This is a genomic window from Pseudomonas sp. JQ36 (assembly GCF_053851495.1).
Map to the genome: position 1 here is coordinate 112,536 of NZ_CM132642.1, position 112,242 is coordinate 224,777.

General features: G+C 60.9%; 108 protein-coding genes (2 of these 108 running past the window's edge). 49 read left to right on the plus strand and 59 right to left on the minus strand.

Going from position 1 to position 112,242, the window contains the following annotated elements; all coding sequences use genetic code 11:
• Positions 1 to 85 carry the 5' end (the start) of a cold-shock protein gene (locus ACS4NR_RS00585; protein ID WP_002554837.1) on the minus strand. Its footprint begins 125 nt before the window's first position, so only the first 85 of its 210 coding nucleotides appear in the window; it begins with the start codon at positions 83 to 85; the stop codon falls past the left edge of the window.
• A gap of 353 nt (positions 86 to 438) precedes the next feature.
• Here ACS4NR_RS00585 and dcd point away from each other — a divergent pair, with 353 nt between their 5' ends.
• Together dcd and ACS4NR_RS00595 are read left to right on the plus strand one after the other, a co-directional pair.
• Positions 439 to 1,005: a dCTP deaminase gene (gene dcd, locus ACS4NR_RS00590; RefSeq protein WP_095138429.1), complete on the plus strand. Its 567-nt coding sequence runs from the start codon at positions 439 to 441 to the stop codon at positions 1,003 to 1,005.
• A gap of 102 nt (positions 1,006 to 1,107) precedes the next feature.
• Complete coding sequence (locus tag ACS4NR_RS00595) at positions 1,108 to 1,317, plus strand: hypothetical protein (RefSeq protein ID WP_095138430.1); 210 nt, start codon at positions 1,108 to 1,110, stop codon at positions 1,315 to 1,317.
• 45 nt (positions 1,318 to 1,362) lie between these two features.
• Here ACS4NR_RS00595 and pdeM read toward each other — a convergent pair whose 3' ends face one another.
• From pdeM to ACS4NR_RS00645, 10 genes are all read right to left on the minus strand, one after another.
• Positions 1,363 to 2,019, minus strand: coding sequence for a ligase-associated DNA damage response endonuclease PdeM (pdeM, locus tag ACS4NR_RS00600; RefSeq protein WP_456018853.1), 657 nt, complete (start codon positions 2,017 to 2,019; stop codon positions 1,363 to 1,365).
• Entirely contained in the window at positions 2,019 to 4,505 is a 2,487-nt protein-coding gene (locus ACS4NR_RS00605) for a ligase-associated DNA damage response DEXH box helicase (protein ID WP_456018854.1), read from the minus strand. The genes pdeM and ACS4NR_RS00605 overlap by 1 nt, the downstream gene beginning before the upstream one ends.
• A 192-nt stretch (positions 4,506 to 4,697) precedes the next feature.
• Entirely contained in the window at positions 4,698 to 5,462 is a 765-nt protein-coding gene (locus ACS4NR_RS00610; RefSeq protein WP_003222314.1) for an ABC transporter ATP-binding protein, read from the minus strand.
• A gap of 13 nt (positions 5,463 to 5,475) precedes the next feature.
• Positions 5,476 to 6,594, minus strand: a complete 1,119-nt coding sequence (locus ACS4NR_RS00615) for a succinylglutamate desuccinylase/aspartoacylase family protein (protein ID WP_456018855.1) — start codon at positions 6,592 to 6,594, stop codon at positions 5,476 to 5,478.
• Positions 6,595 to 6,605: 11 nt separating this feature from the next.
• Positions 6,606 to 7,316 carry an ABC transporter permease gene (locus ACS4NR_RS00620; protein WP_456018856.1) on the minus strand — a complete coding sequence of 237 codons (711 nt, stop codon included), beginning with the start codon at positions 7,314 to 7,316 and terminating at the stop codon, positions 6,606 to 6,608.
• Positions 7,313 to 8,041 (minus strand): ABC transporter permease, encoded by a 729-nt coding sequence (locus ACS4NR_RS00625; RefSeq protein WP_047601190.1) that lies wholly within the window; start codon positions 8,039 to 8,041, stop codon positions 7,313 to 7,315. The genes ACS4NR_RS00620 and ACS4NR_RS00625 overlap by 4 nt, the downstream gene beginning before the upstream one ends.
• Before the next feature lie 56 nt (positions 8,042 to 8,097).
• Positions 8,098 to 8,880: a transporter substrate-binding domain-containing protein gene (locus ACS4NR_RS00630; RefSeq protein ID WP_042557957.1), complete on the minus strand. Its 783-nt coding sequence runs from the start codon at positions 8,878 to 8,880 to the stop codon at positions 8,098 to 8,100.
• Positions 8,881 to 9,267: 387 nt separating this feature from the next.
• Complete coding sequence (locus tag ACS4NR_RS00635) at positions 9,268 to 10,956, minus strand: ATP-dependent DNA ligase (protein ID WP_456018857.1); 1,689 nt, start codon at positions 10,954 to 10,956, stop codon at positions 9,268 to 9,270.
• On the minus strand, positions 10,953 to 11,987 hold the full coding sequence (locus ACS4NR_RS00640) for a ligase-associated DNA damage response exonuclease (protein ID WP_095138436.1): 1,035 nt from the start codon (positions 11,985 to 11,987) through the stop codon (positions 10,953 to 10,955). The genes ACS4NR_RS00635 and ACS4NR_RS00640 overlap by 4 nt, the downstream gene beginning before the upstream one ends.
• A gap of 206 nt (positions 11,988 to 12,193) precedes the next feature.
• Positions 12,194 to 14,638, minus strand: coding sequence for a penicillin acylase family protein (locus ACS4NR_RS00645; protein ID WP_456018858.1), 2,445 nt, complete (start codon positions 14,636 to 14,638; stop codon positions 12,194 to 12,196).
• 445 nt (positions 14,639 to 15,083) lie between these two features.
• Here ACS4NR_RS00645 and ACS4NR_RS00650 point away from each other — a divergent pair, with 445 nt between their 5' ends.
• Complete coding sequence (locus ACS4NR_RS00650) at positions 15,084 to 15,641, plus strand: cysteine hydrolase family protein (protein ID WP_456020419.1); 558 nt, start codon at positions 15,084 to 15,086, stop codon at positions 15,639 to 15,641.
• A gap of 148 nt (positions 15,642 to 15,789) precedes the next feature.
• Here ACS4NR_RS00650 and ACS4NR_RS00655 read toward each other — a convergent pair whose 3' ends face one another.
• From ACS4NR_RS00655 to ACS4NR_RS00670, 4 genes are all read right to left on the minus strand, one after another.
• Complete coding sequence (locus ACS4NR_RS00655) at positions 15,790 to 15,993, minus strand: SEC-C metal-binding domain-containing protein (RefSeq protein WP_456018859.1); 204 nt, start codon at positions 15,991 to 15,993, stop codon at positions 15,790 to 15,792.
• The gene (locus tag ACS4NR_RS00660) at positions 15,990 to 16,484 is read right to left on the minus strand and encodes an LEA type 2 family protein (RefSeq protein ID WP_456018860.1); all 495 of its coding nucleotides are present in this window, start codon (positions 16,482 to 16,484) and stop codon (positions 15,990 to 15,992) included. The genes ACS4NR_RS00655 and ACS4NR_RS00660 overlap by 4 nt, the downstream gene beginning before the upstream one ends.
• Before the next feature lie 112 nt (positions 16,485 to 16,596).
• Positions 16,597 to 17,073, minus strand: coding sequence for a YchJ family protein (locus ACS4NR_RS00665; RefSeq protein ID WP_027614356.1), 477 nt, complete (start codon positions 17,071 to 17,073; stop codon positions 16,597 to 16,599).
• A 4-nt stretch (positions 17,074 to 17,077) separates the two neighbouring features.
• A complete protein-coding gene (locus ACS4NR_RS00670) occupies positions 17,078 to 17,575 on the minus strand; it encodes a DUF6231 family protein (protein ID WP_095138440.1) in 498 nt (165 codons plus the stop codon).
• Between the two features lie 197 nt (positions 17,576 to 17,772).
• Here ACS4NR_RS00670 and ACS4NR_RS00675 point away from each other — a divergent pair, with 197 nt between their 5' ends.
• From ACS4NR_RS00675 to ACS4NR_RS00690, 4 genes are all read left to right on the plus strand, one after another.
• Positions 17,773 to 18,468 (plus strand): OmpA family protein, encoded by a 696-nt coding sequence (locus ACS4NR_RS00675; RefSeq protein ID WP_095138441.1) that lies wholly within the window; start codon positions 17,773 to 17,775, stop codon positions 18,466 to 18,468.
• Positions 18,469 to 18,558: 90 nt separating this feature from the next.
• Positions 18,559 to 19,281, plus strand: a complete 723-nt coding sequence (locus tag ACS4NR_RS00680) for an OmpA family protein (protein WP_095138442.1) — start codon at positions 18,559 to 18,561, stop codon at positions 19,279 to 19,281.
• Between the two features lie 162 nt (positions 19,282 to 19,443).
• Positions 19,444 to 19,719: a DUF1145 domain-containing protein gene (locus ACS4NR_RS00685; RefSeq protein WP_204895043.1), complete on the plus strand. Its 276-nt coding sequence runs from the start codon at positions 19,444 to 19,446 to the stop codon at positions 19,717 to 19,719.
• Entirely contained in the window at positions 19,712 to 20,470 is a 759-nt protein-coding gene (locus tag ACS4NR_RS00690; RefSeq protein WP_456018861.1) for a collagen-like protein, read from the plus strand. The genes ACS4NR_RS00685 and ACS4NR_RS00690 overlap by 8 nt, the downstream gene beginning before the upstream one ends.
• 81 nt (positions 20,471 to 20,551) lie before the next feature.
• Here the strand turns inward: ACS4NR_RS00690 and ACS4NR_RS00695 are convergent, their stop codons facing one another.
• A complete protein-coding gene (locus ACS4NR_RS00695) occupies positions 20,552 to 21,016 on the minus strand; it encodes a DUF2269 family protein (protein ID WP_095138445.1) in 465 nt (154 codons plus the stop codon).
• A 98-nt stretch (positions 21,017 to 21,114) separates the two neighbouring features.
• Between ACS4NR_RS00695 and dinG the strand changes: the two genes are divergently transcribed.
• The 5 genes from dinG to pdxH all read left to right on the plus strand — a co-directional run bounded on the left by dinG (position 21,115) and on the right by pdxH (position 29,109).
• Complete coding sequence (gene dinG / locus ACS4NR_RS00700; protein ID WP_003222341.1) at positions 21,115 to 23,259, plus strand: ATP-dependent DNA helicase DinG; 2,145 nt, start codon at positions 21,115 to 21,117, stop codon at positions 23,257 to 23,259.
• A gap of 94 nt (positions 23,260 to 23,353) precedes the next feature.
• Positions 23,354 to 25,849 carry a beta-galactosidase gene (locus ACS4NR_RS00705; RefSeq protein ID WP_456018862.1) on the plus strand — a complete coding sequence of 832 codons (2,496 nt, stop codon included), beginning with the start codon at positions 23,354 to 23,356 and terminating at the stop codon, positions 25,847 to 25,849.
• A gap of 216 nt (positions 25,850 to 26,065) precedes the next feature.
• Positions 26,066 to 27,211 carry a serine hydrolase domain-containing protein gene (locus tag ACS4NR_RS00710; protein WP_456018863.1) on the plus strand — a complete coding sequence of 382 codons (1,146 nt, stop codon included), beginning with the start codon at positions 26,066 to 26,068 and terminating at the stop codon, positions 27,209 to 27,211.
• A gap of 113 nt (positions 27,212 to 27,324) precedes the next feature.
• A complete protein-coding gene (locus ACS4NR_RS00715) occupies positions 27,325 to 28,437 on the plus strand; it encodes an OmpA family protein (protein WP_456018864.1) in 1,113 nt (370 codons plus the stop codon).
• A 24-nt stretch (positions 28,438 to 28,461) separates the two neighbouring features.
• Positions 28,462 to 29,109 carry a pyridoxamine 5'-phosphate oxidase gene (pdxH, locus tag ACS4NR_RS00720; RefSeq protein ID WP_166496547.1) on the plus strand — a complete coding sequence of 216 codons (648 nt, stop codon included), beginning with the start codon at positions 28,462 to 28,464 and terminating at the stop codon, positions 29,107 to 29,109.
• A 5-nt stretch (positions 29,110 to 29,114) separates the two neighbouring features.
• Here the strand turns inward: pdxH and ACS4NR_RS00725 are convergent, their stop codons facing one another.
• The gene (locus tag ACS4NR_RS00725; protein ID WP_456018865.1) at positions 29,115 to 29,351 is read right to left on the minus strand and encodes a hypothetical protein; all 237 of its coding nucleotides are present in this window, start codon (positions 29,349 to 29,351) and stop codon (positions 29,115 to 29,117) included.
• A 167-nt stretch (positions 29,352 to 29,518) separates the two neighbouring features.
• On the opposite strand from ACS4NR_RS00725, the gene ACS4NR_RS00730 reads away from it, so the two are divergent.
• The gene (locus tag ACS4NR_RS00730; RefSeq protein WP_007969461.1) at positions 29,519 to 29,983 is read left to right on the plus strand and encodes an outer membrane lipoprotein; all 465 of its coding nucleotides are present in this window, start codon (positions 29,519 to 29,521) and stop codon (positions 29,981 to 29,983) included.
• Between the two features lie 71 nt (positions 29,984 to 30,054).
• Here ACS4NR_RS00730 and ACS4NR_RS00735 read toward each other — a convergent pair whose 3' ends face one another.
• A complete protein-coding gene (locus tag ACS4NR_RS00735) occupies positions 30,055 to 30,312 on the minus strand; it encodes a colicin E3-like toxin immunity protein (protein WP_456018866.1) in 258 nt (85 codons plus the stop codon).
• A gap of 5 nt (positions 30,313 to 30,317) precedes the next feature.
• Positions 30,318 to 31,544, minus strand: coding sequence for an S-type pyocin domain-containing protein (locus tag ACS4NR_RS00740; protein ID WP_456018867.1), 1,227 nt, complete (start codon positions 31,542 to 31,544; stop codon positions 30,318 to 30,320).
• A 277-nt stretch (positions 31,545 to 31,821) separates the two neighbouring features.
• Here ACS4NR_RS00740 and ACS4NR_RS00745 point away from each other — a divergent pair, with 277 nt between their 5' ends.
• Entirely contained in the window at positions 31,822 to 32,916 is a 1,095-nt protein-coding gene (locus ACS4NR_RS00745) for a PLP-dependent cysteine synthase family protein (RefSeq protein WP_115986242.1), read from the plus strand.
• A gap of 137 nt (positions 32,917 to 33,053) precedes the next feature.
• Here ACS4NR_RS00745 and ACS4NR_RS00750 read toward each other — a convergent pair whose 3' ends face one another.
• From ACS4NR_RS00750 to ACS4NR_RS00760, 3 genes are all read right to left on the minus strand, one after another.
• Positions 33,054 to 34,667, minus strand: a complete 1,614-nt coding sequence (locus ACS4NR_RS00750) for an NAD(P)/FAD-dependent oxidoreductase (RefSeq protein WP_456018868.1) — start codon at positions 34,665 to 34,667, stop codon at positions 33,054 to 33,056.
• Positions 34,668 to 34,764: 97 nt separating this feature from the next.
• Positions 34,765 to 35,418, minus strand: coding sequence for a COG3650 family protein (locus tag ACS4NR_RS00755; RefSeq protein WP_095138453.1), 654 nt, complete (start codon positions 35,416 to 35,418; stop codon positions 34,765 to 34,767).
• 59 nt (positions 35,419 to 35,477) lie between these two features.
• Positions 35,478 to 36,077 carry a short chain dehydrogenase gene (locus tag ACS4NR_RS00760; RefSeq protein ID WP_098967565.1) on the minus strand — a complete coding sequence of 200 codons (600 nt, stop codon included), beginning with the start codon at positions 36,075 to 36,077 and terminating at the stop codon, positions 35,478 to 35,480.
• Between the two features lie 104 nt (positions 36,078 to 36,181).
• Between ACS4NR_RS00760 and ACS4NR_RS00765 the strand changes: the two genes are divergently transcribed.
• Complete coding sequence (locus ACS4NR_RS00765; protein WP_253151630.1) at positions 36,182 to 37,096, plus strand: LysR family transcriptional regulator; 915 nt, start codon at positions 36,182 to 36,184, stop codon at positions 37,094 to 37,096.
• 107 nt (positions 37,097 to 37,203) lie between these two features.
• Here the strand turns inward: ACS4NR_RS00765 and ACS4NR_RS00770 are convergent, their stop codons facing one another.
• The 9 genes from ACS4NR_RS00770 to ACS4NR_RS00810 form a co-directional block, all read right to left on the minus strand.
• The gene (locus ACS4NR_RS00770; protein WP_456018869.1) at positions 37,204 to 37,680 is read right to left on the minus strand and encodes a DoxX family protein; all 477 of its coding nucleotides are present in this window, start codon (positions 37,678 to 37,680) and stop codon (positions 37,204 to 37,206) included.
• The gene (locus ACS4NR_RS00775; protein ID WP_456018870.1) at positions 37,677 to 38,435 is read right to left on the minus strand and encodes an HvfC/BufC N-terminal domain-containing protein; all 759 of its coding nucleotides are present in this window, start codon (positions 38,433 to 38,435) and stop codon (positions 37,677 to 37,679) included. The genes ACS4NR_RS00770 and ACS4NR_RS00775 overlap by 4 nt, the downstream gene beginning before the upstream one ends.
• On the minus strand, positions 38,432 to 39,319 hold the full coding sequence (gene bufB, locus ACS4NR_RS00780) for an MNIO family bufferin maturase (RefSeq protein ID WP_456018871.1): 888 nt from the start codon (positions 39,317 to 39,319) through the stop codon (positions 38,432 to 38,434). The genes ACS4NR_RS00775 and bufB overlap by 4 nt, the downstream gene beginning before the upstream one ends.
• A 25-nt stretch (positions 39,320 to 39,344) precedes the next feature.
• Entirely contained in the window at positions 39,345 to 39,653 is a 309-nt protein-coding gene (locus ACS4NR_RS00785) for a BufA1 family periplasmic bufferin-type metallophore (RefSeq protein WP_115986234.1), read from the minus strand.
• A 300-nt stretch (positions 39,654 to 39,953) separates the two neighbouring features.
• A complete protein-coding gene (locus ACS4NR_RS00790; RefSeq protein ID WP_003222380.1) occupies positions 39,954 to 40,655 on the minus strand; it encodes an ABC transporter ATP-binding protein in 702 nt (233 codons plus the stop codon).
• Positions 40,656 to 41,423, minus strand: a complete 768-nt coding sequence (livG, locus tag ACS4NR_RS00795; RefSeq protein ID WP_095138460.1) for a high-affinity branched-chain amino acid ABC transporter ATP-binding protein LivG — start codon at positions 41,421 to 41,423, stop codon at positions 40,656 to 40,658.
• Positions 41,420 to 42,676 (minus strand): high-affinity branched-chain amino acid ABC transporter permease LivM, encoded by a 1,257-nt coding sequence (locus tag ACS4NR_RS00800; protein WP_115986233.1) that lies wholly within the window; start codon positions 42,674 to 42,676, stop codon positions 41,420 to 41,422. Before ACS4NR_RS00800 ends, livG begins: the two co-directional genes overlap by 4 nt.
• On the minus strand, positions 42,673 to 43,596 hold the full coding sequence (livH, locus tag ACS4NR_RS00805) for a high-affinity branched-chain amino acid ABC transporter permease LivH (protein WP_007918526.1): 924 nt from the start codon (positions 43,594 to 43,596) through the stop codon (positions 42,673 to 42,675). The genes ACS4NR_RS00800 and livH overlap by 4 nt, the downstream gene beginning before the upstream one ends.
• 231 nt (positions 43,597 to 43,827) lie before the next feature.
• On the minus strand, positions 43,828 to 44,955 hold the full coding sequence (locus ACS4NR_RS00810; RefSeq protein WP_095138462.1) for a branched-chain amino acid ABC transporter substrate-binding protein: 1,128 nt from the start codon (positions 44,953 to 44,955) through the stop codon (positions 43,828 to 43,830).
• Positions 44,956 to 45,306: 351 nt separating this feature from the next.
• Here ACS4NR_RS00810 and ACS4NR_RS00815 point away from each other — a divergent pair, with 351 nt between their 5' ends.
• Positions 45,307 to 45,627 carry a DUF2288 domain-containing protein gene (locus ACS4NR_RS00815; protein ID WP_095138463.1) on the plus strand — a complete coding sequence of 107 codons (321 nt, stop codon included), beginning with the start codon at positions 45,307 to 45,309 and terminating at the stop codon, positions 45,625 to 45,627.
• Between the two features lie 280 nt (positions 45,628 to 45,907).
• Here the strand turns inward: ACS4NR_RS00815 and ACS4NR_RS00820 are convergent, their stop codons facing one another.
• A complete protein-coding gene (locus ACS4NR_RS00820; protein WP_456018872.1) occupies positions 45,908 to 48,106 on the minus strand; it encodes a hypothetical protein in 2,199 nt (732 codons plus the stop codon).
• A gap of 195 nt (positions 48,107 to 48,301) precedes the next feature.
• Between ACS4NR_RS00820 and ACS4NR_RS00825 the strand changes: the two genes are divergently transcribed.
• Positions 48,302 to 49,198 (plus strand): NAD(P)-dependent oxidoreductase, encoded by an 897-nt coding sequence (locus ACS4NR_RS00825; protein WP_456018873.1) that lies wholly within the window; start codon positions 48,302 to 48,304, stop codon positions 49,196 to 49,198.
• Here the strand turns inward: ACS4NR_RS00825 and ACS4NR_RS00830 are convergent.
• Together ACS4NR_RS00830 and ACS4NR_RS00835 are read right to left on the minus strand one after the other, a co-directional pair.
• Positions 49,089 to 51,371, minus strand: coding sequence for a putative bifunctional diguanylate cyclase/phosphodiesterase (locus ACS4NR_RS00830; protein ID WP_456018874.1), 2,283 nt, complete (start codon positions 51,369 to 51,371; stop codon positions 49,089 to 49,091). The genes ACS4NR_RS00825 and ACS4NR_RS00830 overlap by 110 nt on opposite strands.
• 147 nt (positions 51,372 to 51,518) lie before the next feature.
• Positions 51,519 to 51,887 (minus strand): YkgJ family cysteine cluster protein, encoded by a 369-nt coding sequence (locus ACS4NR_RS00835; protein WP_095138466.1) that lies wholly within the window; start codon positions 51,885 to 51,887, stop codon positions 51,519 to 51,521.
• Positions 51,888 to 52,188: 301 nt separating this feature from the next.
• Between ACS4NR_RS00835 and ACS4NR_RS00840 the strand changes: the two genes are divergently transcribed.
• On the plus strand, positions 52,189 to 53,538 hold the full coding sequence (locus ACS4NR_RS00840) for a spinster family MFS transporter (protein WP_095138467.1): 1,350 nt from the start codon (positions 52,189 to 52,191) through the stop codon (positions 53,536 to 53,538).
• A gap of 369 nt (positions 53,539 to 53,907) precedes the next feature.
• Here the strand turns inward: ACS4NR_RS00840 and rapA are convergent, their stop codons facing one another.
• Complete coding sequence (rapA, locus tag ACS4NR_RS00845) at positions 53,908 to 56,754, minus strand: RNA polymerase-associated protein RapA (protein WP_456018875.1); 2,847 nt, start codon at positions 56,752 to 56,754, stop codon at positions 53,908 to 53,910.
• A 251-nt stretch (positions 56,755 to 57,005) separates the two neighbouring features.
• Here rapA and ACS4NR_RS00850 point away from each other — a divergent pair, with 251 nt between their 5' ends.
• From ACS4NR_RS00850 to ccoM, 3 genes are all read left to right on the plus strand, one after another.
• Positions 57,006 to 57,347, plus strand: coding sequence for a hypothetical protein (locus ACS4NR_RS00850; protein ID WP_003222394.1), 342 nt, complete (start codon positions 57,006 to 57,008; stop codon positions 57,345 to 57,347).
• A gap of 112 nt (positions 57,348 to 57,459) precedes the next feature.
• Complete coding sequence (locus ACS4NR_RS00855) at positions 57,460 to 57,621, plus strand: hypothetical protein (protein ID WP_095138469.1); 162 nt, start codon at positions 57,460 to 57,462, stop codon at positions 57,619 to 57,621.
• A gap of 148 nt (positions 57,622 to 57,769) precedes the next feature.
• Positions 57,770 to 57,883 carry a cytochrome c oxidase subunit CcoM gene (gene ccoM / locus ACS4NR_RS00860; RefSeq protein ID WP_003222396.1) on the plus strand — a complete coding sequence of 38 codons (114 nt, stop codon included), beginning with the start codon at positions 57,770 to 57,772 and terminating at the stop codon, positions 57,881 to 57,883.
• A 1,024-nt stretch (positions 57,884 to 58,907) separates the two neighbouring features.
• Here the strand turns inward: ccoM and ACS4NR_RS00865 are convergent.
• From ACS4NR_RS00865 to ACS4NR_RS00875, 3 genes are all read right to left on the minus strand, one after another.
• Positions 58,908 to 60,383, minus strand: coding sequence for an inorganic phosphate transporter (locus tag ACS4NR_RS00865; RefSeq protein ID WP_095138470.1), 1,476 nt, complete (start codon positions 60,381 to 60,383; stop codon positions 58,908 to 58,910).
• A 374-nt stretch (positions 60,384 to 60,757) separates the two neighbouring features.
• The gene (locus tag ACS4NR_RS00870) at positions 60,758 to 60,958 is read right to left on the minus strand and encodes a hypothetical protein (protein ID WP_003222398.1); all 201 of its coding nucleotides are present in this window, start codon (positions 60,956 to 60,958) and stop codon (positions 60,758 to 60,760) included.
• A 463-nt stretch (positions 60,959 to 61,421) separates the two neighbouring features.
• Positions 61,422 to 61,625, minus strand: coding sequence for a hypothetical protein (locus ACS4NR_RS00875; RefSeq protein WP_456018876.1), 204 nt, complete (start codon positions 61,623 to 61,625; stop codon positions 61,422 to 61,424).
• Here ACS4NR_RS00875 and pcaR point away from each other — a divergent pair.
• From pcaR to pcaC, 11 genes are all read left to right on the plus strand, one after another.
• Positions 61,614 to 62,456, plus strand: coding sequence for a pca regulon transcriptional regulator PcaR (gene pcaR / locus ACS4NR_RS00880; protein WP_007963153.1), 843 nt, complete (start codon positions 61,614 to 61,616; stop codon positions 62,454 to 62,456). The two genes, ACS4NR_RS00875 and pcaR, sit on opposite strands and share 12 nt — an antisense overlap.
• A gap of 294 nt (positions 62,457 to 62,750) precedes the next feature.
• The gene (locus tag ACS4NR_RS00885; protein ID WP_095138471.1) at positions 62,751 to 64,097 is read left to right on the plus strand and encodes an MFS transporter; all 1,347 of its coding nucleotides are present in this window, start codon (positions 62,751 to 62,753) and stop codon (positions 64,095 to 64,097) included.
• Between the two features lie 273 nt (positions 64,098 to 64,370).
• Positions 64,371 to 65,228: a CoA transferase subunit A gene (locus ACS4NR_RS00890; RefSeq protein ID WP_003222404.1), complete on the plus strand. Its 858-nt coding sequence runs from the start codon at positions 64,371 to 64,373 to the stop codon at positions 65,226 to 65,228.
• The gene (locus ACS4NR_RS00895; RefSeq protein WP_456018877.1) at positions 65,228 to 66,007 is read left to right on the plus strand and encodes a CoA-transferase subunit beta; all 780 of its coding nucleotides are present in this window, start codon (positions 65,228 to 65,230) and stop codon (positions 66,005 to 66,007) included. Before ACS4NR_RS00890 ends, ACS4NR_RS00895 begins: the two co-directional genes overlap by 1 nt.
• Positions 66,004 to 67,209: a 3-oxoadipyl-CoA thiolase gene (pcaF, locus tag ACS4NR_RS00900; protein ID WP_346651564.1), complete on the plus strand. Its 1,206-nt coding sequence runs from the start codon at positions 66,004 to 66,006 to the stop codon at positions 67,207 to 67,209. The genes ACS4NR_RS00895 and pcaF overlap by 4 nt, the downstream gene beginning before the upstream one ends.
• A 37-nt stretch (positions 67,210 to 67,246) precedes the next feature.
• Positions 67,247 to 67,951, plus strand: a complete 705-nt coding sequence (gene pcaH, locus ACS4NR_RS00905; protein WP_041070512.1) for a protocatechuate 3,4-dioxygenase subunit beta — start codon at positions 67,247 to 67,249, stop codon at positions 67,949 to 67,951.
• A 1-nt stretch (position 67,952) separates the two neighbouring features.
• Positions 67,953 to 68,519 carry a protocatechuate 3,4-dioxygenase subunit alpha gene (gene pcaG / locus ACS4NR_RS00910; protein WP_095138473.1) on the plus strand — a complete coding sequence of 189 codons (567 nt, stop codon included), beginning with the start codon at positions 67,953 to 67,955 and terminating at the stop codon, positions 68,517 to 68,519.
• 195 nt (positions 68,520 to 68,714) lie between these two features.
• Entirely contained in the window at positions 68,715 to 70,010 is a 1,296-nt protein-coding gene (locus ACS4NR_RS00915; protein ID WP_095138475.1) for an MFS family transporter, read from the plus strand.
• A 46-nt stretch (positions 70,011 to 70,056) separates the two neighbouring features.
• Complete coding sequence (locus ACS4NR_RS00920) at positions 70,057 to 71,421, plus strand: 3-carboxy-cis,cis-muconate cycloisomerase (RefSeq protein ID WP_456018878.1); 1,365 nt, start codon at positions 70,057 to 70,059, stop codon at positions 71,419 to 71,421.
• Positions 71,422 to 71,433: 12 nt separating this feature from the next.
• Positions 71,434 to 72,225, plus strand: a complete 792-nt coding sequence (gene pcaD, locus ACS4NR_RS00925) for a 3-oxoadipate enol-lactonase (protein ID WP_456018879.1) — start codon at positions 71,434 to 71,436, stop codon at positions 72,223 to 72,225.
• Between the two features lie 10 nt (positions 72,226 to 72,235).
• The gene (gene pcaC, locus ACS4NR_RS00930; RefSeq protein ID WP_456018881.1) at positions 72,236 to 72,628 is read left to right on the plus strand and encodes a 4-carboxymuconolactone decarboxylase; all 393 of its coding nucleotides are present in this window, start codon (positions 72,236 to 72,238) and stop codon (positions 72,626 to 72,628) included.
• A 575-nt stretch (positions 72,629 to 73,203) separates the two neighbouring features.
• Here pcaC and ACS4NR_RS00935 read toward each other — a convergent pair.
• From ACS4NR_RS00935 to emhA, 7 genes are all read right to left on the minus strand, one after another.
• Positions 73,204 to 74,022: a methyltransferase domain-containing protein gene (locus ACS4NR_RS00935; protein WP_456018882.1), complete on the minus strand. Its 819-nt coding sequence runs from the start codon at positions 74,020 to 74,022 to the stop codon at positions 73,204 to 73,206.
• Positions 74,023 to 74,043: 21 nt separating this feature from the next.
• Positions 74,044 to 74,400, minus strand: coding sequence for a DUF1641 domain-containing protein (locus tag ACS4NR_RS00940; protein ID WP_095138480.1), 357 nt, complete (start codon positions 74,398 to 74,400; stop codon positions 74,044 to 74,046).
• 26 nt (positions 74,401 to 74,426) lie between these two features.
• On the minus strand, positions 74,427 to 75,617 hold the full coding sequence (locus ACS4NR_RS00945) for an NAD(P)/FAD-dependent oxidoreductase (RefSeq protein WP_115986218.1): 1,191 nt from the start codon (positions 75,615 to 75,617) through the stop codon (positions 74,427 to 74,429).
• Between the two features lie 181 nt (positions 75,618 to 75,798).
• Positions 75,799 to 77,058 (minus strand): OprD family porin, encoded by a 1,260-nt coding sequence (locus ACS4NR_RS00950; RefSeq protein ID WP_456018883.1) that lies wholly within the window; start codon positions 77,056 to 77,058, stop codon positions 75,799 to 75,801.
• 411 nt (positions 77,059 to 77,469) lie between these two features.
• Positions 77,470 to 78,930, minus strand: coding sequence for an efflux RND transporter outer membrane subunit EmhC (gene emhC / locus ACS4NR_RS00955; protein ID WP_115986216.1), 1,461 nt, complete (start codon positions 78,928 to 78,930; stop codon positions 77,470 to 77,472).
• Positions 78,927 to 82,091: an efflux RND transporter permease subunit EmhB gene (emhB, locus tag ACS4NR_RS00960; protein WP_443533126.1), complete on the minus strand. Its 3,165-nt coding sequence runs from the start codon at positions 82,089 to 82,091 to the stop codon at positions 78,927 to 78,929. Before emhB ends, emhC begins: the two co-directional genes overlap by 4 nt.
• A 3-nt stretch (positions 82,092 to 82,094) precedes the next feature.
• Positions 82,095 to 83,252, minus strand: coding sequence for an efflux RND transporter periplasmic adaptor subunit EmhA (emhA, locus tag ACS4NR_RS00965; RefSeq protein WP_095138485.1), 1,158 nt, complete (start codon positions 83,250 to 83,252; stop codon positions 82,095 to 82,097).
• A gap of 267 nt (positions 83,253 to 83,519) precedes the next feature.
• On the opposite strand from emhA, the gene emhR reads away from it, so the two are divergent.
• Positions 83,520 to 84,152, plus strand: coding sequence for an efflux system transcriptional repressor EmhR (gene emhR, locus ACS4NR_RS00970; protein WP_027614407.1), 633 nt, complete (start codon positions 83,520 to 83,522; stop codon positions 84,150 to 84,152).
• Between the two features lie 242 nt (positions 84,153 to 84,394).
• Here emhR and ACS4NR_RS00975 read toward each other — a convergent pair whose 3' ends face one another.
• From ACS4NR_RS00975 to ACS4NR_RS00990, 4 genes are all read right to left on the minus strand, one after another.
• Positions 84,395 to 84,844 carry a hypothetical protein gene (locus ACS4NR_RS00975; RefSeq protein WP_095138486.1) on the minus strand — a complete coding sequence of 150 codons (450 nt, stop codon included), beginning with the start codon at positions 84,842 to 84,844 and terminating at the stop codon, positions 84,395 to 84,397.
• Between the two features lie 159 nt (positions 84,845 to 85,003).
• A complete protein-coding gene (locus ACS4NR_RS00980) occupies positions 85,004 to 86,053 on the minus strand; it encodes an alkene reductase (RefSeq protein ID WP_456018884.1) in 1,050 nt (349 codons plus the stop codon).
• A gap of 30 nt (positions 86,054 to 86,083) precedes the next feature.
• Positions 86,084 to 87,250 (minus strand): MFS transporter, encoded by a 1,167-nt coding sequence (locus tag ACS4NR_RS00985; protein WP_003222434.1) that lies wholly within the window; start codon positions 87,248 to 87,250, stop codon positions 86,084 to 86,086.
• Between the two features lie 5 nt (positions 87,251 to 87,255).
• Entirely contained in the window at positions 87,256 to 87,576 is a 321-nt protein-coding gene (locus tag ACS4NR_RS00990; protein ID WP_003222436.1) for an ArsR/SmtB family transcription factor, read from the minus strand.
• A gap of 169 nt (positions 87,577 to 87,745) precedes the next feature.
• On the opposite strand from ACS4NR_RS00990, the gene ACS4NR_RS00995 reads away from it, so the two are divergent.
• Complete coding sequence (locus ACS4NR_RS00995; protein WP_456018885.1) at positions 87,746 to 88,324, plus strand: acyl carrier protein phosphodiesterase; 579 nt, start codon at positions 87,746 to 87,748, stop codon at positions 88,322 to 88,324.
• Positions 88,325 to 88,434: 110 nt separating this feature from the next.
• Here ACS4NR_RS00995 and ACS4NR_RS01000 read toward each other — a convergent pair whose 3' ends face one another.
• Positions 88,435 to 89,229 (minus strand): lysophospholipid acyltransferase family protein, encoded by a 795-nt coding sequence (locus ACS4NR_RS01000; protein ID WP_456018886.1) that lies wholly within the window; start codon positions 89,227 to 89,229, stop codon positions 88,435 to 88,437.
• Positions 89,229 to 89,984: an L-ornithine N(alpha)-acyltransferase gene (olsB, locus tag ACS4NR_RS01005; protein WP_166497128.1), complete on the minus strand. Its 756-nt coding sequence runs from the start codon at positions 89,982 to 89,984 to the stop codon at positions 89,229 to 89,231. The genes ACS4NR_RS01000 and olsB overlap by 1 nt, the downstream gene beginning before the upstream one ends.
• Positions 89,985 to 90,137: 153 nt before the next feature.
• Here olsB and ACS4NR_RS01010 point away from each other — a divergent pair, with 153 nt between their 5' ends.
• From ACS4NR_RS01010 to ACS4NR_RS01030, 5 genes are all read left to right on the plus strand, one after another.
• Positions 90,138 to 91,016: an acyl-CoA dehydrogenase gene (locus tag ACS4NR_RS01010; protein WP_456018887.1), complete on the plus strand. Its 879-nt coding sequence runs from the start codon at positions 90,138 to 90,140 to the stop codon at positions 91,014 to 91,016.
• Positions 91,017 to 91,162: 146 nt separating this feature from the next.
• Complete coding sequence (locus ACS4NR_RS01015) at positions 91,163 to 92,242, plus strand: serine hydrolase domain-containing protein (RefSeq protein ID WP_456018888.1); 1,080 nt, start codon at positions 91,163 to 91,165, stop codon at positions 92,240 to 92,242.
• Positions 92,239 to 92,556, plus strand: a complete 318-nt coding sequence (locus tag ACS4NR_RS01020) for an amidase (RefSeq protein ID WP_456018889.1) — start codon at positions 92,239 to 92,241, stop codon at positions 92,554 to 92,556. Before ACS4NR_RS01015 ends, ACS4NR_RS01020 begins: the two co-directional genes overlap by 4 nt.
• Positions 92,557 to 92,746: 190 nt before the next feature.
• On the plus strand, positions 92,747 to 93,337 hold the full coding sequence (locus ACS4NR_RS01025; RefSeq protein WP_095138494.1) for a YceI family protein: 591 nt from the start codon (positions 92,747 to 92,749) through the stop codon (positions 93,335 to 93,337).
• 1 nt (position 93,338) lies between these two features.
• Positions 93,339 to 94,496: a phospholipase D-like domain-containing protein gene (locus ACS4NR_RS01030; protein ID WP_204895753.1), complete on the plus strand. Its 1,158-nt coding sequence runs from the start codon at positions 93,339 to 93,341 to the stop codon at positions 94,494 to 94,496.
• A 153-nt stretch (positions 94,497 to 94,649) separates the two neighbouring features.
• Here the strand turns inward: ACS4NR_RS01030 and bglX are convergent, their stop codons facing one another.
• A complete protein-coding gene (gene bglX / locus ACS4NR_RS01035) occupies positions 94,650 to 96,941 on the minus strand; it encodes a beta-glucosidase BglX (protein ID WP_095138496.1) in 2,292 nt (763 codons plus the stop codon).
• Positions 96,942 to 97,199: 258 nt separating this feature from the next.
• Between bglX and ACS4NR_RS01040 the strand changes: the two genes are divergently transcribed.
• The 4 genes from ACS4NR_RS01040 to ACS4NR_RS01055 all read left to right on the plus strand — a co-directional run bounded on the left by ACS4NR_RS01040 (position 97,200) and on the right by ACS4NR_RS01055 (position 100,722).
• Entirely contained in the window at positions 97,200 to 97,808 is a 609-nt protein-coding gene (locus ACS4NR_RS01040; RefSeq protein WP_095138497.1) for a LemA family protein, read from the plus strand.
• A 13-nt stretch (positions 97,809 to 97,821) separates the two neighbouring features.
• Positions 97,822 to 98,574: a TPM domain-containing protein gene (locus ACS4NR_RS01045; protein WP_456018890.1), complete on the plus strand. Its 753-nt coding sequence runs from the start codon at positions 97,822 to 97,824 to the stop codon at positions 98,572 to 98,574.
• A 33-nt stretch (positions 98,575 to 98,607) separates the two neighbouring features.
• Entirely contained in the window at positions 98,608 to 99,225 is a 618-nt protein-coding gene (locus tag ACS4NR_RS01050) for a TPM domain-containing protein (protein ID WP_027614420.1), read from the plus strand.
• A 282-nt stretch (positions 99,226 to 99,507) separates the two neighbouring features.
• Positions 99,508 to 100,722, plus strand: coding sequence for a class I SAM-dependent methyltransferase (locus ACS4NR_RS01055; protein WP_456018891.1), 1,215 nt, complete (start codon positions 99,508 to 99,510; stop codon positions 100,720 to 100,722).
• Here ACS4NR_RS01055 and ACS4NR_RS01060 read toward each other — a convergent pair.
• The gene (locus tag ACS4NR_RS01060) at positions 100,713 to 101,687 is read right to left on the minus strand and encodes a DMT family transporter (protein ID WP_456018892.1); all 975 of its coding nucleotides are present in this window, start codon (positions 101,685 to 101,687) and stop codon (positions 100,713 to 100,715) included. The two genes, ACS4NR_RS01055 and ACS4NR_RS01060, sit on opposite strands and share 10 nt — an antisense overlap.
• Positions 101,688 to 102,013: 326 nt before the next feature.
• On the opposite strand from ACS4NR_RS01060, the gene ACS4NR_RS01065 reads away from it, so the two are divergent.
• The 3 genes from ACS4NR_RS01065 (at position 102,014) to ACS4NR_RS01075 (ending at position 103,452) form a co-directional block, all read left to right on the plus strand.
• A complete protein-coding gene (locus ACS4NR_RS01065; RefSeq protein ID WP_064586386.1) occupies positions 102,014 to 102,595 on the plus strand; it encodes a DJ-1/PfpI family protein in 582 nt (193 codons plus the stop codon).
• A gap of 13 nt (positions 102,596 to 102,608) precedes the next feature.
• Positions 102,609 to 102,914, plus strand: a complete 306-nt coding sequence (locus ACS4NR_RS01070; RefSeq protein WP_150370430.1) for a ribbon-helix-helix domain-containing protein — start codon at positions 102,609 to 102,611, stop codon at positions 102,912 to 102,914.
• Positions 102,915 to 103,107: 193 nt separating this feature from the next.
• On the plus strand, positions 103,108 to 103,452 hold the full coding sequence (locus tag ACS4NR_RS01075) for a YegP family protein (protein WP_095138504.1): 345 nt from the start codon (positions 103,108 to 103,110) through the stop codon (positions 103,450 to 103,452).
• Positions 103,453 to 103,576: 124 nt separating this feature from the next.
• Here ACS4NR_RS01075 and ACS4NR_RS01080 read toward each other — a convergent pair whose 3' ends face one another.
• Entirely contained in the window at positions 103,577 to 104,461 is an 885-nt protein-coding gene (locus tag ACS4NR_RS01080) for a dihydrodipicolinate synthase family protein (protein ID WP_456020420.1), read from the minus strand.
• 22 nt (positions 104,462 to 104,483) lie between these two features.
• Entirely contained in the window at positions 104,484 to 105,266 is a 783-nt protein-coding gene (locus ACS4NR_RS01085; protein WP_456018893.1) for an aldolase, read from the minus strand.
• 106 nt (positions 105,267 to 105,372) lie between these two features.
• On the opposite strand from ACS4NR_RS01085, the gene ACS4NR_RS01090 reads away from it, so the two are divergent.
• A complete protein-coding gene (locus ACS4NR_RS01090; protein ID WP_003222480.1) occupies positions 105,373 to 105,915 on the plus strand; it encodes a helix-turn-helix domain-containing protein in 543 nt (180 codons plus the stop codon).
• Between the two features lie 100 nt (positions 105,916 to 106,015).
• On the opposite strand, the gene ACS4NR_RS01095 is transcribed toward ACS4NR_RS01090, so the two are convergent.
• Positions 106,016 to 107,035 carry a DUF4917 family protein gene (locus ACS4NR_RS01095; RefSeq protein ID WP_456018894.1) on the minus strand — a complete coding sequence of 340 codons (1,020 nt, stop codon included), beginning with the start codon at positions 107,033 to 107,035 and terminating at the stop codon, positions 106,016 to 106,018.
• A 153-nt stretch (positions 107,036 to 107,188) separates the two neighbouring features.
• Between ACS4NR_RS01095 and yiaY the strand changes: the two genes are divergently transcribed.
• On the plus strand, positions 107,189 to 108,337 hold the full coding sequence (yiaY, locus tag ACS4NR_RS01100) for an L-threonine dehydrogenase (protein WP_443533155.1): 1,149 nt from the start codon (positions 107,189 to 107,191) through the stop codon (positions 108,335 to 108,337).
• Here the strand turns inward: yiaY and ACS4NR_RS01105 are convergent.
• The 3 genes from ACS4NR_RS01105 to ACS4NR_RS01115 form a co-directional block, all read right to left on the minus strand.
• Complete coding sequence (locus tag ACS4NR_RS01105; RefSeq protein ID WP_456018895.1) at positions 108,334 to 109,500, minus strand: MFS transporter; 1,167 nt, start codon at positions 109,498 to 109,500, stop codon at positions 108,334 to 108,336. The two genes, yiaY and ACS4NR_RS01105, sit on opposite strands and share 4 nt — an antisense overlap.
• A 14-nt stretch (positions 109,501 to 109,514) precedes the next feature.
• Entirely contained in the window at positions 109,515 to 110,750 is a 1,236-nt protein-coding gene (locus ACS4NR_RS01110) for an aminotransferase class I/II-fold pyridoxal phosphate-dependent enzyme (protein WP_095138511.1), read from the minus strand.
• Between the two features lie 171 nt (positions 110,751 to 110,921).
• Positions 110,922 to 111,410, minus strand: coding sequence for a DMT family transporter (locus ACS4NR_RS01115; protein ID WP_456018896.1), 489 nt, complete (start codon positions 111,408 to 111,410; stop codon positions 110,922 to 110,924).
• Positions 111,411 to 111,487: 77 nt separating this feature from the next.
• Here ACS4NR_RS01115 and ACS4NR_RS01120 point away from each other — a divergent pair, with 77 nt between their 5' ends.
• Positions 111,488 to 112,242: the 5' portion of a LysR family transcriptional regulator gene (locus ACS4NR_RS01120; protein ID WP_456018897.1), read on the plus strand. 157 nt of this gene lie beyond the right edge of the window; only the first 755 of its 912 coding nucleotides appear in the window; it begins with the start codon at positions 111,488 to 111,490; the stop codon falls past the right edge of the window.

Below are 112,242 nucleotides of genomic sequence, written 5' to 3' on the forward strand. Positions count from 1 at the left end.
GGTCGTCACCGGATTGTGGAGTGATGAAGCCGAAGCCTTTTTCATCGTTGAACCACTTAACGGTACCGGTTTGGCGATTAGACATGGTGTAACTCCTTGAACAAAGATAACTGCGACTCAGGAAGAACCCTGGCCGAGACTGAGTGCAAAGAGCAGGAAAAATTCTTGTAGATGGTTGGATCGAAATTCAACATATCGTGTAGAGATTCTCAGTGACACAAGCAACACAGTGGCGCCACCTTAACCCTTTTTCCGGAACGTGCCAATGTTTCTTGCGAAGGTTTCTCTGTTTTAGGGATCGGCGGTGTGACGGTTCGTCGCCAGAGCCTGTATTTCCAGCGTGTTCGGCGAGAATTGCAGCGCGGACTTTGAACGCGGCGGCGCGCCCGGTAAGATGCCGGACAGATTTTTTCCACCTCGCTATTCAGGACACCCGCCATGAGCATCAAATCGGACAAGTGGATTCGCCGCATGGCGCAGGAACAGGGCATGATCGAGCCGTTCGTCGAGCGCCAGGTGCGCGGCAGCGACGACAGCCGTGTGATCTCCTACGGTGTGTCGAGCTACGGCTACGATGTGCGCTGCACCAATCATTTCAAGGTGTTCACCAACATCAATTCGGCGATCGTCGATCCGAAGAACTTCGACGCCGGCAGCTTCGTCGACATTCACAGCGACGTCTGCATCATTCCACCGAACTCCTTCGCCCTGGCCAGCACCGTCGAATACTTCCGTATTCCGCGCAATGTGCTGACCATCTGTCTGGGCAAAAGCACCTACGCGCGTTGCGGCATCATCGTCAACGTCACCCCGCTCGAGCCTGAGTGGGAAGGCCACGTGACCCTGGAATTCTCCAACACCACCAACCTGCCGGCGAAAATCTACGCCAACGAAGGCGTGGCGCAGATGCTGTTCCTCGAATCCGACGAGCAATGCGAAGTTTCCTACAAGGATCGTGGCGGCAAATATCAGGGCCAGCGTGGCGTGACCCTGCCGCGTACCTGATCCATCCGGCGGTTCGCGGGAATTCTTTGGCGGGCAGACACTCTATGGGGTGTACTGCCCGTTTTTGCTTCTGGCAAAGCGGGCCTTCGCCGAGGAGGTTGCATGAAGATCGATCCGCATATCACCGCCGAACTGGCAAGGCTTGAGCCCAATCAGATTGGCGTTTTGGCCTGGTCATTGTTGGCACACCCGGCTTTCCATATGGCTGGCGGCATTCCCGGTCAGCCTGATCCCGATACCCCCAACGAACAACCGACCGAACCCGGCGAGCCGACGCTGCCGGACGAGCCGCCACCCGCGCCAGTGGCCTGAGCCGCTGCCCCATGATGGCCAGTCAGTCGAGGTTTGCCCAAGACCTCAGCTGACTGGCCATATTTCGTTGTCGCCGATGACGAAAATCCTGCATCGAGCGTCTTTCTCGACCTGATAACCACCGGTAAAGGCGCCGAAGGCCGGCAGCAGGCTCAATCGCTCACCCAGTCGGAAACACGCCAGCCGCAAACGCTGGCGCCCCTTGCCGTTGAGCCGATAGACCGGATGCACGTGCCCGGCCAGCACATGCCGTTCGGGATGCGGGTCGGGTTCGTGTTGCAGGGCAAACGGCCCGAGCAGCAGCGGCTCCGGAACCACGCGGATATTCAGCGCCGCCGGTGGATCCCCGGCGCGTTTGTCGTGGTTGCCGCGAATCAGCGTCATCGGCAGATCCGCGTGCCGTGCACGCCATTCGGCCAAGCCATTCAGCGTGCCCGCCGCATGCGAACCGGGGCCGTGCATAAAGTCACCCAGGAAAATCAGCTGCCGACAGGGCAGTCTCGCCAGCAAGCGGTCGAGCACTTCGATATTCGCCGCCGTAGTCCCCTGCGGCACCGGCTGGCCGAGGCTGCGGTACGCCGCGGCCTTGCCGAAATGCACATCGGCGATCAGCAGCGCTTGCTGCGCCGGCCAGTACAGGGCCTTTTCCGGCAGCAACCAGAGGTCTTCGCCGGCCAGCCGCACTGGATAGCCGCTGCTCATCAAGCGTTACCCTTGTCGGCGGATTTCTCCAGATCGCCGACCATGCGCCGGATGCGGTCAGCGAGTTTTTCCGAACTCATGCTTTCGCGCATGCGCTCCACCAGCAACGGAAAGCCTAACGGTGTAGGACGTTTGATCAGATGCATGTCCAGTTTCATCCGGTTGATCCGCTCCAATGTCTGTTCCAGACGACGAATATCCAGTTCTTCGCGCAGGACTTCTTCCCCGGCCTGGGCCAGCAGCAAGTTGTCAGCGTCGTATTGCTTGAACACTTCAAAGAATAATCCGCTGGACGCCTGCACTTGTCGGGTGCTTTTCGGCGCGCCGGGATAGCCGGCGAACACCAGCCCGGCGATCCGCGCGATCTCGCGAAAGCGCCGCAGCGCCAGCTCTCCGGCATTGAGGCTGGCCAGCACGTCGCGCAGCAGATGCTCGGGGCTGAGCAGCGCCGCATCGAATTGCCTGGACCAGTCGACCGGCGTGGCGCTGAGTAATTCCAGCCCGTAATCATTCACCGCAATCGAGAATGTCAGCGGCTGGCGCTGACTCGCGCGCCAGGCCAACAGGCTGGCGAGCCCCAGATGCACCTGGCGCCCGGCAAACGGGTAGAGGAAAAGGTGCCAGCCCTCGCGGGATTTCAGCACCTCCGCCAACAGACTGTCAGAGGTGGGCAAACCCGACCAGCGCGCCTGGGTTTGCAGCAACGGTTGCAGCGCGTGCATTTCCGGGCCGACGAACTCGCCCCGTGCTGCCGCCGTGAAGCGGCTGACCACGGCGGCGGCCAGTTCGTTGGAAAGTGGCATTCGCCCGCCATTCCAGCGCGGCACGGCGGCTTTTTTCGCGGTGCTGCGTTTGACGTACGCTGTCATGTTTTCCACCCGCACCAACTCCAGTAGGCGCCCGGCAAACAGAAAACCATCGCCGGGTTTCAGCCGCGCGATAAAACCTTCCTCGACACTGCCCAACTGCTTGCCGCCGCCACCCTTGCTCCAGAATTTCAGATTGATGCTCGCGTCGCTGACGATGGTGCCGATGCTCATGCGATGACGACGCGCCAATCGCGCATCGGGTACCCGCCAGACACCGTGTTCGTCCGGTTCGACCCGGCGATAATCCGGATAGGCTGTCAGAGACAGCCCGCCGTGACGTACGAAAGCCAGCGCCCAGGCCCAATCTGCCAGTGTCAGGTCACGATAAGCCCAGGCACCACGCACTTCTTCGTACAGCTCCTCGGGAATAAAGCCACCGCCCAGCGCCATGCTGACCAGATGCTGCACCAGCACATCCAGCGGTTTGTGCGGCGACAGACGCGGTTCGATGAGTCGTTGCTCCACGGCGTCGCCTGCGGCGGCGGCCTCGATCAGTTCCAGGCTGTGGGTCGGCACCAGTGTCACTCGCGAGGTGCGCCCCGGCGCGTGACCGGAGCGCCCGGCCCGCTGCATCAGCCGCGCCACGCCTTTCGCCGAGCCGATTTGCAGCACCCGTTCCACCGGTAAAAAGTCCACGCCCAGATCCAGGCTCGAGGTGCAGACCACGGCTTTCAACTGCCCATCCTTCAACGCTTGCTCGACCCAGTCGCGGGTCTCGCGGGACAGTGAGCTGTGGTGCAACGCGATCAGCCCGGCCCAGTCTGGCCGCGCTTCGAGCAGCGCCTGATACCAGATTTCCGACTGCGCGCGGGTGTTGGTGAACACCAGGCTGCTGGCGCAGGCGTCCAGTTCGGCGACCACTTGCGGGAGCATCTTCAGACCGATGTGCCCGGCCCACGGAAAACGCTCGATGGCCGGTGGGATCAAGGTGTCGACCTTGAGTGATTTTTCGCTCTGGCCCTGCACGCTGATGCCGCCACCCTGTGGGATCAGCACCTGTTCGGCGTGGGCCTGATTACCGAGGGTGGCGGACACGCCCCAGACGATCAGCTCGGGCTGCCAGTGGCGCAGGCGGGCGAGGGCCAGTTGCAGCTGTACGCCGCGTTTGTTGCCGAGCAGTTCGTGCCATTCATCGACGACGATCATCCGCAGGCTCGACAGCGCGGTCTTGGCGTCGGCGCGGGCGAGCAGCAGGGTCAGGCTTTCCGGGGTGGTAATCAGTGTGGTCGGCAGGCGCCGGCCCTGACGCGCGCGTTCGGCGCTGCTGGTGTCGCCGGTGCGCAGGCCGATGCTCCACGGAATCTGCAAATCGCTGACCGGCGCTTGCAAGGCGCGCGCGGTGTCGGCGGCGAGGGCACGCATCGGCGTGATCCACAGCACGGTCAGCGGTTCGGCAGGCGCTTTGCGTTTTTTGCTGTCTGCGACGCTGGGTTTGATGCGGGCGAAGCGATTGAGCGCCGCAAACCACACCGCATAGGTTTTGCCGGCACCGGTGCTGGCGTGGAGCAACCCCGACTGACCTTGTTTGACGGCGGCCCACACCTGCTTTTGAAAGGCGAACGGCTTCCAGTTGCGTGCGCTGAACCAGTTTTTTGCGAGGTCGGTGGAGGTGGGCATACCGGCGGCGTGCGCTCTGAAGGTGTTCCTTCAGTGACCGCGCCGTTGAGGGACAAGTTTAATTTTGTGCGAGTACATACACCCTTGTGGGAGCGGGCTTGCTCGCGAAAGCGGTGGGTCAGTCAAAACAATGCTGACTGACCCACCGCTTTCGCGAGCAAGCCCGCTCCCACAGGTTTTTACGTGCGCCGGTTACTTGAGGTTACCGCTGAGGAACTGCTTCAGCCGTTCGCTCTTCGGATTGCCCAGCACGTCTTCCGGCGCACCTTCTTCTTCCACCAGCCCCTGATGAAGGAACAACACCTGGCTGGAGACCTTGCGGGCAAAGCTCATTTCATGGGTCACCATGATCATCGTCCGGCCTTCCTCGGCCAGTCCCTGAATCACCCGCAGCACTTCACCTACCAGCTCCGGGTCGAGTGCCGAGGTCGGTTCGTCGAACAGCATCACTTCCGGCTCCATCGCCAGTGCCCGGGCGATCGCCACCCGCTGTTGCTGGCCGCCGGAGAGAAACGCCGGGTACTGATCGGCAACCCGCGCCGGCAGACCAACCTTGTCCAGATAGCGGCGGGCGCGGTCTTCGGCTTCCTGCTTGCTGCAACCCAGCACCCGGCGCGGGGCCATGGTGATGTTTTCCAGCACGGTCATGTGGCTCCACAGGTTGAAGTGCTGGAACACCATCGCCAGCCGCGTGCGCAGGCGTTGCAGTTCATTCGGGTCGGCAACGTGCATGCCGTGGCGGTCGGTGACCATTCGGATCGCCTGGCCATCCAGGCTCATGGCGCCGTCGTTGGGTTGTTCGAGGAAGTTGATGCAGCGCAGGAAGGTGCTTTTGCCCGAGCCGCTGGCGCCGATCAGGCTGATCACGTCGCCGGTTTTGGCCTTGAGCGAAACGCCTTTGAGTACCTGATGGTCGCCGTAGCTTTTGTGCAGGCCTTCAACGGTCAATTTGTACATGGGACAGACATCCTCAAGGCGAAAGTAGGTAGCCGCTGCGGTAGGCTTCGGCGCCCGCCACGTGGGCGATCACCATGCCGGCAGTGGCCATGCGTCGCAGCGAGCGGGCGTACATGAGGCCGGCAGCGGTGCAGCAAATGGGGGTGACCCGATCACTGATCGGGTCGATGATTTCGGCAATCTGTTGCCCGGCTTGCAGGTATTGCCCGGCTTGCGCGGTGTACACCAGCAGGCCGCCGACCGCAGTGGTGACCGGTTCGACACCGGCCAGCGGTGTGGCGGGGAACGGCAAGGGCGGCTGCGGCCGGGTTTCGCCGACGATCGCATCGAACTGGATCAGGTAGTCGATCAAGGCCTGGCAGTCACGGCTTGCCATTGGATGATTGACGTCACCCTGGCCACGCAACTCCACGGTCACCGAAAAACTGCCCAGCGGAATCTCGAAGTGCTCGCCAAAGCGTTCCTGCAGTTGCCACCACAACAGGGTGAAACATTCGTCGAACGACTGGCCGCCGGAATCGGTGGCCAGCAGGCTGGCCTGGGCTTCGATGTAGCGCGCCAGTGGTTCGACCTGCGGCCACGCTTCGGGCGTGGTGTAGAGGTGAACCACCGATTCGAAGTCGCAGTGCAGGTCGAGCACCATGTCGGCATCGCACGCCAGCCGCTGCAGGGTCAGGCGCTGGGATTGCAGTTGCGTGGAGGGTATCTGGCGGGCGAGGGCGTTGCGCAGGCTGGCGCGGATCAACTCAAGGTTGCGTTGTGGGTCATCGCTCAGCTTGCCCTCGATGTCATTGCCGATCTCTTCGCTGAGGTCGACGAACCAGCGATTGAAGTTCTGCCCGCTCTCCATCTCGTAGCGGCCCAGCGGCACGTCCATCAGCACTTGTTCGAGGCCGACCGGATTGGCCACCGGCACCAGTACGATCTGGCTGCGCAGGCGCCCGGCCGCTTCCAGCTCCGCCAGGCGCTGCTTGAGGTGCCAGGCGACGAGCATGCCGGGCAATTCGTCGGCGTGCAGCGAGGACTGAATGTAGATTTTGCCTTGGGCCTGCTCCGGGCCGAAGTGGAAGCTGTGGATCTGTCGTGCAGTCCCCGGCAGCGGGGCCAACAGGTCATGGATCTGGTGTCGCATTACAGGTTTTCCTAGTGGGTCGGCCCGAGGAAGGCCAGCCAGCGGCGTTCGGCGAGGCGGAACAGGCCGACCAGCGCAAAGGTAATGGTCAGGTAGATCAGCGCGGCGATACCGAACGACTGGAAGGTCAGAAAGGTCGCCGAGTTGGCGTCCCGCGCAACTTTCAGGATGTCGGGGATGGTCGCGGTGAAGGCTACAGTGGTCGAGTGCAGCATCAAGATCACTTCGTTGCTGTAATACGGCAGCGAACGCCGTAAGGCTGAAGGCATGATCACGTAGGCATACAGCTTCCAGCCAGTCAGGCCGTAGGCTTTGGCCGCTTCGACTTCGCCGTGGTTCATGCTGCGGATCGCCCCGGCAAAAATCTCCGTGGTGTAGGCGCAGGTGTTCAGGGCGAACGCGAGGATCGTGCAGTTCATCGCATCGCGAAAGAAACTGTCGAGCAGTGGCTGCGCACGCACGGCGGCCAGGCTGTAAATACCCGTGTAGCAAATCAGCAGTTGGATATACAGCGGCGTGCCGCGGAACAGGTAGGTGTAGAACTGCACCGGCCAGCGCACATAGAAACGCGTGGAAACCCGGGCAATCGACAACGGGATCGACACCAGAAAGCCGATGAAGATCGAAGCGCTGAGCAGCCACAGGGTCATCGCCAGACCGGTGATGTTTTGCCCGTCGGTATAAAGAAAGGCTCGCCAGTATTCCTGCAGAAGTTCGATCATCGTACGGCCTCCCGTGCGCCGGCGGCGTAACGGCGCTCGAGCCAGCGCAGGATGACGTTCGAAGCACTGGTGATCAGCAGATAGATCAAGGCGGCGAGTACCAGAAAGTAGAACAGTTGATAGGTGCTTTTACCGGCGTCCTGCGCGGCTTTGACCAGATCGGCCAGGCCGATGATCGAGACCAGCGCGGTGGCCTTGAGCATCACCATCCAGTTGTTGCCGATGCCCGGCAGGGCGAAGCGCATCATTTGCGGGAACACCACGAAGCGAAAGCGCTGGCCGCGCTTGAGGCCATAGGCGGTGGCGGCTTCGACCTGACCGCGCGGCACGGCAAGGATCGCCCCGCGGAAGGTTTCAGTGAAGTACGCGCCATAAATGAAGCCCAGAGTCAGCACCCCGGCACTGAACGGGTCGATCTCGATGTATTCCCATTCCATGTAGTCGGTGAGCGACGTCAGCCAGGTTTGCAGGCTGTAGAAGATCAGCAGCATCAGCACCAGATCCGGCACCCCGCGAATCAGCGTGGTGTAGAGCTGGGCGGGCAGACGCAGCAGTTTGACTTTTGACAGCTTGGCACTGGCGCCGAGCAGGCCGAGCAACACGGCCACCAGCAGCGACATCGCCGATAATTTGATGGTCATCCAGGTGCCTTGCAACAGCAACGGGCCGAAACCCTGAAGGCTGAACGCGGAGAGCCCCAGATTTTGTAAGAGGTTTTCGAACATAAATCAGCAACCTGAGCGGATGGAAAAGGCGCCCATCGAGGATGGGCGCCGGGGCATTATTTGCCGCTGTACAGATTCAGATCGCCAAAGTGTTTCTTTTGAATCTCGGCGTATTTGCCGTCGTCGTGTAACGCTTTGATACCTTTATCTAAAAGCGCTTTCAGCTCAGTGTTACCTTTCTTGATACCGACAGCGGTTTTGGCCGGCAGCAATTCGCTGTCGACTGGCTTGCTGACTTCGTAGCCTTCGCCTTTTGGCGACTTCAGGAAGCCCAGTTCGGCTTGCAGCATGTCCTGAATGGCGGCATCGAGACGACCGGAAGTCAGGTCGGAGTAAACCTGGTCCTGATTCTGATAGGCCTGAGTCTTCACGCCAGCCTTGTCCAGCACGGCTTTGGCGTAGGCTTCCTGAATGGTGCCTTGCTCGTAGCCCACGGTTTTGCCCTTGAGGGACGCGACGTCTTCGCTCAGGCCGGAACCCTTTTTGAACACATAAGCAGTCGGGCCGGAGAACAGTTCGCTGGAGAAGTCGATGACTTTCTCGCGGGCCGGGGTCACGGTCATCGACGAGATCACACCGTCGAATTTATTGGCCTTGAGGCCCGGAATCATGCCGTCGAAATCGCTTTCGACCCATTTGCACTTGACCTTCAGCTCGGCGCAGATCGCGTTGCCCAGGTCGATGTCGAAGCCCACCAGGCTGCCGTCGGCCGCTTTCGACTCGAACGGTGCGTAGGAAGGATCAACGCCAAAACGCAGCTCTTTGTATTCCTTGGCCAGCGCGGAGCCGGCGGCCATGCACAACGCCAGTGCAGAAAGGGTCAGCAATGCTTTTTTCATTATTCAATCCCTAAGAACCAATATGAGCGCTTGTGGCGCAGAATTATTGTTACTGGAACGCGTACGACCTATAGAAAGTAGCAATTTCCGAACCAGAGTCCCGAACAAGTGTTTTAAAAGGTGGCGGGAGGGGGCGGCGAGAGGGATTGGTGCACGGGAATGGGCGGCTGTGGAAGGCTGCACCATGTTGGGTCGATGCACGCATTTTTAAGTGATGGGACGAGCCATTGTGGCGAGGGAGCTTGCTCCCGCTGGAGGGCGAAGCACTCCCCTGCGTTTTTCAGACAGACCGTCATTTTGCGACTGCTGCGCAGTCGAGCGGGAGCAAGCTCCCTCGCCACAGGAGCTTCGTTCGGTCAAAGGTGATGAATGTCCCGGAAAACCGGGTCAGGCCAGCAAGTCCTGCAACGTCGCCAGACTGTCCGCCTCATCCACCGTTTTATCCTGGCGCCAGCGCAACATTCGCGGAAAGCGCACGGCAATGCCGCTCTTGTGTCGGCGCGACAGGGCGATGCCTTCGAAACCCAGTTCGAACACCAGGCTCGGTTTGACGCTGCTGACCGGGCCGAATTTTTCCACGGTGGTCTTGCGCACGATGCTGTCGACCTGGCGCATCTCCTCGTCGGTCAACCCCGAATAGGCCTTGGCGAACGGCACCAGCGCCCGTTGGCTGGACTCAGGCGGGCCGTCCCACACGGCGAAGGTGTAATCGCTGTACAGACTGGCGCGCCGGCCATGCCCGCGTTGGGCGTAGATCAACACCGCGTCGACGCTGAACGGATCGACCTTCCACTTCCACCACACGCCCATGTCCTTGGTCCGGCCCACGCCATACAACGCGTCGCGGGCTTTGAGCATCATGCCCTCGACCCCCAGGCGCCGTGAGGCTTCACGCTGCCGGGCCAGATCGAACCAGTCGCTGCCGGTCAGAATCGGCGAGGCCAGTAACACCGGGTTGTTACCCTGAGCGATGACTTGCTCCAGTTGCGCACGCCGTTCGGCCTGCGGACGGTTGCGCCAGTCTTCGCCCTGCCACTCCAGCAAATCGTAGGCAAGCACCACCACCGGCACCTCTTCGAGGATTTTCTTGTCGAGGGTTTTGCGGCCGATGCGTTGCTGCAGCAGGGCGAAAGGTTGCACCGCCGGTGGGGCGGTCGATTGCGGATCGAAGGCGTCTGCGGTGGTCGGATGGGTACTTTTCCAGACTACAATTTCGCCGTCGATCACCGTGCCGTCGGGTAACGCGTGGATCAATGTATCGAACTCGGGGAAGCGCTCGGTCACCAGTTCTTCACCCCGCGACCAGACCCACAGCCGACCCTCGCGCTTGACCACCTGCGCACGGATGCCATCCCATTTCCATTCCACCTGCCAGTTGCTCGCCGGCCCCAGCAGCGCTTCAAATTCCTCCACCGGTTGTGACAAGCCATGGGCGAGGAAGAACGGGTAGGGCTGGCCGCCACGTTGCGCGTGTTCGTCGGCGGATTCCGGCGCGATCAGTTTCAGGTAGCTGGCAGCGTTCGGCCGGTTCGACAGGTCGGTGTACCCCACCAGGCGCTGCGCCACGCGTTTGCTGTCGAGGCCGGCCATCGACGCCAACGCGCGAGTGACCAGTAGTTTCGACACGCCGACGCGGAAGCTGCCGGTGATCAACTTGATGCACAGCATCAGGCTCGGCCGATCCAGTTGCGCCCACAGTGCGGGCAATTGGCGGGCGAGGTATTCCGGTGTTTCACCGCGCAGTGGCAGCAGCTTGTCTTCGATCCATTCGGCAAGACCGGCTTCAGAGCTGTGCAGGTTTTCCGGCAGCACCAACGAAATGGTTTCCGCCAGGTCGCCGACGGACTGATAACTTTCCTCGAACAGCCATGGTTGCAGCCCCGAGACGTCCACCGCCAGTTCGCGCAGGATGCGCACCGGTACCAGTTGCCGTGGGCGTCCACCGGACAAAAAGTACACCGCCCATGCCGCGTCTTGCGGTGCAGCCTGGGCGAAGTAGGTTTGCATCGCCGCCAGTTTGGCGTTGCTCGATGTGGTGGCGTCGAGTTCGGCGTACAGCTCGGCGAAGGCTTTCATGCTTGCACCTCGGCGATAACCGGCTCGGCGCCAATGTTTTCCTCTTCGTCGTCGCCGTATTCGGTGTTGAAACCCTGCGCATCCAGGCCTTGTTCACGCAGATGCCGAACCAGCACACCGATTGAACCGTGGGTGACCATCACCCGTTCGGCGCCAGTCTGTTCGATGGCCCAAAGCAGGCCCGGCCAGTCGGCGTGATCCGACAGCACGAAACCGCGATCCACGCCGCGCCGCCGGCGGGTGCCGCGCAGGCGCATCCAGCCGCTGGCGAAGGCGTCGCTGTAGTCACCGAACCGGCGCATCCAGGTGCTGCCGCCCGCCGAGGGCGGGGCGATTACCAGCGCCTGGCGCATGAGCGGGTCGGACTTTTTCACATCGCCGGCGTAGATCGTCGGTGGCAGGTATATCCCGGCTTCGCGGTAGACCCGGTTCAGCGGTTCGACCGCACCGTGACTGAGGATCGGGCCGAGGCTGGCGTCGATGCCATGCAGAATCCGCTGAGCCTTGCCGAACGAGTAACAGAACAACACGCTGGCCTTGCCCGCAGCGATGTTCGCCTGCCACCACTGGTTGACCTCACTGAACACCTGCGCCTGCGGCTGCCAGCGGTAGATCGGCAGGCCGAAAGTCGATTCGGTGATGAAGGTGTGGCAGCGCACCGGTTCGAACGGCGCGCAGGTGCCGTCGGGTTCGATCTTGTAGTCGCCCGACGCGACCCAGACTTCACCGCCGTATTCCAGACGCACCTGGGCCGACCCCAGCACATGCCCGGCGGGATGGAAACTCAAGGTCACACCGTGGTGGGTCAGCCGCTGGCCGTAGGCGAGGGTTTGCAGGTTGATGTCCTGACCCAGACGCGCACGCAAAATCCCTTCGCTGGCGCTGCTGGCCAGATAATGCTGATTGCCGGTACGCGCGTGATCGCCGTGAGCATGGGTGATCACCGAGCGCTCGACCGGGCGCCACGGGTCAATATAGAAGTCCCCGGCAGGGCAATACAAACCTTCGGGGCGGGCGATAACAAGGTCCATGTCGTTACCAGAATGGAGGGCTTGTTAGCTATGAGGTTGGCGCGAGTCTGGAAGTTCTATCGATTATTTTCGAGTCGCTACAAAACCAATGTGGGAGCGGGCTTGCTCCGGGCGGCGTTCCGACGAATGCAGTGTGTCAGGCAATACAAAATCGCCTGACACGACGCCTTCGCGAGCAAGCCCGCTCCCACAGGGAGGGACTGCGTTTATTTGCCCGGGGTCAGGGTCAAACGCGTCTTGCCATACACCCGGTCAAAGTTCTGCGGTTGCATTGGCAGACCGATGTACTGACCCTTGAGCCACGCATCGATGCCGTTTAGGTAATTCGGGCTGGCCGGGTTGCCGGACTGGCCGGTGCCGTTCTGGCCCATCAGTGGCTCACTCTGGCTGAAATCGACGATGAAACGCATCGACGGCGCCCGCGTGGTGCTGAAGTCCTGACCCCAGGCAAACGCTGCGGTATTGAGCGTGGTGTGATCGCCGCCGGCTGCCAGCGGGCCACGAACGGTCTGGCCGTTGGCGTTTTTCCACGTGTAGCTGTGCAGTTTGCCCCACTGCCAGGCCTTGCGATCGCCGCCCAACTGACTGTCGCCAGCGTTGATCGCGGCGACCAGACTGCGCGCTAGAATCACGGCTTTGTCTTCTTTCTGCGGGGTACGCAGGTCATCCCAGAACGGGCTGTCTTCGCGCCCGAGCAGGTGATCGGCCTGCGCCGCGTAGGACAAGTCGCCATTGGCAACAAAGGCTTTCCACGCCGCGCTCGACTCTGGGCCGAGTTCGTCGAGGAACATCTGCTTCATGCTTTCTTGCAGGAACAGCTCATAAATCGCCGCATCGGCCGAGGTCGGGCTGAGCTTGCCGTCGAAGGCCATCAAGCGGGTGAAGGCCTCGCGGGCCTTGCTGCGATCGGCTTCCGGCAGGGCGTCGATTGCCTGTTTCAGCGGCTGCTTCATGCCCGGCGCTTCAAACATTTTCTTCAGCTTGGCGGCAAACGTCGTGGTCTGGTCGTACTGCATGGCGATCACGCTGCGACCGTCCTGTTTGCCGCTGCCGGCCAGTTCCGCCAAGCGCTCGCCGCGCTCTGGCGCTGCCCAGGAGTTGGACAACTGCATGCCGTAACCGTGAGGAATGACCCGCTGGTTGGCGGTGCCGAGCCAGCCCTGGGCCGGATCCTGATCGTACGGGTGCAGCATCGGGTCGGCATAACCGTCCCAGTCGTAGCGACCTTCCCAGCCCGGCGATGGCAGCAGGCCTTCGCCTTCGCGCCGGTTGGGGAAACGTCCGGTGACCTGCCAGCCGATGTTGCTGGCGTCGGCGAATACCATGTTCAGGGCGATGGCGCGGATCTCGCGGCTGGCGTCTGACGCGCGTTCAACGTTCTGCGCGCGGGTCAGGTCAAAAAACGCGTCCAGCGATTTGTCATCGGTGAAGCTCGGGGTTTGCAGGGCCAGGCCAAAACCGTTGCCCTGCGCCGCCTGGGTACTGTTGAGCAGCGCACCGTGGCGGGTTTCGTATACCGCTTCGCGAATCGGTCGCTGGCCTTTGACGAAATAGGTTTCGTTGCGCACGCCCAGCGGCTGCCATTTGCCGTTAACCTCATAGGTCAGGCTGGTGCCCTGACGGCGGATTTTTTCCAGGAACAGGTCCTGGTTGTCGCCGAGCACGCTGGTGGCGCTCCACGCGACTTTGCCGTTGAAACCACCGAGCACCATCGGCAGACCCGCCACGGTGACACCCGCAGCCTGATATTTCGGCGCGCGAATCTGCACGAAGGTCCACAGCGACGGCGCGGCCAATGGCCCATGGCTGTCGCTGGCAAGAATGCTCTTGCCGCTGCGGCTGCGTTGCGGGGCGATGGCCCAGTTGTTTGAAGTGTGAGTGCCGAGCAGATTCCCCGCCAATTGCTGACTGGCGTTGCTCAGTTCGCTCAGGCCGGGGATCTGCCCGTTGAGCTTGAGGCCTTGCAGCTTGTCGGCCTCGGCCAATGGCAGATTTTCATCCGGTGCGGACGGGGTCAGCCAGGCGAGTTTGTCGCTGGTCACGGTTTGCGCCAGCACCAGCGAGGCAATCTCTTCCGGCAGGTTGGCCGACTGGCTGAAGTTCAACAGCGCGAACATCAGCGCCGAATCTTCAGGTTTCCAGTATTCCGGCTTGTAGCCGCTGGACGCGAGGTCGCCCGGCAGTTTGTCGGCGTAGCGGAACAGGTAGGCGTTGACGCCCCGCGCATAGACTTCGAAGAACCGCTTGAGGCGTGGCGACGAGGCCTTGTACAGCTCGTCGGCGCTTTTCTTCAGGTTGACCGCGCGCATGTAGCGGTCGGCGTCGAGCATCGATGCGCCGGACATCTCCGCCAGACGGCCCTGGGCCAACAGGCGCAGGGTGACCATCTGGTTGATGCGGTCGCTGGCATGCACGTAACCGAGGGCGAACAGCGCGTCGTGGAAGCTGTTGCTTTCGATCAACGGCATGCCCATGGCATTGCGGCGTACCGACACGTTCTGCGCCAGGCCCTTGAGCGGTTGCACGCCGGAGGTGGGCGGAAGGGTGTCCTGCGCGTTCCAGGTCTGGCAACCGGACAGGCTCAAGACACCGGTCACTGCTGCGGCAACGCCGAACCGGGGAAGAAAATGTGTGAGGGCTGGCGAGGCCATGGCAAAGCTCCTGCGGGGGGGTAGAGGCTGGGGGCGCAATAAAGCCGCTACGTTAGTGAGCAGGAGATGGCCGCGCAAGCGGGGCGAGCGGTTATTTCTGTATTTGTCTGACCAACAGCAAACCTGCAGAGATAACAGTGTTTTTGTGGCGAGGGAGCTTGCTCCCGCTCGGCTGCGCAGCAGTCGTTATCCAGACTGCGCATTTTCCTGATAGATCGCGGCGACCAGTTTGGGAGCGCTTCGCACTCCAGCGGGAGCAAGCTCCCTCGCCACAACAACGATCCTTCCAGATATCAGGATTTCGGCGGGTTGATCTTCTGCACCAAGACATACGCGTTCACCGTCGCCGGGCGATCCTTGATCGGGTTGAATCAGAGCTTGCTCACCCCGTGGCGGTGATGCTGAAGTGCGGGAAATTCACTGACCCTGCATGAGAAAAAACGCCATGGAGCTCAAGGCCAACGCTGCACTGATCATCATTGACCAGCAACAAGGCATTCTACATCCGCGCCTGGGGCGGCGGAATAATCCGCAGGCTGAAGAGCGGATGCTCGATCTGCTGGGGCTTTGGCGCCGTAGTAATCGTCCGGTGATTCATGTGCAGCACCTGTCGCGTGAACCGGATTCGGTGTTCTGGCCCGGGCAGTCAGGGGTGGAGTTTCAGCAGAGATTCATGCCGCAGGACGGCGAATGGCTGATCCAGAAACAGGTGCCGGATGCGTTTTGTGCCACGGAGCTTGAGGCACAGTTGCGTGAGGCAGGGATCGGGCAATTGATCATTGTTGGTGTAGCGACCCACAACTCGGTGGAATCCACAGCGCGCACGGCGGGCAATCTGGGGTTCGAGACGTGGGTGGTGGAGGACGCGTGTTTCACCTTCGACAAGACCGATTATTTCGGCACACCGCGTTCAGCCGAAGAAGTGCACGGGATGTCCCTGGGGAATTTGCACGGGGAATATGCGACGGTGATCAGCGCTGCGCAGATTCTGGCGGCTGTCTGAACATTTCGGGGTGAATGTTCCGGCCCTTTCGCGAGCAAGCCCGCTCCCACAGTCGAGTGCGTTCAGTCAGCGGGAACGCGGTCAACTGTGGGAGCGGGCTTGCTCGCGAAGGCAATGTGTCAGGCGAAGAATATCTTCACCTGAAGCATCAAGCGCCGTGGCACTTCTTGAATTTCTTGCCGTTGTCGCATGGGCAAGGGTCGTTGCGGCCAACGTCTTTCAGGGCGTTGCGCACCGGTTCCTGGTGGGCATGGCCGCAGTTCGGGCCGTGGACATGGCCATGGTCGTGATCATGATGATGGTCATGATCGTGGTTGCAGTCAGGGCCATGGACATGGGGTTGCTGAGTCATCGGTTGTACTCCGGAATTAAATCGGCGGGGATTATCACGCCATTGCGCTCCAGGTGCACGTAGTGGGCGATGAATAAACCGGTTTCCATTTCGCCCTGCAACCGATAGGGAATCTGCTGGTTGGGGTTTTTCAGCATTTTCACCACGTCTTTTACCCGAGGCCACAGGTTGGTGCGGATCGGCACTTTGAAATATGCACTGCGTTTTGGCCCGACGGTGAACCAGTGCTCATGCTCGCCTTCGGCCAGCAACAGGTCCGCCAGATGAATCCGGTATTCCAGACCGCGCACGGTCAGGTCGCTGTCGTTGGGGTTGTCGATGCGAAAGTGCAGGATGAATTTCTGTTCAAGCAACTTGGCCCGCACCACCTCGACTTTCACCAGGTGCACGGCGGGATCGACGCTGTCGTCGCTGAACCATGAGGCGCAACCGCCGAGGTTCAGGATCAGCAGCAGGGGAAGAATTTTGAGTGTGCGCCATAGTCCGAGCATGAGTTGACTCCCTTTGCTGGCAGTCTAGACGCTAAAAAGATCGCAGCCTGCGGCAGCTCCTACAGTGAGTCGCGTCCCTGTAGGAGCTACCGCAGGCTGCAATCTTTGGATCTTATGCGCCGAAATACCCCGCACAGCATTTCTTGAACTTCTGCCCGCTGGCACACGGGCACGCGTCATTGCGCCCCAGCTTCAACTGCACGGTCGGGTCGATGAAGTACCAGCGCCCGGCGTTTTGCACGAACGAGGAGCGCTCGCGGTGGCTGTGCTCGCCCTGGCTGTCGTGCCAGCGCGCGGTAAAGGTGACGAAGGCGTGCTCGGGCTGGCCGCCGAACACTTCCGAGCTTTCGACTTCAAGACCGAGCCAGGTGCTTTGCGCGCTCCAGGCGCTGATCGACTGGCGATCCAGACCGGCCTGCTGGGCGGGCAGGGTGGTGGCCACCAGATAATCGATCAGCCCCAGCACGTAGGCGCTGTAGCGCGAACGCATCAGCGCTTCGGCGCATGGCGCCGGGTGGCCTTCGTGATAGTGACCGCAGCAGGCCTCCAGCAGATTGCCGCTGCCGCACGGGCAAATGGCTGTACTCATTGCATTACCACCAGTATTTGCCGAAGTTTTCCGGATTGGCCCAGAACCGCGAGTTGAGCCAGTCGGGGACTTGTTTGTAGTCAAGCAGATCATAGGTGAACAGGGTCAGTACCTGCTCGTCACGCTGAAAGCGTTCGCTGGCCTGCAGCGCCAGCGAATAGAAATCGGTTTCCTGCCAGCCGCTGGCCGGCAGATCCGCCAGCACCGCGATGCGACTGGCGTTGAGATTGCGGATTCCGCCCAGCAGATTCAGGCCGTCGCGCTTGGGCAAATGCTCCAGGCAATCGACCACCAGCGCCAGGTCAAAGCGCCGCGCCGCGAGTTCGGCGGGCAGCGCGCCGGGTGCGGCGTGGGCCACGCAGGTGTCCGGATGTGCCTGCTTGAAAGCGGCGAGCGCCGGAAATTCGCTGGCGCCGATCAGCAGCAGACGCGCCGGGGCATAGCGATCCAGTAAAGCAGCCAGCGCCTGTTGCGGCGTGCGCGAAGAAATGGCGACGTTCATCGAAGCTCCTCAATCAGATCGCCAAGACTAGCGCTCCAGACGGATCCGGCCTAGACCCCGAATTGCCGCGCGCGGCAAAAGTGCCAAATCCCTGTGAACACGGTCCCAAATGCCAGTGGCCTATTGCTGGCGGAGATTAAAACTCCGGTCTTTACTCCGTGAATCGGTTCTAAGCCGATCCCTCAGGAGAAAACCAGATGAGCATAGTTCGGACAGCATTACCTTTGATTCTGCTAACCAGTGTGTTGACTGGTTGCGCAGGTTTGCAGAAAACCGACTGGCCGACCTGTGCGGCGGTCGGTGGTGTAGTCGGTGCCGGTCTCGGTGCGACGGAAAGTTCGGCGTGGGCCGGCTACGGCGCACTCTTGGTCGGCGGTACGGCAGCGGCCTATTGCTGGGTGCACGGTGATGGTGACGAAGACGGCGATGGTGTGCCGGACAGTCGCGACAAGTGCCCGGGCACGCCTAAAGGCGTACAGGTTGATGCTGACGGTTGCCCTCCACCAGCGCCTGCACCCGTGGTCGAAGAAGCTGTAGTGGTCAAGGAAGAAACCATTGTTATCCGTGATGTGCACTTCCAGTTCGACAAAGCCACCCTGACCGGCTCCGACAAACAGGTGCTGGATAAAGTTGCCACGCGCCTGAAACAAGAGTCGTCCACGGCGCAACTGACTGTGACCGGCCACACCGACAGCGTCGGCAGCGATGCCTACAACAAAAAACTGTCGGATCGTCGTGCGCACTCGGTGGTGGATTACCTGATCCAGCAAGGTGTACCACGTGCCAGCTTCGTCTCGGTCTCGGGCATGGGTGAAAGCCAGCCAGTGGCGGATAACAAAACCGCAGACGGTCGCGCACAGAACCGTCGTACCGAAATCAAAATCGTCCGCTAGCCCCTCTCGCATCCGCGGCTTGTGCAGTCGCGGATGCGGGTCTTTACTCCTGTGTAACCGGTATGGGCCGGTGACACAGGAGCTTTCACAATGACTGTTTTCTCAAGGTCCGTCTTGCCGGTGCTGCTGCTGGGCAGCCTGCTAACCGGTTGCGCCACTCATAGCGATGGCGATGCACCCCTCAATCAACGTACGTGGCCGATCTGCAGCCTGATCGGCGGGCTGGTCGGTGGCGGTCTTGGCGCCATTGAAAGTGGCGGCTGGGCCGGCGGCGGTGCGGCGCTGGGGATTCTGACTGGCGGGCTGATCTGTTATGCCCAGGATGGCGATGAAGACGGCGATGGCGTATTCGACCGCCGCGACCGTTGCCCGGACACCCCGGAAAATACTCCGGTCGATCACCGCGGCTGTCCGCTGCCGCAATATCCGGTCACTGCGAAAGCCCCCGAGCCTGCGCCGCAATCGGAAGTCATCACCCTCAGCGATGCCGGCAACGTGTTGTTCGATTTCGACAAGTCGGACCTGACCCCGGCCGCCAAAGCGCAGCTCGATACGCTGATGGACAAGTTGCGCAACGCCGACGTGGTCAGCATCAAGGTCATCGGCCATACCGACAGCAAAGGTTCGGATGCCTATAACCAGGCGCTGTCGGAGCGGCGTGCCAGCAGTGTCGCGGCGTATCTGCTGAGTCAGGGCCTGGCACCGAACAAACTGACCAGTGAAGGGCGCGGCGAGAGCGAGCCGGTGGCTGACAATGCGACCGAAGAGGGACGGGCGCAAAACCGTCGGGTGGAGTTGCATATCAATCGCTAGGACGCGTCTGTAGTCCGCAGACTAGAGCTGCCGGTCGCCGATTTTCGGCGATCCGGCAGCGATCCGACGACTGACAAAAGTTTTTTCTTTTGCGCCTCTGGCTTATCCCCCGCGTAAGCCGTTACTGTGCGCCCAAAGAATAATTCCGAGACGGGGGAGCGTATGAAGGTTTTCTGGGGGCTGGGGCGTTTGCTGACCCTGCTGTTCTGGTGCGTGGTGGTGGTCAATCTGCTGGTGCCGTTTGTGCATCCGCTGCATTTGCTGGTCAATCTGGCCGGCGGCTTGTTGCTCGCTCTGCACGTGCTGGAGTTGCTGTTCTCGCGCCTCAAGGGGCGTACCAACCCGTGGCGTGACCGTCTGCGCATCCTGCTGTTCGGCGTTTTTCACCTGCAAACCATCCCGGCCCCGGCCGCTCCGGAGGCTTCTTCCCATGCGTAAACTTTGCCTGCTCGCTGCATTCATCAGTCCCCTGGCCTGCGCCCAGGTGGTCAGCGTCGAAACCAATTCCCTGATGCGTTTGCCCAACACCGCCAGCGTCTTGCAGCTGGAACGGCTGGACGTGGCGGACTACGGCACTTTGCTGATTCCTTCCAACGTCACCGAGCTGACCGTCGGCGAATTGCGCCTGGGCCATGAAGCACGCATCGCGATTGTTCCGAGTGAACAAGCGCTGGACATGAAGGTCATTCGTGCCGAACTGTCCGAAGGCAGCCTGATTACCGCACGTGGTGCGCCGGGCACTTATGAAAAAGCCGCCCGTGCCGGGCGCAATCTGAATTTGCAGTTCAAGGCCTTGAACGCACCAAAACTGTTTGTGGATGCCCGTGGCGGTACCGGCGCACCGGGTTTCGTCGGCCTGGATGGCGGCAACGGTGAAGATCCGGGCTGCACCTGGGGCGCGGCCGGTCACGGTTTTGATGGCAGCAACGGCAGCGACGGCCAACCCGGTGCACCGGGGGCGCAGGTGCGTCTCGAAGTACCGCGTGAGTTCCCGGCCGAGCTGATCAAGGTCAACGTCGCTGGTGGCGCCGGTGGTCCAGCGGGTGTTGGCGGCAAGGCGGGCAAGGGCGGCCAGTCCAAGGGCTGCCTGGTGTATCGCGCCGATGGCGGCAAGAACGGCAAGGCCGGGGCGGATGGTCAGCCTGGGCCTGCGGGCGCGGCGGGGGCTGTGACCGTACAGCGCCTCTGAATAACAGCACTGTTCACAATTGTGGTGAGGGGATAAATCCCCTCACCACAAATAGTGCTTGTAGTGCTTGCCGTCAGCGGGTCAGAACATCGGCCGCGCCGCCGCAATCGCCACCAGCACCAACCCGACAATCAGGTTGATCCCCACCACTCGGCGAATCCGCCCCAATACCGCCGCACCCGCCGGCCAGTCCTTGGCTTCCACCGCTTTACGCAATTCCGGCAGCATCAAGCCCTGAATCCGGATAAACAGCGCCGTCATTACCACATACAGCCCGATCATCACCTGCACATATTTCGGCGCGGTCTCGAAACCGACCTGCTGCAAGTGCAACATGCCCACGCCGCTGATCGGCAACAGGATCACCGCGACCCAGACCCAGCGGAAAAAACCTTGAAACACTTCTACCCACAAGGTCAGGCGGGCGGGGCCGTCGAGAGCCTTGACCGCCGCCGGGCGCAGGACCATCCAGGCGAAAAACATGCCGCCGACCCAGACCAGGGCGGACAGGACATGCAGCGGATAAACGAGGCTAAAAGGTGTCATTGGGGCACTCCGTTCTGCGCGGGACTAATTAGCGGGGTATGATAGCGGCCGATCCGAACTACTGAAAATTTATCCAGCGTTTTTACGCCCGACATTCAATGATCAGCACTGAACTCAAAACCACGATCCAGGGCGCCTATTCGCGTTTTCTTGAAGCCAAGAGCCTCAAGCCGCGTTACGGCCAGCGCCTGATGATCGCTGAAATCGCCAAAGTCCTCGGGGATATCGACACCGACGACGAAGGCCGGCGCAGTGGCGACCCCGCGATTGTCGCGGTGGAAGCCGGCACCGGTACCGGCAAGACCGTGGCCTACAGCCTGGCGGCGATCCCGACGGCGAAGCTGGCCGGCAAGCGCCTGGTGATCGCCACCGCGACCGTGGCCCTGCAAGAGCAGATCGTCTACAAGGATTTGCCTGACCTGATGCGCAACAGCGGGCTGAACTTCAGCTTCGCGCTGGCCAAGGGCCGTGGCCGCTACATGTGCCTGTCCAAGCTCGATATGCTGCTGCAGGAAGGCCACGCGCAAACCGCCACCGCCCAGCTGTTCGAAGAAGAAGGCTTCAAGATCGAGGTCGACGAGGCCAGTCAGAAGCTGTTCACCAGCATGATCGAGAAGCTCGCCGGCAATAAATGGGACGGCGACCGCGACAGTTGGCCCAACGCGCTGGAAGACGCCGACTGGGCGCGCCTGACCACCGATCACAGCCAATGCACCAACCGCCATTGCCCGAACTTCGGCCAGTGCGCCTTCTACAAGGCGCGCGAAGGCATGGGCAAGGTTGATGTAATCGTCACCAACCACGACATGGTGCTGGCTGACCTCGCGCTCGGCGGCGGTGCGGTGCTGCCGGATCCGCGTGACACCATTTACGTGTTCGACGAAGGCCATCACCTGCCGGACAAGGCCATCGGCCACTTCGCCCACTACACGCGCCTGCGTTCCACCGCCGACTGGCTGGAAACCACCGCGAAGAACCTCACCAAACTGTTGGCCCAGCATCCGTTGCCGGGGGATCTCGGCAAGCTGATCGAGCAAGTGCCCGAGCTGGCGCGCGAGATCAAGACCCAGCAGCAGTTCATGTTCACCGCGTGCGAGCAGATTGCCGATTTCAAACCCGGCGAAGACGTCGAAGGCCGCGAGCGGCCTCGCCATCGTTTCGTCGGCGGGGTGATTCCCGAGCACATGCGCGAAATGGGCATCGAGCTGAAAAAGGGTTACTCGCGGCTCAACGATCTGTTCACCCGCCTGACCGACCTGCTCAAGGAAGGCATGGACGGCGAGGTCAACATCGGCATCGCCAGTAATCAGGCCGAGGAGTGGTATCCGCTGTTCGGCAGCCTGTTGTCGCGGGCGTCGGGCAACTGGGAGTTGTGGACTGCATTCACCGCCGAAGACCCGGAGGACAGCCCGCCGATGGCCCGCTGGCTGACGCTGGCCGAAAGCGGTTCGCTGTTCGACATCGAGGTCAACGCCAGCCCGATTCTTGCCGCCGAAACCCTGCGTCGCAGCCTGTGGAACGTGGCCTACGGCTGTCTGGTGACGTCGGCAACGCTGACCGCGCTGGGCACTTTCGACCGTTTCCGCATGCGCGCCGGCCTGCCGAAAAAAGCCGTCACCGCTGTGGTGCCGAGCCCGTTCCATCACGCCGACGCCGGTGTGCTGCGGGTGCCGGATCTGAAAGCCGACCCACGCGACGCCGCGGCTCACACCGCGGCGATCATCCGCGAGTTGCCGGATCTGGTCGAAGGCTCGCGCGGCACGCTGGTGCTGTTTTCTTCGCGCAAACAGATGCAGGACGTGTTCGACGGCCTCGACCGCGACTGGCGCAAGCAAGTGTTCATTCAAGGCAACCTGTCGAAACAGGAAACCCTGAACAAGCACAAGGCGCGGGTCGATGGTGGCGATTCCAGCGTGTTGTTCGGCCTCGCCAGTTTCGCCGAAGGCGTGGACTTGCCGGGTGCCTATTGCGAGCACGTGGTTATCGCCAAAATCCCGTTCTCGGTGCCGGACGATCCGGTCGAGGCGGCGCTGTCGGAGTGGATCGAGGCCCGTGGCGGCAATCCGTTCATGGAAATCTCGGTGCCCGACGCCTCGCTGAAACTGGTGCAGGCCTGCGGCCGTCTGCTGCGTACCGAAGAAGACCGCGGCACCATCACCTTGCTCGATCGGCGCCTGGTCACCCAGCGCTACGGCAAGGCGATCCTCAATGCGTTACCGCCATTCCGTCGTGAAATATCCTGAGACAACGGTGGGCAGTTTTGCCCGCCGCGCTGTCTATCTCTCTGCCATGCTTTTCCATTGGCCTTAGTTGGTCGTTAGGGAGAACTCCGTTCTTATGATTCGCCGTTCGTTGCCTGCCGTATTCGCCTTGATTTTTGCTGCCCCGTTACTGGCGGCGCCTGCGGGTCAGCAGACCCTGTTCAACTTCGTCCGTCCTGCCGACGTGGTGAAAGTCGTCACCGAAAACACTGACCTGCCCCAAGCCAACGCCGAGCAAACCCCTGAAGGTGAAGTGCTGCGCCGGGTGACGTTCAACCCGGTGGCTCGCCCGACCCTGCGCCTGACCCCGCAGACCGGCGCCTGGGACTGGTCGCAGTCGGGCATGATGAGCCTGCGTCTGCAGAGCGCAATGAACTGGGCCGTGACGGTCTACGTGCAAATCCAGAGCAACAACGGCCAGACGCTGACCAGCCGCGTCGACCTGCCGGCCGGCCCGGCGCAAACCCTCTTGGTGCCATTGGTGGCAACCTCGCCGCTGAGCCAGGGCATGAAGGCCGGGCCGCCGATGCCGATGACTGTCGACGGCCAGCGGATTCTGCTGGCCAGCAGCAGCGGTGAACTGGATCGCAGCCAGGTGGTGTCGGTGAGCCTGTGGATGGATCAGCCGAAAGCCGCGCAGAGCCTGCTGCTCGAACGTTTCGGCGTGCAGGACGGCGATGCCGTGACTCGGGCCGTGTACGGCAATCTGGTGGACGCCTACGGTCAATCGACCCGCAGCAAATGGCTGGAAAAAGTCAGCAACGATGAACAACTGAAATCCGCCGCCGCCAAGGAACAGCAACAGCTGAAAACCTGGCTGGCCGAGCGCGAAAAGTCTTCGCTGGACAAGTTCGGTGGCTGGAGCAAAGGCCCGGCGTTCAAGGCCAGCGGCTTTTTCCGCACCGAAAAACGGGACGGTCGCTGGTATCTGGTGACCCCTGAAGGACATCCGTTCTATTCGCTGGGGGTCAACACCGTCAGCCCGCAGGTCAACCAGACCTACGTCGCCGGTCGCGAGTACATGTTCGAATCCCTGCCCAAGCCCGACGAACCACTTGCCAGTCATTTTGGCGAAGGCGATAACCGTGGCGGCAACGGCGCGGATCAGGGCCGCGGCTATGGCAACGGGCGCTGGTACGACTTCTATGGCGCCAACCTGCAACGGGTTTATGGCGAGCCCTGCAAACCGGACAGCGATACCAAGGCCGGAATCGCTGAAGCGGCCAAGGCTGGGGCGGTTGAAGAAACCGCAGTAAAAGCTGCCGAGCCTGCGCCAAAGTCAAACGAGGCGAAGGCCGGTGTCGCCGCAGCGGCGAAAACAGACGCCGTAGCGACGACTGCTGAAAAGGCTGCCGATCAACCCGTCGCTGTGCCGTGCAAAGCCACGGTCGATCAGCAGAAGTGGGCCACGCACACCCTCGATCGCCTGCAGGCCTGGGGTTTCAACACCGTCGGCAACTGGAGTGCCGACTCGCTCGCCGACGCCGAGCGGGTGCCGTACACCTTGCCGCTGTCGATCGTCGGCGACTACACCAGCATCAGCACCGGCAGCGACTGGTGGGGCGGCATGCCTGACCCGTTCGACCCGCGTTTCGCCATGGCTACCGAGCGTGCCGTGGCCATTGCCGCCCGCGATCATCGTGATGATCCGTGGCTGATCGGCTACTACGCCGATAACGAACTGGCCTGGGCCGGCCCCGGCGGCGATCCGCAGTCGCGCTACGCGCTGGCCTATGGCACGTTGAAAATGACCACCGACGTGCCGGCCAAACGCGCATTCCTCAAGCAGTTGCGCGACAAGTACCGCAACCAGGCGGGCCTGTCGAAAGCCTGGGGCATTGATCTGCCGGCGTGGGAATTGATGGAAGACCCGGGTTTCGTGCCGCCGATGCCGAATCCCGAGCACCCGGAAATCGAAAACGACTTCAAATACTTCCAGAAGGTATTTGCCGACACCTACTTCAAGACCATCTCCGATTCGCTGAAATGGCACGCACCGAATCAGTTGCTGCTCGGTGGCCGTTTCGCCACCAGCACCCCGGAAGCCGTGGCGTCCTGCGCACAGTATTGCGACGTGTTGAGTTTCAATATGTACACGCTGAAACCGCAGGACGGCTATGACTTCGCCGCCCTGCGCGCTCTCGACAAGCCGGTGCTGATCACCGAATTCAACTTTGGCTCCAGTGATCGCGGTCCGTTCTGGGGTGGCGTGACGCAACTGGCGCGGGAAGAAGATCGCGGCCCGGCGTATGCCAGTTTCCTCAAACAGGCGTTGAGCGAACCGTCGATTGTCGGCGTGCACTGGTTCCAGTATCTGGACCAACCGGTGACCGGGCGTCTGCTCGATGGCGAGAACGGGCACTTCGGTCTGGTGGGGATTACCGATCTGCCGTATCAGGGCTTTGTCGAGGCGGTACGCAAGAGCAATTTGCAGGCAGTTGATCAGTTGGGCAAAGAGGCTGAAAAGGCCGCGGCCGCTGTCGGTCATGAAGCGGAGGGCGGGCGCAAGGGTGAAGCTGGCAAAGGCCCTGGGGCCGGGCATGCGGGTGGGCATTCGGGCAATGGTCACTGAGTCCTGACTCAGCGCGTTATCGTTCTTCGCGAGCAAGCTCGCTCCCACATCGGATTTGTGAACACCATCGAACCAGTGTGGGAGCGAGCTTGCTCGCGAAGGCGTCAGCCGCCTCACTGCAGCATTCAACCGTCCGGCCCGCAGCTGTTCCCAAATCCCTCAAGGGCTGGAACAATGCGGGCCACTTTGTAGAGCGTTTTCGCGGGGGAGTTGCGGGTGCAGATTCAGGGACATTACGAGCTTCAATTCGAAGCAGTGCGCGAGGCATTCGCGGCACTGTTCGACGATCCCCAGGAACGCGGCGCAGCCCTGTGCATCAAGGTCGGCGGAGAAACCGTCCTCGACCTCTGGTCCGGTACTGCCGACAAGGACGGCACCGAGGCCTGGCACAGCGACACCATCGCCAACCTGTTTTCCTGCACCAAGACCTTCACCGCAGTCACCGCGTTGCAACTGGTGGCTGAAGGCAAACTGCAACTGGATGCACCGGTTGCCCGCTACTGGCCGGAATTCGCTGCCGCTGGCAAAGAAACCGTCACCCTGCGCCAACTGCTCTGCCATCAGGCCGGTCTGCCGGCCCTGCGCGAGTTGCTGGCGCCCGCCGCCCTCTACGAATGGCAAACCATGGTCGACGCCCTCGCGGCCGAAGCGCCGTGGTGGACGCCGGGCACCGGCCACGGCTATGCCGCCATCACTTACGGCTGGCTGGTCGGGGAGTTGCTGCGTCGCGCTGACGGTCGCGGGCCGGGCGAGTCGATCGTCGCCCGTGTGGCAAGGCCGCTGGGGCTGGATTTCCACGTCGGTCTGGCTGACGAAGAATTCCACCGCGTGGCGCACATCGCTCGCGGCAAGGGCAACGTCGGTGATGCCGCGGCCCAGCGCCTGTTGCAAGTGACCATGCGCGAACCGAGCGCCATGACCACCCGCGCCTTCACCAATCCGCCGTCGGTGCTCACCAGCACCAACAAACCGGAATGGCGGCGCATGCAGCAACCGGCCGCCAATGGTCATGGCAATGCGCGCAGTCTGGCCGGTTTCTATGCCGGTTTGCTCGATGGCAGCCTGCTCGAAAGCGAAATGCTCGAAGAGCTGACCCGCGAACACAGCTACGGCAACGACAAGACCCTGCTGACCCGCACCCGTTTCGGTCTGGGCTGCATGCTCGATCAACCGGACATGGCGAACGCCACCTACGGCCTCGGCCCGCGCGCGTTCGGTCATCCGGGGGCGGGCGGTTCGGTGGGTTTTGCTGATCCTGAGCACGATGTGGCGTTCGGTTTTGTGACAAATACCCTTGGGCCGTATGTCTTGATGGATCCGCGCGCACAGCAATTGGCGCGGGTACTTGCCACTTGTCTGTAAAGCGTTACATGAGGTTCCAGGGTTGGAACCAGATCCGGTTTTTCGATTCAAAGTGTCTGTTTATCCGGGCGAAAGTGCTCTGATTTTTCATTACTTCATTTTGTGGATTTTCAATGTCAGCTAAAACGACTCTCGCCCTGGCCCTGTGTGTTGCGATCACCGGTTGTGCACAGACTCCAAAAAATGATGCGGACGGCGGCAGTTGGTGGCCGTTCGGGTCTTCCGACAAAGTGGCGGCCAGCGAGCCGGCACCGACGCCTGTGAAACCTGCCGCCAGCGCACCAGTGGCTAAAACCGAGAGCAGCAGCCCTTGGTACTGGCCGTTCGGATCCGATGATGCAGCAGCCAAGGCCGACATGAAGGCCGAAGTCGCCCCTGAAGCGAAAAAACCGGTGACGGTTGCCAAGGCTGAAGCCGACAAGGGCGGCAAATGGTGGTGGCCGTTCGGTGGCAAGGATCAGGACACCGCCAAAGTGGTGCCAATGCCGGACCCTAAAGTCACCCAGGCCTGGCTCGACGATTATGAGCCGCGCCTGCGTACCGCGATTCAGGACAGCAACCTGCAACTCGAACGCCGTGACAACGTGCTGGTCGTGACCGCACCGGTGGAAGGCTCGTTCAACCCGGATCGTCCGGCCATGCTGCTGCCAGTGACCCTGGGCCCGTTCACCCGCGTGGCAAAAATCCTCGAAGCTGACCCGAAAACCGCCGTACTGGTACTCGGTCACAGCGACTCCAGTGGCGCCGCGCCGGCCAACGTCAAATTGAGTCAGGAGCGCGCACAAGCCATTGCGGCGATTTTCCGTCTCAGCGGTTTGCAGCGTGATCGTCTGATGCTGCGCGGCATGGGTTCTGAAGCACCGCGTGCCGCCAACGACAGCGTTGAAGGTCGTGCCCTGAACCGTCGCGTGGAAATGCTGGTGACTCCACAGAACACCATGGTTGCGCTGCTGAGCAAATACAACATGCCGGCGCCGAAGCCTGTGACAATGGTTGCCGCGCAGGACGTCAAGCCTGTGGCCAAACCGGTCACCCCAGCGCCTGCTGCGAAGAAAGCCGCGGTACCTGCGACCAAAAAAGCGCCGGTCAAGAAAGCTGCCGCCAAGGCTCCGGTGAAGAAGGCCGCGACCAAGGCACCGGCCAAGGCGCCTGCGAAGAAAACCGCGCCAGCCAAAGCCGCCGCGACCGACAAGAAAGTCGCGGCTGCCGATGCCACCAAGAAGTGATCCGCTAACGAAAAGGAATGCGCCATGACCCAGGCTCTGGCAGATATGCGACGTGATTACACCCGGGACGGCCTCACCGAGGCGCAAGCCCCGGCCGAGCCGTTTGCGCTGTTCCACCAGTGGTTTGCCGACGCGGTGAAAACCGAACAGGCGCCAGTGGAAGCCAACGCCATGACCCTGGCCACGGTGGATGCTGACGGGCGGCCGCATTGCCGCATTCTGCTGCTCAAGGGCCTGGACGCGCAGGGCTTCACCTTTTTCACCAACTACGACAGCGCCAAGGGCCAGCAACTGGCGGCCAACCCGTTTGCCGCCATGACCTTCTTCTGGCCGACCCTTGAACGGCAGGTGCGCATCGAAGGGCGTGTGGTGAAGGTCACGCCGCAAGAGTCCGACGCGTATTATCAGGTGCGACCGCTGGGCAGCCGGCTCGGGGCCTGGGCGTCACCGCAGAGCCGGGTGATCAACGGGCGTGGCGAGCTGGAAGATCTGCTCAAGGCCACCGAGCAGCGATTCAGCGATACCCAGCCCGACTGTCCGGAACATTGGGGTGGTTACCGCCTGCTGCCCGAGCGCATCGAGTTCTGGCAGGGCCGTCCGAGCCGTCTGCATGATCGCCTGAACTATCGTCAGCAGGACGCCCACTGGATTCTTGAACGTCTGGCGCCCTGAGCAGTCTACCGAGCGAGATAGCCTGCCGCTGCGGCCTCAAGCCACTTCGGCAGGTCCCGACGCTTGATCTTTTGCGCGCGGGCATCGGCCAGTCGTTCCAGCATGAAGGCGCGTTTGCCTTCATCCTTGCCCGCCAGGGACAGCGCCAGGTCACGATCCATCCAGCGTCTGATCCGCACGTACAGCCACCCGTGGAAGTACAGACCGGTAGCGGTGGTGATGAAAATGATCAGGTAATCCATGGAAATCCTTGGGTTTGGCGCGGCAGGTTGGGCGATTTGGCGCTACTGTAGGGTGGGCTGCCGGAGCCTGTACCGGGCCTGAATAAAATCAAGTTTATCCGGGCTGCGTCGTGACAGGCGTCAAGCAGCGGGGTTTAATGAACACAAGTTCTTTTGGAGTTGATGCTATGCGTAAGTCTGTTCTGCTGGTTGCTTCCTTTTCCACGATGGCGATGTTGCTGACCGGCTGCCAGTCGAGCCTGACCGGTGACTCCTACTCCCGTGACGAAGCGCGTCGTGTGCAGACGATTCGCATGGGCACCATCGAATCCCTGCGTCCGGTGAAAATCGAAGGCACCAAGACCCCGATCGGCGGCGCTGCAGGCGCAGTGGTCGGCGGTGTCGGCGGCAGCGCCATCGGTGGCGGCAAGGGCAGCATCGTCGCGGCAGTCATCGGCGCCGTTGCCGGCGGCCTGATCGGTTCGGCCACCGAAGAAGGCCTGACCCGCACCCAGGGCGTGGAAATCACCGTGCGCGAAGACGACGGCAGCATGCGTGCCTACGTGCAACAGGTTCAGGAAAACGAAGTGTTCCGTGTGGGTGAGCGCGTGCGCATCTCCACCGTCGGTGGCACCAGCCGCGTTTCGCACTAAGCGGGAACGAGCGGTAAAGAAAAACCCCGATCAGGTGACTGGTCGGGGTTTTTTATGATCCTGGGTGCCGGTTACCAGACGTCGCAGTAGTCAAACGAAATTTGATAGTCGTGAGTCGTTAGGGAAATATTATTTTGAAAGTAAGGTTGAAGGACAGGTTTCCAACTTTCGAGTACGTTGAAGCCGCCATTATTAATGTTGTTTTCTACCGGTATACCCAAGGCATTCAAAACGGTTTCATCGTCGCCTAAATCCTCGGAATATTCTTCGCCCTCGCATAGATGGGTTTGCTTGTCGTACCACTCCAGCCTTAGTTTTAATCCCATCATCACCCTCACAAGTATTTTTTTCTGATGCTTCTTTCATCCTTCGGGCCCTCTCGTCGCTCTCCTGTAAAAGGGTCAAAAGCGCCTAGGTGAGCTCCGTCACTTGCACGGTAAACTTCCAACTCGCCGTGCATCGAGTCCCACTCATAAATTCTCCTGCCTTTGGCATCCTTCCATCGTTCCCGAAGTCCGCCACCTCCTTGTACGGGATTCATTTTCTGTGCCTTTTTCAGGCCGGGAAACGCGGTAATTTCCTCTGCTTTCGGAGGTTTATGATAGCTGTGTCCCGCTGGTGGTAAGCCTTTGCGCGAGGAGTTGACCACGATGTATAGAGGCCGAACCCCCGAATCCGCCGGAAACACCAGAATGAAATCCCGATACTCCGGCGGATAAACCGGATTCACCAAAATCCCGTCCGCCGCTTTCGTCGGCGGATAAACCCAGATGTGCGGTGCCTGCGGGGCGGCTTCCAAAGCGGGAATGCCGAGAACGTCCGAGCCATCCACCGCAGGCGTCCAGATCAGTTCGATGCCTTCACCCAGGTCGGCGACGAACCGGTTGCCACGCGCGGTGAACTGCACGACATCGACCATTTCCCAGTCGCGATTCCTGCCGGTGTAGAAGCCGTAGCCGTTGAGGCTGCCGTCGTCCTGTTGTTCGACGCGCAGGCGAACGCGGGTGCGGGCCTGTTTGAGGCTGCGCAGTTGCTCGTCGCTATAGAGTGCGCTGTCGCCAAGGCTGGAAGGCATGAGCAGCGCCACCAGTCCTGCCAGGGTGGCGGTAGCCGTCCCGGCGGCGATCGCGGGTAGCGTCTCGAACGCGGTGCCGGCCAAGGCGAAGCTGCCCAGCCCGGCGGGGATTGCGGTGGCGCCGATTTTCTTCAGGGCGACGCCGCCGGTTTCATCGCTTTCGCGAGCGCCAAGCAGGATCAGCTCGCCGTAATCCTTGAGGCTGTCGGTCGGCACCATCCCCGAAGGATTCGCGTAGTCGATGATCGCGTCCGGCAATTTGCAGGACTTGGCGAATACGCAGCCGGCGCGCACCGGATCAGGCTTTTGGGCCGCTATTTCGCGGCTGCGCTCGAAAGCCTCCTGCCGCGCCAGCATGGCGTCGTAAGCGTTTTGTCGGGCTTCGCGCTCGGCCAGTTCAGTGGCCGTCATGTAGCGCCAGGTGACGTGATGACCGTCGCCCGCCGGCGGGTTGGGGACCCGGGGAATGTCCTTGTTGCGAGCCACTGAGCGTCCTTTCGTTCATCCATCGACAGGCCCTCGAAAGGGCTGTGCGACGTTAACGAAGCAGGCAAAGGGTGGCTGTAGGACGGGTCTTTGATTAAGTGCGGATTGTTCGCTATTTGTCAGGCAGGAGAGCGAGCAGGCCCATTTGCACAGAATCTGGCAGTTGGCGGATGAATTGAGCCTCAGCTGTATCTGTGAGGCCTGCAGGTTTTTTCCTATGCTTGAGAGCTGAGCCTGTGACGAGGCAATTCCTGCCCGAATCAACGAGAGCATGACCATGAGCGACAACCGACAGTGGGCCCGCGAAGCCATCCGCATTATCGAAGCGGACTTCCAGCGCAGCGCCGACACCCATCTGATCCCTTTGCCGCTGCCAGGTTTTGCGGGAATTGAGCTGTACTTCAAGGACGAATCCAGCCATCCCACCGGCAGCCTCAAACATCGTCTGGCACGTTCGCTGTTCCTGTATGCATTGTGTAACGGCTGGCTCAAACCCGGCGCACCGGTGATCGAGGCGTCCAGCGGTTCGACGGCGATTTCCGAGGCGTATTTCGCGCGCATGCTCGGCTTGCCGTTCATTGCGGTGATGCCGGCGACCACTTCGAAAGAGAAGATCGCGCAGATCGCCTTCTACGGTGGCCAGAGTCATCTGGTGAAGGATCCGACGCAGATTTACGCCGAATCCGAACGTCTGGCCCGCGAGCATGGCGGCCACTTCATCGACCAGTTCACCTACGCCGAGCGGGCCACCGATTGGCGGGCGAACAACAACATCGCCGAGTCGATCTTCCAGCAGATGCGTTTCGAGAAACACCCGGAACCGAGCTGGCTGATTTCCAGCCCCGGCACCGGCGGCACCACCGCTACCCTCGGTCGTTACGTGCGTTATCGCCAGCATTGCACCCGGGTATTGTGCGCCGACGCCGAGCGCTCGGTGTTCTTCGATTACTACCAAACCGGAGACGCGAGCCTGCGTCTGGACTGCGGTTCACGGATCGAAGGCATCGGCCGGCCCCGGGTCGAGGCGTCGTTCCTGCCCAAGGTCATCGATGCGATGGTCAAGGTGCCGGACGCCTTGTCGCTGGCGGCCATGCATTATCTGGCGCAGCGTCTGGGACGGCATGTCGGCGGGTCGAGCGGCACCAACCTGATCGGCGCACTGATGGCGGCGCAGCAGATGAAAGCGGCGGGGGAGTCGGGGTCGATCGTGGCGATTCTGTGCGATGGCGGCGAGCGCTATGCCGACACCTATTACGATCAGGGCTGGCTGAAGGCGCAGGGCTATGAGCTGGAGGGATTGATTGCAGCGGTGGCGGCGAGTGCCGAGAAAGGTGAGCCGCTGCCGACTTCAGTTCTGCGCGCCAATATCTGAAGTAACACAGAAACCACTGTGGGAGCGGGCTTGCTCGCGAATGCGGTGGGCCAGTAAACATTGTCGTCGACTGACCCACCGCATTCGCGAGCAAGCCCGCTCCCACAGGAGGTTGGTGTTACTTCAAAACAGATGTATCAGTCTTCCAGACCGAGAATGTCGCGCGCCACGGCCTCGGCAATCCGAATCCCGTCCACACCCGCCGACAGAATCCCGCCCGCATAACCGGCGCCTTCACCGGCCGGGAACAGGCCTTTGACGTTCAGGCTCTGCAGCGATTCGTTACGCGTGATGCGCAGCGGCGACGAGGTGCGGGTTTCGATGCCGGTCAACACCGCATCGTGCAGCGAGTAGCCGCGAATCTGCTTCTCGAACGCCGGCAACGCTTCGCGGATCGCTTCGATGGCAAAGTCCGGCAGCGCCAAGGCCAAGTCGCCCAGGGCCACGCCCGGTTTGTACGACGGCTCGACTTCGCCCAGCTCGGTCGACGGGGTGCCGTTGATGAAGTCGCCGACCAGTTGCGCCGGGGCCTTGTAGTCGCTGCCGCCGAGGATGAACGCGTGGGATTCCAGACGCTCCTGCAACTCGATACCGGCCAGCGGGCCGCCCGGGTAATCGACTTCCGGGGTGATGCCGACGACGATCCCGGAGTTGGCGTTGCGCTCGTTACGCGAGTACTGGCTCATGCCGTTGGTGACCACGCGGTTCGGCTCGGAGGTCGCTGCAACCACGGTGCCGCCCGGGCACATGCAGAAGCTGTAGACCGAACGACCGTTCTTGGCGTGGTGCACCAGTTTGTAGTCTGCAGCCCCCAGCTTCGGGTGGCCGGCGTACTTGCCCAGCCGCGCGCGGTCGATCAGCGATTGCGGGTGTTCGATGCGGAAGCCCACCGAGAACGGCTTGGCTTCCATGAATACGCCACGGCTGTGGAGCATGCGGAAAGTGTCGCGGGCACTGTGGCCGAGGGCCAGAACCACGTGTTTCGAATGCAGGGTTTCGCCGCTCGCCAGTTCGACGCCGACCAGTTGGCCGTCTTCGATCAGCACGTCGGTGACGCGCTCCTGGAAGCGTACTTCGCCTCCCAGGGCGCGGATCTCTTCACGCATGGTCTCGACCATGCCGGTCAGACGGAACGTACCGATGTGCGGTTTGCTGACGTAGAGGATTTCTTCCGGCGCGCCGGCCTTGACGAATTCGTGCAGGACTTTGCGGCCAAGGAACTTCGGATCCTTGATCTGGCTGTACAGCTTGCCGTCGGAGAACGTGCCCGCGCCGCCTTCGCCGAACTGCACGTTGGACTCGGGGTTGAGCACGCTTTTACGCCACAGGCCCCAGGTGTCCTTGGTGCGCTGACGGACTTCATTGCCGCGCTCGAGGATGATCGGCTTGAAGCCCATCTGCGCCAGCAGCAGGCCGGCGAAAATTCCGCACGGGCCGAAACCGACCACGATCGGGCGCTGGCTCAGGTCGCTTGGCGCCTGGCCGACGAATTTGTAGCTGACATCCGGCGCCACGTTGACGTTACGGTCGTCGGCGAACTTGCCCAGCACCTTGGCCTCGTCGCGCACGGTGAGGTCGATGGTGTAGATGAAGCACAGTTCGGAGGACTTTTTGCGCGCGTCGTAGCTGCGCTTGAACAAGGTGAAATCGAGCAAATCATCGCTGGCGATGCCCAGACGCTGCACGATGGCGGCACGCAGGTCTTCTTCGGGATGGTCGATTGGCAGCTTGAGTTCGGTGATTCGTAACATGGCGAGGATCCGGATTCGCGGGGCGCACAACTGCGCCAGGGCGTTTGAAGGCCGCGATTATAAGCCGCAAAGGCCGGATCCGGTGAGGCTAAAACGCTCAGTCGTTACGCGATCCGCCGAAATACCCGCAGCCACGCTCGACCTTGCCGTCGATGCGCAGCTCGGCGCTCATGTGCTGCACGCTGCCGGTGCTGCTGTCGACGCAGCGTTGCGGCGCGACCCACAACTCGATGCGCTGGTTGTTGGCTTCGCTGCTGAGGTTGAAGCGGCCGTCGCCCAGTTGCTCTTCGACATAAGGCACGGCAAGCGCCGGCTGGCCTTCGCGGTCAATGACCATGCCCTTGCCGCTGACTTTGACGCTCCACTCGGGACCGTGGCCGGCGGCACGCAGGATCAACAGCTTGAAGTTCGGGTCATCGCACGCGGTGCCGGAACGCTCGACGCGATACAACTGGCCGAGGTCGAGGCGGTCGCCAGCGATCTTCCCGCGCACATCGGCAAACAGCTTGCCCTGCTGATCGGCAAGGGTCGCGGCCTCTTGCAGCACGCTGGTGCCGCCGATGTCGTTGACCGCGTACTGACGCTGTTCGCCACACGGCTGGAACACCAGTTTGCCGTCGGCTGCCGTCAACTGCCCCTGCATCCGGGTCTGTCCGATGTGGGACGCGCTTTCCCGCGGGCCATCGAGCAATTGGCAGGCGGCGAACAATGGCAGCAGGGCAACAACAATCAACGAACGGGCAACACGCATCTTCGGCTCTCCAGACAAGTGCCGCCACGTTACGCAGGCTGACCGTTGATCACAAGGGTTTAGCCCACGTGAAAGGTCTGGCCGGTTTGCAGACCTTCGACACTTTTCGCGTAGGCCAATGCCACATCGGCTGCCGGAACCGGCTTGTAGCCACGGAAATACGGGGCGTAGCTGCCCATCGCTTCCAGCAGCACGGTCGGGCTGATCGAGTTCACCCGCAGGCCACGCGGCAGTTCGATGGCGGCGGCTTTGACGAAGCTGTCCAGCGCGCCGTTGACCAATGCTGCCGAGGCGCCGGTACGGATCGGGTCATGGCTGAGCACGCCGGTGGTGAAGGTGAACGAGGCGCCGTCGTTGGCGTATTCGCGGCCGATCAGCAGCAGGTTGACCTGGCCCATCAGCTTGTCTTTCAGGCCCAGGGCAAAGCTGTCGGCGTTCATCTCGCCGAGTGGGGCGAAGGTCACGTTGCCGGCGGCACAGATCAGCGCATCGAACTTGCCGGTCTGTTCAAACAGCTTGCGAATCGAGGCGCTGTCGCTGATGTCCACCTGGAAGTCGCCGCTGCTGCGACCGATGCGGATCACTTCATGACGCTGGCTCAGCTCTTTATCCACGGCCGAACCGATGGTGCCGGCGGCACCGATCAACAGAATCTTCATGGGACTGTTCCTCAATGGGTTGAACGAGGTTTCAGTCTAGAGTGGTTTTTTCTGCGGATAAGCGCACTAATAGGCAACCTTTGGTTTTCAAATGGAAACAATCCATGAGCGAAATGGATGATCTGGCGGCGTTCGCAGTGTTGATCGAGGCCGGTAGTTTTACCCTGGCGGCGCAGCAACTGGGTTGCAGCAAGGGCCAGTTGTCCAAGCGTATAAGCCAACTGGAAGCGCAGTTTTCCGTGGTGCTGCTGCAACGCACCACCCGCCGCCTGAGCCTGACTGCCGCCGGCGCCGCATTGTTGCCGCAAGCCCAGGCGTTGGTGGTGCAGGTGGAGCGCGCGCGGCAGGCATTGGCGCGTTTGAAAGACGACATGGCCGGCCCGGTGCGGATGACGGTGCCAGTATCGTTGGGGGAAACGTTTTTCGATGGTTTGCTGCTGGAGTTCTCGCAAAAATATCCCGAGGTGCAGATCGAACTGGAGCTGAACAACCACTATCGCGATCTGTCCCGGGATGGCTTCGATCTGGCGATTCGCGCCGAGGTGGCCAATGACGAGCGGCTGGTGGCCAAGCCACTGCTGGCGTGGCAGGAAATGACCTGCGCCAGCCCGGCGTATCTGGCGCAGTTCGGCGAACCGCTGACCCCGCAGGAGCTGGCCGAACACCGCTGCCTGCTCAACAGTCACTACAGTGGCCGCGAGGAATGGCTGTATCACCAACAGCACGAATTGCTGCGGGTGCGGGTGTCGGGGCCGTTCGCCAGTAACCATTACAACCTGCTGAAGAAAGCTGCACTGGCCGGCGCCGGCATCGCACGATTGCCGTCGTACCTGCTGCAAACCGAACTGGCTGACGGCCGATTGCGCTGGCTGCTGCGGGACTTTCAGACGCGCCGGATGCCGATGTATCTGGTGCATCCGTACCAGGGCGGTTTGCCGAAACGCACGCAGGTGCTGGCGGATTATCTGATCGGCTGGTTCAAACGCAGCGGCGAGGCGCTGGATCGGCTGCAGCGCTAACTCATTTCCTGTAGGAGTGAGCCTGCTCGCGATTGCGTAAGCAAATTCAACAGAAATGTTGGCTGGATTACCGCTATCGCGAGCAGGCTCACTCCTACAGTTTGTGGTCAGCTGGCAAAACGTCGTGCGATCAGGTGATCGATCGACAATCTGCCCGGTCCGGTCGCCATCAGGTACAGCAACACCGCCGCCCAGGTACCATGGGTCGGGTAGGCATCGGGATAGACGAACACCTCGATGACCAGCGTCATGCCCAGCAGCGCCAGTGCCGAAAACCTCGTGGCGAAGCCGATCAATATCAGCACCGGAAAGAAGTGTTCGGCGAACGCCGCCATGTGCGCGGCGACTTCCGGTGACAGCAGCGGCACGTGGTATTCGCTCTGGAACAACGGAATCGTCGAGTCCGCCAAGTGTGGCCAGCCGAGTTGAACGGTGCCGTCGAGCAAATCGATGGCCAGCCCCTCGACCTTGGTCTGCCCGGACTTCCAGAACACCGCGGCAATCGAAAACCGCGCGATGAAGGCGATCAGGCTGTGGGGGATTTTTTCCATGAGTCCGATGGCGCGAGTGATGAGGTTGCTCATGGCGATACCTGGTTGTTCAAGTCGGTGATGGCGTTGTGGCCGATCAGCAGGGCGAGGGTCTGCGGCAGATCGAACGGCGGGCTGTCTTGCGCCGCCTGCAGCAGCGGTCGGTGATGGAGCAGATGGCGGATGAACACGCAGGCGCCTTGATCGAGGGCAAAGACCTCGACCTCCAGACCGTTGCGCAGCACCAGTGCGTGTTGCCCTTGATGGATGTCGATGCCCGCGAGCGTCGCGTCTCCTTGATGTGCCGCCCAGATCGAAACCACCGCACAGGCCGAATCGAGCAGGTGCAGCGAGGGATGCAGGGTGATGTTCAGTTCGGCGAGTGTTTGTGGATCGGCCAGTGCAGCGCTGATCTGTTGCTCACTGACCGTCGCGGCATCGGCTGCGTGATAAGCGCGGGTGCGCAAGCGTTCGAGCCGTGCGACATCGGCCAGATACGGCACCTCGGCCGCCGGTTCGAATGCGTCAATGAAGTCCGCCAGACCGTCGCCGTAACGGCTCATCAACGGACTGTGCGGCGGCTGCTGCTGGATGAATATGCCGGCCATGCCACGGAAGAATTCCTCGCCGACCAACTGCTGCACCACCGGATAACTGTCGGCCAGCGCGTTGATCAACGAACCTTGCACGTTATTGCGATACACCGAGAATCGGCTGGCAGGATCGGCACCGTTGGCGCTGCACAGGCCGGCGGGGCAGGGCAGGCGAGTGTCGAGCAGAGCGGCGCTGAAGTCGGCTTGAGTGCTCATGGCCGACTCCCAGCGTGCAGCAACAACGCTTCGGCCTGCTGCGCCTCGGCCAGCAGCACATTGAACGCCGGGACCTCATTGTCCCGTTCGATCAAGGTTGCCACCGGGCCGATGCGTTCCAGCGCTTGCCGATACAGCGCCCAGACCGCGTCATCAATCGGCGCGCCGTGATCATCGATCAGCAAGCGGTCGCCGAGGCTATCGGCGTCTTCGGCGAACCCGGCCAGATGAATCTCGCCGACCGCGTGCAACGGCAGCGCGTCGAGGTAGGTCAGTGGCTCGCGTTGATGATTGATGCACGAGACGTAGACGTTGTTGACGTCGAGCAGCAGACCGCAGCCGCTGCGACGGATGACCTCGGTGATGAACTCCGGCTCATCGATGGTCGAGCGTTCGAAGCGGAGATAGGTCGCTGGATTCTCCAGTAGCATCGAACGCTTGAGGCTGTTCTGCACCTGATCGATGTGTTCGCAGACGCGGTTCAGGGTCGGCGTGTCATACGCCAGCGGCAGCAGGTCATTGAGGAACACCGGGCCGTGGCTCGACCAGGCCAGGTGTTCGGAAAAGGCTTGCGGTTGATAGCGCTCGATCAGTGTTTGCAGGCGTTGCAGGTGCTGCACGTCCAATGGCCCTTCGGCCCCGATCGACAGCCCGACGCCGTGCAGCGACAGCGGATACTGTTCACGGATCAACCCGAGAAAATGATGAAACGGACCGCCATCGACCATGTAGTTTTCGGCGTGAACTTCGAAGAAGCCGATGTCCGGTCGGGTGCCGAGCACTTCACGCAAGTGCCCGGTCTTGAGCCCCAGCCCCGCTCGGGGCGGGAGCCCGCAGAGGGCTGCCCGAGTGCGCGGTGGGACAGGTTCGTTGATTGTGAACATGAGCGTCACTCGGGCAGGCAATGGATCAGGACTTGGCTTTGAAGGCTTCCATCTGACCGAAACCGGTCGGCGAGGTCTTGCTCTCGGTGGTGGTGCAGGTGCCTTTTGGCACTAACTTCCACGCGTTGGGCTGGTAGTCCATCTTGGCTGTGCCGGCACACGTGGTGCCTGCGCCCGCGGCGCAATCGTTGTGGCCTTTCATGGCCACGCCGAAGCATTTTTCCATGTTGCTGTTGTCGGCGGCATTGGCGCTGGAAACGGCGGTCATGCTCAGGGCGGAACCAAGAGCCAGAACCAGTGCCGCGGCGGACAGGGTGCGAGTGGTAGCAGTCATGATGTTTCTCCAGATTTGAGCTTGGGTTTTACAAGCGAAGTGCGCTTGCTTGTCTCACTAGAGAAACGACATGGCGATGCGTTACAGCGCAGTGCAAAGTTTTTTCAAAACTTCTTCGAACACGGCAAACCACTGTGGGAGCGGGCTTGCTCGCGAAGGCGTAGTGTCAGACGCCATTGATGTTGGATGACACACCGCATTCGCGAGCAAGCCCGCTCCCACAAGGGATTGTCGGTGGATGGAAGGTTTTTGACAGACAAAAAAACGGCCCGAAGGCCGTTTTTTGTTTGCAGCAATGACTCAACCGCCGAGGTACGCCTCGCGTACTTTCGGGTCGGTCAGCAGCGCTTCACCGGTGCCTTGCATGACCACGCGGCCGTTCTCCAGAACGTATGCACGGTCAGCGATTTTCAGCGCCTGGTTGGCGTTCTGCTCGACCAGGAACACTGTTACACCGTCCTTGCGCAGCTGTTCGATGATGTCGAAGATCTGCTGGATGATGATCGGTGCCAGGCCCAGCGACGGCTCGTCGAGCAGCAACAGTTTCGGCTTGCTCATCAGCGCCCGGCCGATGGCGAGCATCTGCTGTTCGCCGCCGGACATGGTGCCGCCGCGCTGGTTGAAGCGTTCTTTCAGGCGCGGGAACAGGCCGAGGACCTTGTCCATTTGCTCCTGATAGTCGCCCTTGTCGGTGAAGAAGCCGCCCATGGACAGGTTTTCTTCGACGGTCAGCCGGGCAAACACCCGACGACCTTCCGGTACTACCGCGATGCTCTTGCGCATGATCTGCGACGAGTCCTGGCCGACCAGTTCCTCACCCATGTAGCGGATGCTGCCGCTGTGCGCCTGCGGCGAACCGCAAAGCGTCATCAGCAGCGTGGACTTGCCGGCACCGTTGGCGCCGATCAGGGTCACGATCTCGCCCTGACGGACTTCGACGTTGACGCTGTGCAGGGCCTGGATCTTGCCGTAGAAGGTGGAAACGTTTTCGAACTGCAGCATTTACGCTTCCCCCAGGTAGGCTTTGATCACTTCAGGATTATCGCGGATCTGTTCCGGCGTACCGTCAGCCAGCGGCGTGCCCTGGTTGATCACGACGATGTGGTCGGAAATGCTCATGACCAGTTTCATATCGTGCTCGATCAGCAGCACGGTCACGTTGTGCTCTTCACGCAGCACGCCGATCAGCGCCTTGAGGTCTTCGGTTTCCTTCGGGTTCAGACCGGCCGCCGGTTCGTCGAGCATGAGGATCCGCGGGCGGGTCATCATGCAGCGGGCGATTTCCAGCCGGCGTTGCTGACCGTAGGCCAGAGTGCCGGCGGTACGGTTGGCGAACTCTTTGAGGTTGACCTTTTCCAGCCAGTACTCGGCATATTCCATGGCCTCGCGCTCGCTCTTGCGGAACGCCGGGGTCTTGAACAGGCCGGACAGGAAGTTGGTGTTCAGGTGACGGTGCTGGGCGATCAACAGGTTCTCGACCGCTGTCATGTCCTTGAACAGCCGCACGTTCTGGAAGGTGCGCACCACGCCCTTGAGGGCGATCTTGTGCCCCGGCAGGCCCTGGATTGGCTCGCCGTCCAGCAGGATGCTGCCACCCGAGGGCTGGTAGAAACCGGTCAGGCAGTTGAACACGGTGGTCTTGCCCGCGCCGTTCGGCCCGATCAGTGCCACCACTTGTTTCTCCTTGACGGTCAGGGCCACGCCATTGACCGCCAGCAAGCCGCCGAAGCGCATGCTCAGATTTTCAACCTTCAGGATCTCGCGGCTCATTTTCGCAACTCCATGTGTGGGCGTTGCATCGGCAGCAGACCTTGTGGACGCCAGATCATCATCAATACCATCAGCGCACCGAACATCAACATCCGGTATTCGCTGAACTCACGCATCATTTCCGGCAACAGGATCATCACTACGGCGGCCAGGATCACGCCCAGTTGCGAGCCCATGCCACCCAGCACGACGATGGCGAGGATGATCGCCGACTCGATGAAGGTGAACGATTCCGGGGTCACCAGACCCTGACGGGCGGCGAAGAAACTACCGGCAAAACCGGCAAACGCAGCACCGAGGGTGAACGCGGAAAGCTTGATCACGGTCGGGTTCAGACCCAGCGCGCGGCAGGCGATTTCGTCTTCACGCAACGCTTCCCAGGCACGGCCGATCGGCATGCGCAGCAGGCGGTTGATCACGAACAGCGCCGCCAGCGCCAGCAACAGGGCAACCAGGTAGAGGAAAATCACCTTGTTGATCGAGTTGTATTGCAGGCCGAAATACTCGTGGAAGGTTTGCATGCCTTCCGCGGCTTTGCGTTCGAAGGTCAGGCCGAAGAACGTCGGTTTCTCGATGTTGCTGATGCCGTTCGGGCCACCGGTGATGTCGGTCAGGTTACGCAGGAACAGCCGGATGATCTCGCCGAAACCGAGGGTCACGATCGCCAGGTAGTCACCGCGCAAGCGCAACACCGGGAAGCCCAGCAGGAAACCGAACGTCGCCGCCATCAGGCCGGCAATCGGCAGGCAGATCCAGAAGCTCAGGCCATAGTAGTGCGACAGCAATGCGTAGCTGTAGGCGCCGACGGCGTAGAAGCCGACATAGCCCAGGTCAAGCAGACCGGCCAGACCGACGACGATGTTCAGACCGAGGCCGAGCATCACGTAGATCAGGATCAGCGTTGCAATGTCCACCGCGCCACGGGAGCCGAAGAACGGCCAGATCAGTGCGCCAAGGATCAGCGCAATGATGATGTAGCGTTGCGTGGTCGGCAGGGTCAGGAAGTTGCTGGCCTTGGCCGGGATCAACGGCATGCCCGGCGAGGATCGCCAGGCCTTGCTGATCTGCTGGTTGAACAGCACCCGCAGGAACATCAGCACCGAGCAGATGGCGATGGTCGCCAGAATGGCCGGGCTGGTGTTGTGCACTTCGAGGTTGATGCCGACGATGGTCAGTTTCAGACCGAGTACCGGGTAAGCCACGGCCCACACCAGCAAAGCGCTGAACAGCGCCTGTTTAAGATTCCTAGTCATACTTTCTCAACCTCCGGACGGCCCAGAATGCCGGTCGGACGGAACAACAGCACCAGAACCAACAAGCCGAAAGCCACGACGTCCTTGTACTGGTCGCCGAAGATATCGGCGCCAAAGGCTTCCGCCACCCCAAGCACCAGCCCGCCGAGCATGGCGCCGGGGATGCTGCCGATGCCGCCCAGTACCGCGGCGGTGAAGGCCTTGAGGCCGACGAGGAAACCGGCGTTGGGGTTGATCACCCCGTATTGCATGCTCAGCAGCACAGCCGCAACGGCCGCCAGCGCAGCACCAATGACGAAGGTCAGGGCGATGATGTTGTTGGTGTTGATGCCCAGCAGGTTGGCCATCTTGATGTCTTCGGCGCAGGCGCGGCAGGCGCGACCCAGGCGAGAGCGGGAGATGAACAGCGTCAGGCCGAGCATGGCGATCAGGGTCACCACGAACACCACGATTTGCATGTAGGAAATCAGCACTTCTTGTGCGCCACCTGGGCCGAAGGCAATGTTGCCCGGAATCAGGTTGGGGATAGCTTTGTCCTTGGAGTCTTGCGCCAGCAGAACGGTGTTCTGCAGGAAGATCGACATACCGATCGCGGAAATCAGCGGGATCAGACGGTTGCTGCCGCGCAACGGGCGGTAGGCAATGCGTTCGATGCTGTAACCGTAGGAACTGGTGACGACGATGCTGGCGATGAACGCCGCCGTCATCAACAGCGGGACACTGTCGAGTCCCATCATGGTCAACCCGGCGATGGCGATGAACGCCACGTAAGAGCCGATCATGTACACCTCGCCGTGGGCGAAGTTGATCATTCCAATGATGCCGTAAACCATCGTGTAGCCGATGGCGATCAAGGCATACATGCTGCCAACGTTAAGGCCGTTAACCAGCTGTTGGAAGAAGTGATAGATGTCAGGCATTACAGCGCTCCTAAAAACCTGATACGCATTTCACTGGTGGAGTCATTTTCCCGCCCGGCCCCGTGGATCTTTATCCACTTCGAATCCGGGTTTTGCCAGCGAACCGCTGATGACGGTTTTGAGATTTTCAGGTGGGGAGACTGGCGGATCACGCCAGCGCGGCCCAATACATTCGTAAAACAAAGCCCACGGCACGCCGTGGGCTTTATTGGCAGTCAGTCAGGCAGCGCCTTACTGAGGCGATACTTCAGTTTTAGGTTTGCCGTTGTGCCACTCGTAGACCACGAATTTGAAGTCTTTGAGGTCGCCCTTGGCGTCAAAGCTCAGGTCGCCGGTCGGGGTCTTGAAGGTACCGGCGTGGATGGCTTCAGCCACTTTGGTCGCGTCTTCGGACTTGGCTGCCTTGATGCCTTCGGCAATTACAGTCACCGCCGAGTAGGAAGGGAACACGAACGGACCGCTCGGATCTTCCTTCTTGGCTTTGAATGCGTCAGCCAGAGCAACGTTGGCTGGATCCTGATCGAAGGATTTCGGCAGGGTCACCAGCAGGCCTTCGGATGCGTCCTTGGCGATTTGAGTGATCGAGTCGTTACCCACGCCTTCCGGCCCCATGAACTTGGCTTTCAGGCCTTTTTCCTGGGCTTGGCGCAGGATCAGACCCAGTTCCGGGTGGTAGCCGCCGTAGTAGACGAAATCGACGTTGGCTTGCTTGAGCTTGGCGATGATCGCCGAGAAGTCTTTGTCGCCGGCGTTGACGCCTTCGAACACGGCAACCTTGGTGCCTTTCTTCTCGAGAGTCGATTTGACCGCGGTGGCGATGCCTTCGCCGTACTGCTGCTTGTCGTGCAGGACGCCAACGATTTTCGGTTTTACGTGATCGGCAATGTAGTTACCGGCGGCAGGGCCCTGGGCGCTGTCCAGGCCGATGGTACGGAAGACCATTTTGTAACCACGGGCGGTGATGTCCGGGCTGGTGGCAGCCGGGGTGATCATGATCACGCCTTCGTCTTCGTAGATATCCGAAGCAGGCTGAGTGGAGCTGGAGCACAGGTGACCGACCACGAACTTGACGCCGTCGTTGACGACCTTGTTCGCAACCGCTACCGCTTGTTTCGGATCGCACGCGTCATCGTATTCAACGGCTTCGAGTTTCTTGCCGTCGACGCCGCCCTTGGCGTTGATCTGCTCGATGGCCATTTTCGCGCCACTGAACTGCATGTCGCCGTATTGGGCTACAGGACCGGTCTTGGGGCCGGCGATACCGATCTTGATGGTGTCAGCGGCGAACGAATGGCTGGCAACCCCGGCCAGAACCATAGCGGCAAACAGTTTGGAAATCTGCTTAGTAGCCTTAGTCATAGTGCTCCACTCTTACTGTTGTAATTTTTTTGAGTTCTGGCGCCGTAGCAGCAGAACCGGGTCAGATATCTTTGCGATACCCTCCGGAAATGCCCCCGGCAACTGTACCGGTACAGTGTAGAGCGCCGGTTGTTGGCCTGGGAAGCAGGCGCCGAGGGGCAAAACTTGGGGGTGTCGCATTTTTGAATGAAAAAGACAGAATTGCGGCGGGGGTTTGGTGGGCATATATCCCAATCACCAGCATTCCTTGGCGTTCCTGCTCTTTTCGTTCGGTGAAGCCATTTGCAACCGGGTTTTTCTGCCGAACCAGCGACGTTATCATTCGCGTCGATTTCTTTTCCGGACAGTCCCATGAATCAAGAACCTAGCACCCTCTATGCCAAGCTGCTTGGTGAAACCGCATCTATTACCTGGAAAGAGCTGGAGCCGTTCTTCGCCAAGGGTGCCCTATTGTGGGTCGACCCGGCCCTGGATTTGATCGCCGCCGCCGAGGCCGTGGCATCGGACGATGGCGAGAAAGTCGCTGCCTGGCTGGCCGAAGACAAGGTCGCCAAGCTGTCTGAAACGCGGGCGCTGGATATTTTCGAGCGTGATCCGGCGCTGTGGGCGGTGGTGGTGAGTCCGTGGATTCTGATCCAGGAAAGGGCAGTCGCTTGCGACGTGGCACCATGATGGTGCGGCGAGTCATCCGCAAAAAGTGTGTAGCGGAGTAGCGTGATGGCACGTTGCCGTAGAGAAAGGCCACAAGCGTGGGTGGCCTCACGGTGACGTAAACGTAACGGGAACAGTTTATTGAGCAGCCTGAGGGCTGCTTAATTGTTTCTGGATGTTGGAAGGGCTGAGATTTTCAGGGAATTTCAGGGCCTCATCGCGAGCAGGCTCACTCCTACAGAGGAACGCATTCCAACTGTAGGAGTGAGCCTGCTCGCGATAGGGGCAACTCGGATCTGGATCAGGCCGAGTAAGTCTTCCCGGTATGGTTATTCAGCGAAATAACCTTGGTCTTGCCGATCCGGTGACGGTAGATCTCGCGCAGGTACTTGATCGATTTCTTCACGCAATCGCGCGACAGGCGAATGTCGTTGATCGAGACGAATTTGTCCTTGTCGTTGATCAGCTCGCGGTACTTCTTCTCGTACATCGGTTTGATCGCGTACCAGTTGGTATCGAGGATCTTCGCCGGGTTTTCGAACTCGTTGAGCAGATCGTCGATGCGCTCTTCGTCGAACTCCTCGTTGATGATGAAGTCGAGGATCGAGTTGTCCAGGGTCTCGTCGAAACGGTACGGGTTCTTGGCAAAGCAGCGCTTGATGAACGCCACGATCAACGTCAGGAAGTCGTCCGACAAGCACGGGCTCTTGGCGATCAGGGTGGTCAGCGACAGGTTGGCCGAGGCGCCGATCACCAGCGCATAACGCTTGAGCGTGGTGTTGGGGAACAGGCTGTTGAGGTGGGTCTTCAACCGGTTCAGGTCCATGTACGACAGCTTGTAGTCTTTCGGCAACGAGACGATCGAGACCACCGACGAGCAGTTCTTGAAGAAGTGCAGGTCGTGCAGCGCGGCGGCGTCGTAGCCGGAATTCTTGTACTGCTCCAGCGAGGCGCGATAGCGCTTGGATTCGATCGGCAGCAGGCTGATGCCTTCAATGGCCTGGGTGACCTTGTTGAAGTGCGGCAGGTCGATCGAGCGGAAAAACAGGTCGTCGATGTTCAGGCGCTGCGGCTCTTTGTCGAACACCTTGAACTTGTCGCTGCTCGGCGGCGGGGTTTCCGGCACCACCGATTCCGCGTAGGCAATCGCCACCGGGCCGGCCAGGCTCATGAACAGGTCGTTGGCGTCCAGGCGAATGGTTTCACCGATGTCGATGCCGGCGCGACGGAAGTAGTTCTGGTCGTAGTCGGTGGTCACCGCCTGCGCCGTCAGAATGTTGAAGATCTGCTGCGAGATGTACTGGTTGGCGTGCTTCTCCATCGCATTGACATCAATGTTCTGGATGTTGCCGTCATCGCTCTCTTCGGCGTAACGCATGATGTCGTTGGAGATCAGCATCATCGCGTTCCATGGGCGTATGCGCCCCATGACGCTGGCTTCGCTGCTGTCTTCATTGGCGAAGTTGTAGGAGAAATCCCATTCTTCCGACAGGTATTTGCACAGCAGGCGTCCGGCGTTGATGTGCAACGCCTCGGACATTTCACTGCGGTGATCGGAAATGTTCGGCAGTACGCAGATGCCGCTGGTGAAGATCGGCTCGAACACGAACGAATGCCCGCTCTTGCCGTCGTGTTCGTCCATCGGCTTGGTGTCGAACGTCTTGTTCATGTACGAGTGCTGCTGGGCCAGGCCGAATTCCGAGGCCATGCCCGAACCGGTACCGCCGCCGGCACTGAAGATCGAGAAATACAGGCGCGACTGGTTGGCCTTGATGCCGCAGCTGTCGATCAGGTACGAGTGGATCATTTTCCAGTCGGGACTGGAGAAGCGCTGGGTGTCCTTGTTGAGGATGATCTTCGCCAGGTACTGGCCGAGGATCGGCGCGTTACCGGCGCCACCGGCGTGGACTTCGGACAAGTCCATGATCTTCATTTTGCTGTAGTCGCGCAGAAAGCCGCTTTTCTCGCCCTTGCGCGAGAAGCGGATGCGCCCGGCGATGTCCTTGTCGAGGTCGCCGAGCATCACCAATGGTTCGACGAGGAACACCGGTTTGCTCGACTTGTTCGGGCCAATGCGCAGGTTGTTTTTGATCCATTGCGCCGGGCTGTAGCCCTTGTCGGCCAGACGCCGATCTGCCGCGCGGTCTTCGTTGTTGAATTCGTTGAGGTAGAACTTGCGTGCGTTGTACACCAGCTCCGCGACGTCGAGGGCGATGTTCGAGCCGCAGCGACCGAGGCCGATCAGGCACACCGACGGAAATTCCTGATCGTTATGCTGTTCGTTGTCGCCTTCCAGGTGCGGCGGGCGCGGGAACACCAGATCACGCAGACCGTCGAGGTTGTCGAGGATGCGGTCGGTATTGGTTTCGGTGTAGTACAGATATTGCTGAGTGCCCAGCGGGCGCGAGGGAGGCAATGGCTTCGATGGTGACGGGCTGTTTGCGGCAGGGCTCAGGGTCAGATCGGATACCGCAGTGGCGGGATTGTTTTTAGAAGTCATTGTGCGCCATATACCTGGACTGGTTGGTCCGCTGACCAGTGTCAGCGAGCCTCACGGAATAAGATCTCGCGTCTTTTATTGCGCGAATTTGGCCCGGGCGTCAGGGGCTTGGCCTGATTGTCGCGCGGGGGAATCCTTTCCTGATCGCTCATGAATCGGCCATTATTCAGTGATCTTTAATCAAAAAGAGGCGAAATGATGTCAACGCTACCTTCGTTGGGTTTTGCCGGAATCGGCCTGATGGGCCTGCCGATGTGCCGCCGTTTGCTGGCGGCGGGCTACCCGCTGACCGTGTGGAATCGCAACCCGGCCAAGTGCGCGCCACTGGTCGAAGCCGGCGCCCGGCAAGTGGCGACCCCGGCCGAACTGTGCGAACACGCGGACGTGGTGATGCTCTGCCTGGCCGACACGACAGTGGTGCGCGAGGTGGTATTTGGCGCCGGTGGCATCGGCGAAGGCGCGAAAAAAGGCCAGTTGCTGGTGGATTTTTCCAGCCTCGAACCGACTGCAACTCGCGAGATGGCCGCCGAATTGGCAGACAAGGCCGGGATGAGCTGGCTCGATTCACCGGTGTCCGGCGGCGTGGTCGGTGCCGAGGCCGGCAGTCTGGCGATCATGGTCGGCGGCGCGGCGGCGGATCTGGATCGGGTGCGCCCGGTGCTGCTCAGCCTCGGTCAACGCGTCACGCACATGGGCGGTGTCGGCGCCGGGCAGGTGACCAAGGCCTGTAACCAGATGATTGTCGCCTGCAATGCGCTGGTGATTGCCGAAGTGGTGGCGCTGGCCGAACAGGCCGGAGTCGATGCGAGCCTGATCGCCGAAGCGCTGGCCGGTGGCTTTGCCGATTCGAAACCGTTGCAGATCCTTGCCCCGCAAATGGCCGAGAGCCGTTTTGAACCGGTAAAATGGCACGTACGCACGCTGCTCAAAGACCTCGATACCGCAGTGAAATTCTCCCGCGAACAAGGCTCGGTCACACCGATCAGCGGATTGGCCGCACAACTGATGCGCCTGCATGGGGCGCAAGGTTTTTTGCAGAAGGATCCTGCGACACTGGTACAAATGTACCGCGCGCCAGACTCAACGGATTGACCGCGCGCGAGTGTTTGCGCTGATTGATTTCCTCAAGCACCGGGCGTAACTCGTCCAGCGGCACCGGGCGGCTGAGCAGATAACCCTGAATGAAATCGCAGCCCGAGCGCTCAAGAAACTCGTACTGCTCCAGGCTTTCCACGCCTTCGGTCACCACCTGCAAATGCAGGGTGTGGGCCATGACGATGATCGCCTGGACGATCTCCATGTCGGCGGTCGCCGTGGGAATGTCGAGGATGAACGAACGGTCGATTTTCAGCGTATTGAGCGGCAGGCGCTTGAGGTAGGCCAGCGACGAATAGCCAGTGCCGAAGTCGTCGATCGACAGCGAGACGCCGAGGGCGCGGATCTGCCGCAGCAGCACCAAGGTGTTGGCGATGTTGCCCATCAGCGCGTTTTCGGTGACTTCCAGTTCCAGCCGTTCCGGCGCGACCCCGGCGCTGCGCAGCGCACTTTCGATCTCGTCGGCGAGTTCTTCCCGAGCGAGGTTGAGGGGCGAGCAGTTCCAGGCGATTTTCAGTTCGTCGCAGCCATGCCGGGTCAGTTCGCCAAGATCGGTGCAGGCCCGGCGCAGCACCCAGTTATCCAGTTCGGCGATCAGGCCGTTGGTTTCGGCAATCGCAATGAAACGGTCCGGGGCCAGCAGGCCATGCACCGGGTGTTGCCAGCGGATCAGCGCTTCGAGTTTGGTCACCCGACCGGTTTTCAGTTCGAAGATCGGTTGGTAATACAGCGTCAGCCCGTTTTCCTCCCGCAGGGCCTGGCGCAGTTCTTCTTCCAGTTGCAGTTCGAGGCTGGCGCGGGTCTTCATGTTGGTGCTGAAAAAATGCAGGCCGTTACGCCCGGCGCCCTTGGATTGATACAGCGCCAGATCCGCGTGCTTGAGCAGTTCTTCGCAGGTGGTGCCGTCGTCCGGGAACAGGCTGATGCCGATGCTGGTGGTCATCACCATACGGCGGCCGGCCAGCTCGATCGGCTCCTTCATCTTCAGCATGATCCGTTGCGCCATGTTGCGCGCTTCCTCTCGTTCACGCAGGCTGATCAGGATGCAGAACTCGTCACCGCCGAAGCGGGCGACCACGTCTTCATGGCTGCGCACTGACCCCTTGATGTGATTGGCGATGACTTTGAGCAGGGCGTCGCCGGCGTCATGGCCGAGGCTGTCGTTGATTCGCTTGAAGTGGTCGATGTCGAGAAACATCACCGCGAGCATCCCGCCCTCGCTGGTTTTCTGGCTGAGTTTCTCGGCGAAGAGCTGGTTGAAACCGCGACGGTTGATCAGGTTGGTCAGGGCATCGTAGTTGGCCACTTGCTGCAGCGACATCCGCGCCTGATCGAGCTGGCTGAGCAGGGCGTTGACCCGGCGCAGGTCGTGCTCCTTGCTTTGCAGTTTCTTGTCGGCCAGTGCCGCGCTGATCGCGCTGCCGAGAATCAGCAGGATGATCAATGCGACGGTCAGGCCCAGTTGCAGGTAATTGGTTTCGCCGCTCAGGGTCGGTGCTGCGCCCTCGGGCACCACCAGATTCAACGCGGCCATGCCGGTGAAATGCATGCTGATGATGCCGGCACCGAGGATCATCGCGGCGGTGTATTTGAGCAGTTGATGAAACCGTCCACTGCTTTCACGCAAATAACCGGCGACCCACAGTGCGGCGAAGCTGGCGCCGATGGCAATCACGATCGACAGGCAGAACAGCAGCGGCTGGTAATACGCGGTGGCCATAGAATGCATCGCCGCCATGCCGACGTAATGCATGCCGGCGATGCCCAGGCCGATAACGATGGCGGTTTTCAGGTACTGCATCAACGAGGGTTGAGGCACGCTCAGGGTGTGCATCGCCAGCCACGAGGCGAGCAGGGCGATCACCAGGGAAAACAGAGTGGTGGCCAGTTCGTAATGGATTTCCAGCGGCGCCTGGAATGCCAGCATGGCGATGAAGTGCATGGCCCAGATGCCGCCGGCCAGGCAAGTGGCACCGATCCAGCGCCAGACCCGTTGCGAACCCGGATCTTCGGCGTGGCCAACCCGCTCGGCCATGTCGAGGGTGGCAAAACTCGCGGCGCAGGCAACCAGATAGGCCACCAGCACCAACAAGGGATTGTGTGTGCAATCGAGAATGACCTGCCCGCTCTCCGGCAGCTCGGTAACAAACTGCAAACCAAGCCACTCCATAGCATCCCCGTCTCTGAAGTCGTCCCTGCTGCCTCAGCAACGCAGGCGAATGAGAGGAGTATAGAGGCGGTTTTTATCGTGCAAGCGGTAGTGGCACATTGCAGTCAACGATTTCGGCATGAGCTTCATAGCGATTGGTGCTAAGCGTCAGGCACTCTGGTCGTAATGAATCCGGTTCCACTCCGGATCGAGGGGCGGCAGGCCGAATCGCGCCCGGGCGGCGTCGCAATCGACGTTCTGTTCACCGTTCTCCCACGACGCCTCGAACTCGCGGCAAGTGCTGGAACGCTTGTCGTAGATCGAGCATTGCACAACGTTGCCGACTTCGCCGACCAACGCGGTGCAGCGTGCCGGTTTCTGATCGGTACCGATCATGGCCACCCGGCTGGGTGTGATCTGGGTGACCAGTTCATCGGGCACCGTACCCCCGGAGGATGAGCATTCACCCCAGAAAAAAGACACGCGAAAATGGGAACAGCAGGCACCGCAATTCAGACACGGACTGACTTCGGACATGGGGAGGGTATCAAAGGGGTTGATCGGCGAATCCGGACGGATCCGGCGGCTATTCTAGGCTTCGCCATGAACTTGGGAAGGGGGGCGCGAAAGTATTTTTTTGTAGCCGGGTTTTGCCGCAAAACCCCCGGTTTATGGGCGATTGCCGAGTTATCAAGGGCTTACGTTTCTTTACAGTGCCATGGCTCATTATCAGGCTGACGAATGATCACAGACAGCCTCGGCAGGTCTGTCTAGATTGCAGGTTCCGGGCTCGGATGCGTCGGCAGTGAAGCCCACATAACAATAAAGAGACGGACCCATGCAGAACTCGACCCAAGCGGCGAATGCCTGGCGCATTCTGTTCCTGTTGTTCCTTGCCAACCTGTTCAATTTCTTCGACCGCACCATTCCGGCGATCATCATCGAGCCGATCCGCATGGAATGGCACCTCAGCGACTTTCAACTGGGGATCGTCGGCACGGCGTTCACCATTGTCTATGCGATTGCCGGTCTGCCGCTTGGGCGCATGGCCGACACCGGCTCACGCAGCAAACTGATGGGCTGGGGTCTGGCGACCTGGAGCGCGCTCACCGCCGTCAACGGGCTGGTGGGCAGTTTCTGGAGTTTCCTCATCGTACGTATGGGCATCGGCATCGGTGAGGCCAGTTACGCGCCGGCGGCTAACTCGCTGATTGGCGACTTGTTCCCGGCGCACCGTCGGGCGCGGGCCATGGGCATTTTCATGCTCGGCCTGCCGCTGGGGCTGTTGCTGGCGTTCTTCACCATAGGCTGGATGGTCAAGGCTTTCGACAGTTGGCGCGCGCCGTTCTTCATCGCCGCCGTACCGGGGCTGTTCCTTGCGATCTTCATGTTTTTCATCAAAGAACCAAAGCGCGGCGCGGCGGAAACCGTGCAGGTTTCGCAAGAGAAAGTCGACAAACCAATCCGTCGAATTCTGGCTGTGCCGACGTTCCTGTGGCTGGTGATGGCCGGCTTGTGCTTCAACTTTGCCACCTATGCCTGCAACTCGTTTCTGGTGCCGATGCTGCAGCGCTACTTCCTGATGCCGCTGCAGGAAGCGGCAGTGGCGACCGGGGTGATTGTCGGCATCACCGGGCTGATCGGCCTGACCCTCGGCGGCTGGATCGCCGACAAGATTCACCAGCGAGTCGCCAACGGTCGACTGCTGTTTGCCGGCTTCAGCCTGATCATCTCGACCCTGTGCACCGCGTGGGCGCTGCATGCCGGACGGGTCGAGATCGGCGTGTTCGTCGCGGTGTTCAGCGTCGGCTGGCTGTTTGCCTATAACTTCTATACCTGCGTGTACACGGCGATTCAGGACGTGGTCGAACCACGCCTGCGGGCTACGGCGATGGCGCTGTTCTTTGCCGGGCTGTACTTGCTCGGCGGCGGCTTGGGGCCAGTGGTGGTTGGGGCCTTGTCCGATCACTTCGCCAAGTCGGCGATGCTTTCGGCGGGGGCCGAGCAGATGACTGAGGCGTTCAAGGCTGTGGGGTTGCATGACGCGATGTACCTGATTCCGGTGGCGCTGTTCTTGACCATGGTGTTTCTGTTTCTGGCGGCGCGCTGTTTTGTGCGCGATGCGCAGCGGATGAAGGAGGGGTTGGTGGCAGTGGTTGAACCTGATGTTTCTGTGGCGACTGCATGATCGCCTTCGCGAGCAAGCCCGCTCCCACATGGGAACGCATTCCAAACTGTAGGAGCGGGCTTGCTCGCGAAAGGGCCATCAGCATCAGTCGATAAATACCAGATAAACAAAAAGGCCCGCATCACTGCGGGCCTATTCATTTATAGCGGTAGAGCGGGGGACTTAACCCGCCACCAGCACCCGGATCGCTTCCAGACGCAATGCATCCAGCTCCCACATTCGACCGCATTGCTTCCTGAAACAACTCGGTCAACTGTGGGAGCGGGCTTGCTCGCGAAAGGGCCATCAGCATCAGTCGATAAATACCAGATAAACAAAAAGGCCCGCATCACTGCGGGCCTCTTCATTTATAGCGCTAGAGCGGGGGACTTAACCCGCCACCAGCACCCGGATCGCTTCCAGGCGCAATGCCGCTTTATCGAGCATCGCCAGACCCAGTTCACGCTGCTTGCGCAACGCATCCAGTTCGCTGTCGCGCACGGTCGGGTTGACTGCTTGCAACGCGGTCAGGCGCGCCAGTTCTTCCTCGGTGTCCGCCGCCAGACGACGACGGGCCTCGGCCACGCGCTCGGCGTGACGCGGGGTGATCTTGTCTTCACCGGCGTTGATCCGTGGCGTCAGCTGATCGCGCTGGGCCTGGATGAACTTGTTGGCGCTGGCACGCGGCACGCTTTCCAGTTGATCGTTGAGGGTTTCGAACGAGACCCGGGCCGACAGGTCGTTGCCGTTGGCATCGAGCAGGCAGCGCAGGGCGGCCGGCGGCAGGTAGCGGCCCAGTTGCAGCGAGCGCGGCGCAACCACTTCGCTGACGTAGAGCAGTTCCAGCAGCACGGTGCCCGGTTTCAGTGCCTTGTTCTTGATCAGTGCGACGGCGGTGTTGCCCATCGAGCCGGACAGCACCAGGTCCATGCCGCCCTGCACCATCGGGTGTTCCCAGGTGATGAACTGCATGTCTTCGCGCGACAGCGCCTGGTTGCGGTCGTAGGTGATGGTCACGCCTTCGTCATCGCCCAGCGGGAAGCTGGCGTCGAGCATCTTCTCGCTCGGTTTGAGGATCAGGGCGTTTTCCGAATGGTCTTCGCTGTCGATGCCGAACGCGTCGAACAGGGTTTCCATGTAGATCGGCAGGGCGAACTGATCGTCTTGCTCAAGGATGTCCTCGACCAACTGATCGCCTTCGCCCGAACCACCGGAGTTCAGCTCCAGCAGGCGGTCGCGGCCGGTATGCAGCTCCGCTTCCAGACGCTCGCGCTCGGTGCGCGCTTCGTCGATCAGCGCTTGCCACTCACCGTCGTCGGCTTCTTCAAGCAGCGGCAGCAGGCGCGGGCCGAACTGATGCTGCAAGGCGTTGCCGGTCGGGCAGGTGTTGAGGAACGCGTTCAGCGCTTCGTGGTACCACTGGAACAGGCGCTCTTGCGGGCTGGTTTCCAGGTACGGCACGTGCAGTTCGATGATGTGCTTCTGGCCGATCCGGTCGAGACGACCGATACGCTGCTCAAGCAGGTCCGGGTGCGACGGCAGATCGAACAGCACCAGGTGGTGAGCGAACTGGAAGTTGCGACCTTCACTGCCGATTTCCGAGCAGATCAGCACCTGCGCGCCGAACTCTTCGTCGGCGAAGTAGGCGGCGGCGCGGTCACGCTCAAGGATGTTCATGCCTTCATGGAACACCGTGGCCGGGATGCCGGAACGCACGCGCAGGGCGTCTTCCAGGTCCATCGCGGTTTCGGCGTGGGCGCAGATCACCAGCACTTTGGTGCGCTTGAGCATTTTCAGCTGATCGATCAGCCACTCGACGCGCGGGTCGAATTTCCACCAGCGCTCTTCTTCGCTGGCGTCCGGCTGGGCCTGGAAGCTGACTTCCGGGTACAGCTCGGCGTGATCGCCCAGCGGCAGTTCAAGGTATTCGTCCGGGCATGGCAGCGGGTACGGGTGCAGTTTGCGCTCGGGGAAACCCTGCACCGCGGCGCGGGTATTACGGAACAGCACGCGGCCGGTGCCGTGGCGGTCGAGCAGCTCGCGCACCAGACGGGCGCTGGCTTCGGTATCGCCATCGTTGACCGCGGTCAGCAAGGCTTCGCCTTCGTTGCCGAGGAAACCGTGGATGGTCTTGTGCGCTTCCGGCGACAGGCGTCCCTTGTCGAGCAGTTCCTGAACGGCTTCAGCCACCGGGCGATAGTTCTCACTCTCGGCGCGGAACGCGGCCAGGTCATGGAAACGGTTCGGGTCGAGCAGGCGCAGACGGGCGAAGTGGCTGTCCTGACCGAGCTGTTCCGGGGTCGCGGTGAGCAGCAGCACGCCGGGAATCACTTCAGCCAGTTGTTCGACCAGCGAATACTCGGGGCTGGCCTTGTCTTCGTGCCACACCAGGTGGTGGGCTTCGTCGACCACCATCAGATCCCAGCCGGCGGCGAACAAGGCGTCCTGCGCCTTCTCGTCGTCGACCAGCCACTCCAGGGCAACCAATGCCAGTTGGGTGTCTTCGAACGGGTTGGTGGCATCGCTTTCGATGAAGCGTTCTTCGTCGAACAGCGCGACCTGCAGGTTGAAGCGGCGGCGCATTTCCACCAGCCACTGGTGCTGCAGGTTTTCCGGAACCAGGATCAGCACACGGTTGGCGCGGCCCGAGAGCAGTTGGCGATGGATCACCAGACCGGCTTCGATGGTTTTCCCCAGACCCACTTCGTCCGCCAGCAGAACCCGTGGCGCGATACGGTCGGCGACTTCACGGGCGATGTGCAACTGGTGCGCGATCGGTTGCGCACGCACGCCGCCCAGGCCCCAGAGCGAGGACTGCAACTGGCGACTGGTGTGTTCCAGGGTGTTGTAGCGCAGGGAGAACCACGACAGCGGGTCGATCTGCCCGGCGAACAGGCGGTCGCTGGCCAGACGGAACTGAATGAAGTTCGACAGCTGGGTTTCCGGCAGGGTGACGGCTTCGTTCTGCCCGTTGAGACCGTGATAGACCATCAGCCCGTCGACGTCGTCGACTTCGCGCACGGTCATCTTCCAGCCTTCGAAGTGAGTAATGGTGTCACCCGGCGAGAACCGCACGCGGGTGAGGGGCGCATTCCGTAGCGCGTACTGGCGGGTTTCGCCAGTGGCCGGGTAAAGCACGGTCAACAAGCGGCCGTCCTGTGCCAGAACGGTGCCTAAACCAAGCTCTGCTTCGCTGTCACTGATCCAGCGTTGCCCCGGTTGATACTGCTGCGCCATGCTGCCTGACTCCCACCTTGAAAAAGCGGGCTATCTTAACGGAATGCAGGCTTCAGGGCCAAAGATTACTGGGTAGGAGCCGCCGCAGGCTGCGATCTTTTGATCTTCGGGAACGCTTGCGCTCTACGGTGTTCCATTAAAGATCGCAGCCTGCGGCAGCTCCTACAGTGCCAACCCGGTCACAAGTTTGCGACCAGTGGCTCAAGGCGCCTTTGCCGCAGCCGATAGCCTGCTGACAGGAGACCCTTTATATGCTGCCACCGATGCTCCCCCTGAGCGCTGTGCCGATCACTTCCCAGCAGGATCCGATTCGCCAGCGGCCGGACATTCCTCCGGTGGTGCCGGTGCAGGAGAGCTCCAACGAAAGCACGATCGATCTGCAAAAGCGCGATCCGGAAGAGGATCGACTGCTGGCGCGCGAAGAACAGCGTCGCCAACAGGAGCGTGATCGTCGCCGTCGCGAAGCCGACGAAGATCCGGAAGAACATCTGGCCGTACCGGGCACCGAGCTGAATGCCGACAACACGGTGCCGGTGGTGCCGCTGATGGAGGATCAGCCGCGTCAGGGCTTGTGGGTCGATATCGAGATCTGATTCCCGGAAAGGTTTACACGAATTGTTGTAGAGCGCTGGCGTCAGGCGGCATGATTGGCGCAGTCCTGCCTTTGATGCGGCAGTTGTGATTCTTCTAAGTGATGCACCCGCCATGAGCCAAGACGACAAACTGATCGACCTCAGCACCGAGCGCGCCAAGCGCGTGCATGACCTCAACGAGAAACGCCTCAACGAAGTGCGCAAGGCCTTCGAGCAAGCCATGCCGTTGGGAAAAGCCCAGAAAAAGCCGAAAAAGAAACCGAAAAAGCGTTGATCTCCCCCTGCGTCCTTTGATGCAGGTCAGTTATTTTCCCGCCTTTGCCTTCTGTGTTGTCCGGACTTGATCCTGGTCAATTTCTGCGCCTGCGCGATTGGTTAACTTAGCTCCATCGCAGCAAAGCAGGGGCCAGGAGGCCACAGTCATGTTTTTCGATAACGTGGTGTTTGCCGGGGTTCTGACCGTAGGTCTCATGGTTCTGTTTTTTGCAGGGTTTGGATTTTTTATCTGGAAGGATGCGAATAAGCGCAAGAAGTAGGTCTTTCCGGGTTTGATGAGCACGCAAGGCATTTTGGGGCGACTTCGGTTGCCCCTTTTTTTTGTGTCTTGGCGGCCTTTGGGCCGACCATGCTGTGGGTTGTTGGGTGTGAATATCCGTTGCTGCGGGTGTTGCTGATTAGGGTACCGCCCTTACGGCGGGTCACTTTTGACAAACGCCTCAAAAGTAACCAAAAAGGCTTTACCCTGACGTTCGGCCCTCGCTTAGGCTCGGGTTCCTTCGCTGCGGGATTCATCCGGGGGGCAGCGCCTACGGTTTGCTTCGCTGCACCTCCTCTCGCTGTGTTTGGCTGCGCCAAACGGTCGCTGCGCTCCCACCCCCGGATAAACCCCTCCACTCAGCCTGCCGACGGGCCCTCAGATCAAAAGCTTTACTCGAGCTAACGCTCATCGTGTTGAGTGGTGGAAAAGCGTGCGCTCGGCTTTTGCTTTTCTGTAGGAGCCAGCCTGCTGGCGATGGCGGCCTACGAGCCGACCGATCTCTGACTGAATGCACTCATCCAACTGTGGGAGCGAGCTTGCTCGCGAAGGCGGCCTGACAGCCGACCAAATCTCAAAACTGAATACACCCAATCCCCTGTAGGAACTGCCGAAGGCTGTGATCTTTTGATCTGCTTTGGCTTTGGCTTTGGCTTTGGCTTTGGCTCTTGATGTGGCTTTTGATCTTCAGCCCCTTCGGCAGGCCGAGCGTAGGTGTCCATCAGGGGGTTAGGCGCGCAGCGCCATGCGGCGAAGCCGCATACATCGAGAGGAGGTGCAGCGAAGCAAACCGGAGGCGATGCCCCCGGATGGACACCGTAGCGAGGGAACACTGAGCCTCAGCGAAGTGCCGTACGCCGGGGGAAGCCTTTTTGGTTACTTTTTCGGCGTTTGGAAAAAGTGACCCGCCGTAAGGGCGGAACCATAGGAGGCCGTTACCGCAGCAACGGATATGCTCACAAAACCAAACCCAAAAAAAAGGCGCGATCCTCACGAATCACGCCTTTCTCATGTGCTGCGGTCTATCAGCTACCCAGCGCTTTGGATGCCAACCAGAACAACCCAGCCGACAGCGCCACAGTCGCCGGCAAGGTCAACACCCACGCCAGCAGGATAGTGCGAACAGTCCCACCCTGCAGGCCGCTCTTGTTGGCGACCATGGTGCCGGCCACGCCCGAGGACAGCACGTGAGTGGTCGATACCGGCAGGCTGAAGATGTTGGCCATACCGATCAAACTGGCAGTAGTGATCTGCGCCGACATGCCCTGGGAGTAGGTCATGCCTTGCTTGCCGATCTTCTCGCCGATGGTCAGTACCACGCGTTTCCAGCCGACCATGGTGCCCAGGCCGAGGGCCAGGGCGACCGCGAGAATCACCCAGAACGGGGCGTATTCGGTGGTGGTGGTCAGGTCTTTGCGCAGTTTGTCCAGGTCAGCCTTCTCACGCGCTTCCAGGCCTGGCAGCTTGCCGACCTTCTTCGCGGTGTCGTCCAGGCACAGCAGGTAACGACGCACTTCGATGCGGCTTTCCGAGGACAGCGAATGGTAGTCCGCTACACCTTTAAGGGTGCCAAGCAGGGCGTTGATGGTCGGTTCGGTCTGCTGCGGGTTGCAGCGGAATTTCTCCGGCAGGTCGCCTTCAACGCTTTTGCCCAGGGCCAGGAATTCGCCCAGGGAGTCAGCATTGCGCTTGTAGAACTGGCTCAGGTGCAGGGTCGCGTCGCGGGTGCGTTCGATCTGGTAGGTGGTGCTGCTCAGGTCGAGGACGAACTGCGCCGGCACGATACCGATCAATACCAGCATGATCAGGCCGATGCCTTTCTGGCCATCGTTGGAACCGTGCACGAAGCTCACGGCCATGGCCGAGATCACCAGAACCAGGCGGTTCCAGAACGGCGGGTGCTTTTTGTCGTCGATCTTGCGGCGCTGTTCCGGAGTCTTGTGCATCTTCGACAGCGGGCGCCACCACTTCAGGCCGATCAGGACCAGCGCGGCGATCAGGAAACCGGCCATTGGCGAGAACACCAGCGAGGCGCCGATGTCGATCGCTTTCTGCCAGTTCACGCCGTCGGCCAACGGAATGTTGTTGATCAGGGCGTTGGCCAGGCCGACGCCGAGGATCGAGCCGATCAGGGTGTGGGAACTGGAGGCCGGGATACCGAAGTACCAGGTGCCCAGGTTCCAGGTGATCGCCGCGGCGAGCAATGAGAACACCATCGCCAGACCATGGCCGGTATTCACATTGATCAGCAGTTCCACCGGCAGCAGGTGAACAATGGCATACGCCACGCCAACGCCGCCCAGCAACACGCCGAGGAAATTGAACACACCGGAGAAGAACACCGCCAGGTGAGGCGGCATGGCTTTGGTGTAGATAACAGTGGCTACCGCGTTAGCGGTGTCATGAAATCCATTGATGAACTCGAAGGCGAGGACAAACGTCAGGGCGAGCAAGAGGCTCACAAGCACCCAAGCATCCAGTCCGCTGAATAAATCGATCATGAAGGTTTTCTGACCCGGTCATAAGGGGGCGCGATTATGCCAGAAAAGACTGGAAATCGATCCCCTACCTGCTCATCGGTAGCAATCAATGTCGAATTAAATTGTTGCAAGGTGCAAAGCCCTAGCGTGTTGCAGGGTTTTTCAAGTCTTTGATTAGCTTGGGAAAACCTTCAGGCAGCAGGCATTTTGTCGAGCGCGCGCGGGCCTCAAACGCCTGTGTGAAATATCTCTGAAACGAGTCAGACACGCTCCATTCCCGTGCAGGACGGGGGAGGTGGCCGCTGCCCGCGGATAGCGGGTGCGCAAGGCATCGTCGGGTCACCGTGCTTTTAGCCGGTGGCGACGCAGACCCTCGAAAACTCAGGATTGCCCGTTCATGGCTCTTCGGTTTTGAGTTCTTCTTCCATTTTCTTCAGTTCTTGCTGGAAAACCTGATCCTGAACAGTCGGGCGTTTACGCCATGCTTTGCGTTCCGGTTCGGGCTGAGCGGCGTAGGTGGTGACTTCCCCGCCGTAAACTTCCTTGTAACGTTGTTCCTGGCGCTCAAGTTCCGCGCGCAGTTCGTCTTTCGTCACAGTGCTACCTGTTTGAGTTGAGATAAATAACTGGTGAAACGCCCGGCAACGAGTCGATTGAACACGTCCACCGAAGGGCAATGCCGGTTCAGGCATTGGTGTTATCGGCAGGGCGATCAAGACTTCCATGTTGCAGGCGGCTACGGCACCAGATTAAAACTGACGCAGCATCAGTTTCCTGTTTCAGCAAGCGCACTGGCGGTGCATGAATAATGAGCGTCAGGCGCTGGCCGGGGCTGACGACAATAGGCATCGGTTCAGCGGGCGGCACCCTCGGCCAATGAAAACGCGGCGCCACTGAGGTGCATTATAGCGGTCGATTCGGGAATGACTATCTTTGCCAAGTTAAAAACGGTTCGGGATGTGTGATCGTTTTGTTACTGACAAGTTTTATCGCTAGTTGAAATTCGCCGAAACCTTTTAAGGCCACGCGTTGAGTTTCTGGCGCCATTAAGTCGAACAACTAAACATGCATGCGAAGTTGAATGAACAGGTCAGGCAAAGGATTGAAGACGCCGCGAAGGACACCGGGTGATGGATTGCGATTATCGGTCGGCGGTTCGATAATCGCCCAATCTTGGCGTCCCGGTGCTTGTGCATTTGCCGGCGAGCCGCTTGTATGGCCATTGATTCGTGCCGCAAAAAAGGACAAGAAATGAACGATCAAATGCGCAACTCCTTCACCTCCGTGGCGCCGCCGATCGTCGCGTCGCCCGCCAAGCGTATCCAGGCGCTGACCGGCGATCCGGATTTCATGACCTCGCTGGCCCGTGGCCTGGCGGTGGTGCAGGCATTTCAGGAGCGCAAGCGGCACCTGACCATCGCCCAGATCAGCCATCGCACGGAAATTCCCCGCGCCGCCGTGCGCCGTTGCCTGCACACACTGATCAAACTGGGTTACGCCACCACCGATGGCCGCACGTACTCGTTGTTGCCCAAAGTGCTGACCCTCGGCCACGCGTATCTGTCGTCGACGCCGCTGGCGGTGTCGGCCCAGCCGTACCTCGACCGCATGAGCGAGCAACTGCACGAAGCCTGCAACATGGCCACGCTCGAGGGCGACGACATTCTGTACATCGCCCGCTCGGCGACCACGCAGCGGTTGATCTCGGTGGACCTGTCGGTGGGCGGGCGTCTGCCGGCCTATTGCACGTCGATGGGCCGCATCCTGCTGGCGGCGCTGGACGACACCTCGCTGCGCGAATACCTCGACCATGCCGAACTGGTGGCCAAGACCAGCCGTACGCTGCACACCCCGGAAAGTCTGCTCGAATGCTTGCAGGAAGTACGGCAGCAGGGCTGGTGCATCGTCGATCAGGAACTCGAACAAGGCCTGCGTTCGATTGCCGTGCCGGTCTACGACGCGTCGGGCCAGGTGGTGGCGGCGCTCAATGTCAGTACCCACGCCGGTCGCGTCAGCCGTACCGAGCTGGAGCAACGCTTCCTGCCGGGCCTGCTCAGCGCCAGCCGCGACCTCAGTGCGCAGTTGTTCGCCTGATGAAGCTGTTCGATAAACGCACAGTGTTGCGTTTATCGAATTGACGCTAAAAGCCCCGGATCATTAATGTCGCGGCAGCGTCATCCGGCGCTGAGCACAGGTCTCAGCCCGGACTGTCGACTCCCATAATAATGACAAGAGGCAACTCACCATGCGCATGTTCCCCGACTGTCTCCGCTGCATCCCCTGTTGCCGGGTTTCCCGCAACGCCTGATTCAGACCTTCTATTCTTGTGACCGTGCCGCTCTTCGGCCGGCCGCCGTTCGACTGCGTTTTTTGCGTGGAATAAAAACAATGAACCAGCCTCAGTCCGCTGTGGGTAACTGCCTCGACGTGCAGACCTTCATCAATGCCCAACCGATCTCGCGCTATCAGTGGCGCGTGGTGATCCTGTGTTTCCTGATTGTGTTTCTCGATGGCCTCGACACCGCGGCGATGGGTTTTATCGCGCCGGCGCTGTCCCAGGACTGGGGCATCGACCGCGCCAGCCTTGGCCCGGTGATGAGCGCTGCGCTGATCGGCATGGTCTTCGGTGCACTGGGTTCCGGCCCGCTGGCTGACCGCTTCGGGCGCAAAGTGGTGCTGGTCGGCGCGGTGGTGTTGTTCGGCGCCTTCAGCCTGGCCTCGGCGTACAGCACCAATGTCGAACAACTGCTGGTGTTGCGCTTCCTCACTGGTCTCGGGCTGGGTGCCGGCATGCCCAACGCCACTACGCTGCTCTCGGAATACACCCCGGAGCGCAAGAAATCCTTGCTGGTGACCAGCATGTTCTGCGGCTTCAACCTCGGCATGGCCGGTGGCGGTTTCATTTCGGCGAAGCTGATCCCGGCGTTCGGCTGGCACAGCCTGCTGCTGATCGGCGGGATCCTGCCGTTGATCCTCGCGGTGGTGCTGCTGTTCTGGCTGCCGGAGTCGGCGCGTTATCTGGTGGTGCGTAATCGCGGCACCGACAAAGTGCGCAAGACCTTGTCGCCGATCGATCCGGTCGCCGTGGCGCAGGCCTCGAGTTTCAGCGTGCCGGAACAGAAAACCGTCAAGGCGCGCAATGTGTTCGCGGTGATTTTCTCCGGCACCTACAGCGCCGGCACCTTGCTGCTGTGGCTGACCTACTTCATGGGTCTGGTCATCGTTTATCTGCTGACCAGTTGGCTGCCGACCCTGATGCGTGACAGCGGCGCCAGCATGGAGCAGGCGGCGTTCATCGGCGCGTTGTTCCAGTTCGGCGGGGTGTTGAGTGCGGTCGCTGTGGGCTGGGCTATGGATCGCTTCAATCCGCACAAGGTCATCGGCACTTTTTACCTGCTGGCCGGGGTGTTTGCCTACGCGGTGGGGCAGAGTCTGGGCAACATCACATTGCTGGCGACCTTGGTGCTGGTGGCCGGGATGTGCGTCAACGGCGCGCAATCGGCGATGCCATCGCTGGCGGCGCGGTTTTATCCGACCCAGGGGCGGGCAACCGGGGTGTCGTGGATGCTCGGGATTGGCCGGTTTGGCGCGATTCTCGGGGCGTGGATGGGCGCGACGTTGCTGGGGTTGGGCTGGAATTTCGAGCAGGTGCTGACGGCGCTGGTGATTCCGGCGGCGTTGGCGACGACGGCGGTGGTGATCAAAGGCATGGTCAGTCATGCGGATGCGACTTGAGTCGAGTCATTTCGATTTGCGTTGAATGTTCCGACGCCTTCGCGAGCAAGCCCGCTCCCACAGGGAAAACACATGTCAAATGTGGGAGCGGGCTTGCTCGCGAAGCTTTTGCTTGTGATTGATAGGGTGATAACAATCCGTTCGATAAACGAACACTCAGTCGATTATCGGATTGTTTGGCCATTTTCAGCGGCTTAATCTGCAGTGACTCCGGCGCTGAACCTCGCGCCTTTTTATCACTGGCGATTCACTACAAAAACGGGAGCCTGCTCCATGGCTGAGATCCTTTCGCTGCACGACGCGGTGAAGCAATTCGTCAACGACGGTGACACCGTCGCGCTCGAAGGCTTCACTCACCTGATCCCTACGGCGGCAGGTCATGAAATCATTCGCCAGGGCAAGAAAGATCTGACCCTGGTGCGGATGACGCCTGACCTGATCTACGACCAACTGATCGGTGCCGGTTGTGCACGCAAGCTGATCTTTTCCTGGGGCGGCAACCCCGGTGTGGGTTCGCTGCACCGTCTGCGCGATGCGGTCGAGAAGCAATGGCCGCATGCCCTGGAAATCGAAGAGCACAGCCACGCCGACCTGGCCAATGCCTACGTCGCCGGCGCTTCCGGCCTGCCTTTCGCCGTACTGCGGGCCTACGCCGGTTCCGACCTGCCGAAGGTCAACCCGCTGATCAAATCCGTGACCTGCCCGTTCACCGGTGAAGTGCTGGCGGCGGTGCCGTCGGTGCGTCCGGACGTCACCGTGATCCACGCGCAGAAAGCCGACCGTCAGGGCAACGTGCTGCTGTGGGGCATTCTCGGGGTGCAGAAAGAAGCGGCACTGGCGGCCAAGCGCTGCATCGTCACCGTCGAGGAGATCGTCGACAACCTCAACGCGCCGATGAACGCCTGCGTGCTGCCGACCTGGGCCTTGAGCGCGGTCTGCCACGTACCCGGCGGCGCGCATCCGTCCTACGCCCACGGTTACACCGAACGCGACAATCGCTTCTATCAGGCGTGGGATCCGATCGCCCGCGACCGTGAGACGTTTACCGCGTGGATCAACGAATACATCCATGGCTGCGCTGACTTCAGCGAGTTTCAGGCCAAGTTGGCCGCTGCTTCGGAGGCCAAGTAATGACTTACACCACCAATGAAATGATGACCGTCGCTGCGGCCCGTCGCCTGAAGAACGGCTCGGTGTGCTTCGTCGGTATCGGCCTGCCGTCGAAAGCCGCCAACCTCGCGCGCCTGACTTCGTCGCCGGACGTGGTGCTGATCTACGAATCCGGCCCGATTGGCGCCAAGCCTAGCGTGCTGCCGCTGTCGATCGGTGATGGTGAACTGGCGGAAACCGCCGACACCGTCGTGCCGACCGGTGAGATTTTTCGCTACTGGCTGCAAGGCGGGCGCATCGACGTCGGTTTTCTCGGCGCCGCGCAGGTCGACCGTTTCGGCAACATCAACACCACCGTGGTCGGCGATTACCACGCGCCGAAAGTACGTTTGCCGGGTGCCGGTGGCGCGCCGGAAATCGCCGGTTCGGCGAAGAGCGTGTTGATCATCCTCAAGCAGTCGGCGCGTTCGTTCGTCGACAAGCTCGACTTCATTACCTCTGTCGGTCACGGCGAGGGCGGCGATTCGCGCAAGCGTCTGGGCCTGCCGGGTGCTGGCCCGGTCGGGATCATCACCGATCTGTGCATCATGGAACCGGAGCAGGGCACCCACGAATTCGTGGTCACCGCACTGCATCCGGGCGTGACCCGCGAGCAAGTGGTCGCCGCCACCGGTTGGGCGATCCGCTTTGCCGACAACGTTGAACAAACCGCCGAGCCGACCGACGTCGAGCTGACTTCACTGCGCGATCTCGAAGCGCGCACCGCCGCCGCCCACGGCCAGGCACCGGGAGAAGCATGATGCGTGACGTGTATATCTGCGACGCGATTCGCACACCCATCGGCCGTTTTGGCGGCGGTTTGTCCGCCGTCCGTGCCGACGATCTGGCCGCCGTGCCGATCAAGGCGCTAATGGAGCGCAATCCCTCGGTGGACTGGAACGCGATCGACGAAGTGTTCCTTGGCTGCGCCAACCAGGCCGGCGAAGACAACCGCAACGTGGCGCGCATGGCGCTGCTGCTCGCGGGGCTGCCGGACAGCGTGCCAGGCGTGACCCTCAACCGTCTCTGCGCTTCGGGCATGGACGCGATCGGCACTGCTTTCCGTGCGATTGCCAGCGGCGAGATGGAGCTGGCGATTGCCGGTGGCGTCGAGTCTATGTCCCGCGCGCCGTTCGTGATGGGCAAGGCGGACGCAGCGTTCTCGCGCAACATGAAGCTGGAAGACACCACCATCGGCTGGCGCTTTATCAACCCACTGATGAAGGCCCAGTACGGCGTCGATGCGATGCCGCAGACCGCCGACAACGTCGCCGACGACTATAAAGTGTCGCGTGCCGATCAGGACGCTTTCGCCCTGCGCAGTCAGCAACGCACTGCCGCCGCGCAGGCTGCGGGCTACTTCGCCGAGGAAATCGTCGAAGTGCGGATCGCCCACAAGAAGGGCGAAACCGTGGTCAGCCAGGACGAACACCCGCGCGCCGACACGACAATTGAAGCGCTGACCAAACTCAAACCGGTCAACGGCCCGGACAAGACTGTCACCGCCGGCAACGCGTCCGGGGTCAACGACGGTGCTGCCGCGCTGATTCTCGCGTCGGCGGAAGCGGTGAAAAAACACGGCCTGACTGCCCGCGCCAAAGTACTCGGTATGGCCAGCGCCGGGGTTGCACCTCGGGTGATGGGCATCGGCCCGGTGCCGGCGGTGCGCAAACTGATCGAGCGCCTCGGCGTAGCGGTCAGCGATTTCGACGTGATCGAACTCAACGAAGCGTTTGCCAGCCAAGGTCTGGCGGTGCTGCGCGAATTGGGTCTGGCCGACGATGCGCCGCAGGTCAACCCGAACGGTGGCGCAATTGCCTTGGGCCATCCGCTGGGCATGAGCGGCGCGCGCCTGGTGCTGACCGCGCTGCATCAGCTGGAGAAGACCGGCGGCAAGAAAGGTCTGGCGACCATGTGCGTCGGCGTCGGGCAGGGTCTGGCCCTGGCCATTGAACGCGTCTGACGCAGCGCGTCGACTGATAAGAACTGAGGAAAGCGAAATGACTGACAAGCCTGGCTACCGTCGTCCGCAGGAAGGCACCCAGCCTGAATACCTGCACCCGACGTATCAATCCACCAACCTGCGCTCGCCGTCCAAGCCGTTGGTGTTTCTGCCGCATTCGTTGTCGGAGATCACCGGCCCGACCATCGGTGCCGAACGCGTCGCCGACAAGGACAACGACCTGACTGCCCAGCACGACGGCGAGCCGTTGGGCGAGCGCATCATCATTCACGGCCGTGTGCTCGACGAAAACGGCTTGCCGGTGCCGGGGATTCTGGTGGAGATCTGGCAGGCCAACGCCGCCGGTCGCTACAACCACAAGCGCGACCTGCACGACGCACCGCTGGATCCGAACTTCACTGGCACCGGCCGCACCGTGACCGACGCCGACGGCTGGTATCAGTTCCAGACCATCAAGCCCGGCGCCTATCCGTGGGGCAACCACCACAACGCGTGGCGCCCGGCGCACATCCATTTCTCGCTGTTCGGGCCGAGTATCCTCACCCGCCTGGTGACGCAGATGTACTTCCCCGGCGATCCACTGCTGGCCTACGACCCGATCTACAACTGCGTGCCGGACACCTCCGCCAAGGAACGTCTGATCGCCGCTTTCGATCTGGAAAAAACCATTCCGTCCTACGCCCTCGGCTATCGCTGGGACATCGTTTTGCGCGGCCGCGACGCCACGCCGATGGAGAAATAAGATGACGCTGACTGCCACCACGTCCCACACCGTCGGGCCGTACTACCACATCGGCCTGACCTGGCTGAACCGCGAAAACCTCGCGGTCGAACAAACCCTCGGCGAGCGCGTGGCGATCACCGGCCAAGTCGTTGACGGCAACGGCGATGTGGTCAACGACGCGATGCTCGAAGTCTGGCAGGCCAACGCCGCCGGCAAGTACGCGCACCCGGAAGACGAGCAGGACAAGCCGCTGGATCCGCATTTCGAAGGTTTTGGCCGGGTGCCGGTGGATGCCGAAGGGCGCTTCCGTTTCACCACGATCAAACCGGGCACGGTCGAAGGCCTGAAGGGCTCGACCCAGGCGCCGCATCTGGTGGTGCTGGTGTTTGCCCGTGGGCTGGTCAAGCACTTGCTGACACGCATCTACTTCGAAGGCGACCCGGCGAACGTCAATGATCCGCTGCTGGAATGTGTGCCGGCCGAGCGTCGCGCTACGTTGCTGGCGAAGCCGGATGCGGCGGGTGTGTATCAGTGGAATGTGATTTTGCAGGGCACTGAGGCCGAGACGGTGTTCTTCGATTACTGAGGTACACCCCAATCCCCTGTGGGAGCGGGCTTGCTCGCGAAGAGGGCGTGTCAGGCGATATTAATGTTGACTGACCCGCCGCCTTCGCGAGCAAGCCCGCTCCCACAGGGGAGAACTGTGTTGCTGATTCGATGTGGAACGGGATTGTTGCGAAGTGTGTCTAGACTCTCACCTGTCCCTTCAGAGTAAAAACCAATGACCACTACCACCGCTCATTACACCGGCGAGGAGCGCAGCAAGCGCATCTTCGCCATTGTCGGTGCCTCGTCCGGCAACTTGGTCGAATGGTTCGACTTCTATGTCTATGCCTTCTGCGCGATCTATTTCGCCCCGGCGTTTTTCCCTTCCGACAACCCTACGGTGCAACTGGTCAACACGGCCGGGGTGTTTGCTGCCGGCTTCCTGATGCGCCCGATTGGCGGCTGGATTTTTGGCCGGGTGGCGGACAAGCACGGGCGCAAGAATTCGATGCTCATCTCGATTCTGATGATGTGCTTCGGCTCGCTGCTGATCGCCTGCCTGCCGACCTACAAGGACATCGGCGTCTGGGCGCCAGTCCTGCTGTTGTTCGCGCGTTTGCTGCAAGGCTTGTCGGTCGGCGGCGAGTACGGCACCACCGCGACCTACATGAGCGAAGTCGCGCTAAAGGGGCAGCGTGGATTTTTTGCCTCGTTCCAGTACGTGACCCTGATCGGCGGACAGCTGCTGGCGGTGTCGCTGGTGGTGGTTCTGCAGCAATTTCTCACCGAAGAGGACCTGCGCGCCTACGGTTGGCGGATTCCATTTGTGGTCGGTGCGGTGGCGGCGTTGATTTCGCTGTTCCTGCGCCGTTCGTTGAAGGAAACCACCAGCAAGGAAATGCGCGAGAACAAGGACGCCGGCAGCATCCGCGCACTGTTCCGTGATCACAAGGCCGCGTTCATCACCGTGCTCGGTTACACCGCCGGTGGCTCGCTGATTTTCTACACCTTCACCACGTATATGCAGAAGTACCTGGTGAACACCGCCGGCATGCACGCCAAGACCGCCAGTTACATCATGACTGGCGCGCTGTTCCTGTATATGTGCATGCAGCCGCTGTTCGGCATGCTCGCCGACAAGATCGGCCGACGTAATTCGATGCTCTGGTTCGGCGCGCTCGGCACGCTGTTTACCGTGCCGATCCTGCTGAGCCTGAAAAGCATCAGCAGCCCGATTCTGGCCTTTGTGTTGATTACCGTGGCGCTGGCGATTGTCAGTTTCTACACCTCGATCAGCGGCCTGGTGAAAGCCGAAATGTTCCCGCCGGAAGTCCGCGCCCTTGGCGTCGGTCTGGCCTATGCGGTGGCCAACGCGATCTTCGGTGGTTCGGCGGAATACGTGGCCCTGAGCCTGAAAGCCGGGGGCATGGAAAACGCGTTCTACTGGTACGTCACGGTGATGATGGCGGTGGCGTTCCTGTTCAGCCTGCGCCTGCCGAAACAGGCGGCGTACTTGCATCACGATCTGTAAACCGATGTGCGCGGGCCGCATTGGTCCGCGCCGGCAAGGACTGTTTATGACTCAGCGACCGGGCAATCAATTGTTCGATGCCTACTTCACGGCCCGCGATATGCGCGAGGTGTTCTGCGATCAGGGCCGGGTGCAGGCGATGCTTGATTTCGAAGCGGCGCTGGCCCGGGCCGAAGCGCGGGTCGGGTTGATTCCGGCGGCCGCCGTCGCGCCGATTGCCGCCGCCTGCAACGCCGGTCTGTATGACTTCGCGGCGCTGGGCGAGGCGATTGCCACGGCCGGTAACTCGGCGATTCCACTGGTCAAGGCGTTGGGCAAGCAGATTGCCGCGAGCAGTGCCGAGGCCGAGCGTTATGTGCATCTGGGGGCGACCAGTCAGGATGTGATGGATTCCGGGCTGGTCCTGCAATTGCGTCAGGCGCTGGACTTGATTGAAAGCGATCTGGCAGCGCTGGCCGATTCGCTCGCCACCCAAGCCCAGCGGCATGCGGCGACGCCATTGGCCGGGCGCACCTGGTTGCAGCACGCCACGCCCGTCACCCTCGGGATGAAGATTGCCGGTTGGCTCGGCGCGGTGACCCGCAGCCGTCAGCGTCTGCGCGAACTCAAGCCACGGCTGCTGGTGCTGCAATTCGGCGGCGCTTCCGGCACCCTTGCGGCGCTTGGCGAACAGGCGTTGCCGATCGCCCAGGCGCTGGCCGAAGAGCTGCAACTGAGCTTGCCGGAACAACCGTGGCACACCCAGCGTGATCGCATTGTCGAGTTCGGCGCTGTGCTCGGTTTGATCGCCGGCAGCCTCGGCAAACTCGGGCGCGACGTCAGTCTGTTGATGCAGACCGAAGCGGCGGAAGTGTTCGAGCCGTCGGCGCCGGGCAAGGGCGGTTCGTCGACCATGCCGCACAAGCGCAATCCGGTGGGCGCGGCGGTGTTGATCGGTGCGGCGACCCGGGTGCCGGGGCTGGTCTCGACGCTGTTCAGCGCCATGCCGCAGGAGCACGAACGCAGCCTCGGTCTGTGGCATGCCGAATGGGAAACCCTGCCGGAGATCTGCTGCCTGGTGTCCGGTGCGCTGCAACAGGCGCGCCTGCTGGCCGATGGTCTGGAAGTCGATGCCGAGCGCATGGCGTGCAATCTCCAATTGACCCAAGGGCTGGTGCTGGCCGAAGCGGTGAGCATCGTCCTCGCGCAACGGGTCGGCCGCGACACCGCACATCACCTGCTCGAACAATGCTGCAAACGCGCGGTGGCCGAACAGCGCCACCTGCGTGCGGTACTCGGCGACGAGCCGCAGGTAACTGCCGAACTGAGCAGCGCCGAACTGGATCATCTGCTCGACCCCGCGCATTACCTCGGCCAGGCGCAAGCCTGGGTCGAGCGCGCGGTGGCCGAACACAACGCATTGTCTGTCTGAAAGGAGAGGGCTGTGGCTTTCGTTCAACTCGCCGATGGCGAACTGCATTACGTTATTGAAGGCCCGGTCGACGCACCGGTGCTGGTGCTGTCCAACTCGCTGGGCACCGACCTGCACATGTGGGACGCGCAGATGCCGGCGTTCACCGAGTATTTCCGGGTGCTGCGTTTCGACACCCGGGGTCACGGCCAGTCGTTGGTGACACCGGGGCCATACAGCATCGAGCAACTGGGCCGCGACGTGCTCGGCTTGCTCGATGCGCTGCACATCGAGCGTGCGCATTTCTGCGGATTGTCGATGGGCGGGTTGATCGGCCAGTGGCTGGGGATCAATGCCGGTCATCGTCTGCACAAACTGATCGTGTGCAACACCGCCGCGAAGATCGGTGATCCATCGGTGTGGAACCCGCGCATCGAAACCGTGCTGCGCGACGGCCCGGCAGCGATGGTCGCACTGCGTGATGCGTCGATTGCCCGGTGGTTTACCCCGGATTTTTCCGCGGCCAATCCGGCGGCGGCGAAGAAAATTACGGATATGCTCGCGTCGACTTCGCCTGAAGGTTATGCGGCTAATTGCGCGGCGGTGCGCGATGCCGATTTCCGTGAGCAACTGGCGTCAATCAACCTGCCGCTGCTGGTGATTGCCGGCACCGAAGATGCGGTGACGCCACCGTCCGGCGGGCATTTCATTCAGCAGCATGTGCGCGACGCCGAGTACGCCGAGTTCTATGCAGCGCACCTGTCCAACGTGCAGGCCGGCGCTGATTTCAGTGATCGTGTGTTGGCGTTTTTGCAGGCTAAGTGAGGAAGTTTTTGTGGACGAGAAACAACGTTACGACGATGGCATGCAGGTACGCCGCGCGGTATTGGGCGACGCCCATGTCGATCGCAGCCTGAATGCACTGACCGAGTTCAACTCGGAATTCCAGGAGATGATCACCCGTCACGCCTGGGGCGACATCTGGACCCGCCCGGGCCTGCCTCGGCATACCCGCAGCCTGATCACCATCGCCATGCTGATCGGGATGAACCGCGAGGCCGAGCTGAAACTGCATTTGCGTTCGGCGGCCAACAACGGTGTGAGCCGGGGCGAGATCAAGGAAGTGATCATGCAGAGCGCGATTTACTGCGGAATCCCGGCGGCCAATGCGACGTTCCACTTGGCGGAGTCGGTGTGGGATGAACTGGGCGTCGAATCCCGGGAGTGATGGTGCCTGAACTGACGCCTTCGCGAGCAAGCCCGCTCCCACATTGGGAATGCATTTCCCTGTGGGAGCGGGCTTGCTCGCGAAAGCGGCAGACGCCGTGATGCATCAATCAGCACAGGCACTCAAGCGCTGGCGACAATGAAAATTCACTCCCACATTGGAATGCATTTCCCTGTGGGAGCGGACTTGCTCGCGAAAGCGGCAGACGCCGTGATACATCAATCAGCACAGGCACTCAAACCTTGGCAACAATGAAAATCCACTCCCACATTGGGAATGCATTTCCCTGTGGGAGCGGGCTTGCTCGCGAAAGCGGCAGACGCCGTGATGCATCAATCAGCACAGGCACTCAACCCTGGCAACAATGAAAATCCACTCCCACATTGGGAATGCATTTCCCTGTGGGAGCGGGCTTGCTCGCGAAAGCGGCAGACGCCGTGGTGCATCAATCAGCACAGGCACTCAACCCTGGCAACAATGAAAATTCACTCCCACATTGGGAATGCATTTCCCTGTGGGAGCGGGCTTGCTCGCGAAAGCGGCAGACGCCGTGATGCATCAATCAGCACAGGCACTCAAACCTTGGCGACAATGAAAATCCGCTTGAACGGAAACAGCGTCTGCCCGTTTTCCTCCGGCGGGTAATGCTTATGCACCCGCATCAGGTAGTGGTAGATAAACCGCGCCTGTTCCTGTGACGTCAGTGCCTGCATCACCGGCCGCAGCGCCGAGACCTTCACCCAGTCGTACACCGGTGACTTGCCGTCAACCACCTGCAGTTGCTCGGTTTCCCAGATCTCCAGCGAGGTGGTCAGCGGCGCGAGCAAGCGATAGTAGTCCTCCAGAGTCAACAACGGCCGCGCCGCCATGCGCCGGCGCAGTTGCGGTGTGCCGATGGGGGTGTGTCCCGGTCCGGCATGGTCGAGGGTGCCGAGCATCAGTCGATACCACAAGGCATCGCGCCAGTCCGGCATGTGCACCGCCAGACAGCCGCCCGGGCGCAGATACCCCAGCAGGCGCGGCAGCAGGTGTTGATGATCGCCAATGAAATGCAGCACCGCCGCCGCGAGCAGCAGATCGGCCGGTTGTTCAGGTTGCCAGTCGAGCAGGTCGCACTCTTGCCATTGGGCGTTGATCGGCAGGCACCGGGCCTGATCAAGCATCTGCCGCGAGCTGTCGACACCCAGCAACTGCGCACGCGGCCAGCGCTCGGCCAGCAGTTGAGTGGCGATGCCGGTGCCGCAGCCCAGGTCATAAATTCGTCTGGGGTCGTGCAGATCGATACGGTCGAGCAATTCGTTGACCGGGCGTTGCCTGAGACGGGAAAACTGCTGGTACGCCTTGGCGTCCCAGTGGGTGCAGGCGTTCCCTGCCGTTTCGAGTTTGGCGCTCATGAGGAGGTCCTCTCTGGCGGATTACAGTTGTCGTCCAATGACGTTGAGGGTTTTCAGGACAACGGCCACGCCTTTGCGTGTGTCCTCTTCATTCAGCAGTTTGAGCAACGCCAGAGTCCCCGGCGCCGCTGACTGTGCCGATACTTCGGCTTTGGCTACGCGCACTGCATTACTGACTGTCCAGGTGGCGGCTGTGCTGCTCTCGAACAATTGCGCGAGTTTTTCCACCATGGCCGGGTCGAGCAGATCGGCGATGTCGGAAACCAGGGAAAGCAGGTCGACAATATTCTCCAGGCGTCCGCCATCGATTAACGGCTGCAGTTTCGCCATCAGTGCAGTGAACCCGGGCGTGGCTGACATTTCCTCGGGCATGTTCATGAGCAATCACTCCTCCCTGTGCAGGGTCAAAGCATTCCCCGGGCCACCGCCCAGTAAAGACCGCGATTGAAGCCGTTTCTGAGCAGACCGCCCAATTTGGTCGGGGGTGTCGGCAATACATCGTGGGCGTAGTCGTACCAGAGTGGCATCCCGGCATTCAGGCCCATTTGTGCTACCGCCTGTACCCGACCGTCGTATACCGAGTTGGGTGCGCCAAGACGGATCTGGGCCGTGATGTTGTTGGCGATCACCGGCGCCTGGTTGTGACAGGCGCCGCCGGCCTTGCTGACCGGCAGGTCGACGGTGTCGCCGATCACGTAGACATTCTCCAGACCGTAGACCTGCAGCGTTTCGTGATTGGTCGGCAGCCATCCTTCATCATTGGCGGCTTGTGAGATGCCGCATTCACGCACCACCTCGACGGCCTGGATTGGCGGGGTAGCCATCAGAATGTCGAAGGGTTGCGCATCGCCCTCGATTGAGTAGGCGATTTTTGCATCAGGATCCACATGGCTCAGGGTGAAGCCGCGCTGAAATTGAATGTTTTTCTGGGCAAAAATGCTCGGCAGAATTTCACCGGTGGGACGCTGCAAGAACAGACAATTGCGCAATAGCTGGGCAACCGTCGGGTAGGTGTAGATGATTTCCACTTGCTCGCGAACGCCCCGGCGACGCAACAGATCATCCAGCATCAATGTCGTTTCCACGGGGGCGATTCCGCATTGGTGCGGGACGTTCGGTGTCTGCGGGAAGGAAACGGTAATGAAAATCCGGCCTTTTTCGATGGTGTTCAGGCGTTGCGCCAGCTGCCGGGCAGGAAGGTATTGATAGAAGTGGTCGCCGGCTTCTTGCAGACCCTCGATGCGTTCCGGCGCCGGCACGCAGCCGGTGGCGATCACCAGAAAATCATAGTCGAAGCGCTTGCCGGTTCGGGTGCGCAATTGCTGCCCGGAAAAGTCGAAACGGGTGACTTCTTCGACATGGAAACTGATTTCCGGGCGCAACAATGAGCGTTCCGCACGTTTGAGTTCCTCTTCGAAGAACTGACTGAACGCCACGTACATGAACGCAGGTTTGTAGTAATGATCGGGAGAACTGGACAGCAATGTAATCGAGACGTCGCCGCGTAGAACTTCGGGATACAGCTTGCCGACCAGTTGATTGGCCAGCATGGTTCCACCTACACCGCCACCGACGATAACTATTCGCTTGCTCATACCTGACCTCCGTGGCCAAGGCAGCTTCGCGTACAGCATCCGGAGATAACGGAAGAAAACTAAGGGCTCCTACAGCAGGCTGGAGAATTTACACACTCTGTTGACTGTATCTGCGCCTCGACAAATCGCCAGTCCGGGCTGACCAGTGGTTGATGCCGGCGCTGCAGCGCCGGCATGCGGTTCAAAGCAGGCTGATCGGATAGCTGATGATCAGGCGGTTCTCGTCGAACTCGTTGTTACTGAAGTCGCGGCGCATGGTCGAGTTGCGCCAGCGCACGTTGAGGTCGCGCAGGGCGCCGCTCTGTACGGTGTAGCCCAGTTCCGATTCGCGGCCCCATTCCTTGCCGTCGGTGATGGTTCCGGTGTGTACGTTGTCGCCGCTGATGTAGCGGTTCATCAGGGTCAGGCCGGGGATGCCCAGGGCGGCGAAGTTGTAGTCGTGGCGCACCTGCCAGGAACGTTCCTGAGCGTTGTCGTAGCTGGCGTTGTAACTGTCGTTGGCCAGGGTGCCGCCGCTGGTGCCGTTGACGCGCATCCAGGCGCTGTCGCCAGTGAGTTTCTGCAGGCCGACGTAGAAGGTGTTGCCGCCGTAGCGGGCCGAGAACATCCCCGACCAGGTCTTGTTGTCGAGTTCGCCGGCGCGGGCGCTGCCGTCGTCCTTGCCGTAGAAGAAACCGAGGTTGGCGCCCAGCGTCCAGTCGCCGAGTGGCTGGCTGTGAATCAGGTTGACGTATTGTTGGCTGTAGATGTCCTTGAGTTCGGCGTTCCACAGGCCGATCTGCGTGCGTTTTTCGTTGAAAACGTATTCACCGCCCTGAAAGTTGAAGCGATCAGAGGTGAACGCCGCTTTGCCGACCATCGACATGTCGCTCATGCTGCTGTCGTCGCGCGGGCTGTTGGCGCGGAACTGCCCGCCATAGAGGGTCAAGCCGTTGATTTCCTTTGAGGTGATCTGCCCGCCCCGGAAGGTTTGCGGCAGCGAACGGCCGTCGTCCGAACGCAGGATCGGCAGCACCGGCATCCATTCGCCGACCTTCACTTCGGTCTGAGAGAGCTTGGCCTTGAACGCGACGTTGGTGCGGCCGAAGTTGTCCGCCGGGCGCCCGTCGTGATCCAGCGGCAGCAGTTGCGTGCCACCGGTGCCTTTGCCGCCATCGAGCTTCACCGAGTACAGGCCCAGCACGTCCATGCCGAAGCCGACGGTGCCTTGGGTGAAGCCGGATTTGGCGTCGAGGATGAAGTTCTGCGTCCACTCTTCAGCCTTGCCCTGAGCCTTGGTCGGGTTGGTGAAGTTGCGGTTGATGTAGAAGTTGCGCAGGTTCAGGTTGACCTTGGCACCTTCGACGAAACCGGCTTCTTCGGCTGCGGCGGGGAGGGCGACGCCGGTCAGGGCCAGGGCGATCAGGCCGGGGAGTGCGTACGGCGCAGTTGGATGAGTCATCGCAGGGTCTCTTGTTATTTTTTTTAGGTCGAACAGAGCCGTTGCCGCCATTTCGGGGCGGGCACGAGCTTGCAGAATCAGGGATGAAGCGGCGGCGATCAGCCGGACGGGACAGGGCGCGGGAGCATGGTGTCGAACCTGTTGTTATTGGTTTTGTGGAGCGAATGGTGCGGGGCGCGGTGGGCGGGATTCAATCGGGGAAAGCGGGTTTCGGGCGATTATCGAACGCAAGATTGAGCCGGGTTTTGTGGTGGTCGATAAGGCGCTATCGCGAGCAGGCTCACTCCTACAATTGGAATGCGTTCCCCTGTAGGAGTGAGCCTGCTCGCGATAGCGCCATTCCAGACAACACATTTGTTTCAGGCAACAAAAAGCCCGCCAAATGGCGGGCTTTTTGTGTTCACCGGATGATCAGAACAGCTTCATCTTCGGTGCTTCTTCTTTCAGCGGTTCGTTCTGCGCGGTCTGCGCATTCCAGCCGCCACCCAGGGCCTTGTACAGGTTGACCGCACTGGTCAGCTGCGCGAGGCGGTCGGTGATCAGCGCCTGTTGTGCGCTGAACAACTGACGCTGGGCGTCGAGGAAGGTCAGGTTGCTGTCGACCCCGATGCGGTAACGACGCTCGGCCAGGCGGTAGTAATCCTGGTTGGCCGCGACGAAGTCACGCTGCGCCTGCAACTGCTCGGTGTAGGTCTGGCGCGCGGCCAGGCCGTCGGCGACTTCCTGGAAGGCGGTTTGAATCGACTTCTCGTAGTTCGCCACGCCAATGTCCTTCTGGATCTTGGCGTAGTCGAGGCTGGCGCGCAGGCTGCCGGCGTTGAAGATCGGCAGGTTGATCTGCGGCTGGAACAGCCAGGTACCCGAACCACCCTTGAACAGACCGGACAGGTCCGGGCTCAGGCTGCCCGCGTTGGCGGTCAGGCTGATGCTCGGGAAGAACGCTGCACGGGCGGCGCCAATGTTGGCGTTGGCCGCTTTCAGGTTGTACTCGGCCTGAAGGATGTCCGGACGACGCTGCAGCAGGTCCGAAGGCAGACCGGCCGGTACGTCGCTGAGCAGGTCATCGGACAGCGGTTTGGCCGCTTGCAGATTGGCCGGGATGCCGGTGCCGAGCAGCAGGGTCAGGCTGTTTTCGTCCTGCGCCACCTGGCGGGTGTAACGCGCCAGTTGTGCCCGGGCGTTCTCGACCGAGGTACGCGACTGCGCCAGGTCCAGCGCCGAAGCCACACCGACTTCGTTGCTGCGGCTGGTCAGCTTGTAGCTTTCTTCAAAGGCACCGAGGGTGTCTTGCGTCAGCTTGAGCAGTTCCTTGTCCGCTTGCCAGGTCAGGTAAGCATTGGCGACGCTCGCCACCAGGCTGATCTGCGTGCTGCGGCGTGCTTCTTCAGTGGCGAAGTATTGTTGCAGCGCTTGTTCGCTCAGGCTGCGAACCCGACCGAACAGGTCGAGTTCGTAGGCGCTGATGCCGACAGTGGCGGAGTAGGAGCTGGTGATGCTCGACTCGCCAGTCTGCGATGCACGGGCCGGCACCCGCTGACGGCTGCCGCTGGCATTGGCCGACACCGCCGGGAACAGGTCGGCGCGCTGGATGCGGTATTGAGCCGCGTAGGCGTCGATGTTCAGCGCCGCGACACGCAGGTCGCGGTTGTTTTCCAGGGATACCTGGATCAACTGCTGCAGGGCCGGGTCATGGAAAAACTGCTTCCAGCCCTGCTCGGCAGCGGCTTGCGCCGGTGCCTGGGCCGGCGAATAGGCCGGCCCCTGCGGGTACTGACCTGCGACCGGAGCCTCAGGCTGCTGATAGTCGGGTATCAGCGAGCAACCGCTCAGCACGAAGGCGGCGACTGCGATGGAGAGTAGCGACTTGCTCATTGGCCAGCCTCTTTAGGAGTTTCTTTAGTTTCATCCTGGTCGGCGTTTTTGCGCTGGCCCATGGACGAAACCGTGACGAAGAACAGTGGGACCCAGAAGATCGCCAGGATCGTGGCCGTCAGCATACCGCCAATTACGCCAGTACCGATGGCATGCTGGCTGCCCGAACCGGCACCGGTCGAGATTGCCAACGGTACAACACCGAGCACGAAGGCCAGCGAAGTCATGATGATCGGTCGCAGACGCATGCGGCAGGCTTCGATCGCCGCATCACGCAAGCTGCGCCCTTGCTCATGCAGTTCCTTGGCGAACTCGACGATCAGAATGGCGTTTTTAGCCGCCAGACCGATGGTCGTCAACAAGCCCACCTGGAAGTACACGTCGTTAGACAGACCGCGCAGGCTGGTTGCCATCAACGCACCGATGATCCCCAGTGGAACCACGAGCATGACCGCGATCGGAATCGACCAGCTTTCATACAGCGCCGCCAGACACAGGAACACCATCAGCAGCGACAAGGCGTACAGCGCTGGCGCCTGCGAGCCGGACAGCCGTTCCTCGTAGGACAGACCGGTCCAGGAGATACCGACACCCGACGGAAGTTTCTTGGCAATCGCTTCGACTTCGGCCATCGCCTCACCGGTGGAATAACCCGGCGCCGGAGCACCCAGCACTTCTACCGCTTCCACACCGTTGTAGCGTGCCAGTTTCGGCGAGCCGTAGATCCACTCGCCCTTGGCGAAAGCGGAGAACGGAACCATGGTGCCTTGGGCGTTGCGTACATACCACTTCTTCAGGTCTTCCGGGCTCATGCGCGAGTCCGGTTGGCCTTGCACGTACACCTTTTTCACTCGACCGCGGTCGATGAAGTCGTTGACATAGCTACTGCCCAAGGCAATCGACAGGGTGTTGTTGATGTCGCTGATGGTAATGCCCAGGGCACTGGCCTTCTCGTCATCGATTTCCAGCTGGAACTGTGGCTCGTCGTTCAAGCCGTTCGGACGCACTTGTGTGAGGACTTTGCTTTGCGCAGCCATGCCGAGGAACTGGTTGCGCGCTTCCATCAGTTTTTCGTGGCCGATACCGGCACGGTCCTGCAGGAATACGTCGAAACCGGTGGCGTTACCCAGCTCCAGTACCGCTGGCGGGGCAAAGGCAAACACCATCGCATCGCGGAAGCTGAAGAAGTGCTGTTGAGCCCGGGCGGCCAGTTTGAACACGCTGTTTTCGGCGTCTCGTTCGCCCCACGGCTTGAGCATGATGAACGCCATACCCGAGCTCTGGCCACGACCGGCGAAGTTGAAACCGGTCACGGTGAACACCGAAGCCACCGCATCAGCCTCACCGCCGTCCTTGTTCGGACGCAGCAGGTATTCACGCATTTCATCGACGACCACCTGGGTACGCTGGGCACTGGAACCGGCCGGGGTCTGTACCTGAGCGAACAGTACGCCCTGGTCTTCTTCCGGCAGGAACGCGGTCGGAATGCGGGTGAACAGCCAGATCATGCCAACGACGATCAGCAGGTAAGCCAGCAGATATGGCGCTTTACGCGACAGCATATTGCCGACGCCGCGTTCGTAGCTCTGTACACCACGGTCGAAATTGCGGTTGAACCAGCCGAAGAAGCCTTTCTTCGGCGTGCCATGCTCGCCTTTCGGAATTGGCTTGAGCATGGTCGCGCACAGCGCCGGGGTGAAGATCAGGGCAACCAGCACCGACAGGGCCATGGCCGAAACGATGGTGATCGAGAACTGCTTGTAGATCACACCGGTGGAGCCACTGAAGAAGGCCATCGGCAGCAATACCGCCGACAGTACAAGGGCGATACCGACCAGCGCACCCTGGATCTGGCCCATGGATTTTTTGGTCGCTTCCTTGGGTGACAAGCCTTCTTCGCTCATCACCCGCTCGACGTTTTCCACCACGACGATGGCGTCGTCCACCAGCAAACCGATGGCCAGCACCATGCCGAACATGGTCAGCGTGTTGATGCTGAAACCGGCGGCGGCGAGGATGCCGAAGGTACCGAGCAATACCACTGGCACGGTCATCGTGGTGATGACGGTGGCGCGGAAGTTCTGCAGGAACAGGAACATCACCAGGAACACCAGCGCAATCGCTTCGACCAGCGTGTGAACCACACCTTTGATCGACTCGGTGACCACTGGAGTGGTGTCGTACGGGAACACCACTTCCATGCCTTGCGGGAAGAACGGCTTGAGGCTGTCGATGGTGTTGCGCAGGGCCTTGGCCGTATCGAGGGCGTTCGCGCCGTTGGCCAGTTTCACTGCCAGGCCGGAAGCCGGACTGCCGTTGAACTGGGCGCTGATCGCGTAGTTTTCACCGCCGAGGCCGACATCAGCCACGTCTTTGAGGCGAACTTGCGAACCGTCCTTGTTGACCTTGAGCAGAATTTCCTTGAACTGCTCGGCGGTCTGCAGACGGGTCTTGCCGATGATCGTGGCGTTGAGTTGCTGACCTTGTACGGCGGGCAAGCCGCCGAGCTGACCCGACGAAACCTGAACGTTCTGCGCAGCGATGGCGGTTTTCACGTCGACCGGGGTCAGGTTGAAGTTGTTCAACTTGGCCGGGTCGAGCCAGATGCGCATCGCGTACTGGGCACCGAAGACCTGAAAGTCACCGACACCGGCGGTGCGCGAAATCGGATCCTGCATGTTCGACACGATGTAGTTGGACAGGTCGTCCTTGGTCATGCTGCCGTCACGCGACACCACGCCGATCACCAGCAGGAAGTTTTTCACTGCCTTGGTCACGCGGATACCCTGTTGCTGCACTTCCTGCGGCAGCAGCGGAGTGGCCAGGTTCAGCTTGTTCTGAACCTGCACCTGCGCGGTGTCGGAGTTGGTGCCTTGCTCGAAGGTCGCGGTAATGGTCATGCTGCCGTCGGAGTTACTTTCCGAGGACACATAACGCAGGTTGTCGATACCGTTGAGCTGCTGCTCGATCACCTGGACCACGGTGTCCTGCACGGTTTGCGCCGAAGCGCCCGGGTAGGTCACGGAGATCGCAATGGCTGGCGGCGCAATGCTCGGGTACTGGTTGATCGGCAATTTGAGGATCGATAGAGCCCCGACCAGCATGATCACCAGGGCAATTACCCAGGCGAAAATCGGACGGTCGATGAAGAATTTTGACATGGGTTACTCCCCTTTGCCGCCGGCGGCTTGGTCAGCTGCCTGTGCGGGGGCCGGGTTCTTTGCGTGAACGTTGGTCGCTTCAGTGGCTTTGACTTCAACACCCGGTTTGACGTACTGCAGACCTTCGGTGATCAGGCGATCGCCGGCCTTCAGGCCATCCTCGATCAGCCATTGGCTGCCGACGGTGCGGCTGGCCTTGAGCTGACGCAGTTCGACCTTGTTGTCCGCACCGACGACCAGTGCGGTCGGCGTGCCTTTGAGGTCACGGGTCACGCCTTGCTGCGGCGCGAGGATCGCGGCGCTGTTCACACCGGCCTGCAACTGGGCGTGGACGAACATGCCTGGCAGCAGGGTGTGATCCGGGTTCGGGAACACCGCGCGCAGGGTCACCGAACCTGTGGTCTGATCGACTGACACTTCGGAAAATTCCAGCTTGCCGTCGAGCTTGTACTGGCTGCCGTCTTCCAGGGTCAGCTTGACTGCGGCGGCGTTGTCGCCGGCCTTTTGCAGACGACCGCTTTCCAGCTCACGGCGAAGCTCCAGCAGCTCTACCGAGGACTGGGTGACGTCAACGTAGATCGGGTCCAGTTGCTGGATCACGGCCATGGCGTCGGTCTGGCCGTTGCTGACCAAAGCACCTTCAGTCACCGAAGAACGGCCGATGCGGCCGGAGATCGGCGCGTAGACCTTGGTGTATTTCACGTTGATCTGCGCACTTTGCAACGACGCTTCCGATTCCATGCGATTGGCCACGGCGGTGTCGTATTCCTGGCGGCTCACGGCCTGCTCGTCGACCAGTTGCTTGTAGCGGTCGGAGATCGACTTGGTCGAACGCAGGTTGGCTTCGGCGCTTTTCAGGGTCGCTTCATAGACTGCCGGATCGATCTGATACAGCTGCTGGCCGGCTTTGACATCGCCGCCTTCCTTGAACAGACGCTTGAGAATGATGCCGTTGACCTGTGGTCGAACTTCAGCGATGCGGTACGCACTGGTGCGCCCGGGCAGTTCGGACGTGAGGGTGAACGCTTGTGGTTGCAGGGTGACGACGCCGACCTGAGGAGGCGGAGCGGCTGGGGCCGCTTCTTCCTTTTTACATCCGCTGAGCAGCGATGCCAGGGCGACGGCAGTGACCAGAGCGGTAACAGCTGGCTTGAATTGCATGAAGATCCTCGGGTCAGGCGCGCACATTGCGCACAAGAAGTGTGAAAGGGTAAAAAAATCGGGTCGAGTGGATAAGTAGCTTGCTAAGGAATATACTTACGTTCATGGTTGTTTGTAAATAGCTTGGCGTCGTACCCACCCTGTTACAAAATGCGTCGCAAGGTTTGAAATTGTAGGCCGGGGAGCCGATTCGTGAGAAATCAGCCCCCTCTTTATTCAGCGGATATTCAGCCATCCCTGAAACATCCTGTTTGAGGTTTTACTGCCATGGTCCGTCGTACCAAAGAGGAAGCTCAGGAAACGCGCAGCCAGATTCTCGAAGCGGCCGAGAAAGCGTTTTATGAAAGGGGCGTGGCCCGCACGACCCTGGCGGATATCGCGACGATGGCCGGCGTTACGCGCGGTGCCATCTATTGGCATTTCAGCAACAAGGCCGATCTGGTGCAGGCGATGCTCGACAGCCTGCATGAACCGCTGGATGAATTGGCCAAGGCCAGCGAGAGCGAGGACGAACTCGATCCGCTGGGATGCATGCGCAAGCTGTTGATCCATCTGTTCCATCAGGTCGCCCTGGATCCGAAGACCCGTCGCATCAACGAGATTCTGTTTCATAAGTGCGAATTCACCGATGAAATGTGCGATCTGCGCCAGCAGCGCCGCACGGCCAGTCTCGATTGCAACCTGCGCATCGGTCTGACCCTGCGTAATGCGGTCAATCGCGGCCAGTTGCCGGAAGATCTCGACACTGCCCGGGCGGCCATCAGCATTCATGCGTATATCGATGGCCTCCTGTATGGATGGCTGTTGGCGCCGGACAGCTTTCAATTGCATGCCGAAGCCGAGCGCTGGGTCGATACAGGACTGGATATGCTGCGCCTGAGCCCCAGCCTGCGCAAATGAAACAAAATGCGTAATTGAATCTGTCCGTGTCAAGACTTGAAGCGGGGAAATGTCCCTGCTTCAAGCCTTTCTGTAATGGGGTGCTTTTATATACGTACGTTGCGCAGGTTGATAGGTAGCGAGCTACGTATTTTGTAGGGGTTTTGTTTCGACTGTGTGAATGAATGTTAACGACTCGGGCAAAATGGGCGTTGAGCAACAGCGTTGTCCGTACCGTTACTGCATAAGCGGGTAACTCTCTATCAGGCCGACGGCGTCATGAATGCGATCATCTTATAACTGTAAGGGTAAACCGGGTTTTCATTTTCCAATGCCGCGCCGCAGTTGATCGGTTCGGCGCCAATAGAGAAAGCATTGGTATCCCAGAAGAGTTCGACCTTTGGAGGCCGGTGCCCCGCCATTTGTCTGTAGCAATAACTGAGCGTGGTGTCGAATTGTACTTTCTGTTTGTAGTTGGTGTAGCAGACGTAAGTGCTGAATACCTCTTTTTTGATATCGTAATCAATAACGATGTCCTGCTTCAGATGAGGATCTCCTTCAAACATCATAAAGACGGTCTGATAGGGGAGGATCTTGTCGATACGCGTCAAGGGTGGGTGCTTTGGAGAGGAATCCTCAAGCCAGAAAGTAGAGTCCGTGGCATTGGTGATTTGCAGAAGGAATGTAAGTTTGTTTGGATCTATATCATTCATTTTTATATAACCTTGCTTGATTAAGTTGGTGGGTTGTAATTGATGAGTTGCTGGGCGGAGCTTAGGTTTATATTGTTCTGATGGCGAATCTTTAAATGTGTGAAAATAAAAAAAGCCCCGCCTCTTTCGAGGCGGGGCTTACTTGTTAGTTGATGTTGTTTACAGCGCTGGATAATCGATGTAGCCGACCGGGCCTTTGCCGTAGAACAACTCAGGACGCGCGTCATTCAGCGGTGCATCGGCCTTCAGACGTGCCGGCAGATCGGGGTTGGCAATGAACGGTACGCCGAACGCTACGGCGTCAGCCTTGCCTTCAGCCAGCCACGCATTGGCGCTGTCCTTGGTGAAGCGTTCGTTGGCGATGTACGCGCCGCCGAAGGCTTCTTTCAGTTGTGGGCCGAGGCTGTCAGCGCCTTCTTTCTCACGAGAGCAGATGAAGGCGATGCCGCGCTTGCCCAGCTCGCGAGCCACATAAGTGAAGGTCTCGGCCAGATTGTCGTCGCCCATGTCGTGGGAATCGGCGCGCGGAGCCAGGTGTACGCCGACACGGCCGGCGCCCCAGACGTCGATCGCCGCGTCAGTCACTTCCAGCAGCAGACGCGCACGGTTTTCCAGCGAGCCACCGTAGTTGTCGGTGCGCTGGTTGGTGCTGCTTTGCAGGAACTGGTCGAGCAGGTAGCCGTTGGCGCCGTGGATTTCCACGCCGTCGAAACCGGCGGCTTTAGCGTTTTCGGCACCGGTGCGGTAGGCGTCGACGATCTCGGCGATTTCAGCGGTTTCCAGAGCTCGCGGGGTCGGGTAGTCGGCCAATGGACGCACCAGGCTGACGTGACCTTCAGGCTGGATGGCGCTCGGCGCGACCGGGGTTTCGCCGTTGAGGTACGACGGGTGCGAGATGCGGCCGACGTGCCACAGTTGCAGGACGATCTTGCCGCCGGCAGCGTGCACGGCTTTGGTCACGTTGGTCCAGCCGCGAACCTGGTCGTTGGACCAGATGCCCGGGGTGTCCGGATAGCCAACGCCCATCGGGGTCACCGAAGTGGCTTCGGACAGGATCAGACCAGCCGAGGCGCGTTGCACGTAGTACTCGGCCATCAGCGCGTTCGGTACGCGGCCTTCATCAGCGCGGCAGCGGGTCAGCGGGGCCATGATGATGCGGTTGGACAGCTCAAGGTCGCCCAGTTTGATCGGATCGAAAATAGTTGCCATGTGTACAACCCTCGTCAGTTAAGTGGTTAATCAGTGGGTAGCAGGGGCCAGACCGGCGTCGCCGTTCTGACGGAAAGTGATCAGGGTCACCAGTAGCGCGAGCACGGCCAGCGCGGCGGCGGCCAGGGGCACGCTGGTCAGGCCGAAACCGTGGGCGATGACGCTGCCGCCGACCCAGGCGCCCAGAGCGTTGCCGATGTTGAAAGCGCCGATGTTCAGGGTCGACACCAGGTTCGGTGCGGCCTTGCCGAAGGTCACCACGTTGACTTGCAGCGCCGGGACGGCGGCAAACGAAGCGGTGGCCCAGAGGAACAGGGTGATTTCAGTCGGGATCAGCGCAACGCTGGTCCAGCTCAGCACGGTGGAGACCACCGCCATCGCCACGAACACGCCGATCAGGGTGGCGCCGAGACGCTTGTCCGCCAGCTTGCCGCCGATGATGTTGCCCACCGTCAGACCGAGGCCGATCAGCAGCAGGGTCCAGGTCACGCCTTTTGGCGAGACACCGGTGACATCGCCAAGCAGCGGCGCGACGTAGGTGAAGAGGGTGAACATCGACGCGGCGAACAGCGCGGTCATGCTCAGCGAAAGCCAGATGCCGGCGCCTTTGAGGGCGGCGAGTTCGGCGCGCATGTCGAGTTTTTCCTCGTCACGCTTGGCCGGCAGGAAGCGGATCAGACCGATCAGCGCCACTACACCAATCACGGTTACCGCCCAGAAGGTCGAACGCCAGCCGGCTTCCTGGCCCAGCGCCGTGCCCAGCGGTACACCGAGCACGTTGGCCAGGGTCAGGCCGGTGAACATCAGCGCCACGGCCGACGCCCGTTTGTTCGGCGCCACCAGCCCGGCGGCTACTACAGAACCGATACCGAAGAACGCACCGTGGCACAGCGCGGTGACGACACGGGCAAACATCAGCACGTTGTAGTCACTGGCGATGGCACACAGCAGGTTACCGACGATGAAAATGCCCATCAGCGCTACCAGTGCGGCCTTGCGCGGCAGTCTGGCGGTGGCCAGTGCCATGAACGGCGCACCGATGGCCACGCCCAGGGCGTAACCGGTCACCAGCCAGCCGGCGCCGGGAATCGACACACCGAGGTCGGCCGCCACATCGGGCAGCAGGCCCATGATGACGAACTCGGTGGTGCCGATGGCGAAGGCACTCAAGGCCAGAATGAGTAGCGAGAGGGGCATTTGAATCAATTCCTTGTGGGAGCGCTGAGCTCTTTGACGATGGCGTCGAGGAACGCCTGGATCACGTCCTCGTTGCGTTTGAAGAAGTGCCACTGGCCGGCTTTCTGGCTGCTGATCAGACCTGCGCGTTGCAGGGTCGCCAGGTGGGCGGAGACGGTCGACTGCGACAGGCCGCAGCGTTGATCGATCTGCCCGGCGCAGATGCCGTACTCGTGGTTGTGAATCTGCTCAGGAAACTGGGCTTTGGGGTCTTTCAGCCAGATGAGGATGTCTCGCCGTACTGGGTGCGCCAGGGCTTTTATTATTTCGTCGAGGTCGAGGTTCATGGCTTTATGCTCGTGATGTGTAGCGCTATATCGCGATGAGGCGAATTTTAAATCGGTATTTCGCGATATACCAATATGAATTTGATCTGACGACCGCATAAATCGGTATATCGGGTTATAACGATACGTGTGCTGTAACGATGAAAGCGCGCAGTGCTAAGCTGCGCCCATGAACTATCTCGCACATTTACACCTCGGAGGCCAGCACCCCGAGCAATTACTCGGCAGTCTGTATGGCGATTTCGTCAAAGGACGCCTGCAAGGGCAGTTTGCGCCGCAGATTGAAGCGGCGATTCAGCTGCATCGGCGGATTGATGTGTTCACCGATCGCCATCCTTTAGTGGACATCGCCCTCGGGCGTTTCACCCAGACCCGGCGGCGTTATGCCGGGATTGTCCTCGATGTGTTTTTCGACCATTGCCTGGCGCGCGACTGGACGCTGTACGCCGATGGGCCGCTGGAGCATTTCACCCGCGACGTTTATCGGGTGCTGTCGAATGAACGGCAATTGCCCGAACGCCTGGCGAAGATCGCGCCGCACATGGTTGCCAATGACTGGCTGGGTTCGTACCAGGAATTTGAAGTGCTGGAGCAGGTGTTGCGCGGGATCTCCCGCCGCCTGACCCGGCCTGAGGAGCTGGCGGGGGCGATGCAGGAATTGCGGCGGTTGTATGAACCGCTGAGTGAGGACTTCGCGTTGTTCTACCCGCAATTGCAAGACTTCGCACAATCCTCAACAACACCGTAGAACCCTGTGGGAGCGGGCTTGCTCGCGAATGCGGTGGATCATCCTTCAAAAATGTTGAATGACACACCGCCTTCGCGAGCAAGCCCGCTCCCACAGGGGGGATCTGTGTTTCAGGCAGCGATCAATTCGCCGGCGCGACGCGGTTCGGCCGGTTTGGCCACCTCTCCAAACAACGCCTTGTGCACCACCTGCTGCGCTTCGAACGCCAGCGCCGCGCGCTCGCGGCCCTGACAGGCGATCGGCTTGAGCAGATGCACCTCGACATCGCCGCAATCGTTGCTGAACAGACGCATCAGGTGTGACAGCAAATCATCGTCGCCAATGAACGGCGCCAATGTGTCGATCTCGCCATTGCGCAGATAACGGATCGCCACCGGTTGCAGCATCACCTCCGAATCGATGGCCGCCGACAGCAGGCGACCATGAAAGGTGCGCAGCGAGCGGCCATCGGTGGTGGTGCCTTCCGGGAACATCAGCAGCGGATGTTGCGTTTGCAGGTGACGGGTCATCTGTTTGCGGATCAACTGGCTGTCACCCGAACCGCGACGGATGAACAGACTGCCGGCCTTCGCCGCCAGCCAACCGGCTACCGGCCAGGTGCGCACTTCGGCCTTGGACAGAAACGACAGCGGCGTGAGCATGCCCAGCAGCGGAATGTCAGTCCATGACACATGATTGCTGACCCACAGCATCGGCTGCTGCGGCAACTCGCCGTGCACGGTCACGCGAAAGGGCAGGGCATGGCTCAGACGCGCCATGAAAAACCGCGACCAGCGCTGCCGGCGTTGCATCGAGTGCGCCAGGCCCAGACGTTCGAACACGCCGAACACACTGGCCATGGTCAAGCCCAGCGCCACCACCAGCAGCACCCGCGCGATTCGCGCGTACACGCGCAACCGGCTCATCACACGGCCGCCTTGAAGTGCCTGGCGTAGCGCGGGCAGAGTTCGTCGCGCTTGAGCAGGATGAACACGTCGGCGACCTGGAAGTCTTCGTCCCAGCACGGCTCGCCGCAGATCTTCGCACCCAGACGCATGTAGGCCTTGAGCAGCGGCGGCATTTCCGCGATTACGTTCGATGGAATGTCCAGCGACGGCAGCGGTTTCTTCGGTTCGGCGCGCAAGTGTTCGGTGCACAGATAACGTTCGCGCAGACGCTGCATGATTGCGTGGGCCTGCACGCCGCCGTCCTGCATCGGAATGCTCGCGCAACCCATCAGATAACTGTAGCCGCCCTGATTCAACACTTCGGCCAGTTCACCCCAGAGCACGGCGATGGTGCCGCCGTTGCGGTAGGCCGGGTCGACGCAGGTGCGGCCGATTTCGAGGATCGGGCCTTGCAGATGCGCCAGGCCATGCAGGCTGAATTCTTCTTCGCTGTAGAACTTGCCCAGACTGCTGGCGGCGGTGTGATCGAGCAAACGAGTGGTGGCGACCAGACGCCCGGTGTTCAGGTCACGCACGCCGATGTGGCTGCAGTGAACATCATAGTCATCCATGTCCAGACCCAGTTCCGCGCCTTTCAGCTTGGCGTTGAACTCGCCGCTGAATACGCTGAAGCGCAAGGCCTGGGCTTGCTGCAAGGCCTCGGCGCCGATCAGGCGTTCGGCTTGCAGGCGGCGTTCATTGCCGGTGTCGCTGATGCGGGCGATCTGAGTCATTTGAATCTCCGTACGGGCCTTGAACCCGTCGTGGGTTGCAGCCGATCGACTTTCTTTATGCAGCCATGTTGTGCAAAGTCAGGCTATGTAGCCCCGGTGTCATCACCGTGAACGTTTGGTGATGCTTGTATGACAGCCCTCAAGGAGCCTCTTATGCCCTGGCCCAGCCTGCTCGAAAGTCATGAACGTCTGCCCGCCGTCGCTGATCTGGCGGAAGGTTTCGCCACCTTGTTGCAGCAAGTGGGCAACGTGACGCCGTTCGAACTGGCGGTGGCCGGAGGGCGGCGCATGGCGACGCCGGGGCTGGCATTTCTGGTGGGGTATCAGGCGGCGTTGCGCATGCTCTGGCCGAGCGCGCCGCCAAGTCTTGGCGCGTTGTGTGCGACCGAGCAGCGCAGCCTGCGCCCGGCGGACATGCAAGCCCGTCTCAGCGATTTGCGCCTGAGCGGGCGCAAGGATTTCGTTACCGCTGGGGATGCCGCGGACTGGCTGCTCGTCGCCGCGCGCAGTGAAGAACCCGGCGAAACACCGCGCCTGAGTCTGGCGGTGGTCTATCCCGGCGAACCCGGCGTGCGCGTGGAAAAACTCCCGGCGCTGCCGCTGATGCCGGACATCAGTCACGGTCGGCTGCATCTGGACGGCGCGTTGTGCGAGCTGCTCGCGGGGGATGGCTGGGATGCTTATGTGAAGCCGTTTCGCACCCTGGAAGATGTCTACGTGCTGAGCGCGATGACCGCGTGGCTGTACGGCGTCGGTCAGGACAGTGGCTGGTCGCAGCCGCTGTTGTTGCGCTTGCTGGCGCTGCTGGCCGGGTGTGCGGAAGCGAGTCGCCAGCCACCGAACAACCCGGCGGGGCATGTGTTGCTGGGTGGTTTGTTTGCGCAGTTCGATGCGCTGAAGGGCGAGATCGATCAGGCGTTGCGCGCGGGTAATCCGGAGTGGGCGGCGATGTGGCAGCGTGATCAGTCGGTGATGCAGTTGGCGGCGGGGGCGCGGGCCAAGCGCTTGGCCAAGGCTTTGGCGGTGGGCTGACTGGCCTTTTCGCGAGCAAGCCCGCTCCCACCCTTGGAATGCGTTTCAAATGTGGGAGCGGGCTTGCTCGCGAAGGCGGCCGCAAAAACACCACACATCTGTCATGTGGCAAGACTACCCTCAGGTTCTCCCCAAGAGCCCTCACCATGTGCAAAAGTCTGTCCCTGTTTCTGCTGCTGATCAGCTTCACGGTCCAGGCCGAGCAATGGCCCGGTGAACAATGGCCGATTGGCGCCAACATCAGCGGCGCCGCGGTCGAGGCATTAGAGACCTACGCCTTCCCACCCCGCGACGACACCACCCGCCAGGGCATCCGCACCGACGCTCTGCTGATCATCCGCGACGGCCAGGTTATCTACGAACGCTACGCCGGCCCGACCCGTGTCGATACCCCGCACCTGACCTGGTCGATCAGCAAAAGCCTGATGGCCACGGTACTTGGTGTGGCATCTGGCGAAGGCCTGTTCAAGCTTGATGATCCAGTTTCAAAATTCTACCCGGCGCTGGAAAAACACCCGGCGATCACCGTGGCGGATCTGCTGCACTGGGCATCCGGCCTGGACTGGCAGGAAGACTACGAATATGCCCCGCTGAAATCCTCGGTGGTGGCGATGCTCTACACCCGTGGGCACCGCGATATGCCTGCGTTCACCGCCAATCACCAAGCTTATGCGCCACCGGGGCAGGCGTTCCGTTACTCCAGTGGCGACAGCAATCTGCTGGCGGCGGCGCTGAAGAACATGGTTGGCCCGCAGCGTTATCCCGACTATCCATGGACCGCGTTGTTCGAGCCGCTGGGCATCCGCCACGCCGTGTGGGAAACCGATGCCGGCGGTACGTTTGTCGCGTCCTCTTATGCCTATCTCACGGCGCGGGATCTGGCGCGGGTCGGTCTGCTGATGGCTCGCGACGGACGTTGGCACGACCGGCAATTGCTGCCCAAGGCTTGGGTCGCCTTCAACCGCACTGCCTTTGCCGGCTACAAGGCGCATCAGGACGAAGCGGTGCCCGGTGGTCAGTGGTGGCTCAATCGCCCGGCGGATGGCGCCGCCGCGCCGTGGCCCGACGCGCCGCCCGAGACCTTCGCCGCCCTCGGCCACTGGGGCCAGGCGCTGTATGTGATCCCCAGCGAGAAACTGGTGATCGTGCGTTACGCCGATGACCGCGACGGCAGCTATCGCCACAACGAACTGCTCAAACGCGTACTCAAGGCGGTGCAGCCATGAAGCTGTTGAAGCGGGTGTTGCTGCTGGCGCTGATCGTGCTGCTCGGCTGGCTCTGGCTCGAACGGGAAAACCTCTGGGCGTTCCCCGACATCATCAGTGCCTACACGGCGAAGGAATATTGTTCGTGCCGTTATGTGATGAACAACGACGCCGAGTATTGCCGGGGCTATGTGAAACAGTGGCTGCCGACCAGCGGCTTTACCGATGACAGCGCCAGCAAAACCATCACCGTCAGCGGCATGGGTCGCAGCAATCGTGCGCAGTGGCTGGGCGAACGGCAGGGTTGCCGCCTCAATCCTCAAGTCAATAGATAACCCTGTGGGAGCGGGCTTGCTCGCGAATGCGGTGTGCCATTCAGCATTTGTGTTGACTGACTCACCGCCTTCGCGAGCAAGCCCGCTCCCACAGGGACTTTTACCAATCGATAGATTTGCGGCGATCAGTTTGCAATAACGGCGTAGGCGGTTAAGGTTCGTGCAGGTTTATCGCCCCCACGAGTATTCAATGTTCAACCGCTCCCTCTATACAGCCTTTGCCAGTCTGCTGCTGGCCGCCGCCGCACTGCCGGCGCAGGCCAACTGGTATCTGGACGGCGAGTCGTCGCGGCTGTCGTTCGTCAGCACGAAAAACGCCCACATTTCTGAAGTGCAACGCTTTCTGGTGCTGCACGGCAAAGTCGATCCCAGCGGTCGCGCCGAGGTCGAAGTCGAGCTGGACTCGATCAACAGCGGCATCCCGCTGCGCGACGAGCGCATGCGCAAGGAGCTGTTCCAGATCGAGCAATTCCCCGAAGCGACCATCAGCACCCAGATTGACCTGCGCCCGATCAACGATCTGGCCCCCGGTGCGCAACTTGAGTTGCGTCTGCCGCTGACCGTCAATCTGCACGGCAAGCAACATGAATACCCGGCGGAGTTGCTGGCAACCCGTCTCGATGACCGGCGTTTTCAAGTGGTGACCCTGGAGCCGCTGGTGATCAACGCCGAGGATTTCGATCTGGCGCCGGGGCTGGAAACCCTGCGTAACCTGGCCGGGTTGTCGGCCATCAGTCTGTCGGTGCCGGTGGGTGCGGTGCTGATCTTCACGGCGCGCTGACATGCGCGGTGCGGTGTTTCCATGGCGGGACGGCAACCGTTTCGAACTGTTGATCGACGGCCCGCAATTCTTCCCGCGCATGCTGGTGGAGATTGCCCGCGCCGAGGAGCAGGTCGAGCTGGAGCTGTATCTGGTAGAGGCGGGCGCTTGCGCCGAGGCCGTGGTGCAGGCGCTGGTGCAGGCTGCCGAGCGCGGCGTGCGGGTACGCTGCCTGTTCGATGACTACGGCAGCCTCGCGTTTACCCTGCACCTGCGTCAGCGCCTGACCAAGGCCGGGGTCGAACTGCGTTTTTACAATCGCCTGAACTGGCGGCGCTGGGTCGGCAACTTCTATCGCGATCACCGCAAATTGCTGCTGGTCGATCAGCGTCTGGCGGTGGTCGGTGGCACCGGTGTTACCGATGAGTTCTGGACGCCGGGGCAGGACAGCAGCGAATGGCACGAGGTGATGGTGGAAATCAGCGGCCCGCTGGTGCTTGACTGGCAAGTGCTGTTCGACCGCCAATGGATCGCCAACCGCCATCGCCGGGCCTGGAAACCTTCGGCGCATGTCGGCCTCCCACGCTTGCCCAAGGTCCCGGACATGGGCGAGGGCATGGGTCGCGTGGCCTACGCCGATGCGCGCCAGCATCGCGACATTCTGCAGTCGCTGTTCCGCGCCTTGAACAGCGGGCAAAAGCGCATCTGGATGGCCACCCCGTATTTCCTGCCGACCTGGAAAATCCGCCGCTCGCTGCGCAAGGCTGCTGCCCGGGGTGTCGACGTCCGGCTATTGCTGACCGGGCCGCGCACCGATCACCCCTCGGTGCGTTACGCCGGCCATCGCTACTACCCGCGCCTGCTCAAGGCCGGGGTGCAGATCTTTGAATACCAGCCGTGCTTCCTGCACCTGAAAATGGTGCTGGTGGACGAGTGGGTGAGCATCGGTTCGTGCAACTTCGATCACTGGAACCTGCGCTTCAATCTGGAGGCGAATCTGGAGGCACTGGATCCGTCGTTGACGGCAGCGGTGGTGCAGAGTTTCGAGAAGGACTTCGGCCTGAGTCAGCAGGTCAGTCTGGAGGAGTGGCGGCGCCGGCCGTTGTGGCGGCGGGTGAAGCAGCGGGTTTGGGGCTGGGTGGATCGGTTGGTGGTCAATATCCTCGACAGACGCGGTTAACGCCAATTTCGAAACCAGTGGATTCCAATGTGGGAGGGGGCTTGCTCCCGAAGGCGGCATGTCATTCAGCATTTTTTTAGCTGATACAGCGCATTCGGGAGCAAGCCCCCTCCCACAAAGGCCCCTCTCACACGGGCATTGGTTACTGAATAATTACAGCAACTCAAAGCTCTGCTGTGTCACATCCTGCGAATCCAGGCCGATCTGCACATTGAACTTGCCAGGCTCCGCCGCGTACTTGAGCTGGGCGTTGTAGAACTTCAGGTCATCCTCGGTGATGGTGAAGTGCACGACTTTCTGTTCGCCGGCCTTGAGCATGATTTTCTGGAAGTTCTTCAGTTCCTTCACCGGACGGATCATTGAGCCGGTGACGTCCTGGATGTACAGCTGCACCACGGTTTCGCCGTCACGTTTACCGGTGTTTTTCAGGGTGACACTGGCGTCGAGCTTGCCGGTGGCGTTCAGCGTGGTCGACGACAACGCCATGTCGCTCAACGTGAACTGGGTGTAGCTCAGGCCATAACCGAACGGGAACAGGGGACCGGTGGTGTCATCGAAATACTGCGAGGTGTAGTTGCCCGGTTTGCCCGGCGTGAACGGCCGGCCAATGCTCAGGTGGTTGTAGTAGGTCGGGATCTGGCCCACGGAGCGCGGGAAGGTCACCGGCAGTTTGCCCGACGGGTTGTAGTCGCCGAACAGCACGTCGGCGATGGCGTTGCCACCCTCGGTGCCGCTGAACCAGGTTTCCAGAATTGCGTCAGCCGACTGGTTCTCTTCGAGAATGGTCAGCGGACGGCCGTTCATCAACACCAGCACCAGTGGCTTGCCGGTGGCTTTCAGGGCACGAATCAGCTCGCGCTGGTTTTCCGGGATGTTCAGGTCGGTGCGGCTGGAGGATTCGTGGGACATGCCACGGGACTCGCCCACAGCGGCGACGATCACATCGGCGTCCTTGGCCGCTTTCACCGCTTCGTCGATCAACACGTTGGCCGGGCGCGGGTCATCGACCACTTCCGGAGCGTCGAAGTTGAGGAAGTTCAGGTAATCGAGGATCTTCTTGTCGCTGGTGATATTGGCGCCACGGGCGTAGATCAGGTTGGCCTTGTCGCCGATCACCGAGCTCATGCCGTCGAACAGGGTCACCGATTGCGCCGGCTTACCGGCGGCGGCCCAACTGCCCATCATGTCGATGGGGGCCTTGGCCAATGGGCCGACCAGCATGACTTTCGCGTCTTTCTTCAGCGGCAGGGTTTCGTTCTGGTTCTTCAGCAACACCATGCTGCGACGTGCCACGTCACGGGCTTCGGCGCGGTGCAGGCGGCTTTCGGCGTAGGTGTCGGCCGGATCATCCTCGGCCTTGCCGATACGCAGGTATGGGTCCTTGAACAGGCCCATGTCGTACTTGGCGGCGAGCACTTCGCGCACCGCATTGTCGATGTCTTTCTGCTCGATCTCGCCGGACTTGAGCAGCCCCGGCAGCTCTTTGCCGTACAGGGTGTCGTTCATGCTCATGTCGATGCCGGCCTTGATCGCCAGCTTCGCCGCTTCACGACCGTCACGGGCGACGCCGTGTTTGATCAGCTCGAAGATCGCCCCGTGGTCGCTGACGGCCAGGCCTTTGAAGCCCCAGTCCTTGCGCAGCAGATCGTTCATCAGCCAGGTGTTGGCCGTGGCCGGAATGCCGTTGATCGAGTTCAACGCCACCATCACCCCGCCTGCACCGGCGTCGATCGCCGCACGGTAAGGTGGCAGGTAGTCCTGGTACATCTTCACCGGGCTCATGTCGACGGTGTTGTAGTCGCGCCCGCCCTCGACCGCACCATACAGGGCGAAGTGTTTGACGCTGGCCATGATGCTGTCGGCCGTGCTCGGCGTGTCGCCCTGGTAGGCCTTGACCATCACTTTGGCGATGCGCGAGGTCAGGTAGGTGTCTTCACCGAACCCTTCGGAGCTGCGGCCCCAGCGCGGATCGCGGGAAATGTCGACCATTGGCGCGAAGGTGATGTCGAGGCTGTCGGCCGCAGCTTCTTTGGCGGCAACGCGCCCGGACTGACCGATGGCGTCCATGTCCCAGCTCGACGCCAGGGCCAGCGGAATCGGGAAAATCGTACGGTGACCGTGGATCACGTCGTACGCAAAAAACATCGGAATCTTCAGGCGACTGCGCATCGCCGCATCCTGCATCGGACGGTTTTCCGGGCGGGTGATCGAGTTGAACGTACCGCCGATATTGCCGGCGGCGATCTCTTTGCGGATCAACTCGCGAGGCATTTCCGGGCCGATGCTGATCAGGCGCAACTGGCCGATCTTTTCATCGAGGGTCATTTGCTTCATCAGATTGCTGATGAACGCGTCCTTGTTTTCCAGGGGTACCGGGGTCGTGGCGGCCAATACTTGATGACTGGCCAGGCTGACGAACAGGCCCAGCAAACACAGCTTCTTCATGAATATTTTTCTCAAGGGCCCAAGCGGCAATGCAATGCCGGCCAGCCAAAAGTTAGGGAGCGACTATTGTTGTTCGGGTGCAGGTTCAAAATGACCGAGCCAAAAACGCCCGCCGACCGTCGGCAGCGTTTGCGCAGGGCCTCTTTTTAGCCCATCGGCCCGTTGCAATCCAGTGGCGCGGCCGATTATGCCCCAACCGCCGATGCAGAAGGTTTCACGGTCGGTTTTTTATGAAATATGCCAGGGAGCATCACTTTGATGAATGTCAGTCCGATCAACCGTTCGCGTTTACAGGTCGCCACGTTACTGGTGCTTGCCACCTTGTTGACCGCATGCGGCATCAACAATATCCCCACTCTCGACGAACAGGCCAAGGCGGCCTGGGGCCAGGTCCAGAACCAGTACCAGCGCCGTGCCGACCTGATCCCCAATCTGGTGGAAACCGTCCGAGGCTACGCCAGGCACGAGGAGGCGACCCTGACCGCAGTGGTCGAGGCGCGGGCCAAGGCGACGTCGATCCAGGTCGATGCCAGCACCCTCGACAACCCGGAAAAACTCAAGCAGTTCCAGCAGGCCCAGGATCAGTTGAGCGGTGCGCTCAGCCGTTTGATGGTGGTGTCCGAGCGCTACCCGGACCTGAAAGCCAACCAGAACTTCCTCGCGTTGCAATCGCAGCTCGAAGGCACGGAAAACCGGATTGCCGTGGCGCGGCGCGATTTCATTCTGGCGGTGCAGAAGTACAACACCGAGATCCGCACCTTTCCCGGGCGCCTCTGGCACAGCGTGATGTACAGCGATCTGCCGATTCGCGAAACCTTCGAAGCCACCACCCCCGGCGCGGAAAAGGCCCCGGAAGTGAAGTTCTGATTCGAGGTTGCCCATGCGTGTGTTGAAGATAGGCCTGGTGCTGATGCTGTGGCTGTTCGCCCTCAGCGCCCGGGCCGAGTTGACGTTCCCGGCGCTGAGCGGGCGGGTGGTGGACGAGGCGCAGATGATCGAGCCCTCGGTGCGAGCCCAGTTGAGCCAGCAATTGCACGCGCATGAACAGGCGACCGGCGAGCAACTGGTGGTGGTCACGGTGCCTGATCTGCAGGGCACCACCATCGAGGATTACGGCGTGCAACTGGGCCGGCACTGGGGCATCGGTCAGAAGGACAAGAACAACGGCGCGATGCTGATCGTTGCCCGTGACGAGCGCAAACTGCGCATCGAAGTCGGCTATGGCCTGGAGGATCGGCTGACCGATGCGCAGAGTTCGGTGATCATCCATCAAGTGATCACCCCCGCGTTCAAGGCCGGCAATTTCAGCAAGGGCATCAGCGACGGTGTGGCGGCGATGCTGGTGGTGCTCGGCGGCAATCCGCTGGACGAGCCATCGACGGTGTACGAGTCGAGCGGTGATCCGCAGAGCGATTTTGTCTCGCGGCATCCGCTGTTGTTCGTTTTTCTGGTGGTGTTGTTCATCCTGACCGTGTTTGTCTGCCAGATGCTCGGTATCCTTCCCGCCGGCCGTGGTGGCTCCGGAGGCGGGGGCGGTTTCGGCGGCGGTGGATTTGGCGGCGGCGGTGGCGGCGGGGGCTTCAGCGGCGGCGGGGGCAGTTTCGGCGGCGGCGGTTCGTCCGGCGGCTGGTGAACACACAACAATAATGATCAGGCACTTTTCGACATGGCATTACTGACTGAACACGAACAACGCAAAGTCGCCGAGGCGATCGCCCGGGTCGAGCGCGATACCGACGCCGAACTGGTGACCGTGCTGGCGGCCCGCGCCGATGACTACGCGTACATTCCGCTGCTGTGGGCCAGTCTGCTGGCGCTGCTGGTGCCGGGCATCGTCCATTACCTGACCGGCTGGCTGACGATGCACAGCCTGTTGCTGGTGCAATGGGGCCTGTTCATCGTCCTGTGCCTGCTGTTTCGCCTGCCGAAAATCACCACTCATCTGATCCCGCGTCGGGTGCGTCACTGGCGTGCATCGAACCTGGCGCGACGGCAGTTTCTCGAACAGAACCTGCACCACACCGTCGGCAGCACCGGGATGCTGATCTTTGTCTGCGAGGCCGAGCGCTACGTGGAAATTCTGGTGGACGAAGGGATTTCCCGCCGGCTGGATAACAAGAGCTGGGACGCGATCGTCGCCGCGTTCACCGAGCAGGTGCGGCAGGGGCGCACGCTCGAGGGGTTTGTCACCTGCATCGAGGCCTGTGGAGAACTGCTCAAGGTGCACGTGCCGGTGACGCAGGTGAGGAATGAATTGCCGAATCGGTTGATTGTGTTGGGCTGAGTCTTGGCGCGGTTCTCCCCGGTCCCGCTGAACAAAGCCTGTCTGATACATATGGCCGCATTACGCCGAGCCAGTGTGGGAGCGGGCTTGCTCGCGAATACGGTCTGACATTCACCATTGATGTCGCCTGATACGCCGCCTTCGCGAGCAAGCCCGCTCCCACAGGGGCCAGGCAGTACGCTGAGTTCTGATGCCGTTGGGTAAATAAGAGCGTGTCCCCAAGCGCCATCCCCCCTAAAATACCCGCCATTCCCGATTTCGCCCGTCCGAGGCCGCTTTTCCATGTCCGTTACTGCCCCCTCCCTCAAGCCAGCGCCCGATCATCACGCCCAGTTCATCGAATTGCTGCAAACCAGCCTCGAGCAGAACGGCTTCATCAAGCTGGTACTGGCCAAGTACGTGGGCGACGAGGCGGAGCTGCAGCGGATCATCATCAAAGCGGTGACGGTCAAGGCGCAGCCCAACCTGTCTTTCGTTTATCGCTACAAGACCCGCGACATCACCAAGAACCTGCCGCTGAGCGAAGGCGTGGCGGTGATTGCCGAGCTGTTGCCGGCCGCGTTCAAGAATGCGCATCTGCTGACCGTGACCGACGAAGCCCAGCTCGAATACAGCAAAAAGGGCAAGAGTTCACTGTTCAAGAGCAAACCTCAGCAATTGCGTGAAGCGCCATCCGCTGAGCACAACCGTGAGAAAAACCGTTTTCTGGACTTGAGCCGACCGTTCCTCAAGGATCTGGGCGTGACCAACGTGCAGCATGAGCTGATCCCGGCGATGTCGCGCAAGTGGAAGCAGATCAACAAGTTCATCGAAGTCTTCAGCCACGCGCTGACCTCGTCACCGCTGGCGCTGGACAAACCGGTGCGGGTGGCGGATTTCGGTTCGGGCAAGGGCTACCTGACGTTCGCCATCCACGATTACCTGCGCAACACGCTCAAGGCCGAAGGCGAGGTCACCGGCGTCGAGCTGCGCGAAGAGATGGTCAACCTGTGCAACGCCGCCGCGGCGAAGTTGGAGCACCCGGGCCTGGTGTTCAAGTGCGGTGACGTGCGCAGCGTGGCGCCGAGTGAACTGGACGTGATGATCGCCCTGCACGCCTGTGACATCGCCACCGACTACGCGATCCACACCGGCATCCGTTCCGGCGCGTCGATCATCATGTGCTCGCCGTGCTGCCACAAACAGATCCGCCTGCAGATCCAGAGCCCGGCGCTGCTCAAGCCGATGCTGCAATACGGTCTGCACCTGGGCCAACAGGCCGAAATGGTCACCGACAGCCTGCGCGCGCTGTTCCTCGAAGCCTGCGGTTACGAGACCAAAGTGTTCGAATTCATCTCGCTGGAACACACCAACAAGAACAAGATGATTCTCGCGGTGAAACGCGCCGAGCCGGTGGACCCGACTCAGTTGCTGGTGAAGATTCAGGAACTCAAGGACTTCTACAACATCAGCGAGCACTGTCTGGAAACCCTGCTGCGTTCGGATGGCTACCTCTGATCCTGTGGGAGCGGGCTTGCTCGCGAAGGCGTTGTGTCAGTCACCATTGCCGTTGATTGAGAAACTGCTTTCGCGAGCAAGCCCGCTCCCACATTGGATTGCACGACGGTCTTGCGCCCGAGCATCACCGTCGCGATCACCCCGCAGGCAAACACCCAGGTGATCGGTTCGACATGTTCGCCAAAGAACAGCGCCGAAAACGCGATGGTGAAGAAGATCTGCAGCAACTGGATTTGACTGACCCGCGCGATCCCGCCCATCGCCAGTCCGGCGTACCAGGCGAAGAAGCCGAGAAACTGCGAGAACAGCGCCACGTAGCCGAACGCCCACCAGGCCTTGGCTGACACAGTGCCTTGATGCTGCAGCGCCAGGTACAACACCGGGCCGATCAGCAGTGGCGTCGACAGCACCAGCGCCCAGCAGATCACCTGCCAGCCGCCCATTTCCCTGGCCAACCGGCCACCCTCGGCATAACCCAGACCGCCGACGGCAATCGCGCCGAGCATCAACAAGTCACCGGCCTGAATGCTGCCGGCACCGGTGTACAACGCGTAGCCGAGCACCAACGCACTGCCCAGCGCGGCGCAGGCCCAGAAGGCTTTCGAAGGACGCTCGTGGGACAGCCACGCCGCATACAGCGCCACGCACAGCGGCTGCAAACCGTTGACCAGCGCGCCGTGGGACGCCGGCAAGGTCTGCATGGCCCACGCCGACAGCACCGGAAACCCGAGAATCACCCCGGCGATCACCAGGCTCAGGCCTTTGATCTGCTGCCAGCTCGGCCACTTCTCGCGTCGCCATAACAACAACGCTGCCGCGGGAATCGCCGCGAACAGCGCGCGGCCGAGGCCGTTGAGCAGCGGATGCAGTTCCTGCACCACAATCCGGGTGAAGGGCAGGGTCAGGCTGAAAATCACAACCCCGAGCAGGCCGAGGGCCATGCCGGTGTTTTCGCGCGAGGACATGATGGGGGACCAGAATAGAAGGTGGCAGGGGATTGCCTTAATCAAGCCATAAACCGGGGCGCTCGGGCTGGTACAGCCAGGCACAGAGTTATCCATACAGTTGGATCCCCTGTGGCGAGGGAGCTTGCTCCCGCTGGGCTGCGAAGCGGCCCCCGCTTTTTTCAGGAAAACTGTGCAAACAGGTTTTGCGCCTGCTGCGCAGTCGAGCGGGAGCAAGCTCCCTCGCCACAAAGGCGGGGAGGCGTAGTAGCCGGTTGTTACCCGCCCCAACGGATAAGGTCTACCTTGAATACTCCTGCAAGCCCATTCCCAGAGGAGTCCTCCCCATGGCCGCGAAAAAAATCCTGATGCTGGTCGGCGATTACGTCGAAGACTACGAAGTGATGGTGCCGTTCCAGGCCCTGCAGATGGTCGGTCACACCGTGCACGCCGTGTGCCCGGACAAAGTTGCGGGCAAGACCGTGCGCACCGCGATCCATGACTTCGAAGGCGACCAGACTTACAGCGAGAAACCCGGTCACCTGTTCGCCCTCAATTTCGACTTTGCCAAGGTCGCCGAGGCCGATTACGACGCGCTGCTGATCCCCGGCGGTCGTGCGCCGGAATACCTGCGCCTGAACGAGAAAGTTCTGGAGCTGGTGCGCGCCTTCGACAAGGCCGGCAAGCCGATTGCTGCGGTCTGCCACGGTGCGCAATTGCTGGCAGCGGCCGGCGTTCTCGAAGGTCGCGAGTGCAGCGCCTATCCGGCCTGCGCTCCGGAAGTGCGCCTGGCCGGTGGCACGTTCATCGATATCCCGGTGACCGACGGCCACGTTCAGGGCAATCTGGCGACTGCGCCAGCATGGCCGGCGCATCCGAACTGGCTGGCCGGTTTCCTCGGTCTGCTTGGCACCAAAATCACCCTGTAACGAGGATTCGCCGATGTGCGAGCTCTACGTCAAGGCCGACCCGATTCTCTACGAGTCCCGCTCGCGCTCGCTGCGCATCTGCGGCGTGGTGACGACCCTGCGCCTGGAAAACCAGTTCTGGGACATCCTCAGCGAAATCGCCGAAGTCGATGGCATGACCACCAACCAGTTGATCGCCAAGCTGTATGAAGAGGTGATGGATTATCGCGGGGAGGTGGTGAATTTTGCTTCGTTCCTGCGGGTGAGTTGCACGCGGTATCTGAGTCAGCGACGGGTGAGTGCGCCGGAATTGTCGGTGGTGCGGGCCGGGGTGAAATAGCCGATTGTGAGTCGACCCCTTCGCGAGCAAGCCCGCTCCCACAGGTTTCCAAGGTGCTCAAAAATTTTGTGAGCACTGGAGATCTACTGTGGGAGCGGGCTTGCTCGCGAATAGGCCACTACAGGCGACAGAAGTCTCGGGCTGGTCTTTACTCTGAAGCGCAAAACCTCTCAACCGCCAAGGAGAAACGCGCATGTCCGGATGGTACGAAGTGAGCAAAAGCAGCAACGGCCAGTTCAGGTTTGTGCTGAAGGCCGCCAACGCCGAAACCATTCTCACCAGCGAGCTCTACACCACCCGCGCGGCTGCCGACAACGGCATTGCTTCGGTGCAGAGCAACAGCCCGCTGGATGAACGCTACGAGAAGAAGACCACCAAGGATGGCCATCCTTACTTCAACCTCAAGGCCGCCAACCACCAGATCATCGGCAGCAGCGAGTCGTACTCCAACGACGCCGCGTGTGCCAAAGGTATCGCCAGCGTCAAGGCCAATGGGCCGAGCAAAGTGATCAAGGACAAGACCTTGCCGGTGCTCTGAAGAACACTTAAGAGCAAAAATGTGGGAGCGGGCTTGCTCGCGAAAGCGGTGGATCAGTCACTGGAGATGTCGACTGACACGACGCCTTCGCGAGCAAGCCCGCTCCCACATGGGGTTGTGTGTGTTAGCGCAGGGTGTTGAGGATTGCTTTTAGCTGAGCTTGCCCAGCTTCGCTCAACGGAAACACCGGCAAGCGCGGATCACCAACCTCCAGCCCCGTCTCGCGCAATCCGGCCTTGATCGTCGCCGGCAAACCGCCCTTGAGGATGAAGTCCAGCAGCGGCAACTGGCGGTAGAACAGCTCGCGTGCCCGCTCCAGATCACCGGCCAGCGAAGCCGCGTACAAATCCAGATTCAGTTGCGGGATCAGGTTCGGCGCAGCGGTGCACCAACCCTTGGCCCCGGCGGCGAAAGCCTCCAGTGCCAGCGGATTGCAGCCGTTGTAGAACGGCACCTGACCGTCGCCGAGCAATTGCAGCTTGTGCATGCGCTGAATGTCGCCGGTGCTCTCCTTGACCATGGTCACGTTTCCCACGCCATTGACGATGCGCAGAATCAGCTCCACCGACATGTCGGTGCCGCTGGTGGCCGGGTTGTTGTAAAGCATGATCGGCACGCCGATGCTGTCGCCGATGGCGCGGTAGTGCGCGAGGATTTCCGCTTCAGTCAGCTTCCAGTAAGACGCCGGCAGCACCATCACCACGTCGGCGCCATGGGCTTCGGCGAAGCGTGCGCGACGCACGGCTTTGGCGGTGGTCAGGTCGGACACGCTGACGATGGTCGGCACCCGTTTCGCCACGTGCTTGATGCTGAACTCGGCGACCTGATCCCACTCGGCGTCGCTGAGGTAAGCGCCTTCGCCGGTGCTGCCCAGCGGGGCGATGGCGTGGACGCCGCTGTCGATCAGGCGATCAATGGATTTGCCGAGGGCCGGTAGATCGAGACCTTCGCCGTTGGCGCCGAACGGGGTGATGGTGTAGCCGATGATGCCGTGAATGTTGGACATGATGAGTCTCCGGGAAAAGCTGAAATCAGTTCAGGCAATCGGCGTGTTGGCGCAGGTTCTGCCGGGCGTAGTAGTTGAAAGCGGCGGCGTGGCGTTTGGGTTTCGACACCCAGTCGTGGGCCTCGCGACCCAGCGCCGGAATGATCGGTTTGATCGTACCGGCGGCCATTGCCAGCAGTTGCAGTTTGGCGGCGCGCTCGATCAGTTGGGCGATGACACAGGCCTCTTCGATTGTGCTGCCGGTCGACAGCTGACCGTGGTGCGACAGGAGGATCGCGCGCTTGTCGCCCAGCGCTCCGGCGATCAGTTCGCCTTCTTCGTTGCCCACTGGCACGCCCGGCCAGCCTTCGAGAAATGCGCAGTCGTCGTACAGCGGGCACAGATCCATGTGGGAAATCTGCAGCGGCACTTCCAGCATCGACAGCGCGGCAATGTGCGTCGGGTGGGTGTGGATGATGCAGTTCACGTCAGGCCGGGCGCGGTAGACCCAGCTGTGGAAACGGTTGGCCGGGTTGGCCATGCCGTGGCCTTCGAGCACTTCCAGGTCTTCGTTGACCAGCAGCAGATTACTCGCGGTGATTTCATCAAAACCCAGGCCCAGTTGTTGAGTGTAATAGGTCCCCGGTTGTGGGCCGCGAGCGGTGATTTGTCCGGCCAGACCGGAGTCGTGACCGTTCTCGAACAGGATCCGGCAGGTCAGCGCCAGCTTTTGCCGGTCAGTCCACGTATTATCCGCCAGGGTGTTTTGCATCTGGGTCAGCGCTTGCTTGACCAGTTGCTCTTTGGGTAGTGCTAATGTCTTGGCCATGTCGGTGTCCTTTGGGTAATTGCAAATGACACGAAAGAGCCTATATGACACAAAGTGTCATAAGCAATCATCAATCGTCGTTTCCTTGATGGAATAACTGCTGCGCATGTCTATCCGTTTGAAATTGTTGAGAAAAAAACTTGGCGTAACGCTTGAGGCACTGGCCGAAAAATCCGGCATGACCAAGAGTTATCTGTCGAAAGTCGAGCGTGGGCTGAACACCCCGTCGATCGCTGCCGCGCTGAAACTGGCGAAGGCGCTGAATGTGAAGGTCGAGGAATTGTTCTCCGAAGACAACGTCAGCCTCGACAGCTACAGCCTGGTGCGCAGCCACGAACGCCAGTCACTGGCGGCCAACGATCAGAGCCCGGGGTATGCGGTGCTGGCGCATCAGGTCAGCGAGCGCAACCTCCTGCCGTTCATCATCTACCCGCCGAGCGAGTTCACCGACAAGACCTTCAAGGAGCACTTGGGCGAGGAGTTTCTGTTCGTCCACGAAGGGCAGGTGGAAGTGGATTTCATGAATGAGCGGGTGCTGCTGGAACGTGGCGATGCGCTGCATTTCAACGCGCAGAAGCCGCACCGGATCAGGTCGGTGGGCGAGGTGCAGGCGCAGTTGCTGGTGGTGGTGCACAGCTCGGAAGAATGAGCCGCCAGAAAAAGCTTCGCGAGCAAGCCCGCTCCCACATTTAGAATGCATACCCCCTGTGGGAGCGGGCTTGCTCGCGAAGGCGTCAGTCCGGTTTACATCAAACCTCGACCGGCACCGAAAGCTTCGGATTCCCCAACGCATGCGTCTTCGCATCAAAAAACCGCAACTCAATCCCGGTGCCCTCGAACACCTTGGCGTAATGGCGTTTCTGATGCTGAATGAACGCCGCACTGCGCGGATAAATCGAGATCGCCACACTCGCCGGTTTCGCCAGGCGCAGTGCCCTCACGATGTGCGCATCCTGCTCGCCCAGCGCATGACCGAAGATGCACAGGTTCTGCGCGTGCCCCAATAACTGCTCGTAGCAGAACGACAGATAATCCGAGCTGCGAATAGTCTTGAGCTTGTCCGCGCTCGGCCCTTCGTTGACGAACAGCGGCACGTCGTCCAGCGTCTTGATCGTGTTGTTGATCGCGAAGCTGCCGAGCAGGGTGCCCTCGGTCGAGGTCAGTTTGCGCGCGGTGCCGTCCTGATTGCGCACCAGGTGCAAACCGCCGTGCAGATACAGCAGACGCGGTTTGGCGCTGGTGCTGTCGCTCAGATCAAAACTGGCGTCGGGGCCGTTGAACAGGTCGTCGATGGCCTCACTGCGGTGCTGGATCGCCCAGTAGTTGAGCAGGTCGTAATTGGTGGTGAACACCGTGTGATACCGCGCCAGTTCTTGGTTGAGCGTGGCCAAGGTCGAGGCCTGCACCAGGCGCCACGGGATATGCACGGCGTGCACGGTGTTGATCAGCGCTTCCTTGATCGCATAGTAGCGATTGCGCGGTGCGGCCGAGCTGACGGCCAACGCTTTGTTGACCCGGCTGGTGGTTTTCAACGCACCGAGCACCTGCTCGAAGCTGCGCGTCTGCATCGCGTCGAACACGCTCAGCTCCGATGGGCTCAGCGGTTTTTCTTCCACGGTGCGCGCGTTTTCGAACAGCGAGTCGTAGCCGAAATCGTCCCACACCGCGCGGCTGGCGCCATTGCCCACCAGCAGACTGTTGAAGTCGGCGGTGGCGCGCAGGGCGCTCCAGTCTTCGAGGGTGGCATCGACATCCAGAAAATCGGTCATTGCGTGGGCAGTCTCAAAACAAAGGGCGGATGGACGGCGACTTTATCACGAGCGGGCATTGCGCCAGATCAACATCGGTGGTGACCGATCGGTCGATCCTGTGCACATCCGCCGTATCGGAGCAGTCGATTCGGCCCCAGTCAGGAGACGCGCATGAGCAGCACCTTTTTCATTCCGGCGGTAAACATCATGGGCAACGGATGCCTCGACGAGGCCATGGTTGCGATCCGCAACTACGGCTTTCGCAAGGCGCTGATCGTCACCGACGCGGGGCTGGCCAAGGCTGGCGTGGCGACCATGCTCGCCGAGAAACTGGCGATGCAGGACATCGATTCGGTGATCTTCGATGGCGCCAAACCCAACCCGAGCATTGCCAATGTCGAGTCCGGGCTGGGGCTGCTCAAGGAAAGTCGTTGCGATTTCGTGGTGTCGCTGGGCGGCGGTTCGCCCCATGACTGCGCCAAGGGCATTGCCCTGTGTGCGACCAACGGCGGGCAGATCCGCGACTACGAAGGCGTCGATCAATCGAGCAAGCCGCAGCTGCCGCTGATCGCCATCAACACCACCGCCGGCACTGCCAGCGAGATGACCCGTTTCTGCATCATCACCGACGAATCGCGCCACGTGAAAATGGCCATCGTTGATCGTAACGTCACGCCGCTGCTGTCGGTCAACGACCCGGCGCTGATGGTTGCCATGCCGAAAAGCCTGACCGCAGCCACCGGCATGGATGCGTTGACCCACGCCATCGAGGCCTACGTATCAACTGCGGCCAACCCGATCACCGATGCCTGCGCACTGAAGGCCATGACCCTGATCAGCAACAACCTGCGCCTGGCCGTGCGGGACGGCAGCGATCTCGCCGCGCGGGAGAACATGGCCTACGCGCAATTCCTCGCCGGCATGGCGTTCAACAACGCCTCGCTCGGCTACGTGCACGCGATGGCCCACCAGTTGGGCGGTTTCTACGATTTGCCCCATGGCGTGTGCAACGCCGTGCTGCTGCCGCATGTGCAGACCTTCAACGCGCTGGTCTGCGCCGAACGCCTGACTGACGTCGCCCATGCGATGGGTGCGGACATCCGTGGTTTCAGCCCGGAGGAGGGCGCTCAGGCGGCGATCAACGCGATCCGTTGCCTGGCCAGGGACGTCGATATTCCCGGCGGCCTGCGTGAACTCGGCGCCAAGCTCAGCGATATTCCAGTGCTCGCCACCAACGCGTTGAAAGACGCGTGCGGCCTGACCAACCCACGGGCGGCGGATCAGCGGCAGATCGAGGAGATTTTCCGTAACGCTTTTTAAGGGCTGACGCGCGTCGGCGTGAATCTCACACAGAGCATTGCGCCGACAGCAAGCAAACTGCATAACAGTGCCAGCGGCCACGCCGAAGGGCTGGCGACAAGACTGGCAATCGCGCCGATCATTGCCGCCATCAGTTGATGAATAAATCCGCTCAACGCCATTGCGTAAGCACCCGCAATCGGTGCGCCATCGTTGGCACGGGACAGGCTGATCGGGTAGTTCAGCGATTGTCCGAACACCGCTACGCAATAGGGCAGCCACAGCATCAGCGCGACGGAACTGGCTGTCAGACTGCCCAGCAGCATCACTCCGCACCCCGCCATCACCAGCACCACGCCCAACGTCATCAACCGGTGTTGACCCGTGCGCAGAACGAAGCGATTGACCACCAGTGCCCCGAGAAAGTATGCCGCACTGATCGGCCAGCCGAGCAGACCATAATCCACCGTAGACCAATTGAACGGTCCTTGCAGGATCAGTGGCGCAGCCGTGTTGAAGGCGATGATCACCCCGTAGCCGAGGCCTCCGGCCAGTGCCGGCAACAGGAACGCGCGATGAATCAGGATGCGCCGGTAAATCATCCATGCCGAAGCATTGGTTTGCGCCTCCTCCAATGTCGCAAAATTGACCCGGGATACGATCATGGCCATCAGCAGGCACGTGATGCCGAGCAAGTAGAAGATTGCCTGCCAGCCCAGCGTGACCTGGATGATCGAACCCAGGTACTGGCCGATGCCTAGAGCCACCACGAACGAAATCGAAATCCATGACAATGCCTTGGCCAGCAGGTCGCCGCGAAAACTGTCGCGAATCAGCACCCGTGCCATCACCGAAATCCCGCTGGCGCCGACGCCCTGAATCAGGCGCAGTAACAGGAACGACTCCAGCGTCGAACCCAGCGGCAACGCCAGGTTCGCCACGCCATACAGCCCCAATGCTGCGAGTAACACAGGTTTGCGCCCGATACGCTGGGCCAGTGATCCCCAAAGCAGCATTGGCAGCGCCATGCCGACCAGATAAATCGATAAACCCCACGCCACTTGCGCAGGCCCCGCATGCAGATCGCCGGCAATCTCCGGCAGCGCTGGAAGGTAAATACTCATGCCCAACTGAGCGAGGAACACCGTGCAGCAGGTGATAAGAAGGGTGGCGCTGGCGTTCATCTATCGTCCCTGGCTCAAATGTCGAAATCGACGCGGTGTGTGCGCAACAATTCGCTGACTACATCGCAGAAACGTCGGATCAGCGACGGCTCCATATCAGCACGCAAGGTTACCCGAATGGCCGCTTTACCTTGGGCAACTACCGGGAAAAATACTGCGCTGGTGAAAAAGCCTTGCTCGGCCAGCTCGCTGGCGATGCGATTGGCCAGATCCGCCTGGCCGCAGTCGATCAAGCGGATTGCCATCGCGCTGTGGCATTGCTCTGTACTGATCAAACTGTCGAAGAGGCGGATATTAGCCTGGAGGCGGGCCTGCAGAGCGGCGAATTCGGCGGTGTAATGTAGACGAATTGACGCTCGTCCGGCGCCGATTGCCGCACAGTTGAGACTTTGTGACCAATTGCTCGGGCCGCCATAACGCTGGATGATTTTTTTCTGGCGCTGGTTGCCAAGCATCACCAGTCCACCACTGGCGCCAAATGACTTGGCCAGCGACGCGACGATCACGCAGTCATCTTCCAGCGTCTGGATTCTCGGGCGTATCAGACCGACGCCGTTATGGCCCACGGCTGACAACGCGTGTGAATCATCCAGATAAAGAAACAGCCCGTAACGATCCTTGAGGTACAGCAGGCCTTCCATGTTGGACACACCGCCCATGCTGTAGGCGCCATCGCCAATATAGGCCACACGACCATATTGCTGGCAGATCTTTTCTAGAAAATTCATATCGTTGTGTGGACAGGTCATCACACGGGTTTCGTCGGCGCATGCAGCTTTCAAGTGATTCATCGAGTAATGCGCCTGACGGTCAAAGACCATCACTGGCGGGCGATTCTCGGTTAATACACCGCTGGCCAGCAGTGGCAAGATCCCCGCACTTGCAGCGCTGCAGGACAGGGTCGTCAGGCACACTGCATCGAACAACTGCGAAAGCTCGGTTTCGTATTTTTCGAGAATCCCCAGCTTGCAGCGATTTTTCGAGTTGGCGATGCGCAAGGTGCCGGTTTCCTGCAGTGCGGCGATTGCACCTTCGAGCAAGGCAGGGTGGTGATCAAGGCCAAGGTAGGACGTGGTACAGAAGTGTTGTAACTCTCGTCCGTATTGATCGAGCAGGTGGTTGGAACCCATGACCTCGACATTGAGCCCGGCGACTTTGCCGAGCTCGGCGTTTTCCCAGTCCTGGTTTGCCAGGGCGATAACTTTTCGATAGTTGGAATAAAGGTTTGGTGCTTGCTGTGTATGGTTCATCGGGGCATCCCTTGAGCGTGGCAATCCGTGGGTCGTTGCAATTTGTGTGTATTGCCAGACTTTACGGAACACGACTTCGGGCCTGAATCAGACACTTCCTGCAATACTGAGCGGAATTGGATATTTGCTTGTAGGGCGATGTTCTGATGCGGTGTCGGGCGCCTCCGAATCCTACCCGGCAGGTGCCAGATTCCTGCTCGCCGCCCCACCAAACTGAATCAACACCACCCCGCCAATCAGCAACAACGCGCCCAACACCCGCGACATCGACAGCTGTTTTTCCACCAGCCCGAACAACCCGAAGTGATCGAGCAGCATCGAAGCAATCACCTGCCCGGCCAACGCCAGCGCAACAAACCCCGAAGCGCCGAGCTTCGGCAGCAACATCACCGCCAGCGCCACAAAACACACGCCGAACGCACCGCCAGCCCACATCCATAGCGGTACCCTGCTGATTATTCCGAGCGACGGCAGCGGCAGGCGCAACGTCAGAATCACCGGTAACAGCACCAAAACACTCACCAGCAACGAGGCCAAGGTTGCCCATAGCGGATGGCCGAGGCCCCGCGCCAGATTGCTGTTGATCGCACTTTGAAACGGCACCACTGCCCCGGCAAACGCGGCCAACAGCAACAAACCGGTCCACTGCAACGTACTCATGATCACTCTCCAACAGGTTTTGCTGGACTCTAAGGTATTCGTCGCACAGATTTAAATTCCGTTTTGTCATCCAGAACATGCACAAGATGAATGACCTGCGCCGTATCGATCTCAACCTGCTGGTGGTCCTCGACGCCTTGCTCTGCGAGCAACACGTCACTCGCGCCGCCGAGCGGCTACACCTTAGTCAACCGGCGGTCAGCCATGCGCTGGCGCGTCTGCGCGACTTGCTCGGCGATCCGCTGCTGGTGCGCGCCGGTTCGACGCTGGTGCCCACGGCGCGGGCGTTGGAACTGGTTGCGCCACTGGCCGAAGCGTTGGCCCAAGTGCAATCGCTGCTGGCGCCCAATGCTTTCGATCCGGCCACTGCGCGGCGAACCTTTCGTGTGGCGATGTCCGATTACGGCGCGGCCATCATCCTGCCCGGTCTGATCCGCACCCTGCGCCGCGAAGCGCCGGGCATCGACCTGCAAATCAGCCACGCCAGCCGTGAGGGCATGCTGGAGGGTGTGCTCAACGGTGACATCGATTTGGCCGCCGGGGTGTTCCCGGAAATGCCCAACGAGTTGCGCAGCACGCTGCTGTTCGAAGAACGCTACGTCTGCCTGCTGGATCGTCGCAGCTTGCCAGCCAACGGTGTGCTGGATTTGCCGACCTACCTGTCGCGCCCGCATGTTCTGCTGGAAATGCGCGGCAGCGGCACCCCGGAAATCGAACGGGCGCTGACCTCATTGCGCGAATGCCGCCGCGTCGCCATCAGCCTGCCGCACTGGAACGTCGCGCCGCAGTTGATCAGCGGTACGGATCTGATTCTCACGGTGTCGTCGCGCAG

Bases quoted from the DNA above. Each gene is read 5' to 3' on its own strand.
- ACS4NR_RS01085 (WP_456018893.1), bottom strand. From the start codon at position 105,266: ATGGCCAAGACATTAGCACTACCCAAAGAGCAACTGGTCAAGCAAGCG.
- ACS4NR_RS00920 (WP_456018878.1), top strand. From the start codon at position 70,057: ATGACTCAGCGACCGGGCAATCAATTGTTCGATGCCTACTTCACGGCC.
- ACS4NR_RS01055 (WP_456018891.1), top strand. From the start codon at position 99,508: ATGTCCGTTACTGCCCCCTCCCTCAAGCCAGCGCCCGATCATCACGCC.
- ACS4NR_RS00655 (WP_456018859.1), bottom strand. From the start codon at position 15,993: ATGACTCAGCAACCCCATGTCCATGGCCCTGACTGCAACCACGATCAT.
- ACS4NR_RS00995 (WP_456018885.1), top strand. From the start codon at position 87,746: ATGAACTATCTCGCACATTTACACCTCGGAGGCCAGCACCCCGAGCAA.
- rapA (WP_456018875.1), bottom strand. From the start codon at position 56,754: ATGGCGCAGCAGTATCAACCGGGGCAACGCTGGATCAGTGACAGCGAA.
- ACS4NR_RS00855 (WP_095138469.1), top strand. From the start codon at position 57,460: ATGAGCCAAGACGACAAACTGATCGACCTCAGCACCGAGCGCGCCAAG.
- ACS4NR_RS00640 (WP_095138436.1), bottom strand. From the start codon at position 11,987: ATGGACCTTGTTATCGCCCGCCCCGAAGGTTTGTATTGCCCTGCCGGG.
- ACS4NR_RS01095 (WP_456018894.1), bottom strand. From the start codon at position 107,035: ATGACCGATTTTCTGGATGTCGATGCCACCCTCGAAGACTGGAGCGCC.
- ACS4NR_RS00915 (WP_095138475.1), top strand. From the start codon at position 68,715: ATGACCACTACCACCGCTCATTACACCGGCGAGGAGCGCAGCAAGCGC.
- ACS4NR_RS01025 (WP_095138494.1), top strand. From the start codon at position 92,747: ATGTTCAACCGCTCCCTCTATACAGCCTTTGCCAGTCTGCTGCTGGCC.
- ACS4NR_RS01065 (WP_064586386.1), top strand. From the start codon at position 102,014: ATGGCCGCGAAAAAAATCCTGATGCTGGTCGGCGATTACGTCGAAGAC.
- ACS4NR_RS00820 (WP_456018872.1), bottom strand. From the start codon at position 48,106: ATGACTTCTAAAAACAATCCCGCCACTGCGGTATCCGATCTGACCCTG.
- ACS4NR_RS00835 (WP_095138466.1), bottom strand. From the start codon at position 51,887: ATGTCCGAAGTCAGTCCGTGTCTGAATTGCGGTGCCTGCTGTTCCCAT.
- emhB (WP_443533126.1), bottom strand. From the start codon at position 82,091: ATGTCAAAATTCTTCATCGACCGTCCGATTTTCGCCTGGGTAATTGCC.
- yiaY (WP_443533155.1), top strand. From the start codon at position 107,189: ATGAGCAGCACCTTTTTCATTCCGGCGGTAAACATCATGGGCAACGGA.
- ACS4NR_RS00840 (WP_095138467.1), top strand. From the start codon at position 52,189: ATGCAGAACTCGACCCAAGCGGCGAATGCCTGGCGCATTCTGTTCCTG.
- ACS4NR_RS01060 (WP_456018892.1), bottom strand. From the start codon at position 101,687: ATGTCCTCGCGCGAAAACACCGGCATGGCCCTCGGCCTGCTCGGGGTT.
- ACS4NR_RS00825 (WP_456018873.1), top strand. From the start codon at position 48,302: ATGATGTCAACGCTACCTTCGTTGGGTTTTGCCGGAATCGGCCTGATG.
- ACS4NR_RS01070 (WP_150370430.1), top strand. From the start codon at position 102,609: ATGTGCGAGCTCTACGTCAAGGCCGACCCGATTCTCTACGAGTCCCGC.
- ACS4NR_RS00735 (WP_456018866.1), bottom strand. From the start codon at position 30,312: ATGATGGGATTAAAACTAAGGCTGGAGTGGTACGACAAGCAAACCCAT.
- bufB (WP_456018871.1), bottom strand. From the start codon at position 39,319: ATGTTCACAATCAACGAACCTGTCCCACCGCGCACTCGGGCAGCCCTC.
- ACS4NR_RS00715 (WP_456018864.1), top strand. From the start codon at position 27,325: ATGTCAGCTAAAACGACTCTCGCCCTGGCCCTGTGTGTTGCGATCACC.
- ACS4NR_RS01105 (WP_456018895.1), bottom strand. From the start codon at position 109,500: ATGAACGCCAGCGCCACCCTTCTTATCACCTGCTGCACGGTGTTCCTC.
- ACS4NR_RS01115 (WP_456018896.1), bottom strand. From the start codon at position 111,410: ATGAGTACGTTGCAGTGGACCGGTTTGTTGCTGTTGGCCGCGTTTGCC.
- ACS4NR_RS00800 (WP_115986233.1), bottom strand. From the start codon at position 42,676: ATGACTAGGAATCTTAAACAGGCGCTGTTCAGCGCTTTGCTGGTGTGG.
- ACS4NR_RS00950 (WP_456018883.1), bottom strand. From the start codon at position 77,058: ATGACTCATCCAACTGCGCCGTACGCACTCCCCGGCCTGATCGCCCTG.
- ACS4NR_RS00675 (WP_095138441.1), top strand. From the start codon at position 17,773: ATGAGCATAGTTCGGACAGCATTACCTTTGATTCTGCTAACCAGTGTG.
- ACS4NR_RS00830 (WP_456018874.1), bottom strand. From the start codon at position 51,371: ATGGAGTGGCTTGGTTTGCAGTTTGTTACCGAGCTGCCGGAGAGCGGG.
- ACS4NR_RS00815 (WP_095138463.1), top strand. From the start codon at position 45,307: ATGAATCAAGAACCTAGCACCCTCTATGCCAAGCTGCTTGGTGAAACC.
- ACS4NR_RS01045 (WP_456018890.1), top strand. From the start codon at position 97,822: ATGCGTGTGTTGAAGATAGGCCTGGTGCTGATGCTGTGGCTGTTCGCC.
- ACS4NR_RS01040 (WP_095138497.1), top strand. From the start codon at position 97,200: ATGAATGTCAGTCCGATCAACCGTTCGCGTTTACAGGTCGCCACGTTA.
- ACS4NR_RS00865 (WP_095138470.1), bottom strand. From the start codon at position 60,383: ATGATCGATTTATTCAGCGGACTGGATGCTTGGGTGCTTGTGAGCCTC.
- ACS4NR_RS00750 (WP_456018868.1), bottom strand. From the start codon at position 34,667: ATGTTACGAATCACCGAACTCAAGCTGCCAATCGACCATCCCGAAGAA.
- ACS4NR_RS01110 (WP_095138511.1), bottom strand. From the start codon at position 110,750: ATGAACCATACACAGCAAGCACCAAACCTTTATTCCAACTATCGAAAA.
- ACS4NR_RS00650 (WP_456020419.1), top strand. From the start codon at position 15,084: ATGGAGCTCAAGGCCAACGCTGCACTGATCATCATTGACCAGCAACAA.
- dcd (WP_095138429.1), top strand. From the start codon at position 439: ATGAGCATCAAATCGGACAAGTGGATTCGCCGCATGGCGCAGGAACAG.
- livH (WP_007918526.1), bottom strand. From the start codon at position 43,596: ATGCCTGACATCTATCACTTCTTCCAACAGCTGGTTAACGGCCTTAAC.
- ACS4NR_RS00935 (WP_456018882.1), bottom strand. From the start codon at position 74,022: ATGAGCGCCAAACTCGAAACGGCAGGGAACGCCTGCACCCACTGGGAC.
- ACS4NR_RS00605 (WP_456018854.1), bottom strand. From the start codon at position 4,505: ATGCCCACCTCCACCGACCTCGCAAAAAACTGGTTCAGCGCACGCAAC.
- ACS4NR_RS00665 (WP_027614356.1), bottom strand. From the start codon at position 17,073: ATGAGTACAGCCATTTGCCCGTGCGGCAGCGGCAATCTGCTGGAGGCC.
- pcaH (WP_041070512.1), top strand. From the start codon at position 67,247: ATGACTGACAAGCCTGGCTACCGTCGTCCGCAGGAAGGCACCCAGCCT.
- ACS4NR_RS00890 (WP_003222404.1), top strand. From the start codon at position 64,371: ATGGCTGAGATCCTTTCGCTGCACGACGCGGTGAAGCAATTCGTCAAC.
- ACS4NR_RS00660 (WP_456018860.1), bottom strand. From the start codon at position 16,484: ATGCTCGGACTATGGCGCACACTCAAAATTCTTCCCCTGCTGCTGATC.
- ACS4NR_RS00985 (WP_003222434.1), bottom strand. From the start codon at position 87,250: ATGCCCCTCTCGCTACTCATTCTGGCCTTGAGTGCCTTCGCCATCGGC.
- ACS4NR_RS00895 (WP_456018877.1), top strand. From the start codon at position 65,228: ATGACTTACACCACCAATGAAATGATGACCGTCGCTGCGGCCCGTCGC.
- dinG (WP_003222341.1), top strand. From the start codon at position 21,115: ATGATCAGCACTGAACTCAAAACCACGATCCAGGGCGCCTATTCGCGT.
- ACS4NR_RS00810 (WP_095138462.1), bottom strand. From the start codon at position 44,955: ATGACTAAGGCTACTAAGCAGATTTCCAAACTGTTTGCCGCTATGGTT.
- ACS4NR_RS00635 (WP_456018857.1), bottom strand. From the start codon at position 10,956: ATGAAAGCCTTCGCCGAGCTGTACGCCGAACTCGACGCCACCACATCG.
- ACS4NR_RS00980 (WP_456018884.1), bottom strand. From the start codon at position 86,053: ATGGCAACTATTTTCGATCCGATCAAACTGGGCGACCTTGAGCTGTCC.
- ACS4NR_RS00620 (WP_456018856.1), bottom strand. From the start codon at position 7,316: ATGATCGAACTTCTGCAGGAATACTGGCGAGCCTTTCTTTATACCGAC.
- ACS4NR_RS01030 (WP_204895753.1), top strand. From the start codon at position 93,339: ATGCGCGGTGCGGTGTTTCCATGGCGGGACGGCAACCGTTTCGAACTG.
- ACS4NR_RS00790 (WP_003222380.1), bottom strand. From the start codon at position 40,655: ATGCTGCAGTTCGAAAACGTTTCCACCTTCTACGGCAAGATCCAGGCC.
- ACS4NR_RS00705 (WP_456018862.1), top strand. From the start codon at position 23,354: ATGATTCGCCGTTCGTTGCCTGCCGTATTCGCCTTGATTTTTGCTGCC.
- ACS4NR_RS00945 (WP_115986218.1), bottom strand. From the start codon at position 75,617: ATGAGCAAGCGAATAGTTATCGTCGGTGGCGGTGTAGGTGGAACCATG.
- ACS4NR_RS00745 (WP_115986242.1), top strand. From the start codon at position 31,822: ATGAGCGACAACCGACAGTGGGCCCGCGAAGCCATCCGCATTATCGAA.
- emhA (WP_095138485.1), bottom strand. From the start codon at position 83,252: ATGCAATTCAAGCCAGCTGTTACCGCTCTGGTCACTGCCGTCGCCCTG.
- ACS4NR_RS00695 (WP_095138445.1), bottom strand. From the start codon at position 21,016: ATGACACCTTTTAGCCTCGTTTATCCGCTGCATGTCCTGTCCGCCCTG.
- ACS4NR_RS00730 (WP_007969461.1), top strand. From the start codon at position 29,519: ATGCGTAAGTCTGTTCTGCTGGTTGCTTCCTTTTCCACGATGGCGATG.
- ccoM (WP_003222396.1), top strand. From the start codon at position 57,770: ATGTTTTTCGATAACGTGGTGTTTGCCGGGGTTCTGACCGTAGGTCTC.
- ACS4NR_RS01010 (WP_456018887.1), top strand. From the start codon at position 90,138: ATGCCCTGGCCCAGCCTGCTCGAAAGTCATGAACGTCTGCCCGCCGTC.
- ACS4NR_RS00645 (WP_456018858.1), bottom strand. From the start codon at position 14,638: ATGGCCTCGCCAGCCCTCACACATTTTCTTCCCCGGTTCGGCGTTGCC.
- ACS4NR_RS00685 (WP_204895043.1), top strand. From the start codon at position 19,444: ATGAAGGTTTTCTGGGGGCTGGGGCGTTTGCTGACCCTGCTGTTCTGG.
- ACS4NR_RS00990 (WP_003222436.1), bottom strand. From the start codon at position 87,576: ATGAACCTCGACCTCGACGAAATAATAAAAGCCCTGGCGCACCCAGTA.
- olsB (WP_166497128.1), bottom strand. From the start codon at position 89,984: ATGACTCAGATCGCCCGCATCAGCGACACCGGCAATGAACGCCGCCTG.
- pcaR (WP_007963153.1), top strand. From the start codon at position 61,614: ATGAACGATCAAATGCGCAACTCCTTCACCTCCGTGGCGCCGCCGATC.
- livG (WP_095138460.1), bottom strand. From the start codon at position 41,423: ATGAGCCGCGAGATCCTGAAGGTTGAAAATCTGAGCATGCGCTTCGGC.
- ACS4NR_RS00615 (WP_456018855.1), bottom strand. From the start codon at position 6,594: ATGCGACACCAGATCCATGACCTGTTGGCCCCGCTGCCGGGGACTGCA.
- ACS4NR_RS00725 (WP_456018865.1), bottom strand. From the start codon at position 29,351: ATGGATTACCTGATCATTTTCATCACCACCGCTACCGGTCTGTACTTC.
- ACS4NR_RS00885 (WP_095138471.1), top strand. From the start codon at position 62,751: ATGAACCAGCCTCAGTCCGCTGTGGGTAACTGCCTCGACGTGCAGACC.
- ACS4NR_RS00670 (WP_095138440.1), bottom strand. From the start codon at position 17,575: ATGAACGTCGCCATTTCTTCGCGCACGCCGCAACAGGCGCTGGCTGCT.
- ACS4NR_RS00975 (WP_095138486.1), bottom strand. From the start codon at position 84,844: ATGAATGATATAGATCCAAACAAACTTACATTCCTTCTGCAAATCACC.
- ACS4NR_RS00595 (WP_095138430.1), top strand. From the start codon at position 1,108: ATGAAGATCGATCCGCATATCACCGCCGAACTGGCAAGGCTTGAGCCC.
- ACS4NR_RS00850 (WP_003222394.1), top strand. From the start codon at position 57,006: ATGCTGCCACCGATGCTCCCCCTGAGCGCTGTGCCGATCACTTCCCAG.
- pdxH (WP_166496547.1), top strand. From the start codon at position 28,462: ATGACCCAGGCTCTGGCAGATATGCGACGTGATTACACCCGGGACGGC.
- ACS4NR_RS00610 (WP_003222314.1), bottom strand. From the start codon at position 5,462: ATGTACAAATTGACCGTTGAAGGCCTGCACAAAAGCTACGGCGACCAT.
- ACS4NR_RS00690 (WP_456018861.1), top strand. From the start codon at position 19,712: ATGCGTAAACTTTGCCTGCTCGCTGCATTCATCAGTCCCCTGGCCTGC.
- pcaG (WP_095138473.1), top strand. From the start codon at position 67,953: ATGACGCTGACTGCCACCACGTCCCACACCGTCGGGCCGTACTACCAC.
- ACS4NR_RS00765 (WP_253151630.1), top strand. From the start codon at position 36,182: ATGAGCGAAATGGATGATCTGGCGGCGTTCGCAGTGTTGATCGAGGCC.
- ACS4NR_RS00630 (WP_042557957.1), bottom strand. From the start codon at position 8,880: ATGAAAAAAGCATTGCTGACCCTTTCTGCACTGGCGTTGTGCATGGCC.
- ACS4NR_RS01020 (WP_456018889.1), top strand. From the start codon at position 92,239: ATGAAGCTGTTGAAGCGGGTGTTGCTGCTGGCGCTGATCGTGCTGCTC.
- ACS4NR_RS01015 (WP_456018888.1), top strand. From the start codon at position 91,163: ATGTGCAAAAGTCTGTCCCTGTTTCTGCTGCTGATCAGCTTCACGGTC.
- ACS4NR_RS00785 (WP_115986234.1), bottom strand. From the start codon at position 39,653: ATGACTGCTACCACTCGCACCCTGTCCGCCGCGGCACTGGTTCTGGCT.
- ACS4NR_RS01090 (WP_003222480.1), top strand. From the start codon at position 105,373: ATGTCTATCCGTTTGAAATTGTTGAGAAAAAAACTTGGCGTAACGCTT.
- ACS4NR_RS00625 (WP_047601190.1), bottom strand. From the start codon at position 8,041: ATGTTCGAAAACCTCTTACAAAATCTGGGGCTCTCCGCGTTCAGCCTT.
- ACS4NR_RS00770 (WP_456018869.1), bottom strand. From the start codon at position 37,680: ATGAGCAACCTCATCACTCGCGCCATCGGACTCATGGAAAAAATCCCC.
- ACS4NR_RS01050 (WP_027614420.1), top strand. From the start codon at position 98,608: ATGGCATTACTGACTGAACACGAACAACGCAAAGTCGCCGAGGCGATC.
- ACS4NR_RS01000 (WP_456018886.1), bottom strand. From the start codon at position 89,229: ATGAGCCGGTTGCGCGTGTACGCGCGAATCGCGCGGGTGCTGCTGGTG.
- pdeM (WP_456018853.1), bottom strand. From the start codon at position 2,019: ATGAGCAGCGGCTATCCAGTGCGGCTGGCCGGCGAAGACCTCTGGTTG.
- ACS4NR_RS00775 (WP_456018870.1), bottom strand. From the start codon at position 38,435: ATGAGCACTCAAGCCGACTTCAGCGCCGCTCTGCTCGACACTCGCCTG.
- ACS4NR_RS00760 (WP_098967565.1), bottom strand. From the start codon at position 36,077: ATGAAGATTCTGTTGATCGGTGCCGCCGGCACCATCGGTTCGGCCGTG.
- ACS4NR_RS00940 (WP_095138480.1), bottom strand. From the start codon at position 74,400: ATGAACATGCCCGAGGAAATGTCAGCCACGCCCGGGTTCACTGCACTG.
- pcaF (WP_346651564.1), top strand. From the start codon at position 66,004: ATGATGCGTGACGTGTATATCTGCGACGCGATTCGCACACCCATCGGC.
- ACS4NR_RS00755 (WP_095138453.1), bottom strand. From the start codon at position 35,418: ATGCGTGTTGCCCGTTCGTTGATTGTTGTTGCCCTGCTGCCATTGTTC.
- ACS4NR_RS00680 (WP_095138442.1), top strand. From the start codon at position 18,559: ATGACTGTTTTCTCAAGGTCCGTCTTGCCGGTGCTGCTGCTGGGCAGC.
- ACS4NR_RS01075 (WP_095138504.1), top strand. From the start codon at position 103,108: ATGTCCGGATGGTACGAAGTGAGCAAAAGCAGCAACGGCCAGTTCAGG.
- emhC (WP_115986216.1), bottom strand. From the start codon at position 78,930: ATGAGCAAGTCGCTACTCTCCATCGCAGTCGCCGCCTTCGTGCTGAGC.
- emhR (WP_027614407.1), top strand. From the start codon at position 83,520: ATGGTCCGTCGTACCAAAGAGGAAGCTCAGGAAACGCGCAGCCAGATT.
- bglX (WP_095138496.1), bottom strand. From the start codon at position 96,941: ATGAAGAAGCTGTGTTTGCTGGGCCTGTTCGTCAGCCTGGCCAGTCAT.